This is a genomic window from Blastococcus sp. OS1-29, assembly GCF_057628075.1.
The window spans coordinates 1-112,121 of sequence record NZ_JBXXJK010000010.1 but is presented as its reverse complement, the minus strand read 5'-3'; the positions used below and the strand labels follow the sequence as shown (position 1 = coordinate 112,121).

Here is a 112,121-nt window from a genome sequence, read left to right as displayed (position 1 = left end):
CGCCAGCGTTCGTCCTGAGCCAGGATCAAACTCTCCGTAGATGATTTGATCGCGGCTGAGAACCAAGAGTTGGCACTCTCGATTTCAATCAACCAAAGGAATCCCCACCCCAACCACAAGTGAACCAGGGCACGGGGTTATTACTTGGCACTGACTTTCGGCACGCTGTTGAGTTCTCAAAGAGCGGACGCGCACGAACCCCGGCCTTCCGGCCTTCGTTCGAGGCGGCTTCTCGTGTGGCGCCGCACAACGATCAGCCCCCGCAGGAGCGTCTCGCTGGCCCCAGACGGGGTCTCGCGCGGCGCAGAGAGAAAGTTACTGGCGTACGGGGCCCGGTGTCAAACCGTTCGGCTGGTGACCCCGGACACCCCGGTCAGGCCCCCGCAGGCGTCGTCCGCCGGACCCCTGCGACGGAGCGCTTCCCCTTCCGGAGCACGAGCCAGCCCCCCGCCAGCCAGGCGTCGTCCGCAGGCGCCACGTCGGCGTCGGTGACGCGCACGTTGTTCAGGTACGCCCCGCCCTCCTTCACCGTCCGGCGCGCCTCCGACAGGCTGCCCACCAGTCCGGTCTGCTGGAGCAACGCAGCGATCGACGGCACCTCGCCGTCGACGGTCACGGCGCCGGCCTCGGTGAGCGCCGCCGCGAGGGTCGCCTCGCCCAGCGTCGCGAGGTCGTCACGGCCGAACAGCGCCCGGCCCGCGGCCTCGGCCTGGGCCAACTGCTCGGGTCCGTGGACGAGGGTCGTCAGCTCCTCTGCCAGCGCGCGCTGGGCGGTCCGGGCCGCGGGCCGCTCGATGCTCTCGGTGATGAGAGCCTCGAGCTCTTCCGCCGGCCGCTCGGAGAACAGCGGCAGCCAGGCGCGGGCATCCGCGTCGTCGGCGTTGAGCCAGAACTGGAAGAAGGCGTAGGGCGAGGTCAGCGTGGGGTCGAGCCAGACCGAGCCGCTCTCGGTCTTCCCCATCTTGGTGCCGTCGGCCTTGGTCACCAGCGGGGTCGACAGGGCGTGCACCTTCGCGCCCTCGGTGCGGCGGATCAGGTCGATGCCGGCGGTGAGGTTGCCCCACTGGTCGGACCCGCCGGTCTGCAGCGTCACCCCGTGACGGCGGAACAGCTCGAGGAAGTCGTGCGCCTGCAGGATCTGGTAGCTGAACTCCGTGTAGCTGATGCCGGCCTCGGAGTTGAGCCTGGCCGACACCGCCTCCTTGGCCAGCATCTGGCTGACCCGGAAGTGCTTGCCGATGTCCCGGAGGAAGTCGATGGCCGACAGCGGCGCCGTCCAGTCCAGGTTGTCGACGTAGATCGGGCCCTTCAGGCCGTCCCGCTCGGCCGGCAGGTCCAGGAAGGGAGCCACCTGCTCGCGGATGCGCTGGACCCAGCCGGCGACGACCGACGGGTCGTTCAGCTGCCGTTCCGCCGTCGGGCGCGGGTCGCCGATCAGACCGGTGGCGCCCCCGACGAGGACGACGGGCTGGTGCCCGGCGCGCTGCAGGGCCCGCAGCACCATGAACTGCAGCAGGCTTCCCACGTGCAGGCTCGGCGCGGTCGGGTCGAAACCGCAGTAGTAGGCGACCGGCCCCTCGGCGAGCGAGGCGCGCAGCGCGTCCTCGTCGGTGCTCTGGGCGATCAGCCCGCGGCGGTGCAGCTCGTCGATCACGTCTTCCGTCACGGAACTCTCCTCGCTTCGCTCGTCGGTTCCGTGCCGACGCGTGCTGTGTCCCTGCGTGACCTCGCAAGCTCGGTCACGGAACTTCTCCTCGCTTCGCTCGTCGGTTCCGTGCCGACGGTGCTGTGTCCCCTCTGTGACCTCGCAAGCTCGGTCACTGGACCCCATCCTGCCCGGCGCGCGAACGACGAGGCTTGCCACCCGCCCGGAACACGCTCACCGACGGCGCATCCGTCTCCCAGAACCGCCATGGCAGATCGGTGGCCACGCTGATCCCGACCCGGGGGCCGGTCGAGATCGCCGCCGGAACCGGGCCCCCGCGGTGCAGCCGGATGGCCGAGTCGGCGGACAGCAGGTCGGTGGCGAGGTCGTCCCGGCCGATCGCCAGGGCCTGGGTCAGCCGGGCGGGGCCGCCGGCGAGGTCACGGGCAGACCGGGCGGCCGGACGACGCGACCGTGCCAGCTGCTCCCCCGCCACGATCTCGCCGGCGCGCAGCAGCACCGCCTCGCCGTCGCCGTCGGCTCCCACCACGACGTTCGCGCACCAGTGCACGCCGTAGGAGAAGTACACGTACAGCCGCCCCGGCGGCCCGAACATGATCGCCGCACGCGGCGTCGGGCCGCGGTGCGAGTGCGCCGCCGGGTCGATGCCGGAGCCGGAGTACGCCTCCACCTCGGTCAGCCGGAGCGCAACAGTCCCCTCCGGGCGCTCGCTGACCAGCCAGCAGCCCAGCAGCGACCGCGCCACCTCGTCGGCCGGCCCGATCAGCTCGGCTGCCGTCAGCAGCGGACCCGGCACGCTCAGAGTGCGGCCGCCACGGGCGAGGACAGCGACCAGTCGGCGTGCTCGGTGGCCAGCGTCTTCAGCGCCGTGAGCTGCTCGGCCACCCGCTCGGGCGCCGTCCCCCCGCGGGCCTTGCGAGCGGCGAGAGCTCCCGGCACCGACAGGACCGATCGGACGTCGGGCGTGAGCCGCTCGTCGATGCCGGCGAGCTGGTCGTCGTCCAGCTGGTCGAGCTCGAGCCCGGCCTGCTCGCAGAAGGCGACCATCGCACCGGAGATCTCGTGCGCCGAGCGGAACGGCACCCCGGAGGAGACCAGCCACTCGGCCACGTCGGTGGCCAGGGCGAAGCCCTGGGGCGCCGCGGCCTCGAGCACCTCGGGCCGCAGGGTGAGCGTCGCGACCATGCCGGTGACGGCCGGCAGCAGGAGCATCAGCTGCTCCATCGAGTCGAAGACCGGCTCCTTGTCCTCCTGCAGGTCGCGGTCGTAGGCCAGCGGCAGGCCCTTGAGCATGGTCAGCAGGCCGGTCAGGTTGCCGACGAAACGGCCCGACTTGCCGCGGGCCAGCTCGGCGATGTCCGGGTTCTTCTTCTGCGGCATGATCGACGACCCCGTGGCCCAGGCGTCGTCCAGTCGCGCCCAGCCGAACTCGGTCGACGTCCAGAGGCAGACCTCCTCCCCCAGCCGGGAGAGGTGGACGCCGAGCAGCGCCGCAGCGAAGCAGAACTCGGCGGCGAAGTCACGGTCGCTGACGGCGTCGATCGAGTTGTCCGCGGCGCGGTCGAACCCGAGCTCGGCGGCGACGGCGTCCGGGTCGAGTCGCAGGGACGAGCCGGCCAGCGCGCCGGCGCCCAGCGGGCTGACCGCCGTCCGCTTGTCCCAGTCCTGGAGCCGGTCGACGTCGCGGGCGATGGAGTGCGCGTGCGCCAGCAGCTGGTGAGCGATGAGCACCGGCTGCGCGTGCTGCAGGTGCGTCATGCCCGGAGCCGCGACGTCCTGGTACCGCTCGGCCAGACCGAGCAGGGCGAACTCCAGCGACGACAGCTCCGCCACGAGCGCCCGGACGTGATGCCGCAGGTACAGGCGCAGGTCGGTGGCCACCTGGTCGTTGCGGCTGCGCCCGGCCCGGAGCTTGCCGCCGAGGGTGCCGAGCTTCTCGGTGAGCCCGCGCTCGAGTGCCTCGTGCACGTCCTCGTCGCTCTCGATCGGCGCGAACGTGCCGGCGGCGACCTCCGCCGACAGCTCGGTCAGCGCGCCGACCATCTGCCCGAGTTCGTCGTCGGTCAGCAGCCCGGCGCGGTACAGGACCCGTGCGTGGGCACGGGAGGACGCCAGGTCGAACGGCGCGAGCCGCCAGTCGACGTCCGTCGACTTGGACAGGGCGGCCATGGCCGGCGACGGCCCGCCACCGAATCGGCCGCCCCAGAGCCGGGTCTGCGAGGGGGCGCCGCTCATGGGATTCAGCTCTCTTCCAGGTCGGACTTCAGTTCCGGGTATGCCGCGGGAACACGCTCGGACAGCGCACGCAGACGGTCGGCCAACGCGGGACCGCCGTCCGGTTCCCGGGAGATGCACAGCACAGTGTCGTCGCCCGCGATCGTGCCCAGCACGTCGGGGAGGCCGACCTTGTCGAGGGCGGAGGCCAGGAACTGCGCGGCGCCGGGCGGGGTGCGCAGGACGGCGAGGTTCGCGCTGCCGTCGGCGTGGGTGAGCAGGTCGGCCAGCAGTCGGGTCAACCGGGCCGGCGCGGCCTGCGCCGGTCGCAGCGGCGCGTTCTCGGGCGGCAGGACGTAGGACGCCGGTGCGCCGTCCGACCCGCGCAGCTTCACCGCGCCCAGCTCCTCCAGGTCCCGCGACAGCGTGGCCTGGGTGACCTCGATGCCCGACTCGGCGAGCAGCGCGGCGAGGTGGGTCTGGGACGTCACCGGCTGGGCCTCGATGAGCGTCGCGATGCGCGCCTGCCGGGCCGAGCGCGTGAGCCCGGCCGTCATGCGCGGTCCAGCAGCCGCGACGTGGCGTCGGAGGCACAGAGGCGACAACCCCCGGTCATGACGCACGCTCCAGGAGCCAGATGAGAACAGCCTTCTGGGCGTGCAGCCGGTTCTCGGCCTCGTCCCAGACCGCGCTCTGCGGCCCGTCGATGACCGCGGCGGCGATCTCCTTGCCCCGGTACGCAGGAAGGCAGTGCAGCACGACGGCGTCGTCGGCCGCCCGTGCCAGCGCCGCCTCGTCGACCGCGTACGGCAGGAGCGGAGCTACAAGATCGCGGTACTCGTCCGCAGTGCTCGTTTCGCTACCCATCGAGACCCAGGTGTCGGTCGCCAGGACGTCGGCGCCCTCGGCGGCCGCCGCGGGGTCGGCGGTCCAGAGCACCGAGCCGCCAGTCTCGGCGGCGATCTCCTCCGCCCGCTTCAGGACGGCGGGGGCCGGCTGGAACTCCGACGGCGAGCCGATCCGCACGTGCATGCCGGCCGTCGCGCCGCCGAGCAGGTAGGAGTGGGCCATGTTGTTGGCGCCGTCACCGAGATAGGTGAGCGTCAGCCCGGCCAGCGAGCCCTTGCGCTCGAGCACCGTCTGCAGGTCGGCCAGGATCTGGCACGGGTGGTACTCGTCGGTGAGCGCATTGACCACCGGCACGCGGCTGACCGATGCCATCGCCTCGATGCGCTCCTGGCCGAAGGTGCGCCAGACGATCGCGGCGGCCTGCCGGTCGAGGACGCGGGCGGTGTCCTCCAGCGGCTCCCCGCGGCCGAGCTGGCTGCTGCCGGCGTCGATCACCAGCGGGTAGCCCCCGAGTTCGGCGACGCCCACGGAGAACGAGACCCGGGTGCGGGTGGACGGCTTGTCGAAGATCACCGCGACCGCGCGGGGACCGGCCAGCGGCATCGGCGCCTCGGCGGTGTGCCGGGTGCGCTTGAGCTCGGCGGCCAGCGCAAGGACCTCGGCCTGCTCGGCGGGGCTGAGGTCGTCGTCCTTCAGGAAGTGCCGGGTCATGACGTCGTCTCCAGCGCAGGGTCGAGGGCGGCGGGCAGGGCGGTGACGAAGGCGTCGACCTGCGCGTCGGTGAGCACGAGGGGCGGGGCGAGCCGCAGCACGCCCGGGGCGACGGCGTTGGTGAGGAAACCGGCGGCCCGCAGGTTGGTCTCGAGGGCGCCGGCGACGTCGGCGGTGAGGACGACGCCCAGCAGCGCACCGCGCCCCCGGACGGCGGAGATGCCCGGGTGTCCGAGCGCCTCGATGCCGGCGGTGAACCGGTGCTCGAGTTCCTTGGCGCGTTCGAGCAGGCCCTCGTCGCGGATGACGTCGAGCACCGCCAGCGCGGCCGCCGCGGCGATCGGGTTGCCGCCGAACGTCGAGCCGTGGGCCCCCGCCGTCATCAGGTCGGCCGCCTCGCCGAACGCGAGCGTCGCCCCCATGGGCAGACCCCCGCCGAGCGCCTTGGCCAGGGTGATGAGGTCCGGCTGCAGCCCGTCGGCCTGGTGCATGAACCAGGAGCCGGTGCGCCCCATGCCGGTCTGCACCTCGTCGAGCGCGAAGAGCGCACCGGCGTCGGCAGCGGTCGAGGCGGCCGCCGCCAGGTAGCCGGACGGCGCCGGCAGCACGCCGCCCTCCCCCAGCATCGGCTCGAGCAGCACCATCGCGGTCTGCTCGGAGACCGCCCCAGCCAGGGCGTCGACGTTCCCGAACGGCACGTACTCGACGCCGCCGGGCAGCGGCGCGAAGGCCGCGGCCTTGGACGGCTGGCCGGTGAGCGCGAGGGCGCCCATCGTGCGGCCGTGGAAGGCGCCCTCGGCGGTGATCACCTGGGGGCGTCCGGTCAGCCGGCTGATCTTGAAGGCCATCTCGTTGGCCTCGGCGCCGGAGTTGCAGAAGAACACCCGCCCCGGCCGGCCGGCGAGGTCGAGCAGCCGCTCCGCCAGCTGCAGGCCGGGCTCGTGCATCGCCAGGTTGGAGACGTGCCCGAGCTTGTGCGCCTGCTCGCTGATCGCCTCGACGACCTTTGGGTGCGCGTGGCCGAGAATCGTCGTCGCGATGCCGCCGAGCAGGTCGGTGTACTCGCGGCTGTCGACGTCCCAGACCTTCGCGCCCTCGCCGCGCGCGAGCGCGACCGGCGGCGTCTTGTAGTTGTTCATCATCACGGCCGACCAGCGGGCGGCCAGCTCCTCGGTGCGTGTCACGGTGCTGACCCCTCCCTCGTGTCGGCCGGGACGACCATCGTCCCGGTGCCTTCGGTGGTGAACATCTCCAGCAGGAGCGCGTGCGGCATGCGGCCGTCGACGACGGTCGCGCGCTTCACTCCCCCCTCGACCGCCCGCAGGCAGGCGGCCATCTTCGGGACCATCCCGGCGTCGAGCGCCGGCAGGATCTCGGCGAGCTCGCGGGCGTCGATCTGCTCGACGAGCGAGTCGCGGTCGGGCCAGTCGGCGTAGAGGCCCTCGACGTCGGTGAGGACGACGAGCTTCACCGCGCCCAGGGCGACGGCCAGCGCCGCGGCGGCGGTGTCGGCGTTGAGGTTGTGCAGCTGTCCCGTCGCATCGGGGGCCACGCCGGAGACGACCGGGATGTGGCCGGCCTCCAGCAGCGCCCGGACCGGTGTCGGGTCGACGGCGGAGACCTCGCCCACGTAGCCGATGTCGACCGGTTCGCCGTCCACGACGGCCTGGGTGCGGACGGCGGTCATCAGCCCGCCGTCCTCACCGGACAGGCCCACTGCGCGACCGCCGTGCTCGTTGATCAGGCCGACCACCTCGGGGCCGACCTGCCCGACCAGCACCATGCGGACGACGTCGATCGACTGCTCGGTCGTCACCCGGAGGCCGCCGCGGAACTCGCTGGGGATGCCGAGCCGGGTCAGCATCGACGAGATCTGCGGGCCGCCGCCGTGCACGACGACGGGCAGGATGCCGCAGGTCCGCAGGAAGACCATGTCCTCGGCGAAGGCGCGGCGGCAGGCGTCGTCGACCATCGCGTGGCCGCCGTACTTGATCACCACGACGTTGCCGTGGAACTCCTTGAGCCACGGCAGCGCGCCGGTGAGGACGGCGACCTTCTTCGCGTCGCCCTCCGGGTCGTTCTTGCGCATGACCCGACGGGTGCCGACCTTCTTCGGTAGCCGCCGCTGGGGGGCGGGCTCGTCGATGCGGACGTCGGGGGGCGTCGGGTCCTGGTGGGTGCTCATGTGGAGTACGCCGAGTTCTCGTGCACGTAGGCGATGGACAGGTCGTTCGTCCAGATGGTCGCCTGCTCGCTGCCGGCCTTCAGGTCGACGTCGATGGTGATCTCCCGGCCGGTGAGGTCGACGCCCTCGCGCGGGTCGCCGATCGAGCCGCCCCGGCAGACGGTGATGCCGTTGATGGTGACGTCGACCTGGTCCGCCTCGAACGCGGCGTCGGTGGTGCCGATCGCGGCGAGTACCCGGCCCCAGTTGGGGTCGTTGCCGAACAGCGCCGTCTTGAGCAGGTTGTTGCGGGCGCAGGCGCGGCCGGCGGTGAGGGCATCCCGGACGCTGGCGGCGTTCCGGACCGTGATCGCGATGTCCTTGGTGGATCCCTCGGCGTCGGCGAGCAGCTGCATGGCGAGGTCGGTCGCCGCGGCGGTGAGCGCCTCGGTGAACTCCTCCGCCGTCGGCGTGATGCCGCTGGCGCCGCTGCTCATGACGATCACGGTGTCGTTGGTGGACAGGCAGCCGTCGGAGTCGACCCGCTCGAAGCTCACGCCCGTGGCGGCCTTGAGCGAGGTGTTCAGCAGGTCGGTGGGGACCACCGCGTCGGTCGTGAGGACGACGAGCATCGTGGCGAGGCTCGGCGCGAGCATCCCGGCGCCCTTGGCCATGCCGCCGATGCACCAGCCGTCCCGCTGCTGGACGGTGGTCTTCGGGACGCTGTCGGTCGTCATGATCGCCCGGGCGGCGTCGGCTCCGCCGTCCTCGCTCAGTCCCTTGACCGCCTCGCTGACCCCGGCGGTGAGCTTGTCCATGGGCAGCCGGACGCCGATCAGTCCGGTGCTGGCGACCGCGACGTCGATCGCCCCGAGGCCGAGCTCGGCCGCGGCGTGCTCGGCGGTGGCGTGGGTGTCACCGAAGCCCTCGGGCCCGGTGCAGGCGTTGGCCCCGCCGGAGTTGAGGACGACGGCCCGCGCCCGCTCGCCCGCGAGCACCTGACGGCTCCACTGCACGGGCGCGGCCGGGAAGCGGTTGGTGGTGAAGACGGCCGCGGCGGCGTCGTCCGGACCGTGGTTGAGGACGACGGCGACGTCCGGGTCGCCGCTGGACTTGAGCCCGGCGGCGACGCCGGCGGCGGAGAACCCCTTGGGTGCTGTCGTACTCACGGCGCGACTCCTACCGTCGGCAGGCCGGTGGTCTCGGGCAGGCCGAGGGCGAGGTTGGCGCACTGGATCGCCGCTCCCCCGGTGCCCTTGGTGAGGTTGTCGACCGCGGCGACCACGATCAATCGCCCAGCCGCCTGGTCCACGGCGATCTGCAGCGCGACAGTGTTGGCGCCGAGCACCTGCGCGGTGGTCGGCCACTGCCCCTCCGGGAGCAGGTGCACGAACGGCTCGTCGGCATAGGCCTTCTCGTAGGCGGTCCGGGCCGCCTGCGCGTCGGTGCCCGCGGCGAGCTTGGCCGAGCAGGTGGCGAGGATGCCGCGGCTCATCGGGACCAGGGTGGGGGTGAAGCTGACGCTCACGGCGCGCCCGGCCGCCTGGGAGAGGTTTTGGATCATCTCGGGCGTGTGGCGGTGCACCCCGCCGACGCCGTACGCGCTGACCGCGCCCATGACCTCGCTGCCCAGCAGGTGCGGCTTCGCGGACTTGCCCGCGCCGCTCGTGCCGCTGGCCGCGACGACGACGACCTCGGGCTCGATCAGGCCGGCGCCCAGCGCCGGCGCGAGCGCGAGGGTGACCGAGGTCGGGTAGCAGCCGGGGACGGCGACCCGCTTCGCGCCGGTCAGCTGCTCGCGCTGACCCGGCAGCTCGGGCAGGCCGTACGGCCAGGAGCCGGCGTGCGGGCCGCCGTACCAGCGGTCCCAGGCGGCCGGGTCGGTGAGCCGGTGGTCGGCACCGCAGTCGATGACGAGCGTCTCCGCGGGCAACTGGTCGGCGATGGCGGCCGACTCGCCGTGCGGGAGGGCGAGCACGACGACGTCGTACCCGGACAGCGACGCCGCATCACTGGGCTGGACGACCATCTCGGCGTACGGCAGCAGGTGCGGCTGGAGCTCGCCCAGGCGTCGGCCGGCGCTCGCGTTGGCGTGCACCCCGGCCAGCCGGAGGCTCGGATGCCCGGCCAGCAGCCGGCACACCTCGCCCCCCGCGTACCCGGTGGCGCCGGTGACCCCGACCGTCCACGTCTGCCCTGTACTCACGATGCATGACCATACACGGCCATGCATGACCGCTCACATGGGTTTCCGTTGCCGCTTCGTCGAGTGTCGACCTACCGTCGTCTCCCGGCCGTCGAGGCAACACCAGCCCGACAATGGACGACGAGTGGGTGCAGGATCGGCCGGTGCGCGCCCGACTGCACCACCTGGTCCTCGACTGCCCCGACCCGAGGGCGCTCGCGGAGTTCTACGCGCGACTGCTGGACCAGTCGATCACCTACGACAGTGACGAGTTCGTCGTGGTCTCCGTCGACGACCGAACCTCCGGCCTCGCCTTCCAGCGGGCGGCCGAGCACCGCGTGCCGACGTGGCCCAGCCCTGAGATACCGCAGCAGATGCACCTCGACGTCATGGTGGAAGACCCTGCTGCCGCCGGCGAGGAGGTGCGCCGGCTCGGAGCCACGCGCTTGGACGGCGACGTCTATGCCGATCCGGCGGGTCATCCGTTCTGCCTCATCCGCCGACCGCACTGGGCGGCGCCGCTGGACTCACCCGGCTAGCGGTCAGGCCAGAGGGTCGTCGTCCCCGTAAGGACGCAGCCGCAGCTGACGGGCGGAGCCCTCGGGCGTGACGCCGCGGAGTGCATCGAGGTCGTCGACGCCCACCCGAATGAAACGACCAGACCACTGGTCCAGTTCACCGGCGGCGATCGCGGCCATGAACTCGACCACCTGCTCCGGAGGGGTCCACTGGGTGCGCCCGCGCCACTTCGCCATCGACCGCGTCATCGGGGTGTCGACGACGCCCGGGGCGACGTCGAACGCGCGCACGTCGCTGCCCTCGAGGCCGGCGGCCAGCGCCTCGGTGATGCGCATCAGCCCGGACTTGGCGACGGCGTAGGCGGAGTACTCAGGCTGCGCGGCCAGCCCCTGCCCGCTGCCGAGGTTGACGATGCGACCGCGGTTGCGCAGCAGCATCCACGGCACGACGGCGCGGCAGAGCAGGTAGCCGCCGCGGATGTGGCTGGAGACGACGTCCCACCACTGGTCGGGGTCGGTCTCCCAGAGCGGCACCTCGAACTCGTCGATGAGCCCCGCGTTGTTGATCAGCAGGTCGATCGGGCCGAGCTCCTCGGCGACCCGCCGGGTCGCCTCGCCCACGGCGGTCCGATCGGTGACGTCGGCCGCGACCGCGAGCGTGCGGCCACCGGTGGCCTCCGCCACCTCGGCCATGGCGGCGGTCAGCCGGTCCTCGGTGCGCGCGAGCCCCGCCACGGCCATGCCGCGGGCGGCCAGCCCTTCGACGAGGTGCCGGCCGATGCCGCTGGACGCGCCGGTGACCAGGGCGACGCCGCTGAGCTCACCCACGCAGTTCGGCTCCCGTCGCGGACCGGGCTGCGGCCACGGCAGCGTCGCGCACCGCCGTCGCCTCCTCGCTGGTGAGCGTGCGGTCCGGCGCGCGCAGGGTCAGCGCGTAGGCGAGCGACCGGGCCCCGGCGGGCACCGGTGTCCCGCGCCAGACGTCGAAGAGCCGCACGTCCTCCAGCAGCTCCCCCGCCCCCGTGCGCACGGCCGCCACCACCTCGGCGGCCGGAACCTCGTCCGGCACCACCAGCGCCAGGTCGATCAGCACCGGCGGGAACGCGGAGATCGACGGTCCGACCGGCACCTCGGCGCCCGGCAGCGCGTCCAGGTCCAGCTCCATGACCGACGTGCGCGCCGGCAGCTCCAGCGCCGCGCACACCCGCGGGTGCAGCTCGCCGGCGTACCCGATCACCTGGTCACCGACGAGGAGCTCGGCGCAGCGACCCGGGTGCCAGGGCGCCCGCTCCCCCGCCCGCACGGTCAGCTCCACGCCCGAGGCGGCGGCCACCCGGCGCGCGGCCTCGACGGCGTCCGACCAGCCGGCCGGGCGCCCCGGTCCCCACCAGCCGCGGGGCTCGCGGTTGCCGGTCAGCGCGACGGCCACGTGCCACGGCTGCTCCGGGACGGCGCCCAGCAGCGCGGCCAGGGTCTCGTCGTCCGGACGGCGGTCGACACCCGGCAGCGGCGCGGGCCTACGCACACCGCCCGGGAACACCGCGCCGTGCTCGAACAGCGCCAGGTCGCGCTGCCCGCGGGAGAGGTTGCGCGCCAGCGTCGCGAGCAGGCCGGGCAGCAGCGTCGTCCGGAGGCCCGGCTCCTCCTCCGACAGGGGGTTGCGGACGACGACCACCTGCCGCCGCTCGTCGTCCGCTGCCAGCCCGAGCGCGTCGAGCGCTGCCGTCCCGACGAACGGATAGGACGGGGCCTCCACGTACCCGGCCTCGGCCAGCGCGCGACCGACGCTGCGACGGCGGCGCTGCACCTCGGTGAGCCCCCGGCCGGGGGGCGCGGTCGGCAGGACGGACGGGACGTCGTCGTAGCCGGCGAGCCGGATGACCTCCTCGACCAGGTCGGCCGGATCGGTGAGGTCGGGACGCCAGGACGGCGGGGTGACCGCCAGCGGGCTGCCGCTCGTGTCGACGTCGCAGCCGACCGCGCCGAGGAGCTCGACGACCTGGGCGGCCGTGTAGGGCAGGCCGGCGACCTGGGCGGGCTTGGCCGCGTCCAGCGGGATCGACGGCCGCGGCCCGCGGGTGTCGACGTCGACCACCCCGCCGACGACCCGCGCGCCGCCGTACTCGGCGAGCAGTTCGGCCGCCCGGGCCAGGGCGACGACGGTCATCTCCGGGTCGACGCCGCGCTCGAAGCGCTTGGCGGCCTCGCTGGGCAGCCGGTGCCGGCGGGCGGTGCGGGCCACACCGGTGGGCTCCCAGTGCGCCGCCTCCAGCAGCACCGCCGTGGTGCCGTTCCCGATCTCGGTCGAGGCCCCGCCCATGACCGCGGCCAGGCCGATCGGGCCGGTCTCGTCGGTGATCAGCAGGTCGTCGTCCGAGAGCTTGCGGGTGGTGCCGTCCAGCGTCGTCAGCTTCTCGCCCTCGCGGGCCAGCCGGACGGTGATCGGCCCGGTGACGGCGTCCCGGTCGAAGGCATGCATCGGCTGGCCGAGCTCGAGCATCACGTAGTTGGTGACGTCGACGGCCAGCGAGATGCTGCGGACGGCGGACTGCGCCAGCCGCTGCCGGATCCACCACGGCGTCGGCGCGGTCGGGTCGAGGCCCTCCATCGCGAGCATCGAGAACCGGTCGCAGCGGTCGGCGTCGGCCACCCGCACGTCCCAGGCCGGCTCGCCGGACCACGCGGGCGGGGTGACCGACCCGGGGTCGCGCCAGTCCGTGCCCAGGCCGGTGCCCATCTCGCGGGCGATCCCGCGCATGGACAGGCAGTAGCCGCGGTCGGGGGTGACCGCGAGCTCGATGACGACGTCTTCCAGCCCGACGACCGGACCGGCGGGCGTGCCCGGCGGCGGCACGTCGCCGCCGTCGGCCCCCAGGACCAGGATGCCGGTGTGGTCCTCGCCGAGGCCCAGCTCGCGGACCGAGCAGATCATCCCGTCGGAGACGTGGTCGTACGTCGTCCGGGCGGCGATCTCGAAACCGCCGGGCAGGACGGCGCCCGGCAGCGCGACCACCACGGTGTCGCCGGCGGCGAAGTTGCGCGCCCCGCAGACGATGCCGCGCGGCTCAGCCTCCCCGACGTCGACCTGCGTGTAGCTGATCGGCTTCTTGAAGCCGGTCAGCTCCTCGATCTCCAGGACCTTGCCCACGACGAGCGGCCCGGTGACCTCCGCGGGGCGGTGGATCTCCTCCACCTCGAGCCCGAGGCGGACGAAGGCGGTGTCGAGGTCCTCGACGGACGTTCCCGCGGGAACGTCGACGTACTCGGCCAGCCAGCCGATGGGGACCCGCATTACTCTGTCTCTCCCTCGTGACGGTTGGTCACTGGTCTACCCCGAAAGCCTTCGTGAACCGGACGTCGCCCTCGACGATGTCGCGCATGTCGCCGACGCCGGAGCGGAACTGCAGGGCACGCTCGATGCCCACGCCGAATGCGAAGCCCGAGTACTCCTCGGGGTCGATGCCGCAGGCGATCAGGACCCGCGGGTTGACCATCCCGCAACCGCCCCACTCGACCCAGCGCGGGCCGTCGCGGTGCTCGGGGAACCAGACGTCGAACTCCGCCGACGGCTCGGTGAACGGGAAGTAGGACGGCCGCCAGCGGGTGACGGCGTCCGCGCCGAAGAGCGAGCGCGCGAGGTGGTCGAGCGTGCCGCGCAGGTGGGCCATGGTCAGCCCGCGGTCGACCGCGAGGCCCTCGACCTGGTGGAAGACCGGCGTGTGCGTCGCGTCGAGCTCGTCGGTCCGGTAGACGCGGCCGGGCGCGACGACGTAGATCGGCGGCGTCCGGGACAGCATCGTGCGCGCCTGCACCGGGCTGGTGTGGGTGCGCAGCACCAGGCCGGAGTCCGCCGGCGCCACGAAGAAGGTGTCCATCATCGTGCGGGCCGGGTGGTCGCGGCCGATGTTGAGCGCGTCGAAGTTCAGCCACTCCGCCTCGAGCTCCGGGCCGTCAGCCACCTCGTAGCCCATGCCGACGAAGATGTCGGCGATCCGGTCGGTCAGCGTGGTCAGCGGGTGACGGGCGCCGCGGGGGGCGCGGTCCCAGGGAAGGGTGACGTCGACCCGCTCCTCGGCCAGCACCCGGGCGTCGCGCTCGACCTCGAGCTCGGCCAGCCGCGCCTCGTAGGCCTCGGTGACGGCGAGCCGGGCGGCGTTGACCCGCTTGCCCGCCTCGCTGCGGGCCGCCGGGGGCAGCGCGCCGAGCTCGCGGCGCGCCAGCAGCACGGGCGCGCGGTCGCCGAGGTGCGCCGGCCGGACGAGCGCCAGCGCCTCCAGATCAGCGGCTCCGTCGAACGCCGTCCGAGCGGCCTCGACCGCGTCGTCGAGCGCCTCCGGGGAGAGCGCGGCGACCTGCTTGGGGTCGTAGGGATCGTTGGCGCCAGACACGGGAGGCCATTCTGCCCGCCTCGGGTTCGACTCCGCGTCCGGGTTTGGTGGGCGGCGTGGTCCACGGCGCATGGCCTCGGTCCTCCCTCGCCCCATGGGGTCCTCCCCCGCGGCCGACCATGAGGGAGGACCCCGGACGATCAGGGACGCTGATCGACATCGCAGAGGGAATGGGCACCGTCGTCCTCATCACGCTGCCCGACTGCTTCAGCCGTTCAGCAGCTCCACCGGGAACGGCGGCCGGCCCAGCCCGCTGAGCCGGGTGTTCCCCCAGGCATCGGCCTCGGTGGCGTCGGCGCGGGCGGAGCCGAACGGTGTCGTGAGCTCGACCGCGGTGCGCGGGGCCAGCGCGACGTCGATCCGCCCACTCCAGACGACGTGGCCGGCCAGCGGGTCGAAGCGGGCGGCCAGCGCGGCGGTCGCCGTCCGTGGCGGAGCGCCGTCCGCCACGACCGTGACCGCGCCCTCGTAGCCCTCGCCGGTCTCGTTCCCCTCCATCGTCAGCGCGGGGGCAGGAGCGTGGACAGGCCCCCGTCGGCGAGGGCCACCAGCTGCTCGACCAGTTCGCCGGCGGGGACGGTGCGAGCCGTCGACCACCAGTGCGCGGCCAGTTGCACCATGCCGACGACGCCGTAGGCCCAGGTGCGCGCGCCACCCGTGGAGCGGCCGGCGTCGACCAGCCGGGTCGACATCACGACTGCCAGGGCCTCGGCGATCTCGTGCTCGGTGGCGGCGACGAGGTCGGCCCGCCCCGAGCGGCCGGCCTGGGCGTAGGCGAAGCGGTACAGCTCGGGCTCGTCCTCGATGAGCGACACGAACGCGGCGATGACGGCGCGCAGCGAGGCCCGGTCGTCGGCGTGCTCGACCGCGATCTCGCCGAGCAGCCGCGGCAGCAGGATGACCGTCGAGATCCGTTCCAGGACGGCGTCGACCAGCTCGTCCTTGTCGGTGAAGTAGCGGTAGATGACGGTCTTGGAGACCCCTGCGCTGCGCGCGACGTCGTCGACGGCGAAGTCGGGTCCGGCGGCCCGGACGGCCTCCACGGCGGCTGCGACGAGGTCCTCGCGGCGCGCGCGCCGGTGCTCGGTCCAGCGCGCGCGCCGTCCGTCCTGATGTGGCAGCGGAGCCTCGATCGGCTCACCGGAGCGCGGTGGCGCACCCGGAAGATCTGCTACGCGTTGCATGTGTTTCACGGTAACAGCTACCTTTCATCACAGCCGTACTCGACGTCTGGGGGAATCCGCCGTGACCGCCACCCTGTCCACTCCTATGCCCACCGAGAGCGCAGGACAGTCGGGCAAGAGGCCTGTCGATCGTCAGGCCCTGTCCGCCCGCCTCCTCGGGTCGGCCGCCAAGAAGTCCTACGACCCTGTCGTCGACATCGACTGGGCCGCTCCCATCCCTGAGCGTCTCTACGGTCTGTCACCCGAGTGGTCGACGCTGTACGGCACGCCGCTGTGGGACGCATTGACCGAAGAACAGCGAGTCACGCTCACCATCCACGAGTACTGCTCGATCTCCGGCGTCGGCATCTGGTTCGAGTGCCTGCTGATGCAGCTCGTGCTCAAGGACATCTACGGCGAGGACCCCGCCCAGCCGCACGTGCAGTGGGCGCTGACCGAGATCGCCGACGAGTGCCGGCACTCGGTCATGTTCGCCCGGACGGCGCAGAAGTTCGGAGCGCCGTCGTATCAGCCGCCGGCGTCGATCCTCCGCCTGGGCAAGGCGTTCGTGGCCCGCGCCGACGGGCCGGCCGCCTACGCGGCGATCCTCGTGGCCGAGGAGATCCTCGACATCTTCCAGCGCGACCTGATGAAGGACGAGCGCGTGCAGCCGCTCACCCGGGCCACCAGCCAGATCCACGTCGTCGAGGAGGCCCGGCACATGCGGTTCGCCCGCGAGGAGATCGCCCGCCGGACGCCGGACCTCTCGAACTGGCAGCTGCGCCGGCACCGCACCGCGGTGGCGTCGGTGGCAGCGATCGTCGCCGACAACCTGGTGCAGCCGGGGGTCTACGCCTCGGTGGGGTTGGACCCGGCCGAGGCGAAGGCGGCTGCTCGCGCCAACCGGCACTACGGCGACAAGCTGCGCGACGCGTCCACCGGCCTGGTCGCCTTCCTCCGCGACGTCGGCCTGGTCGGCGGCGCCTCGGAGTTGCTCTGGAAGCGCGCCCGACTGGTCTGAGGGACTTTCTGTACAGAAAGTCCCTCAGCCCTGGGCGAGCTGGGTCGTGTAGAGGCAGATGGCGGCGGCCGCGGCGAGGTTGAGGCTCTCGGCGCGGCCCCGCATCGGAATGCGCACGCGGGCGTCGGCGAGCCGCGCCAGCTCGGCAGGGACGCCGCGCGCCTCGTTGCCGAACAGCCACAGGACCCGGCCGGCGAGCTGGCTGGTCAGCTCGTCCAGCGCGGCCTCTCCCCCACCGTCGGCGGCCAGCACGGTGACCCCGGCAGCCCGGAGCGCCGGGATGAGCTCCAGCAGCGGCGCACCACGAACGACGTCGACGTGGAAGAGGCTGCCCGCGCTGGCGCGCACCGCCTTGCCGCCGTACGGGTCGGCCGAGCCCGCGCCGAACACCACGGCTCCGGCACCGCAGGCGTCCGCCGTCCGCAGGATCGTGCCGGCGTTGCCGGGATCGGCGAGCTCCGACAGCGCGACGGTGAGCCGCGGCGGAGCTGCGGTCAGCGTGTCGGCGGCGACGTCCCGGAGCGTGCAGACGGCGACCAGCCCCTGCGGCGTGACCGTCTCGGACAGCCCCGCCGCGGCCTTCTCGGTGATCAGGCGGACCGGCACGGACGTCTCGGCGAGCAGGTCGCGGTGCGCGGACGCCGCGGCCTCGGTGGCGAAGACCTCCCGCACGCCCGCGGGGTCGGCGAGTGCCTCGACGACGGCCTGCCGGCCCTCGGCCAGGAACAGCCCGGCGGCGTCGCGGCCCGCGCGACGGGTGAGCTTGCGCGCGGCCACGATCCGGGTGGAGCGCTCGGTGAGCGGCTCTTCGTGCGCCGAATGCGACGAACTCGTGGCCATCAGCGGTCGATGGCCACGAATTCGTCGCACTCGCGGTGTGCTGCGATCAGGCAGCGTCGGTCGCGGCGGCCGGAGCGGCGGCCACGGCGGCGCGGGCGGTCTCCACCAGCGCGGCGAAGGCGGCCGGCTCGTTGACGGCCAGCTCGGCCAGAACGCGGCGGTCCAGCTCGATGCCGGCGAGCTTGAGCCCCTGCATGAACCGGTTGTAGGTCATGTCGTTCAGCCGGGCCGCGGCGTTGATGCGGGTGATCCACAGCTTGCGGAAGTCACCCTTGCGCGCCTTGCGGTCGCGGTAGTTGTAGGTCGCCGAGTGGAGCAGCTGCTCCTTGGCCTTGCGGTACAGGCGCGAACGCTGACCGCGGTAACCGGCGGCGGCCTCGAGGGTCGTCCGGCGCTTCTTCTGGGCGTTGACCGCCCGCTTCACGCGTGCCACGTGAGTACTCCTGTCGTCTCGTCAGTCAGAGGAGGGTCAGAGACCCAGCAGCTTCTTCATGCGCGGGGCGTCCGCCGGCGAGAGGACGCCGATGCCGCTCACCCGGCGCTTGCGCGAAGACGACTTCACCTCGAACTTGTGCTGGTTGTTCGTGTGCTCGCGCACCAGCTTCCCGCTGCCGGTCACGCGCACGCGCTTCGCGGCGCCCTTGTGGGTCTTCTGCTTCGGCATGTCCCTCGTCCTGTTCGTGTGGTGTCGGCGCGCGCGGGCCAGCACGGGCTGACCTCGTGCGCACCGGCCGTCTCGGTGGTGCAGTCCTGCGGTGTGCGGCCGATCAGGCGCTGGGCGCCTGCTCCTCGGCCGCGGATGCCTTCTCCGCCTTGGCGGACCGGCGAGCGGCGTCGGTCGCTGCCTGGTTCCGGTGCGGAGCGATCACCATGACCATGTTGCGGCCGTCCTGCTTCGGGTTGGACTCGACGACGCCGAGCTCGGCGACGTCGGCCGCCAGCCGCTGCAGCAGCCGGTAACCCAGCTCCGGGCGCGACTGCTCGCGGCCACGGAACATGACCGTGATCTTGACCTTGTCGCCGCCCTTGAGGAAGCGCTCGACATGGCCCTTCTTGGTCTCGTAGTCGTGCGGGTCGATCTTGAGGCGCAGCCGCATCTCCTTGATGACGGTGAGCGCCTGGTTCCGCCGGGCCTCGCGGGCCTTCTGGGCGGACTCGTACTTGAACTTCCCGTAGTCCATGAGCTTGCAGACCGGCGGCCGGGCCATGGGAGCGACCTCGACGAGGTCGAGCTCCGAGTCCTGGGCCAGTCGCAGTGCTTCGCCGATCGACACGACGCCGACCTGCTCACCCTCGGGACCGACCAGGCGGACCTCGGGGACACGGATGCGGTCGTTGATGCGGGGCTCGGTGATGGCCTCTCCTCTGCTCTTGCCTGTGAGGAGTCTGCGGCCCGTCCCGACGCCGGAGAGGACGAAGGCCCCGGAGCTCGCGCTCACGGGGCCCGTCTCACCGGTCTGCGCACCGGGTGGTGCGCACCGCGACAACCGGCCGGGGCCGGTTCTCGCGATCCGGGGACCTGAACGCCTGGACGGCGTCAGGTGGGAGCGGGCTCCTCTTGGATCAGCGGCCCGGAGGCCGCTGGATGGTTCGCGTGCCCCTCTGTAGCAGGGAGGCATTTCTCAGACTACAGCGTCCCGGACGCACAGGTCATTCCCGGCCCCCCAGCCGTCTCACGGGCGGACGCCGATGATCGTCTTACCCTGGCGCCGCCCTGTCGGGTTGAGGGCCGCCACCGCATCGTCGAGGGGCGCGACGGTGCCGATGTTCGTCCGCAGTCGCCCGTCCCGCACCCGCTGCACGACCTCGCCGAGCTGGGCGCGATCGGACTCGACGACGAAATCGACCGTCCGGCCGTCCGCCGGCCGGGCCTCGGTCGGTCCGACGACGGTCACCAGCGTTCCTCCGGCCCGGATCAGTGCGACCGACCGCTGCTGGACGTCGCCGCCGATGACGTCGAAGACGAGGTCCACCCCGGCGGCGTCGCCGAGGGCGTCGTCGTCGAGGTCGACGAACTCCTGCGCGCCGAGGTCCAGCACCTTCTCGCGGTCGGCAGCGCGCCCGGTGCCGATGACGTACGCACCGGACTCACGCGCGAGCTGCGTCACCATCGACCCGACGGCGCCGGCCGCGCCGTGCACGAGCACGCTCTGCCCCGCCCGAAGGCGCCCGTGCTCGAACAATCCCTGCCACGCGGTCAGCCCCGAGATCGGCAGGCTCGCACCGACCGTGAAGTCGACGTCGCCGGGCAGTGGCGCGAGGTTGCGCGCCTCCACGGCCACGTACTCCGCAAGCGTGCCGTCGCGGTGCCAGTCCGTGAGGCCGAACACCCGCTGCCCCACCGACAAGCCTGTCGTGCCGTAGCCGAGGGCGGTGACCACCCCGGCCACCTCGTGCCCGGGGATCGACGGCGTCCGGTCACGGTCGCGGCGATCGGTCCAGGTCGACGGCCACGCGAGCTCGGTCGGCACGAATCCCGACGCATGGACCTCGACGACGACGTCGTTGATCGCGGCGGCCGGCTCGGGCCGCTCCTCCAGCGTCATGCCGGCCGTTCCCGCAGCCTGGTCCGTCACCACGATCGCCCTCATCACGCACCTCCCGCATCGAGTCCTCGCCGCGCCACTCGGGTGGACCGGATCGTCTCAGTCGTCGTAGAGCAGGGGCGGACGGACCGGCTCCTTCGCGTGCGCGGCGGCGAGCAGGCCACGCAGGCCCTCGACCGCCTGCACCGCGTGCTGCTTGTCCACGGCCTGGACGGCGACCAGCGCGACCTCGTCCCCGTTCCGGAGCACGAGCGAGGCCCACGGCGACTTCCGCTCGAACGCGACGGCCCGGATCGCCGTCCAGGGCAACGCGTGCCCGAGGCCGACGTTCCGGAACCGGATGCCCTCGGCGTCCGCGTCGACCCGCGACCGGCCCAGCGCGAGCAATCCCGCGCCCAGGACGAGCCCGAGGCCGCCGATGGCGAACTGGTCGGCCGTGCCGAACCGGACGACCCCGGTCGACGACGACTTGAGCGTGAGGGCGACGTACGTCATCACGACGACGACGACGGCAGCGGCGAGCGCGCAGAGCTGCCGCATGCGGCGGGGAACGGCGGAGACCGGCGCGGGGGAATCGCTCACGTCACCATGCTCCCAGCACTCGCGCCCGGCACGGCTGGCAGAGTGCAGCGACGTGGAGATCACCGGGACGGCCCAGCACGAGGCGTGGCAGGACAAGGCCCTCCCCCCGGTCGAGCAGTTGCGGGCGGACCTGTGGTCGGTCCCGGTCCCGATGGACGGGCCGCTGCGCTACGTCAGCGTCTACGCGTTCGCCCTGGACGGCGGCGGCCTCGGCCTGATCGACACCGGCTGGGGCAGCGACGAGAGCTGGGCCGCGCTGCAGGCCGGGCTCACCTCCATCGGGGGCAGCGCGGCCGACGTCCGTGGCGTCCTGGTCACCCATCTGCACTTCGACCACCTCGGGCTGGCGGAGCGCCTTCGGCAGGCGTCCGGCGCCTGGGTGGCGATGCACCCGGCGGACGCCGTCGTCGTCGGCTCGCCGTCGGTGCGCGACCCCGCAGCCTTCGTCGCCGCCGAGGTCGACTTCCTCGTGTCGCTCGGCGCGGCCCGCGACGAGGCGGTCGAGGACGTCGGCCCCACCGAGGACCTGGGGCACTTCAGCCGGATGGCCGTGCCCGATCGCCTGCTCGAGGACGGCGACCACGCCGACTTCCCCGGCTGGCGGCTGCGGGCCGTCCACACCCCGGGCCACACGCCCGGCCACCTGTGCTTCGCCGAGGAGCGGACCGGGCTGCTGTTCTCCGGGGACCACGTCCTCCCCCGGATCAGCCCGAACATCTCCAGCACCCACACCGGGACCCCCGACCCGCTGCGGGACTACCTCGACTCCCTGGCCGCGGTCGGCGGCGAGGAGCCGACGGAGGTCCTGCCGGCCCACGAGTGGCGGTTCCGCGGCCTGCGCTCGCGCACCGACGAGCTCACCGCCCACCACGAGCACCGGCTCGCCGAGCTGCTCGACGCGATCCGCGACAATCCCGGCAGCACGCCGTGGCAGCTCGCCGCCCACCTCACGTGGTCGCGGCCGTGGGAGCAGTACGAGCGGCGGATGCGCATCTTCGCCGTCACCGAGACCGACGCACACCTGCGGCTGCTCTCCAGCCGTGGCCTGGTCGTCAGTGACGGCGGCGCGGTGCCGACGTGGACCCTGGCCGTCCGCTGACCAGCTTCGCCGAACTGGCGGAGCGGGTGCGCGCGGCCCCGGCGCGGCTGGGCGCGACCCGCCTGGTGTGCGTCGACGGGCCGGCGGGGTCGGGCAAGACGACCTTCGCCGGCCGGCTGGTCGCGGCACTCGGCCCCGGCACCGCGGTGGTGCACATGGACGACGTCTACGCCGGCTGGACCCTCGACGGCGCGGTCGACCGGCTGGTCGCCGGGGTGCTCGAACCGCTGGCCGCCGGCCGCCCCGGCGCCTACCACCGCTACGACTGGGCGGCGGATCGGTTCGAGGACGTGCCGACCGCGGTTCCGGTACCCGAGGTGCTGGTCGTCGAGGGCTGCGGCAGCTCCCCGCGCACGCTGGACGACCGGACGACGTTGCGCATCTGGGTCGAGGCGCCGCGGCAGCTGCGGCTGGCCCGCGGGCTGGCACGGGACGGCGCCGACCTCGCCGATCACTGGCACCGCTGGCAGGAGACCGAGGCCGCGGAGTTCGGCCGCGAGGCCACCCGCGCCCGCGCCGACGTCCGGGTCGACGGCGCGTTCCCCGGTGCCGGGCAGACCTTCGCCCCGCTCGCCTGAGGACGGCACCATGGCGGCGTGACGCAGACCCCCGCCGACGACGCGGTCCCGGCCCTGGCCGGATACACCGTCGCGGTGACCGCCGCCCGCCGCAAGGAGGAACTGGGCGCCCTCCTCGACCGCCGCGGGGCCCGCGTGATCTACGCGCCGGCCATCCGGATCGTCCCGCTCTCCGACGACGCCGAACTGGTGGCGGCGACACGCGAGGTGCTGGCCGCGCCGGTCGACCTGGTCATCGCGACGACCGGCGTCGGCTTCCGCGGCTGGCTGGAGGCCGCCGACGCCTGGGACCTGCCGCTGGTCGAGCACCTGCTCCCCGCCCGGGTGCTGGCCCGCGGTCCCAAGGCACGCGGGGCGATCCGCGGGGGTGGCCTCGTCGACGCCTGGTCGCCGGAGTCCGAGTCGTCCGCGGAGGTGCTCTCGCACCTCCTGTCGGGCGCCGAGGGTCCGCTGGCGGGCCGCCGCATCGCCGTCCAGCTGCACGGCGACCCCCTGCCCGACCTGGTCGCCGGGCTGCGCGCGGCCGGCGCGGAGGTGCTGACCGTGCCGGTCTACCGATGGGTGCTGCCCGAGGACCTCGCGCCGGTGCGGACGCTGGTCGCGACGATCGTGGCCGGCGGGGTCGACGCGGTGACGTTCACCAGCGCGCCGGCGGCGGCCGGTCTCCTCGCCGTCGCAGCCGACCTCGGCCAACAGGCGGCGATGGTGCGCGCCTTCAACGACCGGGTGCAGGCGATCGTCGTCGGTTCGGTCACCGCCGGCCCGCTGGACGCCGCCGGCATCCCGAGCCGGCAGCCCGAACGCGCCCGGCTCGGCGCGCTCGCCCGGGAGGTGGTCGCCCGGCTGCCCGAACGGGACCCGGTTCTGACCGTCGGCGGCCACACGCTGCAGGTGCGCGGCTTCGCCGCCGTGCTCGACGGACGGCTGATCGAGCCGGCGCCGGGCGCGATGGTGGTGCTGCGCGAGCTGGCGCGCCGTCCCGGGCACGTCGTCCCGCTCACCGAGCTGATCGCCGCCCAGCCCGGCGGCGGCGACGGAGACGCGGTCGAGAGGGCGCTGACCGGGCTGCGCGCGGCCCTGGGCGCACCGGTCGTCGAGACCGTCGTCACCCGGGGGTACCGCCTGGCGGTCTGACCCGCGCCAGGGCCTCTGGTCGGCCGGTTCCGGCGCGGCCACAATGCGGTCGTCGACGTGGCGAGGGGAGCCGGTCATGACCGTGTTGGTGGCGTACGCCAGCCGTCGAGGGGCCACCCGCGGGATCGCCGAGCGGATCGCCGCCCGGATGCGGGCCGACGGCCTCGACGTCCACCTGGACCCGCTGCTGGGTCGCGAACAGGTGGGGCGGTTCCAGGCCGTCGTCCTCGGCAGCCCGATCTACTCGCACGTGTGGGAACAGGAGGCGGTCGACTTCTGCCGCCGCAACGCGACCGCGCTGGCCGGGCACCCGGTGTGGACCTTCAGCGTCGGCTGGCCGGCCCACGGCGGCACGGCACCCCCGGAGGACGCCCGCAATCTGGCGGAGGTGCACCAGCTGGTCGCCGTCCGCGAGCACCGCTTCTTCCTCGGGGCGCTGGATTCCGCGGAACTGCCGGTGTTCCAGCGGCTGCTGTTCCGGATGCGGGGCCGAACGACGGGCGACCTCCGTGACTGGGGAGCGATCGAGGCCTGGACCGACGAGATCGTCCGCCGGCTGACCTCGAGCCCGAGCACGATCTGACGGGTCCGACCGTGCGCTGCGGCGCCGGGCAACGGTGGGCCGGCCACGCGAGGAGCTCACCGAGAAGCCGCCCCGTGTTCGGGGAAGCCGGGTTGCGTGTCCCTCACGGTTGATGACCCCTGTGGTGAGGCCGCCGCTCGCCGGTGTGCAGGACCGGCGCGCCACCGACGAAGATCACGGGGTGACCGCATCCGAGGAGACCGTGACCGGCCGCGCCCTGGTCGAGGCCGGGAGCCCCGTGGCCGGTTCGATGAGCCGGGCCGCGGCCACCGTGGTGTTCGAGCCTGCCGCCGCGGCGGTCCGGGTGGACGAGCAGTTCGCCCGCTGCCTGCGCTCGGTCGCCGAGGAGGCGGCGTCGCTGACCGTGCCCCGTGAGCGGGTGCGGGCCGGCGCCGTCCTGGCCTTCGCGGTCGAGTACTCGGCCACGCTGTCCGCCAACGGTCGCCCCACACGCTCCGACGACTGGTTCGCCCCGCGCACCGGCAACCGGTCCGTCGCCGAGGAGGTCACCGAGTCCGTCGTCGCCGCGGCCCGCCGCTCGACCGACGAGCGCCGCGTGCGCCACCTCGGCTATCTCCTCGCCGAGACCGCCGTCTCCCCCGACCTCGACGCGGACCTCGTCGCCCGCGCACTGCGCGTGGCCGAACCGCTGAGCTGGCGCCAGCTCGCCCTGCTCGCCGGGGTCGGCCGGCGCGACCGGGTGCCGCTGCCGATGGCTCCCCTCGAGGACGATCCGCGGGCCTGGGCCGCGTGGGCCGCCCGCGAGGACGTCGCCGACCTGCAGCGCGCCGGACTCCTCGACCCGCCGGTCGCGGGCCCGCGCCCGGGCGCAACGCTCCCCCGCCCCCGCATGGCCGACCTACGGCTGACCCGACGCGGCGTACTGGTGCACCGGCTGCTGGTGCTCGACCTGCTGCACGACGACGCCGTCGCCGCGGCGCTCGCCGCTCTGGGCCTCCCCCGCTCCTGATCCCGGCCGACGGTCCGTGCGCGAACCGTCGTGGGTGCCACCACTGCCGCGAGGAGGACAGTGGCGGACGGCGGAGGGAGCCGGAGATGCGGAGTCGGGACGCGGACGCCGTCGCGCGCCTGCTCCCCCGCCTGACGCCCCTCGCGGTGCTCCTGGCCGACGACGCCGACGGTGCGGTGCGGCTGCTGATCACCGCGCTGCGCGCACCCCGGGCGATGCGCGGACCGGACGACGCGATGCGCGCCCTCGTCCGGGCCGCGGTGCACCCGCCGCGCTGGGCGGCCGAGCAGGTGATCGAGTCCCGGCGGGCGGCCGGACCGAGCGACGACGACCCCGCGCTGGCCGCCGCCTGGCGGGCACTCGACGTCCGCGATCGATCCGCCATCGCCCGAGCGCACCTCGCCGGGCTCCCGGTCGAGCACGGCGAGCCGGACGCCGGGTCGGCCATGGGCCGTCTCGAGGCCCTCGTCGCCCGGCACGACGAGGACGAGCGGCGGGAGCGCGACCGGACCGCCGTCCTGTACCGGCGCCCCGGATCGGTCCTCGCCCCCGAACCAGCCCCGCCGGACCTCCGCGAACGGCTGTTCCGACTGGCGACAGGCCGACCGCTCCCCGAGCACGCGGCCGAGACGATCGGGGCCGCGCTCGGCGTCGTGGCGCACGCCCGCCGACGACGCCGGGAACTCGTGGCAGCCGGTGTCGTCGTCGCCGCGGCGCTCGCCGCGGTGATCCCGTTCCTGCCCCGCGGAGCAGAGACCCCGAAACCCGCCAGTGTGTACGCCGGGCCGACCCGCGGCTCACTCGCCGGGGACGAGGACTTCCTGCGCTCGATCGCCCGCTCCGGATGGGACCGGGCGTCGCAGACCCCGGGTCCCCGGCGGGTCGTCTTCGCCGGCGACGTCCCGGGAGATCGCTGGGCACTCGTCGCCGCCGGAGGCACTCCGTCCCGCCCCGCCACCACCGCCTGGTTCGCCGGGCCCGCCAATTCCCCGGCCGACCGGCTGGAGCTGCTGTCGATCCGCGTGGCACCGGATCCGGCGGAGCCGGTGTCGGTGGTCGATCCGCAGACGGGCGCCCTCGTCGTGGTCGCGGCGTCCGGCGACCGGATCCGCGTGTCCGACCGGCCGGAGATCACGGCCGGCGGCTCGATCAGGCGCAGCTTCCGGAGCATGCCCACGTCGCGCGGCGTGGTCGCCGTCAGCCTGGCGCCGATTCCGCAGGCCACGGTCACCGCCGTCCGCCTCCAGGTGGATCGCGGCGACCGCCGGCTCGGCGTGCCCCCGCCGACCGTGGTCGCGGAGCTCGGCCTCCCCGCGCGCGCCGTGCCGGTCACCCGATTGCGGCCCGCGCCCCCCGCTGTCCGCGGCGACGAGGCCGTGGCTCCGCGGCTGCGCGCCGTGCTGGGTCAGCTCGGCGAGCCGGTCGGCGACACCCCGGTCACCGAGCTGTGGTCGGGCGACCTCCCGGGCCCGAACGACCAGCCGGCCCGCTTGTCCGTGGTCGCGATCCCGCAGCCGTCCGGAGCGGTCGTCGTCACGACTCCCTACGGCTACGCCGCGGATCTGACCGGCCGGGCCGGCAGCTCGTGGTGCGGCACCGGCATCCTGCCTGCCGGGGTTCCGCTGCCGCAGCGGGTCGTCGCCGTGGTCTGCGACCTCAGTGATCTGAGCGAGGACCCGGAGATCTCCCGTTTCCTCGTCGTCGTCGCGCCTCCCGGCGCCACGTCCGTGCGGCTGCTCGATGCCACCGGCGCCGTGCTGAGGGAGCGCCCACTCGGCGAGGGGGTCGCCGTCGTCCGCTCCCCCGGGGACGTGGCTGAGGTGTCGGTGGCCACGGCGGACGGCGGGACGACGTCCGCCATTCCACTGGCCGACGCCGACCTCACCGGCTGAACCCCGGACGACGGTTTGTGCACGAACCGTGGCTGGGCTCGTCGGCGGTCAGGTGGCCGGGTGGTCGAATGGGGACGTGACCGGCCGCCGTCCCACCGTCCAGCGGATCGACGACCCGGACGAGGAGGGCCCCGACGTCCGGCTCGCCGAGCAGCGCGACGTCCCCCGGATCGCCGCCACCGTGACCGTCGCGCTGGCCGACTCGCGGTGGACCCGCTGGGCCCTGCCGGACGACGGCCGCATGCAGCGGCTGACCCGGCTGCACGAGCTGGACGCGGGGCACCGCGGTGTCTCGACGCGGAGCGCCTGGGTCACCGACGACGTCGCCGCGGTCGCGGTCTGGGAGCCGCCCACCGGAACCGCTCCGCTGCCCGCCGACGTGACCGCGGCGCTGAGCCGGGAACTCCCCTACCTCGCCGCCGACCGCTGGACCGCCGTCCGGGAGACCGCGGCACTCGTCGACGGCGCTCGTCCGACCGGGCCGCACTGGTGGCTCGCCCACCTCGGCGTCCGGCCGTCCTCGCGGCGGCGCGGCCTGGCCGCGGCGGTGCTGGCGCCGGTGATCGTCCGGTGCGACGCCGAGGGCACGCAGGCGGCGACCGCCGTCTTCAGCTGGGCGAACGTCCGCTTCCTCCGCGGCTTCGGCTTCGAGGTGACCGCCGAGCTCCGGACCAGCGACGACGAGCTCCCGCTGTGGGTGCTGGTGCGGCAGCCTCTCCCCCGCTGAAGACTTCTTCCGCGGACCTGTCGATCCCGGCGCGCTCCGTTCGTACAGGGGGTGAGCGACCGGTACCGGCCGGCGCCGACCCGAGGAGGACGAGATGGCCCAGTACCTGCTGACCGTGGTGGAACCGACCGGAGTCGGCGAGCCCGAGCCCGAGTCGCTCGAAGAGATCATGAAGGACGTCGGTGCCGTCGACCAGGACATGCGGGACAAGGGCGTCTGGGTCTTCGCCGGCGGCCTGTACCCGCCGGACCGCGCCACCGTTCTCCGCCCGACCGGCGCCGACGTCCTCGTCACCGACGGGCCGTTCGCCGAGGGGAAGGAGCACGTCGGGGGTTTTTCGATCATCGACGTCGACGACCTGGACGCCGCCCTCGACTGGGGACGTCAGCTGGCGCGCGCGACGACGCTGCCGGTCGAGGTGCGCCCGTTCCGGTGACCGCCCCGGCCCTGGAGACCGTGTTCCGCGAGCACTACGGGCGGGCGGTCGCCGTCCTGGTCCGCCTCCTCGGCGACATCGACGCCGCCGAGGAGGCGGTGCAGGACGCCTTCACCACCGCCGTCGCGCGCTGGCCGGCCGACGGGGTACCGCCCAGCCCGGCCGGCTGGATCATCACGACCGCCCGCAACCGGGCCATCGACCGACTGCGGCGCGAAGGATCACGTGCGGCCCGGTACGCAGAGGCCGAGCTGCTCCGGAGCGACCCGGAGCCCGCGGAGGGTGGCGCCGTGCCCGACGACCGGCTGCGTCTCGTCTTCACCTGCTGCCACCCGGCCCTCGCCCTGCCGGCGCAGGTCGCGCTCACCCTCCGGCTGCTCGGCGGCCTGACCACCGCGGAGATCGCGGCAGCGTTCCTCGTGCCCGAGTCGACGATGGCCCAGCGGCTGGTGCGGGCGAAGGCCAAGATCCGCGACGCCCGCATTCCGTACCGGGTGCCGAGCGAGGCGGAGCTGCCCGACCGGCTGCCCGCGGTGCTCGCCGTCGTCTACCTGATCTTCACCGAGGGCCACCACGCATCGTCCGGCGCGCGGCTGATCCGCGACGACCTGTGCGCCGAGGCGATCCGGCTGGGGCGGCTGCTGGCCGGGCTGATGCCCGACGAGCCGGAGGTCATCGGCCTGCTGGCGCTCATGCTGCTCACCGAGGCTCGCCGTCCCGCCCGGCAGACGACGGACGGCGACCTCGTGCTCCTGTCCGACCAGGACCGGAGGCTGTGGGACCGCGGGCTCGTCGCCGAGGGCCAGGAGCTGGTACGGCAGTGCCTGCGCCGCAACCAGCCGGGGCCGTACCAGATCCAGGCGGCGACCAACGCGGTGCACAGCGACGCCCCGACCGCCGCGGACACCGACTGGGCGCAGATCGTGGCGCTCTACGACCAGCTCATGGTGCTGGCCCCGAGTTCGGTCGTGGCGCTCAACCGGGCCGTGGCGGTAGCCGAGGTGGAGGGCGCGGCCGCAGGCCTCGCGCTCGTGGACGGCCTGGAACTCGCGGGCCTTCCGCTCTTCCACGCCATCCGGGCCGACCTGCTGCGGCGGCTGGGCCGCGACGGCGAGGCAGCGGCCGCTTACGACGCCGCGATCGCGCTCACCGGCAACGCGGCGGAACGCACCTTCCTCGAGGGGCGGCGCGCCGCCCTGATCGGGGGACGACGCAGCCGCTGAGAACTGTCGGAGGGACGCGGCACCATGCCCCCCATGACCGCAGCCGCACGCCTCGAACTCGTCGCCCTCGACGCCGCCGACATCACGGCGCTCGCGTCGTTCTACTCGGAACTCACCGGTGGGGAGGTCGTCCGCGACGTCGGCGACTGGATCACCCTCCGGCTGGTCTCCGGGCAGGAGATCGCCTTCCAGCGGGCTCCCGACCACGTGCCTCCGCAGTGGCCGGGCCAGGAGCACCCCCAGCAGTTCCACCTCGACCTGCTCGTCGACGGGCACGAGGCCGCGGCGGCCCGCGCGGTCGAGTTGGGCGCGACCCGGCTGGCCGAGGGGCCGTCCTGGATCACGCTCGCCGATCCGGGCGGCCACCCCTTCGACCTGTGCCAGCGCGACGGCGTCGGCCCGGCGATGGACCTCTACGCCGTCACCCTCGACGCACCCGACGCCTCGGCGCTGGCACGGTTCTACGCGCAACTGCTGGAGCTGGAGGTCGGCTACGAGGGCCCGGAGGGAGCTCTCGTCTCCGGCGGGCCGACGTCGCTGATGGTGCAGCAGATCAGCGACTACAACCCGCCGCAGTGGCCCGATCCCGCGCGCCCGCAGCAGGCCCACCTCGACGTCATGGTCGACGACCTGGACGCCGGTGAGCAGCGCGCCCTGGCCCTGGGCGCGACCCGGCTGGACGGTGGCGGCGAGACGTTCCGCGTCTTCGCCGACCCGGCAGGCCACCCGTTCTGCCTGACCGCCGGCTGATCCGGGCTCAAACAGCGAGCGTTGTCCGGCCCGCAGCCATTCCGGCCGGGATTCTGGCCGCGTCCGGGCCAACGCTCAGTCGGTACCCGCCTCCATCGCGGCCCGGTCGAGCAGCTCGTCGGTGGCCGACACGGTCCCGCGGGAGGCGATGGCCTGGGCCCCGCCGGCCTCCGAGGCGTCGATGAGTCCGGTCGAGGCGGCCTGTGCGGCGCCGATGGAGGTGGGGGTCGCCCCGCCGACCATGCCCATGGCGGCGTACTGCTCCAGCTTGGCCCGGGAGTCGGCGATGTCGAGGTTGCGCATCGTCAGCTGGCCGATCCGGTCAACGGGGCCGAAGGCCGAGTCCGCCGTCCGCTCCATGGACAACTTGTCCGGGTGGTAGCTGAACGCCGGGCCGGCGGTCTCGAGGACCGAGTAGTCCTCACCGCGCCGCAGCCGCAGGGTCACCTCGCCGGTGACGGCCATGCCGACCCACCGCTGCAGCGACTCGCGCAGCATCATCGCCTGGGGGTCGAGCCAGCGGCCCTCGTACATCAGGCGGCCGAGTCGGCGGCCCTCGTTGTGGTAGTTGGCGAGGGTGTCCTCGTTGTGGATCGCGTTGACCAGCCGCTCGTAGGCGACGTGCAGAAGGGCCATGCCCGGGGCCTCGTAGATGCCCCGGCTCTTGGCCTCGATGATCCGGTTCTCGATCTGGTCGGACATGCCCAGTCCGTGCCGGCCGCCGATCGCGTTGACCTCCAGTACCAGGTCGACCGGCGACGCGAACTCCTTGCCGTTGACCGTGACCGGCCGGCCGAACTCGAACCCGATGGTCACGTCCTCGGCCGGGATCTCCACCTCGGGGTCCCAGAAGCGGACGCCCATGATCGGCTGCACCATCTCCACGCTGGCGTCCAGGTGCTCCAGCGCCTTCGCCTCGTGCGTGGCGCCCCAGATGTTGGCGTCGGTCGAGTAGGCCTTCTCGGTGCTGTCCCGGTAGGGCAGGTCGTGCGCGACGAGCCACTCCGACATCTCCTTGCGCCCCCCGAGCTCGGTGACGAAGGCGGCGTCCAGCCACGGCTTGTAGATCCGCAGCGCCGGGTTGGCCAGCAGCCCGTAGCGGTAGAACCGCTCGATGTCGTTGCCCTTGTAGGTGGAGCCGTCGCCCCAGATCTGGACGCCGTCCTCCAGCATGGCGCGCACCAGCAGCGTGCCGGTGACCGCGCGGCCGAGCGGGGTGGTGTTGAAGTAGCTGCGCCCACCCGAGCGGATGTGGAAGGCGCCGCAGGTCAGCGCGGCCAGCCCCTCCTCGACGAGCGCGGCGCGGCAGTCGACCAGGCGGGCGAGTTCCGCGCCGTAGGCGGTGGCCCGGCCGGGTACGGACGCGATGTCGGGCTCGTCGTACTGCCCGATGTCGGCCGTATAGGTGCAGGGGACGGCGCCCTTGTCGCGCATCCACGCGACCGCCACGGAGGTGTCGAGGCCGCCCGAGAAGGCGATCCCGACGCGTTCGCCGACCGGCAGGGAAGTGAGAACCTTGGACACGTGGACGAGTATGCACGATGATGCATGGCCATGCAGAAGCGGGGCGGCCGCTCGCCTCAGTCCCAGGAACGGCGCTGCTTCTTGAGCTGACCGCGCTGCTTCTTCGCCTCGATCCGGCGCTCCTGAGAGCCACGGGTCGGCTTGGTCCGGCGTCGGCTCGGCGGCGGAGGCGCGAGGGCGGCGCGGAGGACGGCGGCCAGCCGTTCGCGCGCGGCCTGCCGGTTGCGCAGTTGCTGACGGTGTTCGCTGGCGGCGATCGTCAGGACGCCGTCGACCAGGCGATTCCTCAGGCGCGCGGCCAGTCGCTGCTGCTGGTGCTCGGTGAGCCCGGGCAGCTCGAGGGGCGCGATGGACAGTTCGACCCGGGAGTCGGCGGTGTTGACGCCCTGACCGCCGGGCCCGGACGAGCGGGAGAAGCGCCAGTTGAGGGCCGCCGCCGGCACGACGAACGAGCCGGTGACCGGCAGGTCTCCGGCCGGGTCGTCGGTGGCCGCCATGCGGTCAGTCTCCCGGACGCCCGGCGGGAGCGGGCTCCGGCGCGGTCAGGATGCCCGGTTCGAGGTACTCGGCGATCCACCCCGGGACGGCGTCCCACCACTCGGTGCGCTCACCGGGATGCACGCCGCGCAGGATGCGCCGCCAGGTCAGCGCTCGCGGCAGCGGGGCGATGTGGAGCGCGACGTCGACGAGCTCCCGGAGTTCGGCAGGGCTGCCGTAGCCGGACCAGGGGTCGAGATAGGCATCACGCAGGCGCGCCAGGACGGCGTCCCCGGGCGGCACGTCCAGCGCCCGGGCGACCACCCGGAGCGGCACGAGCAGGCTCAGGAACGGGTGGGCGACGGTGGCGTCACCCCAGTCGAAGAATCGGTACCGGCTCATCCCCACGAAGACGTTCGCGTCGTGCAGATCGTCGTGCTGCAGCGAGGCCGGGATGCCCGAGTCCGCCAGGCGCCGGCACAGCACGCGGTAGCGGGCCTGGTCGGCGACGAGCCGGTCCCGCTGCTCGGAGGCGAGCCCGCCGGGACGGTCGAGCAACAGCGACTCGTCGTCCGCCAGCAACTCGACGACCTGCTCGGGCAACCGGTCCGGGCGCAGGTCCGGGACGCCGAGCCCGACGATCTCGTCGGCGTGCGGCACCAGTTCGACCTGCAGCTGGGCGTAGTCGCCGAGCATCGCCTCCCACGCCGCGACGGATCCCGCCCCGCCGGCCTCGCGGAGGGTCGGGCCCCCGTCGGGCAGGAGCATCAGTCGCCGCTCCCGGTGCACCGCCAGCGGCACCAGGACGTGCTCGGGCGCCCACTCCCCCAGGGCGCCGAGGAGCGCCGGCTCCTGGGCCGACCCCGGGCCGACCGACTTCAGCCAGACCGCGCCGCCCCGCACGGGCAGCCGGAAGGCCGTCGACCAGGCGCGCACGTGTGGCTGCTCGGGCGCGCCGAGGACGGACAGCCCGCGCTCGGCCAGCCGCTCGGCCGCCCAGCCCAGTGCGGCGGCGCGCCACGCCTCGTCCCGCCACGTCGCGACGCCGGTCGTCGGGGAGTCCGTGCTCACCCGGGCACGTTAGGCGACGGGGATCGCCGGGCGCATCGGAATTCAGACGTCTTGACTCCCGTGATGCGTAAGAGAATGCTTACCGTTCATGAACACTTACCGAGCCGAGGACCGCTGGGCCGCGCTCGGTGACCCCACCAGACAGGCCATCGTCGCGGCGCTCGCGGACGGCCCGCGTGCGGTCGGCGAACTCGCCGCCCGGCTGCCGGTGAGCCGCCCGGCGGTGTCCCAGGCACTCAAGGTCCTCAAGGAGGCCGGCCTGGTCACCGAGCGCGCGGCCGGGACGCGACGCATCTACCGGCTCGACCCCACGGCCGTGGCCGCACTGCGCGACCAGCTGGACACCTACTGGAACAGGGCCCTCGCCAATTACGGCGAGGCCGTGGAGAACCACGTCACCGAAGGTCCGGAGGAGAAGTCATGACCCAGGCAGCGGACACGGTAGTGCGCCTGCAGACCGTGGTGGAGGCGCCCATCGAGACGGCCTTCGCCGTCTTCACGGAGCGCTTCGGCGACTTCAAGCCGCCGGAGCACAACCTGCTCGCGTCCCCGATCGCCGAGACGGTCTTCGAGCCCCGTGTCGGCGGCTCCATCTACGACCGCGGCGAGGACGGCAGCGAGTGCCGTTGGGCGCGCGTCCTGGTCTACGAGCCGCCGCGACGGGTCGTCTTCAGCTGGGACATCGGGCCGACCTGGCAGCTCGAGACCGCGGTGGAGAACACCAGCGAGGTCGAGGTCACCTTCACCGCCGACGGGCCCCGGCGCACCCGCGTCGAGCTCGAGCACCGCAACCTCGATCGGCACGGGCCCGGCTGGGAGTCGGTCAGCGACGGCGTCGGGCACGACCAGGGCTGGCCGCTCTACCTCGACCGGTACGCAGCGCTGCTCACAGGCACGGCGTGACCCGGCCTCGCCTGACGGAGCCCGGGTGGCTCAGGCCCCGGGGACGGGGTCCGGGCCACCCGCGGCCCCGGGCCGGCAGCGGACGAGCCGCCGCACGGTGAGCCAGGCGCCACGGCGGGCACCGTGCCGTTCCAGCGCCTCGACCGCGTAGGCCGAGCACGACGGCTCGTACTTGCACACCGGCGGGCGCCTCGGGCTGATCTCGCGCTGGTAGACCCGGATGGCGGCGATCATCCGGTCGGCCAGGCGGCCGTGCGCCGCGCCGCCGTCGGCGTGCACGTGCCGGCAGGCGGAGGGGGCCACGAGGAACAGGTTGTTGCCGCAGCCGATCATCTCGGCGAGGCAGCAGCCGGCGTCCAGGAGCAGCAGGTCACGGAGGCAGGAACCGCCGCCGCCGTACCCACGGCGGTAGCCGTAGCCGGGGCCCGGCCCGTAGCCGTATCGCGGTCCGTAGCCGTATCGCGGTCCGTAGCCGCCGTATCCCCGCCGCCGGCGTCCGCCGCTCCTCCAGATGAAGACCATGCCTCGCCTGTACCGCGGGAGGATGGCGCCCATGCGTTCCCTGGCTGCGGCGTTGGCCACCGGGCCGGTCGTGCTGGACGGCGGGCTGTCCACCGAGCTCGAGGCCCGCGGCTCCGACGTCGGCACGGCGCTGTGGTCGGCCCGGCTGCTGCGCGACGACCCCGCGGCGGTCGTTGCCGCGCACGCCGCGTTCGCCGCCGCGGGCGCGCAGGTGGCGACGACCGCGAGCTATCAGGCGACCGTCGAGGGATTCGGTGCGGCAGGGGTGGAGGCCGCCCAGGCGCGTCGGCTGATCGCCTCGTCGGTGCGGCTCGCCCGCGAGGGGCAGGGCGACGGATGGGTCGCCGGATCGGTGGGCCCCTACGGCGCGATGCTCGCCGACGGCTCGGAGTACACCGGTGCCTACGCCGACCGGATGGGGGTGGCTGACCTCCGCGCCTTCCACCGCCCGCGCATGGAGCTGCTCGCGGGAGCCGGCGCCGACGTCCTGGCCTGCGAGACCGTGCCCGCCGCTGCCGAGGCCGAGGCACTGATCGCCGAGGCGGAGACCCTGGGTTTCCCCGTGTGGCTCTCGCTCACGACGGTGATCGGTGCGGACGGCGCCGTCCGCACCCGGCGGGGCGAGCGTGCGGCCGACGTGTTCGCGATGACGGCGGACGTCGACGCGGTGATCGCCGTCGGCGTGAACTGCACCGCGCCGGACGCCGTCGGTCCGTCGGTCGCCGCCGCCGCGGCCGCCGGGAAGCCGGTCGTCGCCTATCCGAACAGCGGCGAGGGCTGGGACGCGGCCGCGCGCCGGTGGACCGGTGACTCCGGGGTGTCCCCCGCCGCCGTCCCGACCTGGGTGGAGGGCGGCGCCCGCCTGGTCGGCGGCTGCTGCCGGGTCCGACCCGCCGGCATCGCCGCGATCGTGCGTGCCGTCGGCGCAGGGAGCAGTCAGGAGTCGGGGCCGCCGCCGAAGCCGATCTCGTTCCCGTCCGGATCGCGGTAGGTCACCTTCCGCACGCCGTTCGCATATGTCTCACGCTCGGCAGGTTCGATCCCGCGATCCGAGATGGCCGTGACCCGCGCGTCGAGGTCGTCGACGAAGAGGGTCTGCAGCGCATGGCCGGCATGCTCGGCGCGCACCTCGATGTACACGTACCGGTGGTCGGCGACCTCCCAGACCGCCTCGACGTCGTTCGGCAGGAAGCTCGGCTCCGCGCCGAACAGCCGTCCGTACCAGAGCACGGCGCGCTCGTAGTCGCTGACCGAGACCCCGGCGAACAGGTCGATCGTCACGACCGGACCCTAGCGACGCCCACTCAGAGGATGGGCTTGCCACCCGTCACCGCGACGCGGGCGCCGGACACGTACGAGGCCTCGTCGCTGGCCAGCATCACGTAGACCGGCGCGAGCTCCGCCGGCTGCCCGGCCCGGCCCAGCGGCACCTGCTCGCCGAAGCCCTCGACCTTCTCCTCGGGCATCGTCGCGGGAATCAGCGGCGTCCAGATCGGGCCGGGCGCGACGCTGTTGGCCCGGATGCCCTTCTCGGCAAGCAGCTGGGCAAGCGAGGCCGTGAAGTTGGCGATGCCGGCCTTCGTCATCGCATACGGCGCGAGGTTCGGGCTCGGGTTGTCGGAGTTGACCGACGACGAGTTGATGATCGAGGCACCCGGCTGCATGTGGGGGATGGCGTCCTTGCAGAGGATGAACATCGCCGTCAGGTTGGTCGCGACGGTGTAGTCCCACTCGTCGTCGGACACCTCGTCGAGCGAGTCGTGGCTCATCTGGAACGCGGCGTTGTTGACCAGGACGTCGACCCGGCCGAACTCCTCGACCGCCCTGGGGATGATCGTCTTGCAGTGGGTCCGGTCGGAGATGTCCCCGGGCACCAGGACGCACGTGCGACCGGCCTCCTGGACGTACCGGGCGGTGTCCTTCGCGTCGTCGTGCTCGTTGAGGTACGAGATCAGCACGTCGGCCCCCTCCCGGGCGAACGCGATGGCGACGGCCCGGCCGATGCCGCTGTCGCCGCCGGTGATGACGGCGGCCTTCCCGGCCAGTCGGCCGGAGCCGCGGTAGCTCTCCTCGCCGTGGTCGGGCTTCGGATCCATCTTGCCGAGGACGCCGGGGACGTCCTGCTTCTGCGCGGGCTGCGATTCGGGACGGGGCTCGGACACGGGGCCTCCTGCGGTGCCGGCTGCGCCGCCTGGGTTCGACGGTCCACCGGCCCTACCCGGGCACCAGGCCCCGGAACCGGACCGCCTCGTCGGGAACGGAACCCGCGTCGGGCACGCTGTCCCTCACGATGACCGCCCTTCCCCTCCTCGACGACGCCGCCGACCTCGCCGCGCTCCGCGCGAAGGGCGACGACCCCGACCGGCTGTTCGCCGACTTCGCCGCCTGGGCCGAGGCGAACGGCACGGTGCTGTACCCGGCGCAGGAGGAGGCGCTGATCGAGCTGGTCAGCGGCGCGAACGTCGTCCTCGCCACCCCGACCGGGTCGGGCAAGTCGCTGGTCGCCACCGGCGCGCAGTACGCGGCGCTCGCGGCCGGACGGCGCAGCTACTACACCGCGCCGATCAAGGCCCTGGTCAGCGAGAAGTTCTTCGCCCTCTGCGGCGTCTTCGGCGCGGCCAACGTCGGCATGCTCACCGGCGACGCGGCGGTCAACCACGACGCCCCGATCATCGCCTGCACCGCCGAGGTGCTGGCGAACATCGCCCTCCGGGAAGGCGCCGAGGCCGACATCGGGCTCGTGGTCATGGACGAGTTCCACTTCTACGGCGACCCCGACCGCGGTTGGGCGTGGCAGGTGCCGCTGCTCGAGCTGCCGAAGGCGCAGTTCCTGCTGATGAGCGCGACCCTCGGTGACGTCTCGTTCCTCCGCGAGGACCTCACCCGCCGCACCGGGCGGACGACGGCGCTGGTCGCGAACGCCGAGCGGCCGGTGCCGCTGCACCACTCCTACGCCACGACGCCGATGCACGAGACGATCCAGGACCTGCTCGACACGAAGCAGGCGCCGGTCTACGTCGTCCACTTCACGCAGGCGTCGGCGCTGGAGCGGGCGCAGGCGCTGATGAGCGTCAACGTGTCCACCAAGGAGGAGAAGGCCGCGATCGCCGACATGATCGGCGGCTTCCGGTTCTCCTCCGCCTTCGGCACCACGCTGAGCCGGCTGGTCCGGCACGGCATCGGCGTGCACCACGCCGGGATGCTGCCCAAGTACCGGCGGCTGGTCGAGCAGCTGGCCCAGGCCGGCCTCTTGAAGGTCATCTGCGGTACCGACACGCTGGGCGTCGGGATCAACGTGCCCATCCGCACCGTCGTCTTCAGCGCGCTGAGCAAGTACGACGGCACCCGAACCCGGCTCCTCCAGGTGCGCGAGTTCCACCAGATCGCCGGGCGGGCCGGACGGGCCGGCTATGACACGGCCGGCACGGTCGTCGTCCAGGCGCCGGAACACGAGGTGGAGAACCTCAAGCAGTTCGCAAAGGTGTCCGACGACCCGAAGAAGCGCCGCAAGCTCGTCCGCAAGAAGGCGCCCGAGGGCATGGTGCCGTGGAGCGAGGCGACCATGAACCGGCTGATCGAGTCGGAGCCGGAGAAGCTGACCAGCCACATGCGGGTGACGACGGCGATGATCCTGGACGTCGTCGACCGGCCCGGTGACCCGTTCGTCGCGATGCGCCGGCTCCTGACGGAGAACCACGAGCCGCGGAAGCGGCAGCTGCGGCTCATCCGCGAGGCGATCGGGATCGCCCGGTCGCTGCTGCAGGCGGGCGTCCTGGAACGGCTGCCCGAGCCCGAGCCGGACGGGCGGCGGTACGACCTGACGCTGGACCTGCCGGAGGACTTCGCCCTCAACCAGCCGCTGTCCACGTTCGCGCTGGCCGCCATCGATCTGCTGGACGCCGAGTCGGACAGCTACCCCCTCGACGTCGTCAGCGTCATCGAGGCGACGCTGGACGACCCGCGGCAGATCCTGGCCGCCCAGCTGAGCAAGGCCAAGGGCGAGGCCGTGGCCCAGATGAAGGCCGAGGGCATCGAGTACGACGAGCGGATGGAGCTGCTCGAGGAGGTCACCTACCCCAAGCCGCTCGAGGAGCTGCTCGGGCACGCCTTCGAGGTGTACCGGCAGACGAATCCGTGGGCCGCCGACGCCCAGCTGTCGCCGAAGTCCGTCGTCCGGGAGATGTGGGAACGGGCCTTCACCTTCCGCGAGTTCGTGAACACCTACGGGCTGACCCGCTCCGAGGGCGCGGTGCTGCGCTACCTGTCCGACGCGTTCAAGGCGCTGCGCTCCGGCGTGCCGGCCGCCGCGCGCACCGAGGAGGTGACCGACCTCGTCGAGTGGCTCGGCGAGCTGGTGCGGCAGGTGGACTCCTCGCTGCTCGACGAGTGGGAGTCCCTCACCAACCCCGACGAGGGCCCGGTGGCCGAGGTCGCCGTCCCCGCGCGCCCGCGACCGCTCACCGGCAACGAGCGGGCGTTCACCGCGATGGTGCGCAACGCGCTGTTCCGCCGTGTGGAGCTGTTCGCCCGCCGCCGCTGGTACGACCTCGGGCTCCTGGACGCCGACTCCGGGTGGACGTCGGAGCGCTGGGAGGACGTCGTCCGCGCGTACTTCGCCGAGCACGCCGAGGTGCGGACCGGCGCCGACGCCCGCGGGCCGGCCTTGCTCATCGTCGACAAGTCCGAGCCCGGGGTCTGGCGGGTGCGGCAGATCCTCGACGACCCGGCCGGCGACCACGACTGGGGCTTCGACGCCGAGGTCGACCTGGAGGCGTCCGACGAGGAGGGCGCGGCGGTCATCCGGATCGTCGACGCCGGCCGCAAGGACTGACCGCTCGTCAGTCGCCCGGGACGGCGAACTCCTCCAGGGTCGCGCCCCCGAGGACGAGGTCGGCGAGAGTCCCCTCGAGCCGGAAGATCGCCACCGCGCCCGTCGGGAACCCCGCGTGCAGGTCCCGGCGCGCGGACTCGCTCCCCGAACCGTCGTCGAGTCCGAACGCCAACTCGCCCACCGACGGGTTGTGTCCGACGACGGCGACGGACTCCACGTCGTCCGGGATCTCCGCGATCACTTCGAGCAGCGCCTCGACCGTGTTGTCGTAGATCCGCCTGTCGAGGGCCGGCTCGCGGTCGTCGCCCAGCGGCTCCGCCGCCGCGGTCCAGGTCTGCTGCGCGCGCAGCGCGACCGAGACCAGCACCCGGTCGGGAGCGCCGCCCCGGTTCCGGAGCCACGTCCCGATCGCGCGGGCGGCGCGCGCGCCGTGATCGGTCAGCGGCCGCTCGCGGTCGGGCGACGCCTGGGCCGCCTGAGCGTGACGGATCAGGAACAGTCGGCGGGGCATCGGCCGAGTCTGGCAGCCGACGGCGCAGGGCTCAGCGCGGTGCGTCGCGGCGACGCTTCACCGTCACCCTCGGCACCGTGAGCATCGCCTTGAGGGCACCGAGGACGCCCAGCCCTGCGACAGCCACCGCCAGCCACATGCCGGTGCCGAACCGATCCACGACCCAGCCCGTCCGGGCCACCCGGAACAGGACGGCCGTGCACACCCCGGCCGCGAGGAACAGCGCCAGCACGCCGGCGACCCGGTGCGTCCGCGCCGGGAGGAACAGCAGCACGCCGAGCAGCAGGAGCAGCGCGCCCCCGATGACCACGGCCGGCGGCTCCCACGCACCGCTGCGGCCGATGCCCCCGAAGTCCCCTCCGACCGCGGCCAAGCCGCTGCGCACCAGGGTCGACCCGGTCTCGGGGGCACCGGCACGCCACGGCAGCAGCAGGCTGCCGGCGGCGGCGAGTCCCGCCAGGACCAGGGTCATGCCCGCCAGCGGGTCGGCGCGGGGCAGCGCCACCACGCGGACGTGGTGTTCCAGCGTGGTCCCCGGCGGCGCTGAAGGCTCCAGAACCGGAAGCGGTCCGCTCGCCGTCTCGTCCACCGGGAAGCCCAGGATCGTCGGCTCCTCCGCGGCGATCAGCCGGGCCGGGGGGAGGCCGGGCACGGTGTGCTCCGGCTGGAGACGGAGGCTGTCGGTGGCCGGCGCGATCCTGCGCGCCGGTCGCCGGCCGAACAACGACTGCCGCTGGACCATCGGTTCCTCCGACGCGGGCGCGGGGAGGCGCCCTCGTCATGAGGGTAGGGCGGAACGAGGCTGCCGGGCGACCTATGGGAACTGTTGTTGGACGTAATCGTGACCTGCCGGCGTGTCGATGACTTCGGCCGGCTGGCACGGTCTGCAGTGCAGCCCCAGACCGACGACCGAGACGAGGAGACGCCCGTGGGCACGATCAAGGTGCATGAGTTCCTGAGCCTGGACGGGGTGTTCGAGAACCCCAGCTGGACCGCCGAGTTCGGCTTTCCCGAAGGCATGGGCCAGGCGATCGGCTCGTTCACCGCGACCAGCTCGGCCATCCTGCTCGGCCGCCGGACGTTCGAGATGTTCGCCCCCGCCTGGTCCACCCGATCGGTCGAGGACGACCCCGGCGTCCCGTTCTTCAACGACACCCCCAAGTACGTCGTCTCCTCCAGCCTCGCCTCGGCCGACGCGTGGCAGAACTCGACGATCCTCGGCGGCTACGACGCGCGGGCCGTCGCCGAACTCAAGGAGACCGCCGGCGACATCTACATCAGTGGCAGCGGCACCCTGGTGCGGGCGCTGGTGGCCGACGGCCTCGTCGACGAGCTCCACCTGTTCGTCTACCCCGTCGTGCTGGGTGCCGGCGCGCGCCTGTTCCCGGACGGCACACCACGCACGTCGCTCACGCTGGTGGCGCACGAGGCGTTCGAGAACGGCGTCCTGCACCTGACCTACGCCCCCACGGCGGGCTGACCGCCCCGGCCGGCCGACGGGCGGCCACCCCGTCGTGCGACGCTGCCCAGCGATGGAGGCATGACGGGGTGGCAGATGGTCGCGGTCGCGGCGGCCGGGTTCGCCGCCGGTGGCATCAACGCCGTCGTCGGGTCGGGAACTCTCGTCACCTTCCCGGTGCTGCTCGCCGTCGGTCTGCCGCCCGTGAGCGCCACCGTCTCCAACTCCCTCGGCCTGGTGCCGGGAAATCTCACCGGCGCGATCGGCTACCGCCGTGAGCTGGCCGGCCAGCGGCGCCTGCTGGTGCGGCTGCTCCCGGCCTCGGTGCTCGGCGCGCTGACCGGCGCCTTCCTGCTCCTGCACCTGCCGGCCTCCAGCTTCGAGGCGATCGTGCCGGTGCTCGTCGGCCTGGCCGTGGTCCTGGTCGCCACGCAGCCACTCATCCAGAAAGCGCTGCGCGCCCGCCGACCGGCCGGGGACGACCACGCGGAGCAGCGGGTCGGACCGGGGCGGCTGGCGGCGCTGTTCGCCGGCGCTTACGCCACCGGAACCTACGGCGGCTACTTCGCCGCCAGCCAGGGCGTGCTGCAGATCGGCATCTTCGGACTGCTCCTGCGCGAGTCGCTGCAGCGGCTGAACGCGATCAAGAACGTGCTCACCACCGCGGTCAACGGCGTGGCTGCGGCCGCGTACGTGGTCGTCGCGACCGACCGGATCGACTGGCGGGCGTCGGCCCTCATCGCCGTCGGCGCGATCGCGGGTGGCTACACCGGCGCCCGGTTCGGTCGACGGTTGCCCTCGGCGATCCTGCGGACGGCGATCGTGCTCCTCGGCCTTGTCGCGATCGTCGTGCTGGTGCGGCGATGAGCCCGCTCGAGTTCGGCTTCCTCGTGCTCGCCGGCGTCGGCGCGGGACTGACCGGCAGCATCGCGGGCCTGGCCTCGCTGATCAGCTATCCGGCCCTGCTCGCCATCGGCATCCCGCCGGTCACCGCGAACGTCACCAACACCGTCTCTCTCGTCCTCAACAGCGTCGGGTCGGTGAGCGCGTCCCGTCCCGAGCTCACCGGCCAGGCCCGGCGCCTGTTGCCACTCGCCGTCGCGGCGGTGCTCGGTGGTGTGACCGGCGCCGTCCTCCTGCTGCTCACGCCGTCCGGTGCCTTCGAGCGGATCGTGCCGTTCCTCATCGCCGGGGCGTCCGCCGCGATCCTGGTGCAGCGCCCGCCGCGCGAACTCGCCGCCGAGGGGCACCGCGACCACCCGGTGCCCCGGGACCCGTGGTGGCTCGCGGCGGGCACGTTCGCCATCGCCATCTACGGCGGCTACTTCGGTGCCGCCGCCGGCGTCCTCATGCTGGCCATGTACCTCCTCGGCACCGGCGAGACGCTGCCCCGGGGCAACGCGATGAAGAACCTGATCCTCGGCGTGGCCAACTCGGTGGCGGCCGTCGGCTTCGTGCTCTTCTCCTCCATCGCCTGGTCGGCGGCGCTGCCGCTCGCGATCGGCCTGTTCGTCGGCGGGCGCCTCGGGCCGCGGGTGGTGCGGCGGGCCCCGCAGACCGCCCTGCGACGGGTCATCGCCGTCGCAGGGCTCGCCCTCGCCGTCCGCCTCGGCTTCCAGGCCTTCACCTGACCGGTCGGATCAGCTGTCGCTCACAGCTGCCGGCGCGGGTCGGTCAGCGGACGACGTAGGCCGCCAGGAAGAGCACGAACGCGCTAGCACCGAGCAGCAAGCGGGCCGGGGTCAGGCCGTTGAGCAGGCCGGCGGTGGCCTCGACCAGGGCCGGCCGGACGACGGCGTCGCGGGACCGCTGCCGCATCATGCGCACCTCGTCGGCGAGCAGCACGCCCGAGGTCCCGAGCAGCCCGAGGCCGAGAACGACGAACGTCAGCGCCAGGCGTTCGACGAAGCGGTCGGCGGTTCCGGCCAGGAACAGGACGGCCACCCCACCGACCACCAGGCCGAGCAGACCACCGGCCACCGGCGCCCATGGACCCATCACCGTCAGCGGCCCCCGTCTCGGCATCCGGGGCCTCGGCCGCACGGTCACCGGGGCCGTCGGCTGCATGCCGGGAACCATGTCGTGGTCCGCCGCGATGTTGGGCTCCGGCGCCTGCGTCGCGGGCTCGGGGGTCGGGTCGGCATTCGGCCGGATCACCGGGATCTCGGCGGTTCCGGTGCCCAGGGTCGTTCCGTTGCGTTCACTCATCGCTGATCACCTCGTACCCCACGCTAGGCGGCCCGGCACCGCAGGGACGGCAAGGCTCCCCGACGGACCACTCACGCACGGTGATGCCGCGCCGGGGCTCAGCACGTGGCCAGCAGCGACTGCAGCGCGCCGGATTCGGCGGGTGTCACCGCGAGCGCGTAGCGGCTCTTCACGGTGACGATCACGGTGGCGTACGAGCAGCCGTAGGTGGGGTCCTCGGGCACCCACTCGTCGGCCGTGGAGTCGCCCTTCGCCGAGTTCTCCTCCCGGGTGGTCGCCATCAGGTTGTTCAGGTCGTTGGCGAACGCCTGACGCTTCTCGGCGGGCCAGGCGGCCGCACCCTGCACCCACGCCGCGGCCAGCGGGACGACGTGGTCGATCGGCACCTCCGCGGCGTCCGCCTTCGCGAAGGTCACCGTGCGCCCGGTGTACGGGTCGTCGAGCACGCCGGCGGTCACCACGCAGTCGTGGGTGCCCTCGCGCACCTGCACCTGGGTGAGGTCACGGTGCAGCACGTCGTTGCGCTGGTCGCAGCCGTTGTGGTCGACGTCGGCCCAGGCCGGCCCGAACACGCACCCATCCCCCTGGCCGCAGCCACGCTCGTACCCGTCCAGCGGGCTCTTGTCGGCCACCGGAAGCGCGGCGAGCGCGGTCACCGCGGCGGCGGGGTCGAGCGTTCCCCGGGGGACGTCGCCCTGACCGACCGAGTTCAGCGTGGGCTGCGCGGGCCCCTCGACCTGCCAGTCGGACGTGCAGCCGGTGAGCGCGAACAGGACCGTGAGGAGCAGGAGACTGGCCCGGGAGGTGCGCACGTCCCGACGCTACGAGCGGTCTCCGACGGTTCCGGGGACCGACACCCTTCACAGCAGCCGGCGGCTGCCCTCGCTCACCACCCGCAGCCAGCGGTAGCCGTAGCCCTCCAGCGCCAGCTCCACGGTGCCCTTGTCGGTGATGGGCGTGCTGCGTTCCTCGAGGAGGTCCTCGAGGTGGTGGCTGCTGTCGCAGCCCTCGAGGGTCAGCGGCACCGTGGCGGGCTCTGCGCCGAGGTTGTGGACGGCGACCATGGTCCCGTCCTCCCAGCGGCACAGATGGGCCAGCACCGCGGCGTGCGGCTGGTCGAGCACCTCGAAGGTCCCCCAGCCCAGTTCCGGGCATTCCCGGTAGCGGCGGATGAGCCGCTTCATGAACGACAGCAGCGAGTCGGCGTCGCGGCGCTGGTCGGCGACGTTCACGAACTCCGGGCCGAAGCCGCCGGTGGCCAGTGGCCGGCGGAGCTTGCGGGGCGGCGCCTGGGAGAAGCCCCCGTTCACCGCCGAGCTCCACTGCATCGGCGTCCGCACGGCCATGCGGCCCTCGAGCTCCGGGTTCTCGCCCATCCCGATCTCCTCGCCGTAGAAGAGCACCGGGGTGCCGGGCAGCGAGAACAGCAGGCTGTGGACCATCCGGATACGCCGCGGGTCGCCGTCCAGCATCGGCGCGAGCCGGCGCCGCAGCCCCCGGCCGTAGACCTGCATCGAGGGATCCGGCCCGAAGGCGGCGAACACCTCGGCGCGCTCGGAGTCGGTGAGCTTGTCGAGGGTCAGCTCGTCGTGGTTGCGCACGAAAGTGGCCCACTGGTTGTCCGGCGACACCTCCGGCCGGTCCAGCAGCGCCGTGGCGAGGGGCGCGGCGTCGCCGCGGGCCAGCGACAGGTAGAGCGCCTGCATGGCCAGGAAGTCGAACTGCATCGTCAGCTCGTCGCCCTCCGGCCCGCCGAAGAACACCGCCTGCTGGTCGTGCGGCAGGTTCACCTCGCCGAGGATGACGCCACCGTGCACCCGCCGGCCGAGGAACGCCCGCAGCGCTCGCATGAACGCGTGCGGGTCGGGGAAGTCCTTCTGGTCGCCGCCGACGGTGTCCAGGAAGAACGGGACGGCGTCCATGCGGAATCCGGACAGACCCAGCTGCAGCCAGAAGCCCATCACCTTGGCCACCTCGTCGCGGACCTTGGGATTGGTCACGTCGAGGTCGGGCTGCTCCTTGTAGAAGTGGTGCAGGTACCACTCCCCCGTCGGCTCGTTGAACTCCCAGATGCTGTTCTCCGCGTCCGGGAACACGACCTGGTCGCTGGTGTTCGGCGGCTTGTCACTGCGCCAGACGTAGAAGTCGTGGAACGGCGCGTCCTTGCTCCTGCGGGCCGACCGGAACCACGGGTGCTGGATCGAGGTGTGGTTGACGACCAGGTCGGCGATCACCCGGATGCCCCGGTCGTTCGCCGTCCGGATGACCTCGACCAGGTCGCCGTGCGTGCCCAGCCGCGGGTCGACGCCGAAGAAGTCGGTGATGTCGTAGCCGTCGTCGCGGTCGCCGGTCGGATAGAAGGGCATGAGCCACAGGCAGGTGACGCCTAGGTCGTGCAGGTAGTCGATGCGCTGAGCCAGACCGTTGAAGTCGCCCATCCCGTCGTCGTTCCAGTCCATGAACGTCTGGACGTCGAGGCAGTAGATGACCGCCGTCTTCCACCACAGGTCCGACGTGTCCGTGATCTTCACGACGCATGCCTACCGAGGTCGCGGTCACGCGGCCACCCCACGGGCAGACTGACCTGGTGGACGACGACCTGCGCGCCCTGCGCGACGCCTGCGAGCGGGCCCTCACCGGCCACGGCATCCAGCGGGCCGACGACCTGCTCGCCACCATCCCGGCCGGCACGGCCGTCGACCGCTACGGCGAGGGCGGGGTGGTCGCCGACCTCGAGGCGGCCGTCACCGAGATCCTCGGGCAGCCCGCGGCCGTGTACCTCCCCAGCGGCACGATGGCCCAGCAGTCCGCGTTGCGCGTGCACGCCGACCGCCGAGGACGGCGCACCGTCGTCTTCCACCCCGAGTGCCACCTCGACCGGCACGAGGGCCGGGCGCTCGAACGGGTGCAGGGACTCGTCGGCCGCCCCGTCGGCGACCGCCACCGGGTCCTCGAGCTGTCCGACCTCACCACGGTCGCGCAACCGCCGGCGGCGCTGGTGATCGAGCTGCCGCAGCGTGACCTGGGCGGCCGGCTGCCCTCCTGGGACGAACTGCGGGCACAGACCGACTGGGCCCGCGAGCGGGGGGCCGCGGCACACCTCGACGGCGCCCGGCTGTGGGAGGCCTCCGCGGGCTACGACCGCACGCCGGCCGAGATCGCCGCACTCTTCGACACCACCTACGTCAGCTTCTACAAGGGCGTCGGCGCACTGCCCGGTTGCGCGCTGGCCGGACCGGAGGACGTCGTCGCCGAGGTCCGCGAGTGGCGCGGCCGCATGGGCGGCACGCTGTTCGGACTGTGGCCGGGTGCGGCGTCCGCCCTCACCTGCCTGCGGCGCCGGCTCCCCCTCATGCCGGCCTACCTCGAGCGGGCACGGGCGATCGCCGACGCCGTGCGCGACCTGCCCGGCGTCACCGTCGTCCCCGACCCCCCGCAGACGCCGATGCTGCACCTGCTGCTGCGCACCTCGGCGGAGTCCTTCGCGACGGCCGCGCGGACGCTGCCCGCTCGGGGCTGTGGACGTGGCCGAAGGCCATGTCCAGCGGCGACCCGGCGGTGCAGCGGGTCGAGTTCTCCGTGGGCGACGCCACGATGGCGCTGCCCGTCGAGGAGGTCCGCGCGGCGATCGCCGCGCTCAGCAGCTAGCGGTCGGACAGCGCCAGCTTGAGCCCGAACCCGAGCAGCGCCGTCCCGGTGACGCCGTCGATCGCCCGGACGGTGGACGGACGGCGGAGCCAGCGACCCAGCGCCGACGCCAGCACGATCAGGACGGCGAACCAGGCGACCGTGATCAGCCCGTGCTCGCCGGCCAGCAGCAGACCGACGGCCAGCGGGTTGTCGTGCGGCGGGATGAACTGCGGCAGCAGGGCGACGTAGAAGACGCCGACCTTGGGGTTGAGCAGGTTGGTGGCCAGCCCCTGCCGCGCCGCGCGCCACGCCGAGCCCTGCACGGCGACGTCGGCCCCCGGGGCGCCGGTGTCCCGGCGCAGCGCGCGCAGCAGGAGGCGGACGCCGAACCACACGAGGTAGGCGGCGCCGGCGAACCGCAGGACGTCGTAGGCCACGTGCGAGGCGGTCAGCAAGGCGGATACGCCGACGGCCGCCGCGGCTCCCCACACGAACAGGCCGGCGATGATGCCGGCGCCGGTGGCGGTGGCCTCGCGCCGTCCCTTCGTCAGCGCCGAGCGCAGCACCAGGGCGCTGTCGAGCCCGGGCGTGAGCGTGAGGGCGAGCGCGACGAGGGCGAACGTCGCCACGGCGGTGCCGAGAGTCACGCCGTCATGGTGCCGTACTGGCGCTGCGCGCCCGGGCAGGCCCGGCGAGGATCAGCGGGTGACACCGACACCGACCACCGACGAGTGGGGCATCGACGCGAGCTGGCTGGACGCGCTGGACGAGGAGCACTCCGTCGCCCAGGCCACGATCGACCGGCTGCGCGACGTGATCGGCACTCCCCCGGCCGACCTCGAGGAACGTGCGCCGATCGTCGCGCGCCCCGGCGACGCGCTCGAGGTGGACGAGGCCGACGTCGTCTGCGAGGACGGCGAGGTGCGGCACATCGACGGCGAGCTGCCGGCCGACTTCCCGCTCGGCTACCACTGGTTGCAGTCCGCCGACGGACGCCGGCGCCGGCTGATCGTCTCCCCCGGGCGCTGCTGGCTGCCCGACGACCGCGCCTGGGGCTGGGCGGTGCAGCTCTACGCCACCCGCAGCGGGGCCAGCTGGGGCATCGGCGACCTCGCCGACCTGCGTGCCGTCCGCCGGATGGCCGCCGACCAGGGCGCCGGCTTCGTGCTGATCAACCCGCTGCATGCGGTCGCGCCGACGGCGGGCCAGGAGGCCAGCCCGTACCTGCCGGCCACCCGCCGCTTCCGCAACCCGATCTACCTGCGCGTCTCGGAGGTGCCCGGCGCCGAGAACGTCGACCTCGAGGACGACGCCGGCCGGGCGCTGTCCGACGGCGAGCTGATCGACCGCGACGCGATCTGGGCCCGCAAGCGGGAGGTGCTCATGCGCATCTTCTTCGCCCACGGCGGCGGCGAGGCGTTCGCGCGCTGGCGCGAGGAGCAGGGGCAGACGTTGCAGGACTGGGCCACCTGGGCGGCCATCGCCGAGGAGCACGGCGGTGACTGGCGCACCTGGCCGGCCGAGTTGCGCCGTCCGTCCGGGCCCGAGCTGGCCCGCTACGTGGAGCAGCACGGCGCCGTCGTCGGCTTCCACGCCTGGTTGCAGTGGGCCCTGGACCTGCAGTTCACCGCCGCGACCGGCGACATGACCGTCATCCAGGACCTGCCGATCGGCGTGGCCGGCGGCGGCGCCGATGCCTGGGCGTGGCAGGAGGTCCTCGCCGAGGGGGTCAGCGTCGGGGCGCCGCCGGACGCCTTCAACTCGCAGGGGCAGGACTGGGGGTCGCCGCCGCTGAACCCGTGGCGGCTGCGGGACGCCGACTACGAGCCGTTCATCCAGTCGATCCGGGCCACGATCGCCGGTGCGGGCGGGCTGCGCATCGACCACGTCATGGGCCTGTTCCGGCTGTGGTGGGTGCCGTCCGGCGGGTCGGCCGCCGAGGGCGCCTACGTCCGGTATCCGGCCGAGGACCTGCTCGACATCGTGGCGCTGGAGAGCCATCGCGCGCGGGCGCTCGTCGTGGGCGAGGACCTCGGCACGGTCGAGGACGGCGTCCGCGAGGCGATGGCCGAGCACGGGATCCTGTCCTACCGGCTGCTCTGGTTCGAGGACGACGCTCCCGCCGAGTGGCCGGCCGCCGCGATGGCGGCGATCACCACGCACGACCTGCCCACGGTAGCCGGGCTCTGGACCGGTGCCGACGTCGAGGAGCAGCGCGAGCACGGCACGGGCACCGACGAGGAGCTCGAGCGCGGCCGGACGTCGCTGCTGGCCCACCTGCCGAAGCTTCCGGACGACGCCCCGGTGGAGACGGCGGTCGAGGAGGCGCACCGGCGGCTCGCCGAGGCGCCGTCCCTGCTGCTGTCGGCGACCCTGGACGACGCCGTCGGCGAACCGCGGCGGCCGAACATGCCAGGGACGACCGACCGGCCGAACTGGTCGCTCCCGCTGCCGGTCGCGGTCGAGGACCTGCCGGGCCACCCCCTGGTGCAGACGGTCGCCCGTGTCCTGGGACAGGGCCTCGACTGACCCGCGGGATGTCGTCGAACGTCTGTTCGACTGTCGTGCGAGACTGCTCCCATGGCGGGCGGCATGACTCCGGGACGCGGGGGGCGCTCCCTCGGCGAGCGGGCAGCGGCGTCCGGGATCGCGGTCCCCGAGGAGACGCCGAGTCCCTCGTACGCCGCCGCCGGTGACGGCGGGGAGGGCCGGCACTGCTGGGTCCGGGATCCGCCGGAGGCTCCCGGCGTCTGGCCGGGCCTACTGGTCGAGTGGCGGCAGCGCAGCGGTTCGTGGCAGGGGCGGGTCGCCTACACCGTCACTGGTCCGCACGGACCTGCTCTGGTCGAGTCCTGGCTGCCCGCAGCCCGGCTCGAGCCGCGCTGAGCGGTTAGCGGGGGGCGGCTGGGGTTACCCGTCGGTCATGACCGAACCGAACGACGCACCGACCCTCGACGACGTGATCGTGCCGGAGGAGAACTTCCCGCGGGACCGCACCCAGCACGCCAAGGACCCCCATCTCAGCGACGAGGTGCTCGAGCACCGCACCGAACAGGAGCGCCAGGCTGTCGGCTCCGACGACGCGGATCCGGCGGGCGCGGACGAGCACGCGGCCACCGACTGACCCCCGCCGACCGACCCGCAGGGCGGGCGGTCAGCGCCCCATGCGCTCCCGGTACCGGGCGGCGCGTCGGGCCGCGGCCGCCTGCTTGCGCTCGCTCTCCTGCTGCGCCCGCCCGAGACCCGCACGCTCCCGCTGCGCGGTCGCCGTGCCCGCGGGGTAGCCGGCCTTGACGACCCGGTTCTCGGTGGTCTCGGGCATGTAGGCCAGCGAGTAGAAGAGGGCCAGCGCCAGCCCTCCCCCCGCGGCCGCGGCGCGCAGCCCCCAGCCGGCCGGCAGGAACACCATGACCAGCGCGATCGGGATCGCGACCTGGACCAGGCTGCGGGCGATGTGCCGCAGCCACCAGGTGCCGACGGTGGTGTCGTGCAGGACCCAGCGGTCGTGCCGCGCGGGCAGTCCACCCCCGAGGGCGTACCAGATCCACCGGTGCGGAGCGGGACGGACGACGGCCTCGGCAGCCGCGGTTCCCTCATCGGCCACGACGGCGCTCCCCGGATCTGCCAGCTTCACGTCCCGATCGTCCCACAATGCCGGGCACACAAACCGTTGGGGCACCAAGTGTTCCGGATCACGTCACACCGCCTCGGCGGCCTCCGCAGCAGAGGCACCCAGCGCCTGCCGGGACGCGTCGATGACCCGCGTCAGAGCCGACTGGAGAGAGACGAGCTCGTCGACGGGCATCCCGAGCCGGGCGACGATCCCGGCGGGGATCCTCTCCGCGTCTGCCCGCATCGCCCTGCCCTTCTCCGTCAGCGCCAGGGCCAGGTTCCGCTGATCGCTCGCGTCGCGCTCCCGCCGGAGGAGGCCCGCGGCCTCCAGCCGCTTGAGCAGCGGCGAGAGGGTGCCCGGGTCGAGCTGCAGCAAACCGGACAGGGCCTTGACCGAGAGCGAGCCGTGCTGCCAGAGGGCAAGCATCACGAGGTACTGCGGGTGCGTCAGGCCCAGCGGCTCCAGGACGGGCCGGTAGACGGCCACGACGTTGCGGGCGGCGACCGACAGCGCGAAGCACACCTGCCGCTCGAGGGCCAGCATGTCGTCGTCCGCGGGCTTCGTCGTCGTCACGGCCCCAGGCTAGAACGCATGGTGCACCAAGCATCGGGCCACTGGTTGACTCGCCGCGTGCAGCGGCTGTCCCCCGGCGACGTGGCGTGCTGGGTGCTGAAGACCAACCGGCCGCTGGACCATCTCGTCGCCGGATGGCGGCCCGGAACCGAGCAGGCACTCACCCGGTGCGTGCGCCGCTCGTACCGCCTGGACCTGATGGCGACCGGCCAGCCCGTGCTGCTGTGGTTGAGCGGTAGGGAGCGGCCTGGCGTCCATGCCCTCGGGGTCGTCGACGGTCCGGTCGTCGACGGTCCGGTCGCCGGCGACCCGGACGGCCCGGCCGTGCCGGTGCGACTGACCAGGCTGACCGAACCGGTCGATCGCGGGGCACTCCTCGCCGATCCGGTGACGCGCGGGGCCGAGGTCCTGCGCATGCCGGCCGGCAGCAACCCGTCGTGGCTCTCCGGTGCGCAGTTCGACGCCGTCCTGGCCCGGGTGTGCGACCGGAACGGGCCGGCCCGCCTGGGAGCATGGAGCCCGTGACTCCGACCCGCCTCCGCTGGGGCGCCCTCACCTGGTTGCTGACGCTGCAGTTCTTCGTCGTGGAGGCGATCGCACAGGTCCGGTTCGTCGGCTCCTACTCCCGCGCCGACAACACGATCAGCGCCCTCGGCGCCGGCGACTCCGCCGCGCACGCGTTGATCAACGCCTCCTTCGTGACGCAGGCCGTCCTGATCCTCACCGGCGCCGTGCTGCTCCGTCCGGTGCTGCTCCGCACGGCGGGGCAGATCGCGCCCGTGCTGCTCGTCGTCTCGGCCATCGGCGTGTTGCTCGTGGGCGTGTTCCCCAGCGACGGCAACGCCCTCGTGCACGCGATCGGGGCGGTGGCCCATTTCGTCGGCGGCAACCTCGGACTCATCGCGCTGGCCTACGCCGTGCGGCCCCGGTCGGAGATCCTGGGGACGACGCTCGCCGTGCTGGGCCTGATCGGCACCGCCGCCACGGTGTTCTTCCTGACCGGTGTCACCGAGTACCTCGGCGAGGGGGGCACCGAGCGGGTCGCCGCATACGTCATCCCGGTCGGCCTGGCCGTCGCCGGTGCCGCGCTGTGGCGCATCGCGGGGCCTGGCTCGTCGGAGCGGGTCGCGGAGCGGGCGGCGGCCCGCCGGGAGCAGACCGACCGCGCCCGCGAGCGCGACGCCGCCCTCGAGGCGGCGGCGCGCCGTGAGCGGACCGACGCGGGGACGGCGGACGCCGACGAGCTCGACGACCACTGGGCACCGCGGGACCGCCGCCGCGACTGAGCCGGGTCAGTCCCCCGCCGGCTCGAAGCGCAGCACGTCGGCCAGGGGTCGGCGTCCGCTGACGGCCTTGCCGGCGGCGTCGGTCGCGTAGCCCATGCGCAGCAGCATCTGCGGGTGGCCGACGAGGGACAGCCGGGACTGCATGCGCGTGCGGGTGGCCGGCCAGTCGAGCGCCTGTGTCAGCGGGGAGGCCGCCACGCCGGCCGCGGTAGCGTGCAGGAGCACCCGCCCGAGCGCCCGGCCGGCGAGCAGCCAGGCGTACCGGTCGTCGGCCTCGGTGCCCATGAGCACGACCGTCGGACGCTCAACCTCCGGCGGGGGCGCGTCCGGATCTCCGGACGCGAGGAAGTCGGACTGTCCCTCCCGGTCCCCCACGACGAAGTCGCGGATCAGCCAGTTCGAGGGGCGGCTGCGCGGGTCCTCGCTGGGCACCGCATCGACCGGGACGCCGTCGACCGAACCGGGATCGGTGCGCACCCAGCTCTGCAACTCGGCGAGGTAGGCGGGGTCGCTCTGCTCCATCTCCTCGGCGCGGGAGATCAGGAAGACCATGGCGACCTCCTCCTCCGAGCGCGTGATCGGCTTGAACCACGTGTCGAAGTCGGCTGCCTCCCGCTGCAGGCGGTCGATCAGCTCGACGGGGAGGGCGCGCGGCTGGAAGGCCGCGCGCACGGTGTGCCGGAGCTCGATCGCCGCGGCCAGCGCGCGCTCGCCGTCGGTGGGCTGATGGTCGCCGGTGACCCGCAGCCTGGCGAGGTGGGCCGGGTCGGCGGTGTCGGGCAGCAGGTGCACCTCGGCGGCATGCCCGGCCGCGGCCAGGGCCACGGCCGCGAACTCGACGACGCTGCCGCAGCTGATGATCTGCTGGCGGCCGGTCGGGTCGAGCACGGGCAGCGCGCGGTCGGTGTCGAGGAAGACGTCGAGCCGGTCCGGGCCGGCGACGAACCGCCACGGCTGGGTGTTGTGGATCGACGGCGCCCGCGTCGCTGCGGAAACGACCGTCGCCCAGTCCTGCTCCTGCACGCGAACCTCCAGCTGCCGTTCCCGGCGGGCCCTGCCGGCCCGCCCCTCAGACAGTAGGACTGGCTTCCTGCGGCACGGGCACCGGTGGCCGCACCACCGAGCGGCGACGGGAGATCGCCACCCCGGCCAGGCAGACGGCGCCACCGGCCAGCGCCAGGAGCGGCGGCACCTCGTCGAGGAGCAGCCAGCCGAGCAGGATGACCAGCGGCGGGACGACGTAGGTGGTGACACCGAGCTTGCCGGCGTCCATCCGCCCGAGCGCGTAGGCCCAGGTGCTGAAGGCGAGCGCCGTGGGCACCGCGCCGAGGTAGACCATGGCGGCGATCGACCCGCCGGGCGCGGTGCCGACCTCGTGGACCAGGGTGCCGGCCCACGGCAGGCAGCAGATCGCACCCATCGCGCACGCGGTCGCGGTCACCTGCAGCCCGGGCAACCGGCGGAGCAGGGGCTTCTGCGCGACCACGCCGCCGGCGTAGGTGACCGCGGCGACCACGCACAGGACGACGCCGACGAGGTCGGCGTGCGCACTGCGCGTCGCCACGCCGATGACGAGCACGCCCACGAACGCGACACCGATCCCGGCGAGCAGCCAGCGCGGGAAGCCCTCGCCCAGCAGCACGCCGGCGAACAGCGCGATCAGGATCGGGCCGATGTTGACCAGCATCGCGGTCGTTCCGGCGTCCAGGTGCTGCTCGGCCGCGTTGAGCGACACGTTGTAGATGCCGAACCAGCCCACCCCGCAGACGACGAGCAGCCCCCACTCCTGCGCGGTCGGCCGGATCCAGGTGCGACGCGACAGCAGGAGCCCCAGGACGGCGGTGCCGATCAACAGCCGGCCGAGCGCCAGGGCACCGGGTGAGAAGTCCTCCCCCACGCCGCGGATCGCGACGAACGCCGACGCCCAGGCGAGCAGGGTGACGACGACGGCGGCAAGCGTGCGGCCGCTGGGCGGCGAGGAGGCGGTGTTCACGGGTCGAACCTAGGCGCAGCCACCGACGGGATCCGGCGGGTATCGGACACGGCGCACAGGTCGTCCGTTCCCCTCCGGGATGTGGCAGTCGACCTGCGTCAAGCGACCGGCTGCCGCACGATCGTCCGGAGTTTCTCGGGCCGGCTCCGGCGCGGGTCGCCCAGGTAGATCTCGTGGTGCTTGCCCGCGAGGGTGTCCCCGTTCTCCGCGATGAACGCGTGCAGCGCAGCCACCGTCGGCCCTTCGTCCCGGTAGGGGCCGACGTGCAGCACCTGGGCGCACCGCCCCTCGGCGAGCCGCTCGAGCCGCACGCCGTCGAGCGGGGCGCCCGGATGCTTCCGCGCGGCCGTGGCCCGTGCCTCCCGCACCACCTCGGCGGTGACCAGCTCGGGAACGGTGATCATCATCGTCCAGTTCCACGCGGACTTGTCGTCGGTGGAGAAGGTCGACATGTCCGGTGTCCACCACAGCCCCTCCAGGGGCATGACCGGCGCGTCGACCGGGTCGGGACGGCGCTTGAGCGCGAACCGGATCGTGTACGCCACGGAGTGCAGGGCCTGGACCGCCGCCGCGTACTCGGGCGCGCTGTTCGGGTCGCCGTGGCCGTCGACCATCAGGAACGGCAGCTCGGGCACGTCGACGAACGCCGGCGTCCGGGCCGCGGAGTACAGCGCGCGCAGGTCCCGCCGCAGGTCGATCGCCGTCCCGGACATCCCGGCGGCACCCGCTCAGCCGTGCAGGTGCTGCGCGTAGGTCCGTCGTCCGCGCGGACCGGACGACGGGATCGCCGCGCCGTCCCGGAACGCCGCGCTCAGCTTCCCCGGCAGCGGGGTCGCCACCACGTGCGTCCCCGGTGCCCGCGCGGCAGCCCAGGCGCGGGCGAGGTCCGCCGCCGAGAGGTCCTCCGGGCCGCCGAACTCCACGACGCCGCCGGCGGGCGGAGCCGCGCACAGATCGGTCACGTGGTCGGCCACCTCGCCGACGTCGACCGGCTGCACCCGCCAGCCCATGGGCACCGGCAGCACCGGCCCGCGGCGGGCGGTGTCGAGCAGGAAGTCGACGAACTCGTGGAACTGGGTGACCCGCAGCAGCGTGACGGGCAGCCCGGAGGCGAGCAGGACCTGCTCGGTGGCGTACTTGGCGTGGTAGTAGCCGTACGGGATGCGGTCCACCCCGACGATCGAGATGTAGACCAGGTGCTGCAGGCGGTCGCGGTCGACGGCCTCGACCAGGCGGCGGGTGCCCGCGACGTCCACCTCCCAGGGGTTGCCCTGCGGGTCGCTCGCGGCGTGCACGATCAGCTCGGCCCCGGCCAGGGCCGGACGCAGGTCGAGACCGGTGGCCAGGTCCCCCCGGACGCCACCGGGGCTGGTACCGCGCCGTGACATCTGCCGGACCGAATGACCGGCGGCCTGCAGGGGCTCGATCAGCCGCGAACCGAGCCGGCCGGTGCCACCGGTGACGAGTGCATCCATGCCGGCATTCTGGCGGTTCCGCGGCAGCGGGTCGTCGGGCTTCCCTATCTCACATGCGAGATACTGCCCCGGTGACGCTCACCGAACTTCCCGCGGACAGCGTGATGAGACGCATCGGCTCGCTCGTGCGCGACGCGCGCCGCCATCGCGGCCTCACCCAACAGCAGCTCGCCGACCGGCTCGGCACCAGCCAGAGCGCGGTCGCCCGGATCGAGCTGGGCGGGCAGAACCTCACCCTGGAACTGCTCGGCCGGCTCTCGACCGCGCTGGAGAGCGACCTCATCAAGGTGGGGCCGACCGGACCGACCCACCTGCGCGTCGAAGGCGGCCGCCCGTTGCGCGGCAGCGTCGTCGTCAAGTCGTCGAAGAACGCCGCCGTCGCCCTGCTGTGCGCCGCCCTGCTGAACCACGGGCGGACGACGCTGCGCAACGTGGCCCGGATCGTGGAGGTCGAGCGCATCCTCGACGTGCTGCGCTCGATCGGTGTCTCGGCGACCTGGGACGCCCTGGGCCACGACCTCACGATCGTCGTCCCGGAGGAACTGGACCTCGGCGGGATCGACGTCGACGCCGCCCGCCGGACCCGCAGCATCATCATGTTCCTCGGACCGCTGCTGCACCGGGCGCGGACCTTCCGGCTGCCCTATGCCGGTGGCTGCGATCTCGGCACCCGCACGGTGCAGCCGCACATGATCGCGCTGCGCCCCTTCGGCCTGGAGGTCGAGGCCCGGGCCGGGGAGTACCAGGCCACCGTGACGCACACCGGCGCCCCTGCCCGCGCGATCGTGCTGACAGAGCGGGGCGACACCGTGACCGAAAACGCGCTGCTCGCGGCGGCCCGCACCGACGGCACGACCACCATCCGCAACGCCAGCTCCAACTACATGGTCCAGGACCTCTGCCTGTACCTCCAACTGCTCGGCGTCGGCATCGAGGGCCTCGGGACGACGACCCTGGTCGTGCACGGGAAGCCGATGCTCGACGCCGACGTCGACTACACGATCAGCGAGGACCCGGTGGAGGCGATGAGCCTGCTCACCGCCGGCATCGTGACCGGGTCGGAGCTGACGGTGCAGCGGGCGCCGATCGACTTCCTGGAGATCGAGCTGGCCGTGCTGGCAGAGATGGGCCTGCGCTACGAGCTGTCGCCGGACTACCTCGCCGACAACGGGCACACCCGGCTGGCCGACATCACGATCTCGCCGTCGGTCCTGAAGGCGCCGATCGACAAGATCCACCCGATGCCGTTCCCGGGCCTGAACATCGACAACCTGCCGTTCTTCGCGGTCATCGCGGCGGAGGCCGAGGGCGCGACGATGATCCACGACTGGGTGTACGACAACCGGGCCATCCACCTGTCGGACCTGACCCGGCTCGGCGCCGACGTCCGGCTGCTCGACCCGCACCGTGTCCTGGTCAACGGGCCGACGCGCTGGTCGAGCGCCGAGGTCGTCTGCCCGCCCGCGCTGCGGCCGGCGGTCTGCATCCTGCTGGCGATGCTGGCGGCCAAGGGGACGTCGGTGCTGCGCAACGTCGACATCATCGCCCGCGGCTACGAGCACCTGTACGAGCGGCTGGTGGAGATGGGCGCCTCGATCGAGGTCTTCCACGACTGACCGGTGACCGCGGCGGCCCTCACGAGTGGCCCGATCGCGACGAGCGGAGTCCACTGGGATCAGCCGGCTGTTCCTCGGGACCGGGAGGCCGCCGTGACCAGGTCACCACTGCCCGGACTGCGTCGCCGAGCCGACGATGCCGGCGACCTGCGTGTCGCCATGCTCGCCCCGCCCTGGATCCCGGTGCCGCCGCCCGGGTATGGCGGGATCGAACTCGTCGTGTCCATCCTGTGCGACGCCCTGGTCCGCCGCGGTGTTCGCGTCACCCTGTTCGCAGCACCCGGGTCACGCTCCACCGCGACCGTGCACGAGGTGCTGCCCGAGACCCACCCCGGTGAGATCGAGCGGTGCCTGCACGAGGTCGACCACGTCGCGTGTGCCCTCGCCGCCATCGAGGAGGCAGCCGCGGACGGCGACGGCTACGACATCGTGCACGACCACTGCGGCTTCACGCTGGTCGCCATGGCTGATCGGGTCCAGGTCCCCGTCGTCCACACCCTGCACGGCGCGTTCACGCCGGAGACCTCCGGCTTCTACTCCCGGCACGGAACCAAGGCACATCTCGTCGCGATCAGCAGGGCCCAACTGACCTCCGCGCCTCCCGGGCTGCCCATCGCCGGACAGGTCCCCAACCCGATCGACCTGCAGGACCGGCCGATGTGCCGCCAGAAAGACGGCTACCTGCTGTGGATCGGGCGCCTGGTGGAGTCCAAGGGTCCGCACCGGGCCGTCGCGGCGGCACGCGCCGCGGGGGTACCGCTGATCCTCGCGGGCCCGGTGCAGCCCGGCAGCGAGGCGTTCTTCCGGGACGTCGTGGCACCCCTGCTCGACGGCGACTCCGTCCGCTACATCGGCGAGGTGGGCGGCGAGCGCAAGCGCCGTCTCTTCGCCCGCGCGAGCGCGCTGCTCATGCCGATCCGGTGGAACGAGCCGTTCGGCATGGTCATGGTCGAGGCGCTGGCCAGCGGCACACCGGTCATCGCCTTCCGCGAAGGGGCCGCGCCGGAGATCGTCCAGGACGGCGTCAACGGATTCCTCGTCGACGACGAGGAGGACATGGCCCGCGCCGTGCCGCGGATCGGCGAACTGGACCCGGCGGCGTGCCGGCGCTCGGCCTGCCGGTTCGCGGGCGACGCGGCCGCGGCCGGGTACGAGTCGATCTACCGGAAGGTGCTGTCGGTCAGCCGGTCCACCGGCATCCGGCGCCCCTTCCCCTTCCCGCGGCGACGGATCGTGCTCCCCGGCGACGCACTCGCCGACCGGGCACGCCGATGACCGCCGCCGTCCGTCGCCGGCCGCCACATCGGCACCCCGGAGAGCTCCGATGACCCAGGACCACGCCACTGCCCTCGCCGAGCCCGAGGAGGAGCCGGCCGTCGCGGCGGACTACTCCGTCACCCTCGTCGAGGGCTCCACCTTCGCCGTGTCGGGGCGGTCAGGGGACATGGACCCCGAGCACCCCGAGGGGCTGTTCTTCCACGACACCCGGATCCTCGCGACCTGGCGGCTGCGCCTGGCCGGCGGCCCCGTCCAGGTGCTCACCGTCGTCCCCCACGAACCGTTTCGGGCCACGTTCCTCGCCCGCGTCCCACCGCGGTCGGCGTCCACCGAACTGTTCGTGGAGCGCAGCCGCGCGGTGGGGAACGGCATGCGCGAGGACCTGCGCGTCCGCAACGTCGGCAACGCCCCGGTGACCACGACCCTCACCCTCGACGCGGGCAGCGACTTCGCCGACCTCTTCGCGGTCAAGGAGGGCCGGGCGCGCACGGACGTGCCCGTGACGGCCACGGCCCAGGGGGACGCCCTCCTTCTGTCGTCGGGGCCGGCGGACAACGGACGTGCGGTGCGCATCAGCGCAGCAGGCGCCACGGCCCGTGACGACCAGCTGGTCTTCGACCTCGTGCTCGCACCGCACAGCGACTGGCGGACCAGCGTCCTGGTCGTACCGCTCGTCGACGGCCTAGCGGTCGAGCCCACCTTTCCGCTCGGCCGGCCGGTCGAGGAGTCCCGCGCCGCCGAACGGTTCCGCCGCTGGCAGGAGCACAGCCCGTGGGCCCAGACCGATCGGGCCGACCTGCGGCACACCCTCCGCCGGAGCGTGGAGGACCTGGGCAGCCTGCGGCTGTTCGATCCGGCGCACCCCGACACCGTCGCGGTCGCCGCCGGCGCCCCGTGGTTCATGGCCCTGTTCGGCCGGGACTCCCTGCTGTCGTCCTACATGGCCCTCGCGCTGAACCCGGCGCTCGCCCTCGGCACCCTCCAGACGCTGGCGCGGGACCAGGGCACGAAAGTCGATCCGCGCACGGAGGAGCAACCGGGTCGGATCCTGCACGAGACCCGGCTGGGGGCCGACTTCCCGCTGTCCCACGGCGGAGGCCACGTGTACTACGGCACGGTCGACGCGACCCCGCTGTTCGTCGTCCTGCTCGGCGAGCTCCGCCGGTGGAGCATCGAGTCGGAGGCGGTGAGGGACCTGCTCCCGCACGCCGACCGCGCGCTGGAGTGGATCGTCGACCACGGCGACCGCGACGGCGACGGCTTCGTCGAGTACGCGCGCAGCACCGACGTCGGACTGACCAACCAGGGCTGGAAGGACTCCTGGGACGGCATCAACCGGGCCGACGGCAGCCTGCCCGCGGGTCCGATCGCCCTCTGCGAGGTGCAGGGCTACGTCTACGCCGCCTACGTCGCCAGGTCGCAGTTCGCCGCGGAGGCCGGGGACGAGGCGACCCGCCGACGGTGGGCCGACCGCGCCGATGCGTTGAAGACGGCGTTCAACGAACGGTTCTGGCTCCGCGACCGCGGCTGGTTCGCGATCGCGCTCGACGGGAACAAGCGACCGGTCGACGCGCTCGCCTCCAACATGGGCCACTGCCTGTGGTCCGGCATCGTCGACGACGACAAGGTCGCCGACGTCGCCGGCCACCTGATGTCGCGCGAGATGTTCACCGGATGGGGAGTGCGCACCCTGGCCACCTCCATGGGCGCCTACAACCCGATGAGCTACCACAACGGCTCGGTCTGGCCGCACGACAGCGTCCTGGTCGCCTCCGGGCTCATGCAGTACGGCTTCGTCGAGGAGGCACAGCGCATCGCCACCGGCCTGCTCGACGCCGCCACGGCGTTCGGCGGCCGGTTGCCGGAGCTCTTCTGCGGCTTCGACCGCGACGACTACCGCACGCCGGTGCCCTACCCGACGTCGTGCTCGCCCCAGGCCTGGGCCGCGGCCACGCCGATCCAGGCGATGCGCCTGCTGCTGCGGCTCGAGCCCCGCATCCCGCGGGACGAGGTCTGGTTCGCCCCCGCGTGGCCGGATCGCTACGGGGCGCTGACCATCCACGACCTGCCGCTGGGCAGCGGACGGGCCACCCTCTCGGCCGGCCCGGGCGGACCCGGCCTGACCGGACTGCCCGACGGCGTCACCTGGATCCGTGCCGCCCGCCCGCCGCTGGGCCCGGCCCGCAGCGACGGCTGACCCGTCGCCCCGCCCGCCCGACGGTCAGCGCTCCTGGTCGGTCGGGCGGACCAGCACCTCGTTGATCGCCACGTGCGGCGGCTGGCTGACGACGTAGGTGATCGCGCGGGCGATGTCCCCGGCCTGCAGCGGCGTCATGTTCGCCGCCATCTCCTTGGACGCCGCCTTGGCGGCCGGCTGGGTGATGTGGTCGGTGAGCTCCGTGGCGACCGCGCCGGGCTCCACCAGCGAGATGCGGACGCCGCGGCCGGTGACCTCCTGCCGCAGCGACTCGCTGAAGGCGTTCACCGCCCACTTGCTGGCGTTGTAGACCCCGGCGCCCTTGCGCGCCGTGCGACCCGCGACGCTGGAGATGTTCACGACGTCCCCGGAGCCCTGCTCGACCATCCCCTCGATCGCGGCGTGGGTCATGTACATCAGGCCGAGGACGTTGGTGTGCAGCATCCGCCGCCAGTCCTCGGGGTCGGCCCCCACGATCGTGCCCAGCAGCATCACGCCGGCGTTGTTGACCAGGACGTCAAGGCCACCGAGCTCGTCGCGGGTCCGGCGGACGGCGTCGGCGCAGGCCTGCTCGTCGGTGACGTCGAGCGCCAGCTGGAGCACCCGGGAGCCGCCGTCGGTGAGCGTGGCCGCCAGCGCGTCCAGGCGTTCGGTGCGCCGGGCCCCGATGGCGACCGCGGCGCCCGCCTCGGCGAGGGCGATCGCCGTCGCCGCACCGATGCCCGACGACGCCCCGGTGACGAGGGCGACCTTCCCTGCCAGGGGCCCAGCTGCTGTGGTCATCGATCCCTCCCCGCGCCGCCCGCGCAGCGTCGGGCCGAACGTAGCGCCCGCCCTGGAGGGCGGCCGGGTGGGGATCAGCCCCTCAGGACATGGCCGGACGTGCCGCGCTCTCGGACGTCGCCGCGCGGGGACTGGGCACGGCGCCGGCGGCCGGCGGCATCGGGATGACGCCGATCTGGGTCAGCATCGGGAACATCCCCTGCTCGGCCCAGTGCTCCACGGCCTTGCCGTCGCGGAACCGGCCGATGTTGGCGCTCACCGTCCGGAAGCCGCGGCCGGTCGCCGGGAAGCCCAGCCCGTCGCCGGTGTGCGTGCCCGTCGTCCGCACCAGCCAGGCGCACAGATCGCCGTCGACGACGACCGTGTCGATGTCGCAGTGCACGTCCGGCACCGCGCCGCGCCACATCGCCACCAGCTGCTTGAACGCCTCGCGCCCGGCCATGTCACCCATCGGGCCGTGGTCGACGTAGTCCTCGGCGAAGAGCTCGTCCGCCACCTCCAGCCGGCCCTCGTTGATGATCTCGTCGAACATCCGCCGGAGGGTGCCCTCGACGTCGACGCCGCTCCCGAGCGCCCGCACGATCGTCGCCGTGTCGAACACCTCCGTGAACGATGTGGCCTTGCCGTCCCGGAGCGTCCAGAGGTGCATCCACGGCACGTCGAAGGTGTTGCCCGAGATCGTCCGGCCGCGGTGCCGCCCCTGGACGACGACGGTGTCGCCGCCGTCGACGTACCGCTCGGGCTCCACGCTCAGCTCGGCGTACATCTGGGGCAGCTTCGAGAAGAACTCGCCCGCGCCGCCGGGGCCCCGGTAGACGCCGCCGGCCGGCACGCTGTCGAGCGTCGACCAGACGAGGTCGTCGGCGAACAGTGCGAGGACCGAGGGGATGTCCCCGGTCGCGAACGCGGCGTACCCGGCCCGGATCAGGTCGACGTTGCTCGTGGCTGCCACGTTCGGGACGTCGGTGGCGGCGACGATGCCGGCCCGCGGCGTGAAGACCTCGTGCGCCGGGTGGAACGTCACCTCGGGCGGGACGTCCAGGCCGAGGGAGGTCATCGCCGGGGTGAGCCGCTGCTCGCCGAAGGCGCCGAACGCCTGCTCGCTCTCCCAGGCGTCCAGGTTGTGGCAGTCCTCCCCCTCCCACCAGGTCAGGTGGGCGAGGCCCCCGTCCGGTATCCGCTCCAGCCATCCGGTGCGCGCCCGGACGGCGTCGTACTGCTCCCTGGTGACCCCACGCAGTGTGACCTCGGCGATGACGGCCATGTCTCCTCCTCGTGTATCGATCCCTGCTGTCCGGTCCCCCGTCGACGTCCTGTGCGCCGCGGCGACCGTTCCCGGATCACCGAGAACCGGGTGATCCGCTCGGACGCCCGGCGACGCAGAAGAGGCGTGCAGGCAACCGGCGCCCAGGTGCTGCGACGCGCCGTCGCGGGAGCGACGCGGCGGCCGACCCGGTTCTGCCGCGGGAGGCGCGGCGGTACCGTCCGCGCCGTGGGGTCCGCCGACTCCCTCCTCGCCGCCCGTCTGGCGGCCGGTGACGACCGCGCCCTCGCCGAGGCGTTCGACGAGTTCGCGCCGGCCGTCCATGCCGCCGCGCGGGAGATCCTGGGCGACGGCGTGGCGGCCCAGGACGTCGTCCAGGACGTGTTCGTCGACCTCTGGATCCATCCCCAGCGCTACGACGAGACCCTCGCCGGCCTGCGGACCTACCTGAACCTCTGCGCCCGGCACCGCGCGCTCGACGTCGTCCGCAGCGAGCTCCGCCGCGCCGGACGGGAGGCGCGCTCCAGCCGGATGCTGCCGCCGCCGCGGCAGCCGACCCCCGGCGAGGAGGTCGCCGAGGCCGCCACCGCCTCCGCCGTCCGGGCCGCGGTGCGCGGGCTGCCACCCGATCAGCGCCAGGTGGTGGAGCTCGCCTACTTCGGCGGCCTGAGCTACCGCGACGTCGCGCTGCGGGTCGGCATCGCGGAGGGGACGGCGAAGTCGCGGGTGCGCCTGGCGCTGGCGAAGCTGGAGGCCGTGCTGGACCACGAGCTGCTGGAGCCGTCGTGACCGCGTCCACGAAAGAGGTCCGCAACCGGGTGCTGGCAGCGGCCCGCCAGGCACGCGCTCCCGGTCGCGCCCTGCCCAATCTCCCGGACATCACGCCCGTGGAGGCGTTCGGTCGGGCCGCGGCCGCCTTCTCCGCCGTGCTGACCGGCCTCCCGGCCGACCGGTGGCGGACGCCGGTGCTGCGCGGCCTCGACGTGCAGGGGCTGGTCGGGCACCTCACCGGTGTGGAGGAGGACCTGCGACGCGCGCTGGCGGGCGACTCCGGGGTCGCGGCCGCCGACCACGTCGTCTCCACCCAGCCGACGGCGGAACGGCAGGCCGGACGACCGCCGGAGGACACCCGCGACGAGTGGCACGCCGCGGTCGCCGCGACCCTCACCGCGCTCGACGGCGCCGGCCTCGACGCCGTCGTCCTCCTGCACGGGATGCGACTGACGCTGCGCTGCCTGCTCGTGGTCCGAGCGTTCGAGCTCTGGACCCACGAGAACGACATCCGGCGGGCAGCCGGCCTGCCCGCGAGCGAGCCCGATGCCGCCGTCCTGCGGCTCATGACGGACCTCGCGGCCCGGCTGCTGCCCCACGGGGTCGCTCAGGTGGCGGCCGGAACGCCGCTCGACGTGCACCTGGTGCTGACCGGGGCCGGTGGCGGAACCTGGGACGTCGTCGTGGGCGAACGTTCCGGCGCAGGAGAAGTGCCGGAGGTGTGCATCGTCGCCGACGCGGGGCGCTTCTGCCGCCTGGTCGCCGACCGGATCACCCCCCGTGAACTGGGCGCGCACCTGACCGGCGCGGTCGACCGGGCGGACGTCGTCCTCGCCGGAGCGGCGGCCCTGGCGCTCGACTGAGAAAGGACCCCGTCCCTCTCGGGACGGGCCGTCAGGGGAGGGACACCCCGAAGCCCCGCACGGCCAGCCGCAGCAGCACCGGGCCGGGCCGCAGCAGATCCCGCACCCGCGCGGCGCTCGCGGCCTCCAGCTCCGCCAGCCGCTGGCCGTACGCGTCCGGGCCGCCCAGCCGCGCCGCGTGCAGGGCCCGGGTATTGGCCCAGACCTTGCGCCGCGACTCCCGCAGGAACAGCCGGCTGGCGAACCGGTTCGCCGGCGCCAGCACCCGGTCGAGCGGGGTGCGGCGCCCCCCGACGAGTTCGAGCGCGAGATCCTCCTCGGCCACCCGCGCGGCCAGGACGGCGTCGATCCGCTCGTGGTCGCGGCGCCGGAGGGCCAGCAGGGCACGGTCGGCGAAGGCCTCCGGCGCGATCACGGCGATCAGCGACTGCGGCAGGTCGAAGTTGATGTGCGCGTTCATGCCGAGCAGCACGTGCGCCTCGGGAGGCAGCCCCGGCGTCGCGCCGAAGGCGAGCCGCCAGGGCGCGGACGGCGCCGCCGGGTCGACCCGGTGGGCGTCGAGGGCGTCGAGGTAGAGCGCGGCGAAGTCGACGTCCCAGCGCGCGACCCAGTTCCCGTCCTCGAACGTCCCGGAGTCCAGGGCGGCCGCGACCGCCCGGGTGGTGCGCAGGTATGTGCCGAGGAAGAACCGGGCGGGGTCGCCGTCGTCCTCCAGGCGGGCCAGCAGGTCCGTCATCCGCACGATCAGTGCGGCGACCCCGGCGTGCACGGTTAGAGCAGCGCGTCGAAGCCGTCGTCCGGCGTCGTCGTGTAGCCGGCCTCGACCGGCGGCCGGTGTGGCTGGTCCAGCCCGCGCATCCGCGCCGCATGCAGCGCGAGCAGCAGGTTCAGTCGCAGCGTCGGATCGGTGGTGAAGGGCCCGAGCATCCGCTCCAGCTTGCCGATCCGATAGCGCATCGTGTTGTAGTGGAAGTGCAGGCGCCGGGCCGACTCCGCGACGTTGAGGTTGGTCTCGAGCAGGACCCGCAGCGTCTCGCGCAGGTCGGCGGAGTCGGCGTCGGCCGCATCGGCCAGCGGACCGAGCACCTCGTCGACGTAGGTGCGCAGTTCGGTGCTGTCGGGGATCAGCGAGAGCAGGCGGAAGACCCCCAGCTGGTCGAAGTGGGTCACCGAGGCGCCGTGGATCTCCTGGCCGACGCCGAGCGCCCGCTGGGCCTGCCGGTGTGCCTCCTGCAACGCCGACAGCGACTCCGCGGGCCGCCCGATGCCGGTGCCGAGAACGCGGCCCACGCGCCGCAGCCGGCCGTTGACGCGGGAGGTCACCGCCGCGACCAGGCCGGAGAGCTCCTCGGGGGTGCGGCCGTCCAGCGGCAGCAGGGTGACGATCTCGGTGGCGAGACCCGCGACCGCCGCGCCGGCGACCTCGGGTTCCAGCGCGGCCCGCCAGCCGTCGGCCAGGCGGTCGAGCACGTCGAGCGCCTTGGTCGGGTCGGCCTGGGCGTCGGCGACGGTCTCGGTCGCGGTGACCAGGACGGCGACCGGTCCGTCCAGGCGCCAGCCGAAGGACCGCGTGTAGGCCAGGGTGCGCTCGGTGTGGCCCACCGAACCACCCACCAGCCGCCGGACCAGGTCGCCCTGGAACCGCAGCTCGACCGAGTGCACGGCCTGTAGGCGGATGACCGACAGGGCCGCGATGACCGCGGCCCGCTCCAGGACGCCCCCCGCTCCGAGCATCATCGCGCCGTGACGGTGCACGGCCACGAGCCAGCCGTGCCGCTGGTCGCCGGCCATGATGGGGGCGACCGCGTACTCCCCCACCCCACCGGGGAGCTCGTGGTGACCGGGCACCAGCAGGATGCCGTCGGCCGGGGACAGGTCGGCGTCGGCGAGGACGTCGGCCGGCGTGACCACGGTCTGGTCCGCACGCACGCCGGAGAGCCGGCGGGACGGGGTCAGCTCGGCGAGCGCGTCGTCGGCCGCGGCGTCGAGCAGCCACAGCCAGTCGCTGATCTCCTCGACGTCGTCGCGAGGGCCGGCGCTCGTCACGACCTCGCGGTCGGGGCCGAGGCCCAGCACGGCCGTGCCTTCCAGCATCACGGCCAGCCGCTGGGCGACCTCGGGCAGGCCGCCCCCGGTGAGCGCCACCCCGATGAACTCGTCGTCCATGCGGGAGGACAACGCCAGGGCCTGGCCCTGCTTGGTCACGACGGTGCCGAGGACCTCCGAGACCACCTCGTCCATGCGCACGTGCGGGGGCAGCGCCAGGACGGGCAGACCGCGGCGTTCGGCCTCGGCGAGCACCTCCGCCGGCACCGGGGCCGGCCCCTCGGTGCGGCGGAAGGCGAGGGCCGAGGTGCCCATCGAGTCCAGCCGCTCGACGAGGGCGCGGCAGTTCGCCGGGTCGGCCGGGGGCAGCCGGGCACCGAGGACGACGAGGACGTCGGGGCCGGCCGCGGCGAGCGGGTCGGCCGGGTCGTCGACGACCATGTGGCGGACGACGCGGCCGAGGCCGGAGGCGCCGGCGGCCACGGTGGTGCCGCGCAGTCCGGGGAGCTCGAGGGCCTCCTCGACCGTCAGGCCCATCCGCTCCTGCCAACTGGTCCGGGCGTCGCGGGTGGTCTCGGTTCGCGACTCGTCGACAGCCCAGTTACGCCGGAACGGAACCGATCCGTTACGTTGTGTCGAGGCCGTCTGCGAGGTCTCACTCTGGGTCACGCCGCATCCCCCTCGTAGTCACCGTCCAGGTTGCCACATCCCGACTGGCTGTCAGTAGTCCCCGGACGGCGACCCTCATTCTTGGCGACTTCCGCCATGAGAGGGCCCGCGACGCGCCGCATAGGTTCGAACCCCGGTCCACTCCGCTCGCTGGATGGTAGGCCGTCGCTCCCAGTGGGCGACCACCTCCCCCCACAGGCGGAGTGGAGCGGAACCGGGCGGGGGGCGGGGGCCTCCCGTCGTCCCTCCGCCGAAGGGCCGCGCATGCGCACGATCGATGACCTCAATGGCCCGGGAACCCACCTGCCGGCAGACGCGGTGCGCCGCGGCCGCGCCGCGCAGGCCGGCGTTCCCACGATTCCTCTACCGCGCGCCTCCGCGCAGGCCGCGGCGCGGACGGCCCGTCCGGCCCGCTCCGCGACCGCCGTTCCCGCCTCCGCCAGCACCGGCGTGGCCGAACTCCTGCGCGGCCCGATCCGTCAGGCCCGCGTCCTGATGTCCGTTCCGGCCGCCGTCTACCTGCAGGTGGCCACCGAGCGCGGCACCGACGTCGTCGGCGTCCTCACCAGTGACGCCGCCCGGCTTCCCCTGGGCTGTGTGCTCTTCCGCCCGAGCAACGGGCGCCCGCTGGTCGCGCTGCCCGCCGGTGCACCGGCACTGGTCGGCGGCGGCCGCATCGTCGTCGGCGATCTCGCGGTCAGCGCCGCCGCCTGGTGGAATCCCCGGCCCAGGCTGCCGAGTCTGCGTCCGGCCCTGCTGCCCGAGGGCGTGCGTCAGCTGCGCAACGCCCTGTACGGCGAGGGTGTGCCGCACAGCGCGTTCACCCTGCCCGGCCTGCCGACCGGTCCCGGCGGACCGCTCGCCGCTCTGCGCGGGGCGGTACGCCGAGCCGACCTCGACGCGGCGCTCCGCACGGCGACCCGGCTGATCGGCCTCGGACCCGGCCTCACGCCGGCCGGCGACGACGTCATGGCGGGCACCATCGCCGGCCTGGTCCTGCTGGGGCACCCGTCCGCGGAGCGGTTCGCCGCCGCGGTCTACGCCCTGGCGGCCGGCCGGACGACGGAGCTGTCCCGGGCGCTGCTCCGGCACGCCGCCTGCGGGCGGGTCAGCGGCGAGTACGCGGCGGTGCTGCACGGCCTCGTCGGCGAGCGCCCGCTGGCTCCGGCGGTCGCGCAGCTGCTGGCCACCGGCTCGACTAGCGGCCGCGCGATGGCGCTGGGTCTCTGCACCGCGATCGACCTGGTCGATCGCACAACGCGCGAACACTGACAAGAAGGACCCCCGTCCCACTCACCGCTCGCAAGCTCGCGGACGGGGGCCTTTTCAGATCCGGGACGCGTGGATGCTCGTGACCAGGATGGCGCGGGCTCCGAGCTCCCAGAGCTCGTCCATCAGGCGGTTGGTGTCGGTCTGCCGGACCATCGCGCGTACGGCCGACCAGCCCGGCGTCTGCAGCGGGCTCACCGTCGGCCCCTCCAGACCGGGGGTCACCGCCGTCGCCTTCTCCAGCAGCTCGTTCGGGCAGTCGTAGTCGAGCAGCACGTACTGGCGGGCAACCATCACGCCGCGCAGCCGCCGGCGCAGCTGAGCCACGGCGGGAATCTCCTCGGCCCCCTCGCGACGCACCAGGATCGCCTCGCTGGTGAGCACCGGGTCGCCGATGATGTGCAGCCCCGCCGCGCGGAGCGTCGTCCCGGTCTCGACGACGTCGCACACGGCGTCGGCGACACCGAGCCGGCAGGCGGTCTCCACGGCGCCGTCGAGCTTGACCACGCCGGCCTCGAGGCCGTGCTCGTCGAGGAATCCCTGCAGCAGCACCGGGTAGGCGGTGGCGATCCGCTTGCCGGCCAGCTGCTCGATCCGCTCGATGCCCGACTCGATCGGCGAGGCGAACCGGAACGACGAGTGCCCGAAGCCCAGCGGCATCAGCTCGGCGGCCGCGCTCTGCTCACCGTTGACCGGCGCCGTCTCCAGCAGCATGTCGCGGCCGGTGATGCCGACGTCCAGCGTGCCGGCGGCGACGTAAACGGCGATGTCGCGTGGGCGCAGGTAGAAGAACTCGGTGTCGTTGTCGGGGTCGTAGACCGCGAGGTCCTTGGTGCTGCGGCGCTGGCGGTAACCACTCTCGGCGAGCATCTCGGCCGCGGGCTCGCTCAGGACGCCCTTGTTGGGCACGGCGATGCGCAGCACGGAAGAAACTCCTGTCAGTGGGGCGGAATCACAGGTGAGCGTAGACGTCGTCCAGCGTCAGACCCCGGGTCAGCATGAGCACCTGCACCCGATAGAGGAGTTGGCTGATCTCCTCCGCCGTCCGCTCGTTCGTCTCGTGCTCGGCGGCCATCCAGGCCTCCGACGCCTCCTCGACCACCTTCTTGCCCGCCGCGTGCACGCCGTCGCGCACCGCCTGCACGCTGCCCGAACTCGGGTCGGCGGCCTCGACCTTCGCCGAGAGCTCCGCGAACAGTTCGTCGAACGTCTTCACCGGGCACCGTCCCGGAGCACGCCGGTCGGGGAGGCTGCGAAGCCGGTGGCCCGCTGCGGCGTGCGCAGTCCGCGCAGCGTCAGTGCGGTGGCGAGCGCGGCGATGGTGGCCTCCCAGCCCTTGTCCTCGGCCGAATCGGGCAGCCCGGCCCGGTCGCGGGCCTGCTGCTCGGTGTCGCACGTCAGGACGCCGTTGCCGACCGGCTTGCCGGCGTCGAGGGCGACCCGGGTGAGCCCCGCGGTGACGGCGTCGCAGACGTACTCGAAGTGCGGGGTGCCGCCGCGGATGACCACGCCGAGCGCGACGACGGCGTCGTGCCGCTCGGTCAGGGCCTGGGCGACGACCGGCAGCTCGACGGCGCCCGGCGCCCGGACCACCGTCGGGTTGCCGATGCCGCTCTCCCGCGCCGCGTCGACCGCCCGCGCCAGGAGCTGGTCGGTGATCTCGGCGTGCCAGGTCGTGGCGACGATGCCGAGGCTCAACCCGGACGCGTCGACCGCCTCGACGACCGGAGCTCCGCTCCCACTCACGAGGGCTGCTCGTCGACGTGCAGCGGCATACCGGCAGGGACGTCCTCCGGGCCCGACTCGGTCTCCGGCTCGATGATGTCCAGCAGGTGCCCCATCCGGTCGCGCTTGGTCCGCAGGTAGTTCAGGTTCTCGGCCGTCACGTGGCTCGGCAGCGGCACCCGGCCGGTGACGCTGAGCCCGTAGCCCTCGAGCCCGGCCCGCTTGGCGGGGTTGTTGGTGAGCAGCCGCATCGTGTGCACGCCCAGGTCGACGAGGATCTGCGCCCCGGTCCCGTAGTCGCGGGCGTCGGCGGGCAGGCCGAGGTCGAGGTTGGCGTCGACGGTGTCGACTCCGGCGTCCTGGAGCTGGTAGGCCTGCAGCTTGTGCAGCAGGCCGATGCCCCGGCCCTCGTGTCCGCGGATGTAGAGCACGATGCCGCGCCCCTCCTGCGCGACCGCGGCGAGCGCAGCCGTCAACTGCGGCCCGCAGTCACAGCGCAGCGAGCCGAAGACGTCGCCGGTGAGGCACTCGGAGTGCACGCGGACGAGGACGTCCTCACCGTCGCCGATGTCGCCGTAGACGAACGCCACGTGCTCCCGGTTGTCGTAGGAGCTGCGGTAGCCCACCGCGGTGAACGTGCCCGCGGCCAGCGGCACGAGCGCCTCGGCCTCGCGCTCGACCAGCTTGTCGAAGCGCTTGCGGTAGGCGATCAGGTCGGCGATCGAGATCATGCAGAGGTCGTGCTCGTCGGCGAACACCCGCAGCTCCTCGCCGCGGGCCATGCCGGTCGGGTCCTTCTCGCTGACGACCTCGCAGAGGGTGCCCGAGGGCCGCAGCCCGGCCAGCACCGCGAGGTCGACGGCGGCCTCGGTGTGCCCGGGCCGGCGCAGTACGCCGCCGTCCTTGGCCCGCAGCGGCACGATGTGTCCGGGACGGGCCAGGTCCGCCGAGGTCGTGTCGGCGTCGGCCAGCAACCGGATGGTGTGCGCCCGGTCGGCGGCCGAGATGCCCGTCGTGACGCCTTCCCGGGCATCCACGGTGACGGTGTAGGCGGTGCCGCGGCGGTCCTGGTTGACCCGGAACATCGGGGGCAGGTCGAGGCGGTCGGCGTCGGACTCGGTGACCGCCACGCAGATGTAGCCGGAGGTGTACCGGACCATGAACGCCACCAGCTCGGGCGTGGCGAGCTCGGACGCGAAGATCAGGTCGCCCTCGTTCTCGCGGTCCTCGTCGTCGATGACGACGACCGGGCGGCCGTCCTTGATCGCGGCGATGGCGGTCTCGATGGTGTCGAGCCGCGCCAGGGGTGAACTCATGACCGGGCCCCCAGCAGTCGCTCCACGTACTTCGCGATCACGTCGACCTCCAGGTTGACGGGCTCCCCCGGGGCGCGCGAACCGAGGGTGGTGTCGCGGAGGGTGGTGGGGATGAGGCTGACCTCGAACCAGGGCCCGGGATCAGCCGCGGCACTGACGGCGCTGACGGTGAGGGAGACGCCGTCGACGGCGATCGACCCCTTCTCGACGACGTAGCGGGCCAGGTCGGCCGGCAGGGAGATCCGCACGACCTCCCAGTGCTCGCCGGGCACGCGGCCGACGATCGTGCCCATGCCGTCGACGTGACCCTGCATCAGGTGGCCGCCCAGCCGCGTGTGCGGCGTGACCGCGCGCTCCAGGTTGACCTGCGCGCCGGTGGTCACCGAGCCCAGGCTGCTGCGGCTCAGCGTCTCGGCCATGACATCGGTGCTCCAGACGCCGTCCGTCACGTCGGTGACGGTGAGGCAGACCCCGTTGACGGCGATCGAGTCGCCCAGGGCGACGTCCTGGAGCACCCGGTCGGCGCGGATCCGCAGCACGGCGGCGTCGGACTGGTCCTCGCGGACGACGAGGGTGCCCACCTCTTCGACGATCCCGGTGAACACCTCAGCTCCTCTCGTCCGCGGCCTGCTGCCCACCAGTGTGCCGGTTGGGGCGCAGCCGGATCGCCACGTCCCCGCCCAGGAGGGTGACGTCGGCGACCGAAAGCTCCAGCGCCTGGTCGATTCCGTGAATTCCCAGGTCGCTGACCAGGGAGGGGCCTGCGCCGAGCAGCTTGGGTGCGAGATGGATCACGATCTCGTCGACGAGACCCGACCGGAGGAACGCGGCGGCCAGCGTGGGGCCTCCCTCGAGCAGGACCCGGCGGACGTCGCGGTGGAAGAGCTCGGCGAGCAGGGCTGCGGGATCGCCCGCCGAGCTCACGAGGGTGGGTGCCGCGTCGTCGTGCACGCGCGCGCTCGCCGGCACCCGGCCGCTGCGGTCGACGACCACCCTCAGGGGCTGCCGCTCGACGTTCCGCCCCTGCTCGTCGCGGACGGTGAGCTGCGGGTCGTCGGCCAGCGCCGTCCCGGACCCGACGACGACCGCGTCGCAGGTCGCCCGCAGCCGGTGGACGGCGGCCCGCGCCTCGGGACCGGTGATCCACCGGCTCGACCCGTCGGCCGCGGCGACCCGCCCGTCGAGGGACGCGCCGACCTTCCAGATCACGTACGGGCGCTGCTCGCGGACGCCGGTCAGCCAGGACGCCAGGGCGCCTGCCTCGGCCTCGGCCTGCTCCACCCCCAGCTCGACGTCCACCCCGGCCGCGCGGAGCCGCTCCGCTCCGCCACCGGCCAGCTGGGTGGGCTCGGGGACGGCGACGACGACCCGTGCGATCCCGGCCGCGATCAGGGCGTCGGCGCACGGGCCGGTGCGGCCGGTGTGCGCGCAGGGTTCGAGGGTGACGACGGCGGTGCCCCCACGGGCGCGGTCGCCCGCCTGGGCCAGCGCGGCCACCTCGGCGTGCGGCCCCCCGGGCGGCGCCGTGGCCCCCTCCCCGACCGGCGTGCCGGCGGCATCGAGGATCACCGCTCCCACGGCGGGGTTCGGGCTCGTCGTTCCGAGGACCGACTCCCCGAGCTCGCGCGCCCGGGCCATCCCCCGGATGTCGGCGTCGCTCATCCGCGCATCGCGGCGGCGGCCTGCGCGCGCAGGCCGGCGATCGCCTTCGCCGGGTCGTCGGCCCCGTAGACGGCGGAGCCGGCCACGAACATGTCGACGCCGGCCTCGGCAGCCTGCTCGATGGTGTCGGCATTGATGCCGCCGTCGATCTCGACGATCAGCGTGAGATCCCCGGCGTCGACGAGGCGGCGGGCGGCGCGGACCTTGGTCAGCACATCGGCGATGAACGACTGCCCGCCGAAGCCGGGCTCGACGCTCATGACCAGAAGCGTGTCGAAGTCGTGCAGCACGTCGAGGTGGTCGTCGAGGGGGGTCCCCGGCTTGATCGCGAGTCCGGCCAGCGCGCCGGCGGCCCGGATGTCCCGGGCCACGGCCCGGGGGTCCGCGCAGGCCTCGGCGTGGACGGTCACGTTGCGCGCGCCGGCCTCGGCGTAGCCCGGCGCCCACCGCTCGGGGTTCTCGATCATGAGGTGCGCGTCGAGGGGGATCGGGCTGACCGCCAGCACCGCCTCCATGACCGGCAGGCCGAAGGTCAGGTTCGGCACGAAGTGGGCGTCCATGACGTCGAAATGCAGCCAGTCGGCGTCGGCGACCCGCTTCGACTCCTCGGCCAGCCGGGCGAAGTCCGCCGACAGCAGGCTCGGCGCGATCTTCGGTTCCCGGGACACGTTCGCCGAGTCTAGGTGGCGAACGTCCGCGGCCATGAATCCGCGGGTGCGAAAGCCGTGCTCAGCGGGTGCGCCGCAGCAGTGCCATGAACATGGCGTCGGTGCCGTGCCGGTGCGGCCACAGCTGCCCGTACTCCCCCCGCGTCATGTCCGGCACGTCCGGGAACAGCGGCGCCACGGGGATCACCTCGACGTCGTCCCGGGTCGCCGCGGCGTCGACGACGGCCACCGTCTCCGCCGTGTGCGGTGAGCAGGTCACGTAGGCGACGACGCCGCCCACCCGCACCGACGACAGCGCGCTCCCCAGCAGCGCCGTCTGCAGCTCGACCAGCGGCGGGACGTCGTCCGCCGTGCGTCGCCAGCGCACCTCCGGACGGCGGCGCAGCGCGCCCAGCCCGGTACACGGTGCGTCCAGCAGCACGCGGTCGAAGGAACCGGGCTCCCACGGTGGCTGCGTCCCGTCGGCGGTGAGCACCTCGACGTCGGGCTCGCCGGTCAGCGCCTTGGCCACCAGCTCGGCGCGGTGTGGCGCCCGGTCGGCGGCGGTGATCCGGACCCCGTCCGGGCGCACCGCGGCCAGCAACCGGGTCTTTCCCCCGGGCCCGGCGCACATGTCCAGCCAGGCGGCGTCCGAGCCCTCCAGCGGGGCGCGGGCGAGCAGCAGCGCCGCGAGCTGGCTGCCCTCGTCCTGCACCGCAGCGGCACCGGACCGCACCGACGGCAGCCGGCCCGGGTCGCCGCCGCGCAGCCGGACGGCGAACGGCGACCACGGCCCCGGCTCGCCACCGGACTCCTCGACCAGTGCCTCGCGCGCGATCCGACGGGCGACCAGGTGCACCTCGGGCGCGACGTCATCGGCCAGCAGCGCCGCCTCGAGCTCCTCGTTCCCGCCCAGCGCCTCGCGCCACGCGTCGACGATCCAGCGCGGGTGGTCCGTCGCCAGCGCGAGCCGCTCCTCCGCGTCGCCGTCCAGGGCCTCGAGCCATCGTGCCCGGTCACCGCCGGCGGCCACCTTGCGGAGCACGGCGTTGACCAGCCCGGACGCCCCGGTGCCCACGATCCCGCGCGTGAGGTCCACGGAGGTGTCGACCGCCGCGTGCGAGGGCACCCGCAGGTCGATCAGCTGATACGCGCCCAGTCGCAGCAGGTCGAGCACCCGTGGGTCGAGCTCGGCCAGCGGCCGGGAGACGAGCCCGGTGAGCACCGCGTCCAGGGTGCCCTGCGCCCGCAGCGTGCCGTAGGCCAGCTGGGTGGCGAACGCGGCATCCCGCTCGTCGAGCTCGGGCCGCTCGCGCAGCAGTTGCGGCAGCAGCAGGTTGGCGTAGGCGGCTCGGGAGGAGACGCCGTCCAGCACGTCGTAGGCGGTCAGCCGCGCGCCGTCGAGCCGCGGGCGCCGGGTCGCCGGGTGCCGCCGTCCCTTCCCCGGACCGCGACGCTGGGGGCCGGTCACTCGCCCATCCGCTCGCCGAGCTGGATCCGGGCGCCGCGCGCCCAGTCGGCGGCGGGGAACATCCGCTTGCCGGCCGGCTGCACGTCACCCAGTCGCACGGCGCCACGCCCGGTGCCGACGAGCACGCCCTCGGGACCCACCTCCAGCTCACCGGGGGCGACGAGGTCGACCTCCGGCAGCGGCTGCACCGGACCGAGCCGCAGCCGCTCCCCCCGCCACGTCGTCCAGGCGCCCGGTGCGGGGGTGACCCCGCGGACGCGCCGATCGATGACGTAGGCGGGCCACGACCAGTCGACACGCGCGTCGGCGGGCTCGACCTTCGGCGCCAGGCTGATGCCCTCGGCGGGCTGGGGTTCGGCCACGAGCGTGCCGGCGGCGATGCCGTCGAGGGTGGCGACCAGGAGGGCGGCACCGCTGACGGCGAGCCGGCCGAGCAGGTCGCCGGCGGTGTCGCGGGGACCGATCGCGTCGGTGACCGTGCCGAACACCGGCCCGGTGTCGAGCCCGGCCTCCAGCAGGAACGTCGAGGCGCCGGTGATCTCGTCGCCGGCCATGATCGCGTGCTGCACCGGCGCCGCGCCCCGCCAGGCGGGCAGCAGCGAGAAGTGCAGGTTGACCCAGCCGTGGCGCGGCAGATCGAGGGCCGCCTGCGGCACAAGGGCGCCGTACGCGACGACGGGGGCGCAGTCGACGGCCAGCCCGGCCAACTGCTCGAGGAACTGCGGCTCGCGCGGCGAGCGCGGCTGGAGCACCGGGATCCCCGCCGCGGCGGCCCGCTCCGCCACCGGCGACCGGCTCTCCTTGCGACCGCGGCCGGAGCGCGCATCCGGACGGGTCAGGACGGCGACGACCTCGTGGCCGGAGGCGAGCAGGGCCTCGAGCGACGGGACGGCGGGCGCCGGCGTACCGGCGAACAGGAGCCTCAGTGGGGACTCACTTTCACGACCGGTTCCGGCGCGGGCAGGTAGGCGCCGACCCCCGCCCACTCTGCCGCCTCGAGTTCGGCGAACGCCGCCGCGCGGGCTCCGGGATCGAGGCGGTCGACGAACAGGACGCCGTCCAGGTGGTCGGTCTCGTGCTGGATCGCGCGGGCGAGCAGCTCGGAGCCCTCGATGCGCACCGGGTCACCGTGCATGTTCCAGCCGGACGCGACCACGTGCAGGTGGTGGCGGCAGTCCCAGCGGAAGCCCGGGATCGAGAGGCAGCCTTCCGGCGCCTCCTCGGTCTCCTCGCCCACCGGGGCGACGTCCGGATTGATCAGATGCCCGACCGAGCCGTCGACGTACCAGGTGAAGACCCGCAGTCCGACGCCGAGCTGCGGGGCGGCCAGCCCGGCACCGCCGGCGGCGAACATGGTCTCGGTGAGGTCGGCGACCAGGCCGCGCAGCTCTGCGTCGAAGTCCACGACGGGGGCGGCCGGCGTGCGCAGCACCGGGTCGCCGAACAGCCGGATGGGGGTGACGCTCACCCGACGATCGTAATGGCCCCTGTGCAGGGTCCCGCCGCGAGCTTGTGAGCGGTGGGGGGCACAGGGGTCCTTTCTCGAGGAGCAGTTCGATCTCCGTGCAGCCGAGGATCACGCCCTCGGCCCCGCGCGCGACCAGCCGCTCGACGACCTGCCGGTAGGTCTTCCGGGACTCCTCGCGGACGATCCCGAGGCACAGCTCCTCGTAGATGATCCGGTGCACCTCGGCGCGGTCGTCCGCCTCGGGCACGAACACGTCCAGCCCGTGCGCGCGGAGTCGCTCGGGCAGGAAGTCCTGGTCCATCGTGAAGCCGGTGGCCAGCAGCCCGACGCGCCGCAGGCCGGCCACCGCCACGGCCGCACCGGTGACGTCGCCGATGTGCAGCAGGGGGATGTCGACCGCGGCGGTCAGCGCGTCGGCGACCTTGTGCATGGTGTTCGTGCAGAGCACCAGCAGCTCCGCGCCGGCCGCCTGCAGCGCCCGGGCGTCATCGGCCAGGAGCTCGCCGGCCCGCTCCCATTCCCCGGCCACCTGGAGCCGCTCGATCTCGGCGAAGTCGACCGACAGCAGGACGCAGCGCGCCCGGCCGGCCCCGTCCGGAGGCTCGCCCCGAGCCTGCGAGGGGTGAGAGGGACGGGGTCCTTCTACTCCCAGCTCATCCCGCCCAGCAGTCCGATCGTCTTCACGCGAGCACTACACCAGGTCGAGCGGGTCCAGTTGCACGCGCACGTGCTCGGCCGCCCTGCGGGCACTGCGCACGCCCTGCACCTCCGCCAGCGCGGACGCGAGCTCGACGCCCTCGCTGCGCGGCACCCGCACCAGGTAGCGCTCCCGCTCGCCCTCCTGACCCGGCCGCGGCGGCTCGGGCACCGGCCCGAGCACGTCCGCGCCCTCGGGCCGGCGGAGCGCCTCGAGGAACTCGGCGAGGGCGGACGGCGACCCGGACAGGCTGGCGATCCGGGTGATCGGCGGGAAGCCGAGCTCGCGGCGGTCGGCCAGCTCGCGCTCGGCGAGCCAGCCGGGATCCCACCGGACCAGCGCCTGGACGACGGGGTGCCCGGCGTCGGCCGCGACCACGACGACCCCGCCGGCGGAGGCGGGCCGCACCAGGGTGGCCGCGTTGAGCCAGCGGCGCAGCGTCTCCTCCCCCGCGCGCAGATCGGCCCGGCCGAGCAGCGCCCAGGAGTCCAGCAGCAGCGCGGCGCCGTACCCGCCGTCGGCCACCGGCTCGGCCCCGGGCGTGGCGACGACGATCTGCGGTCCGCCGGGCACCGAGTCCAGCACCCCGGACACCCGCCCCGACACCCGCAGCGTCGCGCCCGGGAATGCGCGGGCCAACTCCTCCGCCGTCCGCCCCTCGCCGACGACGGCCGCCCGGAGCTTGGTGCCGTGGCAGTGCGGGCAGTCGAACGTCGCCGCCGGCCGGGCGCACCAGCGGCAGGCCGGGATGCGGGTGCCCCCGGGTCCGGGCCGCGGGGAGATGCCCAGCGGCCCGGCGCAGTGGGCGCAGCGCGCGGGCGCGCGGCACCTCGCGCAGGACAGTGACGGCACGTATCCCGACCGCGGCACCTGCACCAGCACCGGCAACCCCGCGGCGAGCGACCGCCGGGCCGCCTCGTGGGCCATCGACGGCAGCCGGGCCGTGCGGGCGGCGGCGTCCCGCGCGAGCTCGAAGTCGTCGCCGAGGGCGGAGATGCGGGGAGCGGCGGAACGCAGGGCGGCGCGATCACCGGCGAGCTCGTGCGCCCAGCCGGACTCCAGCAACAGCGCGGCCTCGGCGGTGCGGGCGGTGCCGGCGACGACCGCCGCGCAGTTGTCCAGCCAGGCGCGCTGGACCAGCACGTCGCGTGCGTGCGGATAGGGCGCGAGCGGTTCGGCCAGGACGTCGTCGCCGTCGTCCCAGACCACCACCAGACCGAGGTCCCGCACGGGGGCGAACATCGCCGCGCGCGTGCCCAGCACGACCTGGGCGGCACCGCGCGAGGCGGCCAGGAACTGCCGGTAGCGCTTCTCCGGGGAGTCGTCGGCCCGCAACACGGTGTACGAGTGCTCCGGGAGCAGCCGGGCCGCGGCGGCCGCGAGCCGGGCGAGGTCCTTGCCGTCCGGGACGACGACCAGCGACCCGCGCCGGCCCGACAGCGTCGCGCGGCACAGCTCGATCAGCCGGGCGGGCCAGTCCTCCCCCGGCAACGCCGAGAACACCGCCCGCGCCGGCTTGCTCTCCGCCAGTGCGCCGAGCAGCGCGGGACCGGCCGTATAGCGGGCGAACCCCGCGGCATCCGGCTCCTCCGGCAGCGCGTCCGGCGTGGGGGTCTCGCGCTTCTCCGCCGCAGCGCGCCGCGGCGGCAGCGCGAGCCGGAGGACGTCGCTCAGCGTGCCCGCGTACCGATCGGCGATGACGCGGGCCAGCCGGGCGACCTGCGGGGTGAGGACCGGCTCCCCGGACGGGACGTGGGACAGCGGCTGGAGCGTGCCCGCGAAGTCGGTGTCCTCGGCCAGCTCCCAGACGATGCCGTCGACGAGCCGGCCGCGGAACCGTACGCGCACCCGGCAGCCGGCCTGCACGGTGTCGGCGAACTTCTCCGGCACCGCGTAGTCGAACGGCCGGTCCAGGTGGGCCAGGGGGACGTCCACGACGACCCGGGCCACCCTCACCGGCACAGTGTCGTCACCGGGTACGACAACCCCGACCGCGGCCGAGGGTTCGCCGTTCAGGCGCCGGCGGCCGAGCGCAGGGCGTCGACGCGGTCCAGCCGCTCCCAGGGCAGCTCCACGTCCGTGCGACCGAAGTGCCCGTAGGCGGCGGTCGGCGCGTAGATCGGACGCAGCAGGTCCAGGTCGCGGACGATCGCCCCCGGGCGCAGGTCGAACACGGTCGTGATCGCCTTCTCCAGGACGTCGTCGGCCACCGTGCCGGTGCCGAACGTCTCGACGAAGAGGCCGACCGGGTGCGCGGCGCCGATCGCGTAGGCGACCTGCACCTCGCAGCGGCGGGCGAGACCCGCGGCCACGACGTTCTTGGCCACCCAGCGCATCGCGTACGCGCCGGAGCGGTCGACCTTCGACGGGTCCTTGCCGGAGAACGCGCCGCCGCCGTGCCGGGCCATGCCGCCGTAGGTGTCGACGATGATCTTGCGGCCGGTCAGGCCGGCGTCGCCCATGGGACCACCGATGACGAACTTGCCGGTGGGGTTGACCAGCAGCCGGTAGCCGTCGGTCGGCAGCCCGAGGGCGGCCAGCTCCGGCTCGACCACGAGCTCCTGGATGTCGGGCGTGAGCAGCTGCTCGATCGAGATGTCCTCGGCGTGCTGGGAGGACACGACGACGGTGTCGACGGCGACCGGCTGGTCGTCCTCGTAGACGACCGTCACCTGGGTCTTGCCATCGGGACGCAGGTAGGGCACCGACCCGTCCTTGCGGACCGCGGAGAGGCGGCGGGCCAGCCGGTGGGCCAGCGCGATCGGCAGTGGCATCAGCTCGGGCGTCTCGTCGCTGGCATAGCCGAACATCAGGCCCTGGTCGCCGGCGCCCTGCCGCTCGATCTCGTCCTCCGCCGATCCGGAGGTGCGCGCCTCGTAGGCGGTGTCGACCCCCTGGGCGATGTCCGGCGACTGCGCGCCGATGGAGACGCTGACGCCGCACGAGGAGCCGTCGAAGCCCTTGCGGGAGGAGTCGTACCCGATGCGCAGCACGGTCTCCCGGACGATCGAGGCGATGTCGACGTAGCCGGCGGTGGTCACCTCGCCGGCGATGTGCACCTGACCGGTCGTGATCATGGTCTCGACGGCGACGCGACTGCGCGGGTCCTGCGCGAGCATCGCGTCCAGGATCGAGTCGCTGATCTGGTCGGCGATCTTGTCCGGGTGGCCCTCGGTCACCGACTCGGACGTGAAGAGACGGCGTGACATGTCGGGACTCCTGGGTCGGTGGCAGGTTCGGCGGGGTCCGTCGTGGCGCGACCCGGAGAGAACGTTACCCGGCAGAGACCGGCCGCCGGCAGCGGCGGGGGAAAGCGATCTACGCGTGGAACCGAAGGGGCAGCTGAGACGCGATGGTCCCCCAGATCCCGGCCGCGACGGCGTCCTTGCTGCCGCGGGGCACCTCGGTGACCGACCCGTCGGCGCCCAGCACGGTGGCCGCGTTCTCCGCGCGGCCGAAGACCTGCCCTCCGGAGACGTCGTTGACCACGAGGAGGTCGCAGCCCTTGCGGGCCAGCTTCGCCCGCGCATGGGTGAGGACGTCGCCGTCGTCGTCGCCCGTCTCGGCGGCGAAGCCGACCACGAGCTGCCCGGGGGTGCGCTTGGTCACCAGCTCGGCCAGGACGTCGGGGTTGCGCACCAGCGGGACCGCGCTGGGTTCGGCGGCGGACCCCTTCTTCAGCTTCGACGCGGCGGGGAACTCCGGCCGGAAGTCGGCGACCGCGGCCGCCATCACGACGACGTCGGCATCGGGCGCCTCGGCCACCATCGCCGTGCGCAGTTCCTCCGCCGTCCCGACCGGGACGACCCGGACGCCGAACGGGGCGGGCAGGTCGACGTTGGCGGCGACCAGGACGACGTCGGCGCCGCGAGCGGCGGCGACCCGCGCCAGCGCCCAGCCCTGCTTGCCCGACGAGCGGTTGCCCAGGTAGCGCACCGGGTCCAGCGGCTCGCGGGTACCGCCGGCGCTGATGACGACCCGGCGCCCGGCCAGGTCGTGCGCGAGGGCGTCGGCGCCGGAGTGGAGGACCACCATGGCCAGGGCGGCGATGTCCGCGGGCTCGGGCAGCCGGCCGGGCCCCGAGTCCGGACCGGTGAGCCGGCCCACCGCGGGGGGCAGGACGATCGCGCCGCGGCGGCGCAGCGTGGCCACGTTGTCCTGCGTCGCGGGGTGCAGCCACATCTCGGTGTGCATCGCCGGCACGAAGACGACCGGGCAGGACGCGGCCAGCAGGGTGGCGGTGAGCAGGTCGTCCGCGCGCCCCATGGCGGCGCGGGCCAGCAGATCGGCCGTTGCCGGAGCCACGACGACGAGGTCGGCGTGCTGGCCGATGCGGACGTGCGCGACCTCGGGGACGTCGGACCACACGTCGGTGGTGACCGGGTTGCCCGAGAGCGCCTCGAAGGTGGCGGCGCCGACGAAGTGCAGGGCGCCGGGCGTCGGGACGACGCGGACGTCGTGGCCGGCCTCGGTGAACGCGCGCAGCACGAAGGCGGCCTTGTACGCGGCCACGCCGCCGCTGACACCCAGCACGATGGAACTCACGGGGCCCATCCTCCCAATACGACGAAGCACCCGGCAGTGAGTGCCGGGTGCTTCATCATCAGTTCGGGCTGTATCGGCTCAGTTCTCGCCGGCGGTGTGGGTGAGCAGGCCCTCGTTGATCTCGCGCAGGGCGATCGACAGGGGCTTCTCCTGGGGCGCGGTGTCGACCAGCGGGCCGACGTACTCGAGCAGGCCCTCGGAGAGCTGGCTGTAGTAGGCGTTGATCTGACGGGCGCGCTTGGCGGCGAAGATGACCAGTCCGTACTTGCTGCTGGTGCGCTCGAGCAGCTCGTCGATCGGCGGGTTGGTGATGCCCTCGGGGGCAGGTGCGACTCCGGACACGGGCGGGCGTGCTCCTCATTCGATGGCGGGAGGAAGCGGCCGGCGGGGACCGTCGGCGACACTCTTCCTCGGGGGCGCTACTCCCCTGGCACGAGGCCGGGCGAGGGCGCAGTCAGCAATCCTACCAATTCATCGGCGGCCCGGGCCACGTCGTCGTTGACGACCACCACGTCGAACTCGCCGGAGGCGTCCAGCTCGGCCTGGGCCAGGGCCAGCCGGCGCTCCTGCACCGCCGGGGGCTCGGACCCGCGGCCGGCCAGCCGGCTGACCAGTGCCGCCCACGTGGGCGGAGCCAGGAAGACCAGCTGGGCGTCGGCGTCGCGCTCACGCACCTGCCGCGCACCCTGGAGCTCGATCTCCAGCAGGGCGGGCTGACCGATGGCGAGCCGTTCACGCACCGGGGCGGCGGGGGTGCCGTAGCGGTTGCCCGCGTACTCGGCCCACTCCAGCAGTCCGTCGGTGGCGATCAGCCGGTCGAACTCGGCGTCGTCGACGAAGTGGTAGTGATCGCCGTCCCGCTCGCCGGGACGAGGACGACGGGTGGTCACCGACACCGACACCCACACGTCGGGGTGCCGGCGCCGGACCTCGGCGACCACCGTGCCCTTACCGACCCCTGAGGGGCCGGAGAGCACGGTGAGCCGCGCCGGTGAAGCTGTTGCCACTCGTCGTCCTCGTCCGGGGTCGTCGCCGCGTGCGGCCGAACCCTCAGACGACCTTCTCGTCCTTGAACTCGGCCTCCAGAGCCTTGCGCTGATTGGCTCCCAGTCCACGCACACGGCGGGTCGGGGAGATCTCCAGGCGCTCCATGATCTTCGCAGCCCGCGCCTTGCCCACTCCGGGCAGGGACTCCAGGACGGCGGAGACGCGCATCTTGCCGATCACCTCGTCGGTGTCGCCCTGCTTCAGGACGTCGCCGACGGTGGCGCCCTTGCTCTTCAGTTGCTCACGCAGCTCGGCGCGCGCTTTTCGGGCGGCCGCAGCCTTCTCGAGCGCGGCGGCACGTTGTTCCGGGGACAGGTCAGGCAGGGGCATGGTCGACCCAATCGTGTCGTTCGCGGACCGTTGTTCGATCTGCGGCGGTTCTCTTCACTGGTTCGGGAAGGGCTCGCCTCTGAGCCTCACGACGAACCTAGTTCCCGGCAAATCCGCTGGTCACGTGGTCTCCGCGCGGATTCCGCAACTTGCCGTCCGGGGGCGTTCACGCCGGGTTCACGTCTGCGGTGACGATGCGTCATCCTCGCAGGTCAGGCGCCATTGTGTCCGGAACGGTTCCGATGCCAATGGGACGGACAAGTTCGGCCCGGAATCGCGACACGCCCGGGCTGCGACACGCCGCAGGTCAGGTGCGGGCCGCGGCTCGCCGGCCTGCACGACAGCCCAGCAGCCACGGGACCGCCCGCCTCACCGCTCGAGCTCCGCCGTCCAGCGATCGACGGCGGCGCGCAGGGCACCGGCGTCGGGCCCGGCGGCCAGCACGTCCCGGGAGACGGTGGGGACGACGGCCCGGCCGGTGCCGAACAACCGGCGCAGGTCGGCGACCGAGCCACCCTGGGCGCCGAGGCCCGGGGCGAGGATCGGGCCACCCAGCCCGTCGAGGTCGACGTCCAGGTCGCGCAGCGTGGCACCCACCACCACCCCGAAGGAACCCGTCATGGGGCCGAACCGGCTCGCCAGGTCGCGCACCGCGCCGATGTCGGGCAGCGGGTCGCCGACCACCCAGCCCGGCGTGTTCCAGCCGCGCACGGTGTCGACGACGACCTGGGCCACCGACCGCTCCCCCACGACCGCGTGCTGGAGCGTGCCGGCGTCCGGGTTGGACGTGCGCGCGAGCACGAACAGGCCACCGCCGTGCATCCGGGCGGTGTCGACGGCCGGCTGCAGCGAACCCGGGCCGAGGTACGGGCTCACCGTCATGGCGTCGACGGAGAGGGGGTGGTCCGGCCGCAGGTAGTCGCCGTAGGCATCCATCGTCGAGCCGATGTCGCCGCGCTTGGCGTCGAGCAGCACCAGCGCGCCGGCGGCCCGCGCCCGGGGCACCGCCTGCTCGAGGACCGCTAGGCCTCGTGACCCGTGCCGCTCGTAGAACGCCAGCTGCGGCTTGAGGACGGCGACACTGCCGGCCAGGGCCTCCACCACGGCATCGGTGAACCGGGCGAGCCCGTCCGCGTCGTCGGTCAGCCCCCACTTCTCCAGCAAGGGCGGGTGCGGATCGATGCCCACGCACAGCGGCCCACGGGCGGCGACGGCGTCGGCCAGGCGTTCCCCGAACGGTGCATTCATCGCTGCGCGTACCCCACGGCGTCGGTCATCGAAGCGAATCCTCGCTCCTGGAGGGCGGTCGCCAGCTCGTCGTGCACCCGGGCCACCGCGGACGGGTCGTTGAAGACCGCCGTCCCGACGCTGACCGCAGAAGCGCCGGCCAGGACGAACTGCAGGGCGTCCAGGCCGGAGCGGATACCGCCCATCCCGAGGATCGGCACCCCCGGCAGCGCCTGGTGCACCTGCCACACGCAGCGCAGTGCGACCGGACGGATGGCGGGCCCGGACAGGCCTCCGGTGACACCGCCGAGCACCGGCTTCATCGTGTCGGGGTCGATGACCAGCCCGAGCAACGTGTTGATCATCGAGAGCCCGTCGGCACCGGCGTCGGTGACCGCTCGGGCCACGCCGACGATGTCGGTGACGTCGGGGCTGAGCTTGGCGTAGACCGGCTGTTCCGGGTCGGCGGCGGCACGGACGGCGGCCACGACGTCCGAGGCCGCCACCGGATCGCAGGCGAACACCTCGCCGCGGCTCTCCACGTTCGGGCAGCTGATGTTGACCTCGAGCCCGAGCACGCCGGGCACGCCCCGCAGCCGGATGGCGAGCTCGGCGAAGTCCTCGATCCGGGTGCCGGCGATCGAGACCAGCGACCGCACCCCGCGCTCGGCGAGCCACGGCAGGTCGTCGGCGAGCAGTCCGTCGATGCCCGGCCCCTGCAGGCCGATCGAGTTGAGCATCCCGCTCGGCGTCTCCGCCATCCGCGGGGTCGGCCGCCCCGACCGCGGCCGCAGCTGCACCGACTTGGTCACGACCGCCCCGATGGCGGTGAGGTCGACGAACGGCTCGAGCTCGCGGCCGAACGCCGAGCAGCCGGACGCCGTCAGCACCGGGCTCGGGATGGACACGGAACCCAGCGATGTCGACATGTCGACGGCTGTCTCGACGATCGTCATGGCGCGACCACCCCTCCTCCGGGACTTCCTGTCCAGAAAGTCCCCCCGGTGCAGGGACTGTGTGTACAGAAAGTCCCCTGGACGGCCGTCATGGCGCGACCACTCCCATCGCGTCGGCGCCGACGACGTCCCACGGCAGGCTGCCGACGTCGGCGAAGCGCACGCGGTCGCCGCCGAACACGGGCCCCTCCACGCAGGAGCGGGAGAAGCGGGTGCGGCCGTCCTCGCCCACGATCGGCAGGACGCAGGTCATGCAGACACCGATGCCGCAGGCCATCGACTCCTCGACGGCGACGTAGGAGGGGATGCCGCGCGCCGTGGCCGCGTCGGCGACCGCCCGCAGCATCGGCATCGGCCCGCACGCGCAGACGACGCCGGCGTCCGGCAGCAGCTCGTCGACGGCGAGCGTGACCAGCCCCCGCCGGCCGGAGCTGCCGTCGTCGGTGGTGACCGCCACGGTGTCGGCGATCCCGGTCAGCTCCTGCACCGAGCAGAGCCGGTCGGCGTCCGCGGCACCCGCGACCACGTCGACCTCGTGGCCGTCCGCCTTGAGCCGGGTCGCCAGCCCGACCAGCGCGGCTGCCCCGTAACCGCCGCCGACCAGCAGCGCGCGAGCGCCGACCGGGGCCGGCGGGAAGGGGCGCCCGAGCGGGCCGACGACGTCGACGGTGTCGCCCGGACGGCGCTGCGTCAGCCACGTCGAGCCCGGCCCGGCGGCGGAGACGACCACCGTGACCTGCCCGTTCCCGACGGTGCTGATCGCGATCGAGCGCCGCAGCAACAGCGCGGAGGACTCGCCGTCGATCGCGAACGCCACGAACTGGCCGGCCTGGGCGCGGTCGGCGATCTCCGGGGCGGCCAGGGTCAGCTCCACGTAGGCGTCGACCGGGCGGACACCGACGACCTCCACGACGCGCTGCACCGGTGGGTTCTCCGCGCGCGGCGCGGGTGTGGTGATCAGCTCGGTCACGCGGGCCGTCCGGTCAGCGCCTTGTGGACCTCTTGGAGGCTGCGGACGCCGATGTCGCCTCGGCGCAGCGACTCGATGCCCTGCACCGCCGCGGCCATCCCCTGCACCGTCGTGATGCACGGGATGCCGGCCGCCACCGCCGCCGTGCGGATCTCGTACCCGTCCAGGCGCGGCCCGCTGTTGCCGGGCGAGCCGAACGGCGTGTTGACCACGATGTCGACCTCGCCGGCAAGGATCTTCTCCACCACGTTTCCGGGGCCGTCGCTGAACTTGCCGACCACCTCGCAGTGCACGCCGTTGCGCCGGAGCACCTGGGCGGTGCCCCCGGTCGCGAGCACCCGGAAGCCGAGGTCGGCGAGCCGCTTGATCGGGAAGACCGCCGAGCGCTTGTCCCGGTTGGCCAGCGAGACGAAGACCGTGCCCTCGGTGGGCAGCGAGCCGTAGGCGGCGGCCTGCGACTTGGCGAACGCCCGGCCGAACTCCGAGTCCAGACCCATCACCTCGCCGGTGGACTTCATCTCCGGCGACAGCACGGTGTCCACGCCGTGGCCCTCCACGGTGCGGAACCGGTGGAAGGGCAGCACGGCCTCCTTCACCGCGATCGGCATGTCCTCGGGCAGGTCGGCGCCGTCGCCGGTGGCCGGCAGGACGCCGGCCGTCCGGAGCTCGGCGATCGACTCCCCCACGGCGATCCGGGCCGCCGCCTTGGCCAATTGCACCGCCGTCGCCTTCGAGACGAACGGCACCGTCCGCGAGGCGCGGGGGTTGGCCTCGATGACGTAGAGGATGTCGTCCTTGATCGCGTACTGGACGTTGATCAGCCCGCGCACCCCGATCCGCGCGGCCAGCTTCTCCGTCGCCGCCCGGATGTTGAGCAGGTCGGCCGAGCCGAGGGTGATCGGCGGCAGGGCGCAGGCCGAGTCGCCGGAGTGGATCCCCGCCTCCTCGATGTGCTCCATGACCCCACCCAGGAAGAGGTCGGTGCCGTCGTAGAGCGCGTCGACGTCGATCTCGACGGCGTCCTCCAGGAACCGGTCGACCAGCACCGGGTGGGCCGCGCTCAGGTCGGTGGCCTTCGCGATGTAGGCCTCGAGGGTGGCGTCGTCGTAGACGATCTCCATCCCCCGGCCGCCGAGCACGTAAGAGGGCCGGACCAGAACCGGGTAGCCGATCCTCGCCGCGATCTCGCGCGCCTCGGCGAACGTCGTCGCCGTGCCGTGCTTGGGGGCGGCGAGCCCGGTGTCGGCGAGCACGCGCGAGAAGGCCCCGCGGTGCTCGGCGTCGTCGATGGCCTCGGGCGAGGTGCCGAGTACCGGGACCCCGGCGTCCTTCAGCCGCTGCGCGAGGCCGAGGGGGGTCTGGCCGCCCAGGGTGCAGATCACGCCCGCGACCGGACCGGCCGCGCGCTCGGCCTCGACCACCTCGAGGACGTCCTCGAAGGTCAGCGGCTCGAAGTAGAGCCGGTCGGCGGTGTCGTAGTCGGTGGAGACGGTCTCGGGGTTGCAGTTGACCATCACGGCCTCGTAGCCGGCGTCCTGCAGCGCCATGACCGCATGCACGCAGGAGTAGTCGAACTCGATGCCCTGTCCGATCCGGTTGGGCCCGGAGCCGAGGATCAGGACGGCCGGCTTCTCGCGGGGCTGCACCTCGTTCTCCTCGTCGTAGGACGAGTAGTGGTACGGCGTGCGGGCGGCGAACTCGGCGGCGCAGGTGTCGACGGTCTTGTAGACCGGCCGGATGCCCAGGCGCCACCGCAACGAGCGGACGCCGTCCTCACCCGCGAGCTCGGGACGCAGCGCGGCGACCTGGCGGTCGGAGAGACCGTGCCGCTTGCCGCGGCGCAGCAGCTCCGGGGTGAGCGACGCCGCGTCGCGGATCTCGGCGCCGATCTCGGAGACCAGCGCGATCTGGTCGACGAACCACGGATCGAACCCGCTGGCCCGGGCCACCTGCTCGACCGTGGCCCCCGCGGCCAGCGCCTGCTCGGCGACGTAGAGCCGGCCGTCGACGGGGGTCTTCAGCGCCTCGAGCAGCTCGTCGGCGGAGCGGTCGTCCGCGGGACCGGTCCAGAAGCCGGCGACCTTGGTCTCGGTCGACCGCATGGCCTTGCCGAGGGCCTCGGTGAAGTTCCGGCCCATCGACATGATCTCGCCGACGCTCTTCATCGTGGTCGTCAGCCGCGGGTCGGCGCCGGGGAACTTCTCGAAGGCGAACCGGGGGATCTTGACGACGACGTAGTCCAGCGACGGCTCGAAGCTCGCCGGGGTCACGCCGGTGATGTCGTTGGTGATCTCGTCGAGCGTGTAGCCGATCGCGAGCTTCGCGGCGATCTTGGCGATCGGGAAACCGGTGGCCTTCGACGCGAGCGCCGACGACCGGGAGACGCGCGGGTTCATCTCGATGACCACCAGGCGCCCGGTCTCCGGGTGCACGGCGAACTGGATGTTGCAGCCGCCGGTGTCGACGCCGACCGCCCGCAGCACCGCGATCCCGACGTCCCGCATCTGCTGGTACTCCCGGTCGGTGAGAGTCATCGCCGGGGCGACCGTGACCGAGTCGCCGGTGTGCACGCCCATCGCGTCGATGTTCTCGATCGAGCAGATGACGACGACGTTGTCGCTGCGGTCGCGCATCAGCTCGAGCTCGTACTCCTTCCAGCCGAGCACCGACTCCTCGATGAGGACCGTGTGCACCGGGGAGTCGGCCAGCCCGTGGGCGGCCATACGGCGCAGCATCGGCTCGTCGGTGGCGATGCCCGAGCCGAGGCCGCCCATGGTGAAGCTGGGCCGGATGACCACCGGGTAGCCGACCTCCTCGGCGGTGGCGAGGGCCTCCTCGACGGTGCCGCACACGGTCGAGCGCGGGGCGTCGGCGCCGATGGAGCGGACGATGTCCTTGAACAGCTGGCGGTCCTCGCCCCGGTTGATCGCGTCGACGTCGGCGCCGATGAGCTGCACGCCGTACTTCTCGAGGACGCCGTTCTCGTACAGCCCGATGGCGATGTTGAGCGCGGTCTGCCCGCCGAGGGTGGCCAGCAGCGCGTCGGGCCGCTCCATGGCGATGACCTTCTCGACGAACTCCGGCGTCAGCGGCTCGACGTAGGTGGCGTCGGCGACCTCGGGGTCGGTCATGATCGTCGCCGGGTTGCTGTTGACCAGGCTGACCCGCAGGCCCTCGGCGCGCAGCACCCGGCAGGCCTGGGTGCCGGAGTAGTCGAACTCGGCGGCCTGGCCGATGAGGATCGGCCCGGAGCCGATGACCAGCACGTGCTTCAGATCGGTCCGCTTAGGCACGCTTGTTCTCCTCCATCAGGTCGACGAACCGCTGGAAGAGCGGTGCCGCGTCGTGCGGCCCGGCCGCCGACTCGGGGTGGAACTGGACGCTGAAGGCCGGCGCCTCGAGCAAGCGCAGACCCTCGACGACGTCGTCGTTGAGCCCGACGTGGCTGACCTCCACCGGCCCGTAAGGGGTGTCGATGGGCCGGTCGAGCGGCGCCTCGACGGCGAACCCGTGGTTGTGGCTGGTCACCCGCACGGTGTTGCTGACCCGGTCGAGGACCGGCTGGTTGAGCCCGCGGTGGCCGAAGCGCAGCTTGTAGGTGCCCAGGCCCAGCGCGCGGCCGAGGATCTGGTTGCCGAAACAGATGCCGAACAGCGGACGGCGCGCGTCGAGCACGCCCTTGACCGCCTCGACCGCGTAGTCGGCGGCCGCGGGGTCGCCGGGGCCGTTGGAGAGGAAGACCCCGTCCGGGCCGGCCGCCAGCAGCTCCTCCGCGGTGGCGGTCGAGGGCAGGACGTGGGTCTCGACGCCGAGCTCGGCCAGGTGCCTGGGCGTCGCGGTCTTGATGCCGAGGTCGAGCGCGGCGATGGTGTACCGCTTCTCCCCCACCGCCGGGACGACGTAGGTCTCGCCGGTGCTCACCTGCGGGGCGAGGTCGGCGCCGGTCATGCTCTCGGCCGCGACGACCTCGGCCAGCAGCTCGTCGGGATCGTCGATCACGCTGCTGACGCCGACCCGCATCGCGCCGCGGTCGCGCAGGTGACGGGTGAGCGCGCGGGTGTCGATGCCACTGATGCCGACGACGCCCTGGCGCACCAGCTCGTCGTCCAGGGTGCCGGTCGAGCGCCAGTTGGACGGACGGCGGGCCGGGTCTCGCACCACGAACCCGGCGACCCACATCTTCGCGCTCTCGTCGTCCTCGCCGTTCACGCCGGAGTTGCCGATGTGCGGCGCGGTCATCACGACGACCTGGCGGTGGTAGCTCGGGTCGGTGAGCGTCTCCTGGTAGCCGGTCATACCGGTCGAGAAGACCGCCTCGCCGACCGTCGTCCCGATCGCGCCGTAGGCCTCGCCACGGAACGTCCGTCCGTCCTCGAGCACGAGGATCGCTGAACTCACTTCTGTGCCTTCCCGTCGAACACGGTCGGCGTTCCCCGCAGGAACGTCGCGACCACCCGGCCGGGCAGTTCCCGGCCGGCATAGGGGCTGTTGCGGCTGCGGCTGGCGAGCGCGGCCGGGTCGACGGTGGCCCGGCTCGTGGGATCCAGCAGCAGGAGGTTGGCCGGCTCGCCGGGGGCGAGCGGGCGGCCGTGCCCGTCCAGCCGGCCGATCACGGCCGGGCGCACCGACATCCGGTCGGCGACCCCCTGCCAGTCGAGCAGCCCGGTCTCGACCATCGTCTCGACCACGACCGACAGCGCCTGCTCCAGCCCGAGCATTCCGGGCCGGGCCTGGGCCCATTCGGATTCCTTGTCCTCCACCGCGTGCGGCGCGTGGTCGGTGGCGACGGCGTCGATCGTGCCGTCGGCCAAACCGTCTCGAACGGCTGCAACATCATCGTCCGTCCGGAGCGGCGGGTTCACCTTGAACACCGGGTCGTAGCTCTCGGCGCAGGCATCGGTGAGCAGGAGGTGGTGCGGGGTGACCTCGGCGGTCACCTGGACTCCGCGGGCCTTCGCCCAGCGCAGGATGTCCACCGAGCCGGCCGTCGAGACGTGGCAGACGTGCAGCCGGGCGCCGACGTGGCCGGCGAGCAGCACGTCGCGGGCGATGATCGCCTCCTCCGCGGCGGCCGGCCAGCCGGTCAGGCCCAGCCGGGCCGACCGGTCGCCCTCGTGCATCTGGGCGCCGGCGGTGAGCCGCGGCTCCTCGGCGTGCTGCGCGATGACCCCGTCGAACGCCTTCACGTACTCCAGGGCCCGGCGCATCAGGGCAGGGTCGCTGACGCAGATGCCGTCGTCGGAGAAGACCCGCACCCGCGCCGCGGAGTCGGCCATGGCGCCCAGCTCGGCGAGCCGCTCCCCCTTCAGGCCGACGGTCACCGCCCCCACCGGGACGACGTCCACCAGCCCGGCCTGCTGCCCGAGCCGCCACACCTGCTCCACCACGCCGGCGGTGTCGGCGACCGGGTCGGTGTTGGCCATCGCGTGCACGGCGGTGAACCCGCCGAGCGCGGCCGCCCGGCTGCCGGTCTCCACGGTCTCGGCGTCCTCCCGGCCGGGCTCGCGCAGGTGGGTGTGCAGATCGACCAGACCCGGGAGGGCGATCAGGCCGGCGGCGTCGACCACCTCGGCGCCGGGGACGGACAGCGATTCGCCGATCGTGGTGATCCGGCCGTCCTTGATCAGGATGTCGGCGGGGTCGCCCCCGTACGGGCGTGCGCCCTTGATCAGGTAGTTCGTCATGCGACTCTGCTCTCTTCTGAGCTCGCAAGCTCGCTCACGTGTTACCTCCGAGCAGCAGGTAGAGCACGGCCATGCGGACGGAGACCCCGTTGCCGACCTGCTCGACGATCGTGGAGCGGACGGAGTCGGCCACCTCGGCGGCGATCTCCATGCCGCGGTTCATCGGGCCGGGGTGCATGACGATCGCGTCGTCGTCGAGCAGCCCCATCCGGCGGGCATCGAGTCCGTAGCGGCGGCTGTACTCGCGGGCGCTCGGGAAGTACGAGGCGTTCATCCGCTCCCCCTGCACCCGCAGCATCATCACGACGTCGGACTTCGGCAGGACCGCGTCCAGGTCGTAGCTGACCTCGACCGGCCAGCTGCCGACGCCGACCGGCAGGAGCGTCGGCGGCGCGACCACCGTGACGTCGGCGCCCAGGGTGTGCAGCAGACCCACGTTGGAGCGCGCCACCCGGCTGTGCAGCACGTCGCCGACGATCGCCACCCGTACGCCCTCGAGCCGGCCCAGCCGATGCCGGATCGTGTACGCGTCGAGCAGCGCCTGGGTCGGGTGCTCGTGGGTGCCGTCGCCGGCGTTGACCACGCTGCCCTGCACCCAGTTGGCCAGCCGGTGCGGAGCCCCGGAGGCGCCGTGCCGGACGACGATCGCGTCGCTGCCCATCGCCTCCAGGGTCAGCGCCGTGTCCTTGAGGCTCTCGCCCTTGCTCACGCTGGAGCCCTTGGCGGAGAAGTTGATGACGTCGGCGGACAGGCGCTTGGCGGCGAGCTCGAAGGAGATGCGCGTGCGGGTGGAGTCCTCGTAGAAGAGGTTCACCACGGTGCGGCCGCGCAGCGTCGGCAGCTTCTTGACCTCGCGGCCGGCCAGCGCCTGGTCGATCTGCGCCGCGGTGTCGAGCACCAGGGTGGCGTCGGCGCGGTCGAGGTCCGCAGCTTCCAGCAGGTGGCGTTTCACCGGTCGACCTCCGTCACGAGCACCTCGTCGACGCCGTCGATCTCGGCCAGCCGCACCTTCACCTGCTGGGTGCGGGAGGTCGGCACGTTCTTGCCGACGAAGTCGGCACGGATCGGCAGCTCGCGGTGGCCGCGGTCGACGAGCACCGCGAGCTGCACGTTCCGCGGCCGACCGAGGTCGCGCAGCGCGTCGAGCGCCGCCCGGACGGATCGCCCAGAGAAGAGGACGTCGTCCACGATGACGACGAGCCGGTCGTCGATGCCGCCGTCCGGGAGCACCGTCGGCTCCAGCGCACGGACGCCGCGCAGCCGCAGGTCGTCGCGGTAGAGGGTGATGTCGGCGGTGCCGACGTCGACCCTCGTGCCGGAGAACGCCTCGATGCGGGCGGCCAGGCGGCGCGCCAGCGGGGCACCGCGGGTCGGGATGCCGACCAGGACGAGCGAGGAGAGCCCGCCGTCCGGTGACCCGGGGTCGTTCGCGGCGGCCCGCTCGATGAGCTGGTGGGCCATGCGGTCGACCACGCGGGCGACGTCGGCGGAGGAGAGCAGTGCACCGGATGCGGTATCGCGGGCAGGCTCGGCAGAGCTGGCCATGAGGCCTCCTTCCCCGCCTCACTGGACGGGTCGTTAAAGGAGTGGTGTGGACCGCCGACGACGGTACTGCACGGCCCGACCGGCCCCTGGAGCCGCCCGGAGGGGTGCTGGTCAGCGCCCTGTCCGTTCACGGTGCGTGCCCGGAACGTCACGGACCCGCGGGGAATGACCTCCTGTTGCTCATTCCGGCGGACCAGTACTGTGCGTGACGAACAGGACCTTCCCGAGACGACGGACAGTGAGCAGACAGCGATGAGCACCGACTACTCACGGGCCCTGGGTGCCCGGCTTCGCGCCATCCGCAACCAGCAGGGCTTGTCACTGCAGGGCGTGGAGGACAAGTCCCACGGCCGCTGGAAGGCGGTCGTCGTCGGTTCCTACGAACGTGGCGACCGTGCCGTCACCGTGCAGCGGCTGTCCGAGCTGGCGGTGTTCTACGGCGTGCCGGTGTCCGAGCTGCTGCCCGACCCGCGGCCGAGCTCGGCCGTGACCACGAACACCAAGATCGTGCTCAACCTCGAGTCGCTGGGGTCGCTGCCCGCCGACGAGGCCGGCCCGCTGGCGCGCTACGCCTCGACCATCCAGGCGCAGCGGCATGACTACAACGGCAAGGTGCTCTCGATCCGCACCGAGGACCTCAAGTCGCTCGCGATCATCTACGACATGAGCCCCGACGAGCTGACCTCGCGGCTCATCGAGTGGGGCGTCCTCTCCCCCGGCATGGAGGGCATCGTCGACATGGGCGACGACGACGCCGACGACGAGATCGACCCGCACTGGGAGCGCCGCCGCTCGCCGCGCTGAGCGACTGGTGAACGCGAGAGGCCCAGAACCGGTCCGGTTCTGGGCCTCTCGCGTTCAACGGTCCAGGTGCGCTCAGGAGGTGGGCACCTCGGCGGCCAGGATCGCGCCGAGGACGCCGTTGACGTAGGCCGGCGAGTCGTCGGTGGACAGCGCCTTCGCGAGCTCCACCGCCTCGTCGATGACCACCACGTCCGGGACGTCGTCGGCCCACAACAGCTCGTACGTCGCCATGCGCAGGATCGCGCGGTCGACGTCGGGCAGCCGGTCGATCGACCAGTTCGACGCGTGCGCGTCGATGAGCTCGTCGATACGGGCCGCGTGCTCGGCCACGCCTTCGACCAGGCGGATCGTGTGCTCGGGCACCGGTGGATTCGCGGTGTCGATGCGGTCGCGCAGCACGCTCAACCGGTCGTCCCCCCGCAGGTCGGCCTCGTAGAGGACGTCGACGGCACGCTTGCGCGCCTTGGAGCGGGCAGCCATGAGCAGGCTCAGTTGACGCGGCCGAGGTACCGACCGTCGCGGGTGTCGACCTTCAGCTTCTCGCCGGTGGTGATGAACAGCGGCACCTGGATCTGGGCGCCGGTCTCCAGGGTGGCCGGCTTCGTGCCGCCGGTGGAGCGGTCGCCCTGCAGGCCCGGGTCGGTGTGCTCGACGACGAGCTCCATGGTCACCGGCAGCTCGACGTAGAGCGGGGTGCCCTCGTTGACCGCGACGGTCACCTCGGTGTTCTCGAGCAGGTAGTTCGCGCCGTCACCCACCGTCTCGGCGGGCACGTGGATCTGGTCGAACGTGTCGCCGTCCATGAAGACGAAGTCGTTGCCGTCCTTGTACAGGTAGGTCATCGACCGCTTGTCCACGTTGGCCGTCTCGACCTTGAGGCCGGCGTTGAACGTCTTGTCGACGACCTTGCCCGACAGCACGTTCTTCAGCGTCGTCCGCACGAAGGCGCCGCCCTTGCCCGGCTTGACGTGCTGGAAGTCGGTGACCGTCCACAGCTGACCGTCCAGCTTCAGGACGATGCCGTTCTTGAGATCGTTGGTGGTAGCCATCTAGAGAACCAGCAGTTCCTTGCTCGTGAGGGTCAACAGTTCGGGCGCGTCGTCGGTGACGATCAGGGTGTCCTCGATCCGGACACCGCCGTGGCCAGGTAGGTAGACGCCCGGCTCCACGGTGACGGCCATGCCGGCGGCCAGGGTACCCGCGCCGAGGGGGCCGACGCTCGGCGCCTCGTGGATCTCCAGCCCCACCCCGTGCCCGAGGCCGTGGGTGAAGTGGTCGCCGTGGCCGGCGTCGGCGATGACCTGCCGGCTGGCCGTGTCGACGGCGACGACGTCCGCACCGACCGCGAGAGCCGCCCGCCCGGCCGCCTGGGACGCGGCGACCAGGTCGTAGATCTCGCGCTGCCAGTCGCTCGCGTGCCCCAGGACGAGGGTGCGGGTCATGTCGGAGTGGTAGCCGTCGACGGTCGCGCCGAAGTCGAGCTTCAGGAAGTCGCCGTCGCGGAGCACGGTGCTGTCGGGCCGGTGGTGCGGGATGGCGGAGTTCGCCCCGGCGGCGACGATCGTCTCGAAGGACACCGCCTCTGCCCCCAGGACCAGCATGCGGGCGTCGAGCTCGCGCGATACCTCCAGCTCGGTGCGGCCCGGGCGCAGCGCCCCCTCGGCGGCGAGCTCGGCGAGCGCCTGGTCGGCGACGGCGCACGCGCGGCGCAGCGACTCGATCTCGTCGTCGTCCTTGATCGCCCGCTGCTCCTCGACCGCCCGCCGGATCGAGGCGAGTTGCGGAACGGTGCCACCGGCGTCGGCCAGCACCTTCTCCAGCTGCGCCAGCCCGTCGACGGTGACCTCGTGCGACTCGTAGCCCAGCCGTGCGGTGCCCCGCCGCACGGCAGCCCGGGCGAGCGCCGGCACGGTGGCCCGGTCGACGAGCAGCTCGACGTCGGGCACCTGGAGGCCGGCCTGGGTCGTGTACCGGCCGTCGGTGCCGAACAGGTCGGCCCCGCCGGCGCGGATCAGCAGCGCGCCGTTCGACCCGGTGAAGCCGGTCAGGTAGCGCACGTTGAGCAGGTTGGTGACGAGGACGGCGTCGAGCCCCCGCTCGGCCGCCGTTCTCCGCAGCGCGTCCCGGCGGTCCGCCGTCCTCACTGGACTCCCTGCTGCGCCAGCCACCCCAGCGCCAGGATGTAGCCGCTGATGCCGAGCCCGGCGATGACGCCGTCGGCGACGGCGGAGACGTAGGAGTGGTGCCGGAACTCCTCGCGGGCGTGGATGTTCGTGATGTGCACCTCGACCAGCGGGGCGTTCAGCCCGGCGAGCGCGTCGCGCAGCGCGACAGAGGTGTGCGACCAGGCGCCCGGGTTGATCAGCACGGGGTCGGCGGCGTCGGAGGCCGCGTGGATCCAGTGCAGCATCTCCGCCTCGTCCTCGGTCTGGCGGACCTGCACCTCCACGCCCATCTCGCGGCCGGTCGACTCGATGAGCTCGACCAGCTCCGCGTACGTCGTCGAGCCGTACACGAGCGGCTCGCGGAGGCCGAGCCGGCCGAGGTTCGGGCCGTTGAGCACCTGGATGGTCACGCGGACTCCTGTTCGGATACGGCCGCCCAGGCGGCGTCGAGCCAGGCCTGGTCGGGGTCGGTCAGGATCGTGGGACTGCCGAGGCCGTCGAGGACGACGAACCGCAGCGACGCACCGCGGGCCTTCTTGTCCACCCGCATCACCGACTGCAGGCGGTCCCAGTCGCCGGCGTACGAGGTGGGCAGGCCCATCGCGGCGACGAGCCGGCGGTGCCGGTCGACCTCGGCACGGGTGAGCAGACCGGCCTGGCCGGCGAGTTCGGCGGCGAAGACCAGGCCGACCGCGACCGCCTCGCCGTGCCGCCAGCCGAAGTCCTCCACCCGCTCGATCGCGTGGCCCAGCGTGTGCCCGTAGTTGAGGAACTCGCGGCGGCCGAGGTCGTACAGGTCCTCCCCCACGGCGTCGGCCTTGACCTGCACCGCCCGGGTGACCAGCTCCTCGGTGTCCGCGCGGCCGGTGGGGTCGGCGTCGAGCAGGTCGAGGATCGCGCCGTCGGCGATGAAGCCGCACTTGACGACCTCGGCCAGCCCGGAGCGGAACTCCGCCTCGGGCAGCCCCGCCAGCGCGTCGGTGTCGGCGAGGACGGCGGCCGGCGGGTGGAACGCACCCACGAGGTTCTTCCCGGCACCGGTGTTGATGCCCGTCTTCCCGCCGACGGCCGCGTCGACCATGCCGAGCAGGCTCGTGGGCACCTGGACGACGCGGATGCCGCGGGTCCAGGTGGCGGCGAGGAAGCCGGCGAGGTCGGTGACCGCTCCCCCGCCGATGCCGACGACGGCGTCGGACCGGGTGAGACCGAGCCGGCCGAACTCCTCCCACGCGCCGGCGGCGACCTGGGCGGTCTTCGCGGCCTCACCGTCGGGCACGACGACCGCCTCGGCAGCCACCCCGGCCGACTGCAGCGTCTCCACCGCGGCGCCGGCGGCGGCGGCCAGCGGCGGCGCGTGCACCACCGCGGCCTTCGGCGTCCCGGCCAGCACCAGGGCGAGCTCGGTCTGCGCGCCGGAGCCGATCACGACCTCGTACGGCGTGGGACCGGCGACGGTCACCCGGCTCACGGGGCCACCGGTCGTCCGGAGAGCGCGGCCAGCACCTCGGCCACGACCTCCTCGGGTGTGCGGCCGCCGGTGTGCACGGTCATGGTGGCCACCTCGCCGTAGAGCGGGGCGCGGGTCTCCAGCATGTGCCGGAGCATCGCCCGCGGGTTGACCCCGAGGATCGGCCGGTCCCGGGAGAGCCCCACCCGCCGCGCCGCCGAGTGCAGGTCGACGTCCAGCCAGACCACCAGTACGCCGTCGCGGCCCTGCTCGACGAGGAGCTTGCGCGTCGCCTCGCTGGTCACGGCCCCGCCGCCCAGCGCGAGCACACCGGCGTGCTCGGCCAGCGCCCGCCCCACTGCCCGCTCCTCCAGGGCCCGGAAGTGCGGCTCCCCCTCGGTGACGAAGAGGTCGGCGACCGTGCACCCGGCCTCCGCCTCGACGTCGTGGTCGGTGTCGCGGAACGCCGTGCCGAGGGCCGCGGCGAGCGCCGTGCCCACGGTCGTCTTGCCCGAGGACGGCGGGCCGACGAGGACGACGAGGGGCCGGCTCATCGGATCGGCAGGGAGTCGAGATAGCCCTGCAGGTTGCGACGGGTCTCGGTGACCGAGTCGCCGCCGAACTTCTCCAGGACGGCGTCGGCCAGCACCAGGGCGACCATCGCCTCCATGACGACGCTGCCGCGGGGCACCGCGCAGGCGTCGCTGCGCTGGTTGATCGCCACGGCGGGCTCCAGGGTGGCGGTGTCGACCGTCGCCAGGGCCCGGGGGACGGTCGAGATCGGTTTCATGGCGGCACGCACGCGCAACACCTCGCCGTTGGTCATGCCGCCCTCGATGCCGCCGGCGCGGTCGGTGCGCCGGACCGCCCGGCCGTCGGTCAGGTCGATCTCGTCGTGCGCGACCGAGCCCCGGCGGCGCGCCGTCTCCAGACCGTCCCCGACCTCGACCGCCTTCACCGACTGCACGCCCATCAGTGCACCGGCCAGCCGCGAGTCCAGCCGGCGGTCCCAGTGGACGTGGCTGCCCAGGCCCGGCGGCAGCCCGTGGACGACGACCTCGATGACGCCGCCGAGGGTGTCGCCGTTCTTCCGGACGTCGTCGATCTCGGCGACCATCCGCTCGCTGGTGGCCGGGTCGGCGCAGCGCACCGGGTCCTCATCGAGGCGCGCGTTGTCGTGCGGTCCGGGGAGGACACCGTCGGGCACCTGCACAGGGCCGATCGCGACCACGTGGCTGACCACCTCGACGCCGACCACCTGCCGCAGGAACGCCTGGGCGACGGCGCCGAGCGCGACGCGGGCGGCGGTCTCGCGAGCGCTGGCGCGCTCCAGCACCGGCCGGGCGTCATCGAAGCCGTACTTCTGCATGCCGGCGAGGTCGGCGTGGCCGGGGCGGGGCCGGGTCAGCGGGGCGTTGCGCGCCTGACCCGCCAGGATGTCGGCGTCGACAGGGTCGGCGGACATGACCGTCGACCACTTGGGCCACTCGGTGTTGCCGACCTGGATGGCGATGGGGCCACCCTGAGTGCGGCCGTGCCGGATGCCGCCGCTGAGGGTCACCGCATCCTGCTCGAAGGACATGCGGGCGCCCCGGCCGTGCCCGAGACGCCGGCGGGCCAGCTGCAGGTCGACGTCCGACGTCCGCACCTCGACCCCGGCCGGCAGACCCTCGAGGATCGCCGTGAGCTGCTGACCGTGGGACTCACCTGCGGTCAACCAGCGCAACATGCCGTCGATTCTGCCAGTAGGGCGAGAACGGCCCCCAGCAGGAGCGGCGGCCCGAACGGCAGGGCGGTGCGCCAGCCGGCGCGGCGGACGGCGAGCAGGGCCAGCGACACCACGGCCCCGGTGAGCAGACCGAGGAACACACCCGCGAGCAGGACGCCCCACCCGAACCAGCCCAGCACGAGGCCGAGCAGTCCGAGCAGCTTCACGTCGCCGAGCCCCAGTGCCTCCGGCGAGACGGCCGCCACGGCGTAGGGCACGGCGACGGCAGCGGCCCCGGCCACCGCGGCCCGGACGAGCGCACCCCAGGAGCCGAGGACGGCCGCGTCGACGAGGAACGCGGCGCCGCAGACCACCGCCGCCGGGTAGATGACGCGGTCGGGCAGCCGGTGACTGGCCAGGTCGACCGACGCCAGGACGACGGTGGCACCCGCGGCCCACAGCAGCGCTGCCGTCGCCGGCCGCTCGCCGGTGAGCAGCACCGCGCCGCCCGCGAGCGCTCCGAACAGCAGGGTGACCGCGACCGACTGCGCGGCCGACGGCCGGGCGGCGTCGTCCCGGACGGCCAAGCGCGCGGCGATCCTGGCCAGCCACGGCCCGACTGCGACGGCGGACAGCAGCGCCGCGCCGACCAGCAGCTCCACGCGGGTCAGTGGACGGCGACGGCCGCGTCGAGCGCGCTGCGCATCGCGCCGATGGGCGCGGCCTGCCCGGTCATGAGCTCGACCTGGGCCGTGGCCTGCCAGAACAGCACGTCCAGCCCGCTGGCGACGGATCCGCCGATGGCCAGCACGCGCTGCGCCAGCGGGGTGGGCCAGGGGGCGTAGAGGACGTCGAGCACGGTGTGCCCGCCGCGCCAGGGCAGGTGCATCAGGGCCGGCTGGGCGGTGATCGGCACGGTGCTGACGACGAGCGGGGAGTCCAGGGTCGCCTCGGCCAGCAGGGTGACGCTGAACGGGACGCCCAGCACGTCGAGGACCCGGGTCACGTCCCCCGTTCGCGACGGGTCGCGGACGACGAGGTCGACGTGCTCGGCGCCGAGGGAGGCCAGCGCCACCGCCGCAGCGGACGCCGTCCCTCCGGCGCCGACGACGGTCGCCGCACCGACCTCCTCGATGCCGGCCAGCTGCAGGGCCATGCCCACCCCGCCGACGTCGGTGTTCTCGGCGCGCCAGCCGGTCCCGGTGCGGACCAGCGTGTTCGCCGCGTGCAGCAGCCGTGGAAGCGGCTCGACCGCGTCAGCGACGTCCACCGCTGCCTGCTTGCACGGCATCGTCACCGAGAAGCCGCGCCACTCCTCCCCGAGGCCCGCGAGGAGCACCGGCAGGTCCTCGGCCCCGATGTCGAGCGCCTCGTAGCTCCAGTCGGTCAGACCCAGCGCCGCGTACGCGGCCCGGTGCAGCACCGGCGAGAGCGAGTGGGCCACGGGACGACCGAGGACCGCAGCCCGGCTCATCCGTTGGGATGCGCCCGCAGCCACTGCTGGAACAGGGCCACGTTCTGCTGGTGCTCGGCACCGGTGACGGCGAACCTCGTCTCACCGGTGTCCGGGTCGACGACCACGAAGTACCGCCACTGCCCCGGCGTCGGGTTCAGGACGGCGCGCAGCGCCTCTTCACCGGGGTTGCTGATCGGACCGGGGGTCAGGCCGGGGTGCAGGTAGGTGTTGTACGGCGACGGGTTCTGCCGGTCCGCCGGCGTCGTGGTGATCCCGGACTTGCCGTTGGCGTAGTTCACCGTGGTGTCCAGCTGCAGCGGCATCCCGTCGGCCAGCCGGTTGTCGAGGACCGTGGCCACCTTGCCCATGTCCTCGACCGACCCGGCCTCGGCCTGCACGATGCTCGCCTCGGTGAGCACCCGGAGCCGCTGGTCCTCGGGGATCTGCAGGTCGTTCATCGCCTTGATCCCGCGGGCCACCATCTGCCGGAGGATGTCGGTCGGGGTGGTGTCGGGCTCGACGTCGTAGGTCGCCGGGAAGAGGAACCCCTCCAGCGAGCCGTTGGCGTAGGCGGGCAACCCGAGGGAGGCGGTGTCCGCCGCGGCCGCGGTCAGCTCGTCGACCGATCGCCCGGTCTGCTCCGACAGCTTCGCCAGGGTGCGCGTGACGGTGAGGCCCTCGGGCAGGGTGACCCGCGAGAGCAGGCGGGCCTTCGGGTCGAGCAGCAGGTCCAGCGCCGCCCGGCCGCTCATCTGCTGCCGCATCCCGTAGACGCCGGGCTGGATGCCCGTCGAGTTCTTGTTCGCCTCCGCGGCGTTCACGAACGGGCCGACCGAGGCGACGACGTCGGCCTTCACCAGCGTCCGGCCGATGTCGCTGAGGGTGTCGCCGTTCTGGATGCGGACCTGCACCTCACCCGTCCCCTGCCCGGTGTAGTCACGCGCGGCGGGGTTGATCAGCGTCAGCAGCTTCTGCCCGCCGAACACGATGCCGACGACGAGGCCGCCGAGCACCAGCAGCGACAGCAGGACGGCCAGCGGGCTCCGCTTGCGGCGGGCCCGGCCGGTCCGCCGGTCATAGGGCAGGACCTTGATGTCCTCGCCGAAGGTCTCGTCGTGCACCAGGGCGTCGTCGTCCAGGTCGGAACTCCGGCGGAGCTTCTCGGCGCGGAGCTGCTGCGCGCGCAGGGCGTCCTCGTGCTCCCGGCGGCCCCGGCGCCCGCGGCGACGCGGGGCGTCCGCCTCGACATGGGCGCCGATGACCTCGAGGCCACCGGTCTCGTCCTCCCAGGCGTGCGCCTCGTTCACACCCGGGTCCACCGGGTGCGCGTCGGTGCTGTCGTCGTCCGCGCGGTGTACGCCCACCGAACCGGAAGTCTGGTCTCGTCGCGGCGCGCTGTCGACCCGGCGACCACCGAGGGTCGGATGGGCGACGGTCTCGGCCTCGTCGGTGTGTCCGTCGGTACGGGGGCGCAGCCGATCCCACACGCCCGGCGGCCGGGGCGGGAGCGGTGCGGACGGGTGCTCCTGCGCAGCCCCGTCGTCGTACTCGTCGAACCGGTCGGCGTAGTCGCCGCCGGCATCCGGGCCGCCGGAGGGGTCCGAGCCGCCGTGTCGAGCGGCCAGCGGGTAGTGCGGGTCGTCGGTGGAGCCGTAGGACCACCACTCGGGCTCCACGAGCGGGCCAGTCTGCTCGTACGACCGGTCGAGCACCCCGGAGACGCGGCGGATGCCGCCGGTCGCACCGTCCGGCCCCTCGACGGGAGGTGCCGGCAGGTCGGCGTTCCAGGTGGGCGGGTCGTACCGGGCCGGCTCGTAGCGCGGCACCCCGTAGCCGGGGATGCCGGACGCCGGGATCTCCGTGGTCGGCACGCCGAACGGTGGCAGGGAGTCCCGGGACGAGTGGCGGCCGCGACCGGCGGTCACGGTCGCGGCCGCCGGCTGTCGAGGAACTGTTGCAGGATGACCACGGCGGCCGCCTGGTCGATCACCGCACGCTGCTTGCGGCTGTCGATGCCGCCCTCGCGGAGGTGACTGGCTGCGGTCACGGTGGAGAGCCTTTCGTCGATCAGGATCACCGGCACATCCGGAATGCGGTCGGCTAGTTCCTGAGCGTAATTGCTGGCGTCCTCCGCGGACGCGCCCGACGCACCTGACAGATGCACCGGCTCTCCCACCACCACCTCCGTCACCTCGTGTTCCGCGACGAGGGCGGCGAGCCGATCCAGATCGGAGTGGTTCTTCGCCCGGCGGAGGGTCTCCAGGGGGCTGGCGAGCGTGCCGGTCGCGTCGGACAGCGCCAGGCCGACGCGCACCGTGCCCACGTCGACGCCCAGCACCCGACCACCCTGCCGCTCGGGTGCGGCGGGCGGCGGCACCTTGAGGTGCTGGGGCCACCCGCCGCTGAGGTCGATCTCGGTGGTCTCCGTCGACACCGGCGGGAACCCGCGGCTGAGGTCGAGCTCCGTCGTCGGGTGGTAGGCCGGCTGCGGGGGCGTGGCGCGCGGCCGGGCCGGGGGCACGGCCGGGAGTTCCCGCCGCCGTCCGCCGACCGGTCCGGTGTCCTCGGGGTTGTACTCGGAGTCGGACACGTTGGTCACCTTCCCGTGGCGGCTGCAACCGCCTGCTCGCCGGCCTGCAATGCCGCGGGGATCCCCGCGGGCTCCGTTCCGCCGCCCTGGGCGACGTCCGCCTTTCCGCCCCCGCGTCCCCCGACCGGTGGTGCGGCTGCCTTCAACACGTCGTTGGCCGACAGCCCGCGATCGAGTGCGGCCTGGTTCAGTGCGGCCACGAGAGCCACCTTGCCACCGGATTCCGACGCGAGCAGCACCACGACCGGCCTGTCGCCGGGAAGCCGGCCGCGGACGTCGAGGGCGAGCGTGCGCAGATCGCCGCCCCCGAGCCCGGACGGCGAACCGGTGACGACGGCGACGCCGCCCGAGTCCTTGGCGTCGGCCGCCAGCTGACCCGCCGCGGCCACCGACTGCTGCGACCGCAGCTCGGCCAGCTCCTTGTCGACGTCGCGGAGCCGGGCGAGCATGCCGCTGACCCGCTCGACGAGCCCGTCCTGCGGAGACTTCAGCAGGTCGGCGAGCTGCCGGACCAGATCGCGCTCGCGCGCCAGGTAGCGGAAGCCCTCCAGCCCGACGACCGCCTCGACGCGGCGGGAACCCGAACCGACCGACGACTCGCCGGTCAGCGCCAGCGTGCCGATCTGGGCGCTGCCCCGCACGTGGGTGCCACCGCAGAGCTCGCGCGACCAGGGGCCGCCGATCTCCACGACGCGCACCTGCTCGCCGTAGGTCTCGCCGAACAGGGCCAGGGCACCGAACGCCCGCGCCTCGGGCAGCGTCATGTACGACGCCGTGACGCGGTGGTCGGCGCGGACGGCGGCGTTGGCGACGTCCTCGATGTCGGTGCGCTGTTGCTGGCTCAGCCCGCCCTGCCACGCGAAGTCCAGCCGCAGGTAGCCGGGCCGGTTGTAGGAGCCGGACTGCAGCGCCTGCGGGCCGAGCACCTGGCGCAGGGCGGCGTGCACGACGTGGGTGCCGGAGTGCGCCTGGCACGCCGACAGCCGCCACTCGTAGTCGACCTCGGCGGCGAGCTCGGCGCCGGTGCGCAGCTCCCCCTCCAGCACACGCACCTGGTGGACGACCAGGCCCTTGACGGGGCGCTGGACGTCGAGCACCTCGGCGCGGCCGCCGTCCCAGGTGAGGATGCCGGCGTCGGCGACCTGACCGCCCGACTCGGCGTAGAACGGCGTCCGGTCCAGCACGACCCGGGTGATCTCGCCCGGCGCGACGACCTCGGCGGCAGCGTCGTCCTCGGCCACGTCGGAGACCAGCGCGAGCACCCGGGAGTCGGTGCGCAGCGTGTCGTACGCCTGCCAGTCGGTCGGGCCGTGGTCGGCCAGCAGCCGGCGGTACGCGAGGACGTCGACCGAGCCGGTGCGCTTGGCGCGCGCGTCGGCGCGGGCGCGGTCGCGCTGCTGCTTCATCAGCTCGCGGAAGCCCTGCTCGTCGACGGTGACGCCCTGCTCGGCGGCCATCTCCAGGGTCACGTCGATCGGGAAGCCGTAGGTGTCGTGCAGCGAGAATGCCTGGTCGCCGGACAGCGCCGGCGTCCCGGCCTTCTTCGCCTGCGCGACGGCGGTGTCGAACAGCGTCGTCCCGGCGCTCAGCGTGCGGCGGAACGCCTCCTCCTCGGCGTACGCGACGGCGGAGATGCGGGCGAAGTCGGTGGCCAGCTCGGGATAGCTGGCGCTCATCGCGTCCCGGGAGACGGTGAGCAGCTCGGGCAGCGTGGCCTCGTCGACACCGAGCAGCTTCATCGACCGGACGGCGCGACGGAGCAGCCGGCGCAGGATGTAGCCACGCCCCTCGTTGCCGGGGGTGATGCCGTCGCCGATGAGCATCAGCCCGCTGCGCACGTGGTCGGCGACGACCCGCAGCCGCACGTCGGCCTCGTGATCGCGCCCGTAGGTGACGCCGGCGAGCTCGGCCGCGCGGCGGAGCACCGGGGCGACCTCGTCGATCTCGTACATGTTGTCGACGCCCTGCAGCAGGTAGGCGACCCGCTCCAGGCCCATGCCGGTGTCGATGTTCTTCTTCGGCAGCTCACCGAGGATGGGGAAGTCCTTGCCCTCGCCCGCGCCGCGCTCGTACTGCATGAAGACGAGGTTCCAGATCTCCAGGAACCGGTCGCCGGCGGTGTCGACGGCGGGGCCGCCGTCCGGGCCGTACTCCGGGCCGCGGTCGACGTAGATCTCCGAGCAGGGGCCGGCCGGCCCGGGCGCCCCCGTCGACCAGTAGTTGTCGTCCATCCCGAGGCGCTGGATGCGGTCCTTGGGCAGCCCGGCGATGCGGTGCCAGGCGTCCGCGGCCTCGTCGTCGTCCAGGTAGACCGTGGCCCAGATCTTCTCGGGGTCGAAGCCCAGTCCGCCGTCCTCGACCTTCCCGGTGATCAGCTCCCAGGCGTACTGGATCGCGCCTTCCTTGAAGTAGTCGCCGAAGGAGAAGTTGCCGTTCATCTGGAAGAACGTGCCGTGCCGGGTGGTCTTGCCCACCTCCTCGATGTCGAGGGTGCGGACGCACTTCTGCACGCTCGTCGCGCGGGGGTAGGGAGCCGGCTCCCGGCCGGTCAGGTACGGGATGAACGGCACCATCCCGGCGACGGTGAACAGCAGCGACGGGTCCGGGGACACCAGCGACGCGCTGGGCACGACGGTGTGCCCGCGCTGCGCGAAGTGCTCGAGGAAGCGGCGGCGGATCTCGGCGGTCTGCATGTTCCTACTCGGTTCAGCGGGGCCGGGGCGCGAGCTGGTTCGGCTCGGTGGCCCCGGCCGGGGGTCGGTGGTCGGCTGTTCAGGCGGAGTGGGCGCCGCGCCGGCCCGGCAGCCGGACGTCGTCCCCGGCCGGGAGCGGTGCGTCCAGCCCGGTTCCGGCCCGCAGCTCGGCCTCCCGCTCGGCGGCGGCCGCCCGGATGTCGGCGCCGAACTCACCGATCGCGTCGGCCAGGTCGCCCAGGGAGTCGGCGATCTGGCGGCCGATGCTGCCCGGGGTGAGCTTCTCGGCGGCGGAGCTGAGCTTGCGGACGACGAGGACGCCGATGGTGATGCCCATCGCCAGCCAGAAGAGGCGCCGCATCAGGCGGCCCGCCGGGCGGCACGACGGGCACGGCGCGCGTCCTTGTCGCGCTGCGCGGCCTCGGCGATGGCCTGCCCCTCACGCTTCTTCTTCGCCGCGCTGCGCACGCCGTAGCTGAACGCGGCGACCTTGATCAGCGGGCTGCCGAGGGTGGCGGCGACGACGCTGGTCAGGGCCGCGACGTTGCTCGAGACGTTGGCGGCGTTGCCGGTGATGTCGTCGACGCGCTCGAGATTCGAGTTCACGTGCGTCACCGTGGTGTTCGCCTGGCTGAGGATCGGCGCGCTCTGCTCGCGGACCTGACGGATCGTCAACGTCGTCTCGTCCAGCGTCCGGCCCAGCTTGAGCAGCGGCACCGCCACCAGCACCACCAACAGCACCAGGGCGCCGGCTGCGATCAGCCCGGCGATCTCTCCTGCGGACACGCGCACTCCCGTTCTCAGGTGTTCAGGTCGGCCCGGCTCGTCCGTCTGCGTGGGACAGCTGTGAAGGACCCGGCCTCGTCACAGTAGTCGCGCGCCCGCGCGTCCCCGGACCTGTATCGGCAGGCTCTCAGCGCCCGCGCCGGATGATCGCCCGCAGCTTGGCCAGCCGCTCGACCAGCCGCGCCTCCACGCCGCGGTTGGTGGGGCGGTAGTAGTCCTTGCCGACCAGCGCGTCGGGCGGGTACTGCTGCGGGACGACGCCGTCGGGGTGGGCGTGCGGGTAGTCGTAGGTCTTGCCGTGACCGAGCTTCTTCGCACCGGCGTAGTGGGCGTCCCGCAGACCCGGCGGCACCGGGCCGGCGAGCCCCGCGCGGACGTCGGCGACCGACTCCCCCATCGCCACCGTGATCGCGTTCGACTTCGGCGCCGTGGCCAGGTGGACGACGGCGTGCGCCAGCGGGAAGTGGCCCTCGGGCATGCCGATGAAGGCGACCGCGTCGGCGGCGGCGACGGCGGTGAGCAGGGCGGTCGGGTCGGCCATGCCGATGTCCTCGCTGGCGGAGATCACCAGCCGGCGGGCGATGAACCGGGGGTCCTCCCCCGCCTCCACCATGCGTGCCAGGTAGTGCAGCGCCGCGTCCACGTCGCTGCCCCGGATGCTCTTGATCAGCGCGCTGGCGACGTCGTAGTGCTGGTCGCCCTGCCGGTCGTAGCGGACGGCGGCCTGCGCCACGGCCGTCTCGAGGGTGGCGAGGTCGATCTCGGTGTGCCCGACCGCGATCGCCGCCCCGGCCCCGGACTCCAGCGCCGTCAGCGCCTTGCGGGCATCGCCGCCGGCGATCCTCACGAGGTGCTCCTCGGCCTCGTCGGTCAGCGTCACGGCGCCGTCGAGACCGCGGTCGCTGGCGATGGCGCGGTGCAGGACGGCGCGGATGTCGTCGTCCGACAGCGGCTGGAGCGCGAGGACGAGACTGCGACTGAGCAGCGGGCTGACCACGGAGAAGAAGGGGTTCTCGGTGGTGGCCGCGATCAGGCTGACGATCCGGTCCTCCACCGCGCTCAGCAGCGAGTCCTGCTGCGTCTTGGAGAACCGGTGCACCTCGTCGATGAACAGCACGGTGCGGCGGCCGGCGTACGTCAGCTCCCGCTTGGCGGCGGTGATGACCGCCCGCACCTCCTTGACGCCGGAGTCCAGCGCCGAGAGCTGCACGAACTGTCGCTTGGTGGCCAGCGAGATGACGTGCGCGAGGGTCGTCTTGCCCGTGCCCGGCGGGCCGTAGAGGACCAGCGACATCGGCTCGTCGGACTCCACCAGCCGGCGCAGCGGCGCCCGTTCGCCGAGCAGGTGCTGCTGGCCGACGACCTCGTCGAGCGCGCGCGGCCGCATGCGGACGGCGAGCGGCGCCCCGGGGTCGAACGCCGGCGTGACGCCGTCGCCCCCGGGTTCGTCGTCGAACAGCGAACTCACGGTTGCGAAGTTACCCGCGGGGCACGACGGAACCCGTGGAGCAGCGACGAATCGGAGATGTGACCGTCAGCGCGATCGGGCTGGGCGCGATGCCCCTGTCGACGAAGGAGCACCGACCGTCCGCCGCCGACGCGGAGGCCGTGGTGCACGCCGCGCTCGACGCGGGCATCACCCTGATCGACACGGCCGACGCCTATGCCCGTGACGAGTCGGAGTTCGGGCACAACGAGGAACTGGTGGCCAACGCCCTCCGCTCGTTCGGGCGGCCCGACGTCCTCGTGGCCACGAAGGGCGGGCACACCCGGCGCGGCCGCGACTGGGAGCTGGACGGGTCGCCGGCCTATCTCCGACGGGCGTGCGAGGCGTCCCTGCGCCGGCTGCACGTCGACGCGATCGGGCTGTACCAGCTCCATCGGCCGGACCCGGCGACACCGTGGGAGGACTCGATGGTGGCGCTGCGGTCGCTGGCCGACGACGGTCTGGTGCGGATGGTCGGGATCTCGAACGCGGACATCGAGCAGATCGACGCGGCGCGGGCGATCGTGGGCGACGCGCTGGTGAGCGTGCAGAACCAGTTCTCGCCCGGGTACCGCTCCTCGGCGGACGAGCTGGCGCACTGCGCCGCCGTCGGACTGGCGTGGCTGCCCTGGAGCCCGTTCGGCGGGGTGTCGGCCGCCGGGTCGCTGGACGCCAAGGCGCCGGCCTTCGCCGAGGTGGCCGACGAGCTCGGGGTCTCGGTCTACCAGGTGACCCTCGCCTGGCACCTGGCGCAGGCCGACGTCGTCGTCCCCATCCCGGGAGCGTCCCGGCCGGCGTCGATCGTCGACTCGGCCGCCGCGGCGGACCTCGTCCTGTCACCGGAGCAGCTCGCCCGGCTCCCGGCGGGCTGACAGGACTCGGTGTTCGTCGCCGGCCGCCGGCGTGCCGGACCGGCGGTGCGCGGCTCCTCCGGTGTCCAGACAGGCAGGCCCCCCGCGCGGCCACCGAGCTCTAGAGTCCCGCCCAGCCGGACGTGACCTCGAGAGGAACCGCCATGACCGACCTGCGCAACTTCGTCAACGGCGAGTACGTCGACAGCTCCGAGGGTCGGCGTTCCGAGCTGGTCGACCCCACGACCGGTGAGGTGTTCGCCACCGCCCCCGTCTCCGGTGCGAAGGACGTCGACCGCGCCTACCAGGCGGCCGAGGACGCCTTCCCCGCCTGGCGCGACGCCACGCCGTCGCAGCGGCAGAAGGCCCTGCTCGACTTCGCCGACGCGGTGGAGGCGCGGGCCGACGACCTGGTGGCCCTGGAGAGCCAGAACACCGGCAAGCCGCTCGCCCTGACCGCCAGCGAGGAACTCCCGCCGATGGTGGACCAGATCCGCTTCTTCGCCGGCGCCGCCCGGCTGCTGGAGGGGCGGTCCGCCGGCGAGTACCTGGCCGGGCACACCTCGTGGATCAGGCGCGAGCCGATCGGCGTCGTCGGGCAGGTAACCCCCTGGAACTACCCGATGATGATGGCGGTCTGGAAGATCGCCCCGGCGCTCGCCGCGGGCAACTCGATCGTCCTCAAGCCAAGCGACACCACGCCGGCGACCACGCTGCTGCTCGCCGAGCTGGCGGCGGAGTTCCTGCCGCCGGGGGTGTTGAACGTGGTGTGCGGCGACCGGGACACCGGGCGCGCGGTGGTCGAGCACCCGACGCCGCAGATGGTCTGCATCACCGGGTCGGTGCGGGCCGGGATGGAGGTCGCCGGCTCGGCCGCGGCCGGTCTGAAGCGCACGCACCTGGAGCTGGGCGGCAAGGCCCCGGTCGTCGTGTTCGACGACGCGGATCTGAGCAAGGCCGCCGAGGACATCGCGGTGGCCGGCTACTTCAACGCGGGTCAGGACTGCACGGCGGCCACCCGGGTGCTGGCCGCCCCGGGCATCTACGACGACTTCGTCGCGGCGCTGTCGGAGCAGGCGTCCTCCACCACGACGACGCAGCAGAACGGCCCCGGCGACGAGGACGCCCTCGTGCCCCCGGTCAACAACTCCAACCAGCTCGACCGGGTGCTGGGCTTCCTCGGTCGCGTCCCGGGGCACGCCACCGTGTCGGCCGGCGGCGCCCGGCAGGACGGCCGCGGGTTCTTCGTCGAGCCGACGGTCGTCGCCGGCCTGCGCCAGGACGACGAGATGGTGCAGACCGAGATCTTCGGCCCGGTGATCACCGTGCAGCGCTTCACCGATGAGGACGAAGCGGTCCGCTGGGCCAACGGCGTCGACTACGGCCTGGCCTCGAGCGTGTGGACGAAGGACTTCGGCCGGGCCATGCGCATGAGCAAGCGGCTTGACTTCGGTTGCGTGTGGATCAACACCCACATCCCGCTCGTCGCCGAGATGCCGCACGGCGGGTTCAAGCACTCGGGGCACGGCAAGGACCTGTCGGCCTACAGCCTCGAGGACTACACGCGCATCAAGCACGTGATGGCCAACATCGAGTCCTGAGCCGTCACCCGCCCCGTCAGAAGGGGATGTCGGGGTCGGGTGGGTGTGGTCGGCTGTTGCGGATCCGGTCGAGGGCGTCGGCGTAGAGCTGCCGGCCGGTGCGCCGGGGTGGCGGCTGGGGGCCGGTGCTGCCGTCGTCGGTGCCGAACGGCGGCGGGTAGGTGGTGATCGTG

General features: G+C 73.4%; 115 protein-coding genes and 1 pseudogene. 34 read left to right on the top strand and 82 right to left on the bottom strand.

What is annotated here, in order from left to right; translation table 11 throughout:
- Positions 1 to 373: 373 nt before the first annotated feature.
- From tyrS to argC, 9 genes are all read right to left on the bottom strand, one after another.
- The gene (gene tyrS, locus AC2H4J_RS22690) at positions 374 to 1,666 is read right to left on the bottom strand and encodes a tyrosine--tRNA ligase (protein WP_487467188.1); all 1,293 of its coding nucleotides are present in this window, start codon (positions 1,664 to 1,666) and stop codon (positions 374 to 376) included.
- 151 nt (positions 1,667 to 1,817) lie between these two features.
- On the bottom strand, positions 1,818 to 2,462 hold the full coding sequence (locus AC2H4J_RS22685) for a DNA-3-methyladenine glycosylase (RefSeq protein WP_487467187.1): 645 nt from the start codon (positions 2,460 to 2,462) through the stop codon (positions 1,818 to 1,820).
- Positions 2,463 to 2,464: 2 nt separating this feature from the next.
- Positions 2,465 to 3,901, bottom strand: a complete 1,437-nt coding sequence (argH, locus tag AC2H4J_RS22680) for an argininosuccinate lyase (protein ID WP_487467186.1) — start codon at positions 3,899 to 3,901, stop codon at positions 2,465 to 2,467.
- A gap of 5 nt (positions 3,902 to 3,906) precedes the next feature.
- Positions 3,907 to 4,437 carry an arginine repressor gene (locus tag AC2H4J_RS22675; protein WP_487467185.1) on the bottom strand — a complete coding sequence of 177 codons (531 nt, stop codon included), beginning with the start codon at positions 4,435 to 4,437 and terminating at the stop codon, positions 3,907 to 3,909.
- Positions 4,438 to 4,492: 55 nt separating this feature from the next.
- Positions 4,493 to 5,440: an ornithine carbamoyltransferase gene (argF, locus tag AC2H4J_RS22670; protein WP_487467184.1), complete on the bottom strand. Its 948-nt coding sequence runs from the start codon at positions 5,438 to 5,440 to the stop codon at positions 4,493 to 4,495.
- On the bottom strand, positions 5,437 to 6,624 hold the full coding sequence (locus tag AC2H4J_RS22665; protein ID WP_487467183.1) for an acetylornithine transaminase: 1,188 nt from the start codon (positions 6,622 to 6,624) through the stop codon (positions 5,437 to 5,439). The genes argF and AC2H4J_RS22665 overlap by 4 nt, the downstream gene beginning before the upstream one ends.
- Positions 6,621 to 7,625: an acetylglutamate kinase gene (gene argB / locus AC2H4J_RS22660; protein ID WP_487467182.1), complete on the bottom strand. Its 1,005-nt coding sequence runs from the start codon at positions 7,623 to 7,625 to the stop codon at positions 6,621 to 6,623. The genes AC2H4J_RS22665 and argB overlap by 4 nt, the downstream gene beginning before the upstream one ends.
- The gene (gene argJ, locus AC2H4J_RS22655) at positions 7,622 to 8,773 is read right to left on the bottom strand and encodes a bifunctional glutamate N-acetyltransferase/amino-acid acetyltransferase ArgJ (protein ID WP_487467181.1); all 1,152 of its coding nucleotides are present in this window, start codon (positions 8,771 to 8,773) and stop codon (positions 7,622 to 7,624) included. Before argJ ends, argB begins: the two co-directional genes overlap by 4 nt.
- Positions 8,770 to 9,810, bottom strand: a complete 1,041-nt coding sequence (argC, locus tag AC2H4J_RS22650; RefSeq protein ID WP_487467180.1) for an N-acetyl-gamma-glutamyl-phosphate reductase — start codon at positions 9,808 to 9,810, stop codon at positions 8,770 to 8,772. The genes argJ and argC overlap by 4 nt, the downstream gene beginning before the upstream one ends.
- Positions 9,811 to 9,953: 143 nt before the next feature.
- Here argC and AC2H4J_RS22645 point away from each other — a divergent pair, with 143 nt between their 5' ends.
- A complete protein-coding gene (locus tag AC2H4J_RS22645; RefSeq protein WP_487467179.1) occupies positions 9,954 to 10,328 on the top strand; it encodes a VOC family protein in 375 nt (124 codons plus the stop codon).
- A 3-nt stretch (positions 10,329 to 10,331) separates the two neighbouring features.
- Here the strand turns inward: AC2H4J_RS22645 and AC2H4J_RS22640 are convergent, their stop codons facing one another.
- The 5 genes from AC2H4J_RS22640 to AC2H4J_RS22620 form a co-directional block, all read right to left on the bottom strand.
- On the bottom strand, positions 10,332 to 11,135 hold the full coding sequence (locus AC2H4J_RS22640) for an SDR family NAD(P)-dependent oxidoreductase (protein ID WP_487467178.1): 804 nt from the start codon (positions 11,133 to 11,135) through the stop codon (positions 10,332 to 10,334).
- Positions 11,128 to 13,599, bottom strand: a complete 2,472-nt coding sequence (gene pheT / locus AC2H4J_RS22635) for a phenylalanine--tRNA ligase subunit beta (RefSeq protein WP_487467177.1) — start codon at positions 13,597 to 13,599, stop codon at positions 11,128 to 11,130. Before pheT ends, AC2H4J_RS22640 begins: the two co-directional genes overlap by 8 nt.
- A 28-nt stretch (positions 13,600 to 13,627) precedes the next feature.
- Positions 13,628 to 14,695, bottom strand: a complete 1,068-nt coding sequence (gene pheS, locus AC2H4J_RS22630; RefSeq protein ID WP_487467176.1) for a phenylalanine--tRNA ligase subunit alpha — start codon at positions 14,693 to 14,695, stop codon at positions 13,628 to 13,630.
- A 207-nt stretch (positions 14,696 to 14,902) separates the two neighbouring features.
- Positions 14,903 to 15,193, bottom strand: a complete 291-nt coding sequence (locus AC2H4J_RS22625) for a DUF4873 domain-containing protein (RefSeq protein ID WP_487467175.1) — start codon at positions 15,191 to 15,193, stop codon at positions 14,903 to 14,905.
- A 2-nt stretch (positions 15,194 to 15,195) separates the two neighbouring features.
- On the bottom strand, positions 15,196 to 15,879 hold the full coding sequence (locus AC2H4J_RS22620) for a TetR/AcrR family transcriptional regulator (RefSeq protein ID WP_487467174.1): 684 nt from the start codon (positions 15,877 to 15,879) through the stop codon (positions 15,196 to 15,198).
- 61 nt (positions 15,880 to 15,940) lie between these two features.
- On the opposite strand from AC2H4J_RS22620, the gene AC2H4J_RS22615 reads away from it, so the two are divergent.
- On the top strand, positions 15,941 to 16,879 hold the full coding sequence (locus AC2H4J_RS22615; RefSeq protein ID WP_487467173.1) for an AurF N-oxygenase family protein: 939 nt from the start codon (positions 15,941 to 15,943) through the stop codon (positions 16,877 to 16,879).
- 24 nt (positions 16,880 to 16,903) lie between these two features.
- On the opposite strand, the gene AC2H4J_RS22610 is transcribed toward AC2H4J_RS22615, so the two are convergent.
- The 6 genes from AC2H4J_RS22610 to AC2H4J_RS22585 form a co-directional block, all read right to left on the bottom strand.
- Positions 16,904 to 17,719: a TrmH family RNA methyltransferase gene (locus tag AC2H4J_RS22610; protein ID WP_487467172.1), complete on the bottom strand. Its 816-nt coding sequence runs from the start codon at positions 17,717 to 17,719 to the stop codon at positions 16,904 to 16,906.
- Between the two features lie 46 nt (positions 17,720 to 17,765).
- The gene (gene rplT / locus AC2H4J_RS22605; protein ID WP_487467171.1) at positions 17,766 to 18,152 is read right to left on the bottom strand and encodes a 50S ribosomal protein L20; all 387 of its coding nucleotides are present in this window, start codon (positions 18,150 to 18,152) and stop codon (positions 17,766 to 17,768) included.
- A 36-nt stretch (positions 18,153 to 18,188) separates the two neighbouring features.
- Complete coding sequence (gene rpmI / locus AC2H4J_RS22600) at positions 18,189 to 18,383, bottom strand: 50S ribosomal protein L35 (protein WP_487467170.1); 195 nt, start codon at positions 18,381 to 18,383, stop codon at positions 18,189 to 18,191.
- A gap of 103 nt (positions 18,384 to 18,486) precedes the next feature.
- Positions 18,487 to 19,158, bottom strand: coding sequence for a translation initiation factor IF-3 (gene infC, locus AC2H4J_RS22595; protein WP_487467169.1), 672 nt, complete (start codon positions 19,156 to 19,158; stop codon positions 18,487 to 18,489).
- A gap of 234 nt (positions 19,159 to 19,392) precedes the next feature.
- Positions 19,393 to 20,298: an NADP-dependent oxidoreductase gene (locus tag AC2H4J_RS22590; protein WP_487467168.1), complete on the bottom strand. Its 906-nt coding sequence runs from the start codon at positions 20,296 to 20,298 to the stop codon at positions 19,393 to 19,395.
- A 66-nt stretch (positions 20,299 to 20,364) separates the two neighbouring features.
- The gene (locus tag AC2H4J_RS22585; RefSeq protein ID WP_487467167.1) at positions 20,365 to 20,847 is read right to left on the bottom strand and encodes a PH domain-containing protein; all 483 of its coding nucleotides are present in this window, start codon (positions 20,845 to 20,847) and stop codon (positions 20,365 to 20,367) included.
- Positions 20,848 to 20,899: 52 nt separating this feature from the next.
- Between AC2H4J_RS22585 and AC2H4J_RS22580 the strand changes: the two genes are divergently transcribed.
- From AC2H4J_RS22580 to AC2H4J_RS22535, 10 genes are all read left to right on the top strand, one after another.
- Positions 20,900 to 21,946 (top strand): MBL fold metallo-hydrolase, encoded by a 1,047-nt coding sequence (locus AC2H4J_RS22580; protein ID WP_487467166.1) that lies wholly within the window; start codon positions 20,900 to 20,902, stop codon positions 21,944 to 21,946.
- Positions 21,925 to 22,524 (top strand): uridine kinase family protein, encoded by a 600-nt coding sequence (locus AC2H4J_RS22575; protein ID WP_487467165.1) that lies wholly within the window; start codon positions 21,925 to 21,927, stop codon positions 22,522 to 22,524. Before AC2H4J_RS22580 ends, AC2H4J_RS22575 begins: the two co-directional genes overlap by 22 nt.
- Positions 22,525 to 22,542: 18 nt before the next feature.
- Positions 22,543 to 23,658 (top strand): uroporphyrinogen-III synthase, encoded by a 1,116-nt coding sequence (locus AC2H4J_RS22570; protein WP_487467164.1) that lies wholly within the window; start codon positions 22,543 to 22,545, stop codon positions 23,656 to 23,658.
- A 76-nt stretch (positions 23,659 to 23,734) separates the two neighbouring features.
- Positions 23,735 to 24,241 (top strand): flavodoxin domain-containing protein, encoded by a 507-nt coding sequence (locus AC2H4J_RS22565; RefSeq protein ID WP_487467163.1) that lies wholly within the window; start codon positions 23,735 to 23,737, stop codon positions 24,239 to 24,241.
- A gap of 181 nt (positions 24,242 to 24,422) precedes the next feature.
- Complete coding sequence (locus tag AC2H4J_RS22560; RefSeq protein WP_487467162.1) at positions 24,423 to 25,211, top strand: hypothetical protein; 789 nt, start codon at positions 24,423 to 24,425, stop codon at positions 25,209 to 25,211.
- 86 nt (positions 25,212 to 25,297) lie between these two features.
- Entirely contained in the window at positions 25,298 to 27,103 is a 1,806-nt protein-coding gene (locus tag AC2H4J_RS22555; RefSeq protein ID WP_487467161.1) for a hypothetical protein, read from the top strand.
- Positions 27,104 to 27,179: 76 nt separating this feature from the next.
- Positions 27,180 to 27,830, top strand: a complete 651-nt coding sequence (locus AC2H4J_RS22550; RefSeq protein WP_487467160.1) for a GNAT family N-acetyltransferase — start codon at positions 27,180 to 27,182, stop codon at positions 27,828 to 27,830.
- A 94-nt stretch (positions 27,831 to 27,924) separates the two neighbouring features.
- Positions 27,925 to 28,266 (top strand): YciI family protein, encoded by a 342-nt coding sequence (locus tag AC2H4J_RS22545; protein WP_487467159.1) that lies wholly within the window; start codon positions 27,925 to 27,927, stop codon positions 28,264 to 28,266.
- The gene (locus AC2H4J_RS22540) at positions 28,263 to 29,489 is read left to right on the top strand and encodes an RNA polymerase sigma factor (RefSeq protein WP_487467158.1); all 1,227 of its coding nucleotides are present in this window, start codon (positions 28,263 to 28,265) and stop codon (positions 29,487 to 29,489) included. The genes AC2H4J_RS22545 and AC2H4J_RS22540 overlap by 4 nt, the downstream gene beginning before the upstream one ends.
- Positions 29,490 to 29,522: 33 nt before the next feature.
- A complete protein-coding gene (locus tag AC2H4J_RS22535; protein ID WP_487467157.1) occupies positions 29,523 to 30,239 on the top strand; it encodes a VOC family protein in 717 nt (238 codons plus the stop codon).
- A gap of 75 nt (positions 30,240 to 30,314) precedes the next feature.
- Here the strand turns inward: AC2H4J_RS22535 and argG are convergent, their stop codons facing one another.
- From argG to AC2H4J_RS22520, 3 genes are read right to left on the bottom strand one after another with little or no spacing between them, the layout of a single operon-like run.
- Positions 30,315 to 31,763, bottom strand: coding sequence for an argininosuccinate synthase (argG, locus tag AC2H4J_RS22530; RefSeq protein ID WP_487467156.1), 1,449 nt, complete (start codon positions 31,761 to 31,763; stop codon positions 30,315 to 30,317).
- Between the two features lie 56 nt (positions 31,764 to 31,819).
- Complete coding sequence (arfB, locus tag AC2H4J_RS22525; protein WP_487467155.1) at positions 31,820 to 32,260, bottom strand: alternative ribosome rescue aminoacyl-tRNA hydrolase ArfB; 441 nt, start codon at positions 32,258 to 32,260, stop codon at positions 31,820 to 31,822.
- Positions 32,261 to 32,264: 4 nt separating this feature from the next.
- Positions 32,265 to 33,311 (bottom strand): phosphotransferase, encoded by a 1,047-nt coding sequence (locus tag AC2H4J_RS22520; RefSeq protein WP_487467154.1) that lies wholly within the window; start codon positions 33,309 to 33,311, stop codon positions 32,265 to 32,267.
- 88 nt (positions 33,312 to 33,399) lie between these two features.
- Here AC2H4J_RS22520 and AC2H4J_RS22515 point away from each other — a divergent pair, with 88 nt between their 5' ends.
- A complete protein-coding gene (locus tag AC2H4J_RS22515; RefSeq protein WP_487467153.1) occupies positions 33,400 to 33,735 on the top strand; it encodes an ArsR/SmtB family transcription factor in 336 nt (111 codons plus the stop codon).
- Positions 33,732 to 34,214, top strand: a complete 483-nt coding sequence (locus AC2H4J_RS22510; RefSeq protein WP_487467152.1) for an SRPBCC family protein — start codon at positions 33,732 to 33,734, stop codon at positions 34,212 to 34,214. Before AC2H4J_RS22515 ends, AC2H4J_RS22510 begins: the two co-directional genes overlap by 4 nt.
- A gap of 30 nt (positions 34,215 to 34,244) precedes the next feature.
- Here the strand turns inward: AC2H4J_RS22510 and yidD are convergent, their stop codons facing one another.
- Positions 34,245 to 34,736, bottom strand: coding sequence for a membrane protein insertion efficiency factor YidD (gene yidD, locus AC2H4J_RS22505; protein WP_487467151.1), 492 nt, complete (start codon positions 34,734 to 34,736; stop codon positions 34,245 to 34,247).
- A 31-nt stretch (positions 34,737 to 34,767) separates the two neighbouring features.
- Between yidD and mmuM the strand changes: the two genes are divergently transcribed.
- A complete protein-coding gene (gene mmuM, locus AC2H4J_RS22500; protein ID WP_487467150.1) occupies positions 34,768 to 35,727 on the top strand; it encodes a homocysteine S-methyltransferase in 960 nt (319 codons plus the stop codon).
- Here the strand turns inward: mmuM and AC2H4J_RS22495 are convergent.
- Complete coding sequence (locus AC2H4J_RS22495; RefSeq protein ID WP_487467149.1) at positions 35,673 to 36,017, bottom strand: VOC family protein; 345 nt, start codon at positions 36,015 to 36,017, stop codon at positions 35,673 to 35,675. The genes mmuM and AC2H4J_RS22495 overlap by 55 nt on opposite strands.
- Before the next feature lie 23 nt (positions 36,018 to 36,040).
- Entirely contained in the window at positions 36,041 to 36,898 is an 858-nt protein-coding gene (locus AC2H4J_RS22490) for an SDR family oxidoreductase (RefSeq protein ID WP_487467148.1), read from the bottom strand.
- A 128-nt stretch (positions 36,899 to 37,026) separates the two neighbouring features.
- Between AC2H4J_RS22490 and AC2H4J_RS22485 the strand changes: the two genes are divergently transcribed.
- On the top strand, positions 37,027 to 39,567 hold the full coding sequence (locus tag AC2H4J_RS22485; protein ID WP_487467147.1) for a DEAD/DEAH box helicase: 2,541 nt from the start codon (positions 37,027 to 37,029) through the stop codon (positions 39,565 to 39,567).
- A 7-nt stretch (positions 39,568 to 39,574) separates the two neighbouring features.
- On the opposite strand, the gene AC2H4J_RS22480 is transcribed toward AC2H4J_RS22485, so the two are convergent.
- Together AC2H4J_RS22480 and AC2H4J_RS22475 are read right to left on the bottom strand one after the other, a co-directional pair.
- Positions 39,575 to 40,078 carry a SixA phosphatase family protein gene (locus AC2H4J_RS22480; RefSeq protein WP_487467146.1) on the bottom strand — a complete coding sequence of 168 codons (504 nt, stop codon included), beginning with the start codon at positions 40,076 to 40,078 and terminating at the stop codon, positions 39,575 to 39,577.
- 31 nt (positions 40,079 to 40,109) lie between these two features.
- Entirely contained in the window at positions 40,110 to 40,820 is a 711-nt protein-coding gene (locus tag AC2H4J_RS22475; RefSeq protein ID WP_487467145.1) for a hypothetical protein, read from the bottom strand.
- 186 nt (positions 40,821 to 41,006) lie between these two features.
- Here AC2H4J_RS22475 and AC2H4J_RS22470 point away from each other — a divergent pair, with 186 nt between their 5' ends.
- The 3 genes from AC2H4J_RS22470 to AC2H4J_RS22460 are packed head-to-tail and all read left to right on the top strand — an operon-like array spanning position 41,007 to position 43,168.
- On the top strand, positions 41,007 to 41,558 hold the full coding sequence (locus tag AC2H4J_RS22470; protein WP_487467144.1) for a dihydrofolate reductase family protein: 552 nt from the start codon (positions 41,007 to 41,009) through the stop codon (positions 41,556 to 41,558).
- 60 nt (positions 41,559 to 41,618) lie between these two features.
- Positions 41,619 to 42,404, top strand: coding sequence for a sulfite exporter TauE/SafE family protein (locus AC2H4J_RS22465; RefSeq protein ID WP_487467143.1), 786 nt, complete (start codon positions 41,619 to 41,621; stop codon positions 42,402 to 42,404).
- A complete protein-coding gene (locus tag AC2H4J_RS22460; RefSeq protein ID WP_487467142.1) occupies positions 42,401 to 43,168 on the top strand; it encodes a sulfite exporter TauE/SafE family protein in 768 nt (255 codons plus the stop codon). The genes AC2H4J_RS22465 and AC2H4J_RS22460 overlap by 4 nt, the downstream gene beginning before the upstream one ends.
- A gap of 43 nt (positions 43,169 to 43,211) precedes the next feature.
- Here AC2H4J_RS22460 and AC2H4J_RS22455 read toward each other — a convergent pair whose 3' ends face one another.
- From AC2H4J_RS22455 to AC2H4J_RS22445, 3 genes are all read right to left on the bottom strand, one after another.
- Complete coding sequence (locus AC2H4J_RS22455) at positions 43,212 to 43,745, bottom strand: hypothetical protein (protein ID WP_487467141.1); 534 nt, start codon at positions 43,743 to 43,745, stop codon at positions 43,212 to 43,214.
- Positions 43,746 to 43,843: 98 nt separating this feature from the next.
- A complete protein-coding gene (locus tag AC2H4J_RS22450) occupies positions 43,844 to 44,557 on the bottom strand; it encodes an HNH endonuclease family protein (RefSeq protein WP_487467140.1) in 714 nt (237 codons plus the stop codon).
- A 48-nt stretch (positions 44,558 to 44,605) separates the two neighbouring features.
- The gene (locus AC2H4J_RS22445; protein ID WP_487467139.1) at positions 44,606 to 46,276 is read right to left on the bottom strand and encodes an alpha-amylase family protein; all 1,671 of its coding nucleotides are present in this window, start codon (positions 46,274 to 46,276) and stop codon (positions 44,606 to 44,608) included.
- Positions 46,277 to 46,332: 56 nt separating this feature from the next.
- On the opposite strand from AC2H4J_RS22445, the gene AC2H4J_RS22440 reads away from it, so the two are divergent.
- Positions 46,333 to 47,415, top strand: a complete 1,083-nt coding sequence (locus AC2H4J_RS22440) for a threonine aldolase family protein (protein ID WP_487467138.1) — start codon at positions 46,333 to 46,335, stop codon at positions 47,413 to 47,415.
- On the opposite strand, the gene AC2H4J_RS22435 is transcribed toward AC2H4J_RS22440, so the two are convergent.
- The gene (locus tag AC2H4J_RS22435; protein ID WP_487467137.1) at positions 47,390 to 48,022 is read right to left on the bottom strand and encodes a LysE family translocator; all 633 of its coding nucleotides are present in this window, start codon (positions 48,020 to 48,022) and stop codon (positions 47,390 to 47,392) included. The genes AC2H4J_RS22440 and AC2H4J_RS22435 overlap by 26 nt on opposite strands.
- A gap of 58 nt (positions 48,023 to 48,080) precedes the next feature.
- Between AC2H4J_RS22435 and malQ the strand changes: the two genes are divergently transcribed.
- The 3 genes from malQ (at position 48,081) to AC2H4J_RS22420 (ending at position 50,499) form a co-directional block, all read left to right on the top strand.
- Entirely contained in the window at positions 48,081 to 49,904 is a 1,824-nt protein-coding gene (gene malQ / locus AC2H4J_RS22430; protein ID WP_487467136.1) for a 4-alpha-glucanotransferase, read from the top strand.
- 63 nt (positions 49,905 to 49,967) lie between these two features.
- Positions 49,968 to 50,261, top strand: coding sequence for a hypothetical protein (locus AC2H4J_RS22425; RefSeq protein WP_487467135.1), 294 nt, complete (start codon positions 49,968 to 49,970; stop codon positions 50,259 to 50,261).
- A gap of 37 nt (positions 50,262 to 50,298) precedes the next feature.
- On the top strand, positions 50,299 to 50,499 hold the full coding sequence (locus AC2H4J_RS22420; protein WP_487467134.1) for a hypothetical protein: 201 nt from the start codon (positions 50,299 to 50,301) through the stop codon (positions 50,497 to 50,499).
- 30 nt (positions 50,500 to 50,529) lie between these two features.
- Here AC2H4J_RS22420 and AC2H4J_RS22415 read toward each other — a convergent pair whose 3' ends face one another.
- Positions 50,530 to 51,009 carry a DUF5313 family protein gene (locus AC2H4J_RS22415; RefSeq protein ID WP_487467133.1) on the bottom strand — a complete coding sequence of 160 codons (480 nt, stop codon included), beginning with the start codon at positions 51,007 to 51,009 and terminating at the stop codon, positions 50,530 to 50,532.
- 63 nt (positions 51,010 to 51,072) lie between these two features.
- A complete protein-coding gene (locus AC2H4J_RS22410) occupies positions 51,073 to 51,561 on the bottom strand; it encodes a MarR family winged helix-turn-helix transcriptional regulator (protein ID WP_487467132.1) in 489 nt (162 codons plus the stop codon).
- Between the two features lie 18 nt (positions 51,562 to 51,579).
- On the opposite strand from AC2H4J_RS22410, the gene AC2H4J_RS22405 reads away from it, so the two are divergent.
- A complete protein-coding gene (locus AC2H4J_RS22405) occupies positions 51,580 to 52,086 on the top strand; it encodes a hypothetical protein (RefSeq protein ID WP_487467131.1) in 507 nt (168 codons plus the stop codon).
- Positions 52,074 to 52,847, top strand: a complete 774-nt coding sequence (locus AC2H4J_RS22400) for a DUF998 domain-containing protein (RefSeq protein ID WP_487467130.1) — start codon at positions 52,074 to 52,076, stop codon at positions 52,845 to 52,847. Before AC2H4J_RS22405 ends, AC2H4J_RS22400 begins: the two co-directional genes overlap by 13 nt.
- A 6-nt stretch (positions 52,848 to 52,853) precedes the next feature.
- Here the strand turns inward: AC2H4J_RS22400 and AC2H4J_RS22395 are convergent, their stop codons facing one another.
- From AC2H4J_RS22395 to AC2H4J_RS22380, 4 genes are all read right to left on the bottom strand, one after another.
- Positions 52,854 to 53,870 carry an Acg family FMN-binding oxidoreductase gene (locus AC2H4J_RS22395; protein WP_487467129.1) on the bottom strand — a complete coding sequence of 339 codons (1,017 nt, stop codon included), beginning with the start codon at positions 53,868 to 53,870 and terminating at the stop codon, positions 52,854 to 52,856.
- A gap of 46 nt (positions 53,871 to 53,916) precedes the next feature.
- Positions 53,917 to 54,840, bottom strand: coding sequence for a DMT family transporter (locus AC2H4J_RS22390; protein ID WP_487467128.1), 924 nt, complete (start codon positions 54,838 to 54,840; stop codon positions 53,917 to 53,919).
- 98 nt (positions 54,841 to 54,938) lie between these two features.
- Positions 54,939 to 55,553 carry a GyrI-like domain-containing protein gene (locus AC2H4J_RS22385; protein ID WP_487467127.1) on the bottom strand — a complete coding sequence of 205 codons (615 nt, stop codon included), beginning with the start codon at positions 55,551 to 55,553 and terminating at the stop codon, positions 54,939 to 54,941.
- A 15-nt stretch (positions 55,554 to 55,568) separates the two neighbouring features.
- Positions 55,569 to 56,315 carry an SDR family oxidoreductase gene (locus tag AC2H4J_RS22380; RefSeq protein ID WP_487467126.1) on the bottom strand — a complete coding sequence of 249 codons (747 nt, stop codon included), beginning with the start codon at positions 56,313 to 56,315 and terminating at the stop codon, positions 55,569 to 55,571.
- A gap of 71 nt (positions 56,316 to 56,386) precedes the next feature.
- Here AC2H4J_RS22380 and AC2H4J_RS22375 point away from each other — a divergent pair, with 71 nt between their 5' ends.
- The 3 genes from AC2H4J_RS22375 (at position 56,387) to AC2H4J_RS22365 (ending at position 61,406) form a co-directional block, all read left to right on the top strand.
- A complete protein-coding gene (locus AC2H4J_RS22375) occupies positions 56,387 to 57,931 on the top strand; it encodes a helix-turn-helix domain-containing protein (RefSeq protein WP_487467125.1) in 1,545 nt (514 codons plus the stop codon).
- Between the two features lie 93 nt (positions 57,932 to 58,024).
- Positions 58,025 to 59,206, top strand: coding sequence for a glycosyltransferase family 4 protein (locus AC2H4J_RS22370; RefSeq protein WP_487467124.1), 1,182 nt, complete (start codon positions 58,025 to 58,027; stop codon positions 59,204 to 59,206).
- A gap of 49 nt (positions 59,207 to 59,255) precedes the next feature.
- The gene (locus tag AC2H4J_RS22365; RefSeq protein ID WP_487467123.1) at positions 59,256 to 61,406 is read left to right on the top strand and encodes an amylo-alpha-1,6-glucosidase; all 2,151 of its coding nucleotides are present in this window, start codon (positions 59,256 to 59,258) and stop codon (positions 61,404 to 61,406) included.
- A 24-nt stretch (positions 61,407 to 61,430) separates the two neighbouring features.
- On the opposite strand, the gene AC2H4J_RS22360 is transcribed toward AC2H4J_RS22365, so the two are convergent.
- Positions 61,431 to 62,189, bottom strand: a complete 759-nt coding sequence (locus AC2H4J_RS22360) for an SDR family NAD(P)-dependent oxidoreductase (protein WP_487467122.1) — start codon at positions 62,187 to 62,189, stop codon at positions 61,431 to 61,433.
- Positions 62,190 to 62,271: 82 nt separating this feature from the next.
- The gene (locus AC2H4J_RS22355) at positions 62,272 to 63,453 is read right to left on the bottom strand and encodes a nuclear transport factor 2 family protein (protein ID WP_487467121.1); all 1,182 of its coding nucleotides are present in this window, start codon (positions 63,451 to 63,453) and stop codon (positions 62,272 to 62,274) included.
- Positions 63,454 to 63,681: 228 nt separating this feature from the next.
- On the opposite strand from AC2H4J_RS22355, the gene AC2H4J_RS22350 reads away from it, so the two are divergent.
- Together AC2H4J_RS22350 and AC2H4J_RS22345 are read left to right on the top strand one after the other, a co-directional pair.
- A complete protein-coding gene (locus tag AC2H4J_RS22350; RefSeq protein ID WP_487467120.1) occupies positions 63,682 to 64,242 on the top strand; it encodes an RNA polymerase sigma factor in 561 nt (186 codons plus the stop codon).
- Positions 64,239 to 65,087: a maleylpyruvate isomerase family mycothiol-dependent enzyme gene (locus AC2H4J_RS22345; protein WP_487467119.1), complete on the top strand. Its 849-nt coding sequence runs from the start codon at positions 64,239 to 64,241 to the stop codon at positions 65,085 to 65,087. The genes AC2H4J_RS22350 and AC2H4J_RS22345 overlap by 4 nt, the downstream gene beginning before the upstream one ends.
- A gap of 31 nt (positions 65,088 to 65,118) precedes the next feature.
- Here the strand turns inward: AC2H4J_RS22345 and AC2H4J_RS22340 are convergent, their stop codons facing one another.
- Both AC2H4J_RS22340 and AC2H4J_RS22335 read right to left on the bottom strand, forming a co-directional pair.
- On the bottom strand, positions 65,119 to 65,856 hold the full coding sequence (locus AC2H4J_RS22340) for a DUF5995 family protein (RefSeq protein WP_487467118.1): 738 nt from the start codon (positions 65,854 to 65,856) through the stop codon (positions 65,119 to 65,121).
- A 2-nt stretch (positions 65,857 to 65,858) separates the two neighbouring features.
- The gene (locus AC2H4J_RS22335) at positions 65,859 to 67,670 is read right to left on the bottom strand and encodes a PucR family transcriptional regulator (protein WP_487467117.1); all 1,812 of its coding nucleotides are present in this window, start codon (positions 67,668 to 67,670) and stop codon (positions 65,859 to 65,861) included.
- A gap of 396 nt (positions 67,671 to 68,066) precedes the next feature.
- Here AC2H4J_RS22335 and AC2H4J_RS22330 point away from each other — a divergent pair, with 396 nt between their 5' ends.
- Positions 68,067 to 69,074: an oxamate carbamoyltransferase subunit AllH family protein gene (locus AC2H4J_RS22330; protein WP_487467116.1), complete on the top strand. Its 1,008-nt coding sequence runs from the start codon at positions 68,067 to 68,069 to the stop codon at positions 69,072 to 69,074.
- 54 nt (positions 69,075 to 69,128) lie between these two features.
- Here the strand turns inward: AC2H4J_RS22330 and hisG are convergent, their stop codons facing one another.
- The 25 genes and pseudogenes from hisG to pyrR form a co-directional block, all read right to left on the bottom strand.
- A complete protein-coding gene (gene hisG, locus AC2H4J_RS22325; RefSeq protein ID WP_487467115.1) occupies positions 69,129 to 69,995 on the bottom strand; it encodes an ATP phosphoribosyltransferase in 867 nt (288 codons plus the stop codon).
- Between the two features lie 28 nt (positions 69,996 to 70,023).
- A complete protein-coding gene (locus AC2H4J_RS22320) occupies positions 70,024 to 70,287 on the bottom strand; it encodes a phosphoribosyl-ATP diphosphatase (RefSeq protein ID WP_487467114.1) in 264 nt (87 codons plus the stop codon).
- Positions 70,284 to 70,817 (bottom strand): 6,7-dimethyl-8-ribityllumazine synthase, encoded by a 534-nt coding sequence (gene ribH, locus AC2H4J_RS22315; RefSeq protein ID WP_487467113.1) that lies wholly within the window; start codon positions 70,815 to 70,817, stop codon positions 70,284 to 70,286. The genes AC2H4J_RS22320 and ribH overlap by 4 nt, the downstream gene beginning before the upstream one ends.
- Positions 70,814 to 72,112 carry a bifunctional 3,4-dihydroxy-2-butanone-4-phosphate synthase/GTP cyclohydrolase II gene (locus tag AC2H4J_RS22310; protein WP_487467112.1) on the bottom strand — a complete coding sequence of 433 codons (1,299 nt, stop codon included), beginning with the start codon at positions 72,110 to 72,112 and terminating at the stop codon, positions 70,814 to 70,816. The genes ribH and AC2H4J_RS22310 overlap by 4 nt, the downstream gene beginning before the upstream one ends.
- A complete protein-coding gene (locus tag AC2H4J_RS22305; protein ID WP_487467111.1) occupies positions 72,109 to 72,717 on the bottom strand; it encodes a riboflavin synthase in 609 nt (202 codons plus the stop codon). Before AC2H4J_RS22305 ends, AC2H4J_RS22310 begins: the two co-directional genes overlap by 4 nt.
- A gap of 1 nt (position 72,718) precedes the next feature.
- Complete coding sequence (gene ribD / locus AC2H4J_RS22300) at positions 72,719 to 73,774, bottom strand: bifunctional diaminohydroxyphosphoribosylaminopyrimidine deaminase/5-amino-6-(5-phosphoribosylamino)uracil reductase RibD (protein ID WP_487467110.1); 1,056 nt, start codon at positions 73,772 to 73,774, stop codon at positions 72,719 to 72,721.
- Entirely contained in the window at positions 73,771 to 74,442 is a 672-nt protein-coding gene (gene rpe / locus AC2H4J_RS22295) for a ribulose-phosphate 3-epimerase (RefSeq protein WP_487467109.1), read from the bottom strand. The genes ribD and rpe overlap by 4 nt, the downstream gene beginning before the upstream one ends.
- Positions 74,443 to 74,503: 61 nt before the next feature.
- Positions 74,504 to 75,892, bottom strand: a complete 1,389-nt coding sequence (locus tag AC2H4J_RS22290; RefSeq protein WP_487467108.1) for an RsmB/NOP family class I SAM-dependent RNA methyltransferase — start codon at positions 75,890 to 75,892, stop codon at positions 74,504 to 74,506.
- Entirely contained in the window at positions 75,889 to 76,878 is a 990-nt protein-coding gene (gene fmt, locus AC2H4J_RS22285; RefSeq protein WP_487467107.1) for a methionyl-tRNA formyltransferase, read from the bottom strand. The genes AC2H4J_RS22290 and fmt overlap by 4 nt, the downstream gene beginning before the upstream one ends.
- Positions 76,815 to 77,360 carry a peptide deformylase gene (gene def, locus AC2H4J_RS22280; RefSeq protein ID WP_487467106.1) on the bottom strand — a complete coding sequence of 182 codons (546 nt, stop codon included), beginning with the start codon at positions 77,358 to 77,360 and terminating at the stop codon, positions 76,815 to 76,817. Before def ends, fmt begins: the two co-directional genes overlap by 64 nt.
- An 82-nt stretch (positions 77,361 to 77,442) precedes the next feature.
- Positions 77,443 to 77,925, bottom strand: a pseudogene (locus tag AC2H4J_RS22275) (aspartate/glutamate racemase family protein); the annotation flags it as partial.
- 126 nt (positions 77,926 to 78,051) lie between these two features.
- Positions 78,052 to 80,013: a primosomal protein N' gene (locus AC2H4J_RS22270; protein ID WP_487467105.1), complete on the bottom strand. Its 1,962-nt coding sequence runs from the start codon at positions 80,011 to 80,013 to the stop codon at positions 78,052 to 78,054.
- Between the two features lie 56 nt (positions 80,014 to 80,069).
- A complete protein-coding gene (gene metK / locus AC2H4J_RS22265) occupies positions 80,070 to 81,266 on the bottom strand; it encodes a methionine adenosyltransferase (RefSeq protein WP_487467104.1) in 1,197 nt (398 codons plus the stop codon).
- 109 nt (positions 81,267 to 81,375) lie between these two features.
- A complete protein-coding gene (gene coaBC, locus AC2H4J_RS22260; protein WP_487467103.1) occupies positions 81,376 to 82,602 on the bottom strand; it encodes a bifunctional phosphopantothenoylcysteine decarboxylase/phosphopantothenate--cysteine ligase CoaBC in 1,227 nt (408 codons plus the stop codon).
- Positions 82,603 to 82,680: 78 nt separating this feature from the next.
- Positions 82,681 to 82,944, bottom strand: a complete 264-nt coding sequence (gene rpoZ, locus AC2H4J_RS22255) for a DNA-directed RNA polymerase subunit omega (RefSeq protein ID WP_012949163.1) — start codon at positions 82,942 to 82,944, stop codon at positions 82,681 to 82,683.
- A gap of 77 nt (positions 82,945 to 83,021) precedes the next feature.
- A complete protein-coding gene (gene gmk, locus AC2H4J_RS22250) occupies positions 83,022 to 83,609 on the bottom strand; it encodes a guanylate kinase (protein ID WP_487467102.1) in 588 nt (195 codons plus the stop codon).
- 43 nt (positions 83,610 to 83,652) lie between these two features.
- Positions 83,653 to 83,979, bottom strand: coding sequence for an integration host factor, actinobacterial type (mihF, locus tag AC2H4J_RS22245; RefSeq protein WP_487467101.1), 327 nt, complete (start codon positions 83,977 to 83,979; stop codon positions 83,653 to 83,655).
- Positions 83,980 to 84,348: 369 nt separating this feature from the next.
- Positions 84,349 to 85,227: an orotidine-5'-phosphate decarboxylase gene (gene pyrF, locus AC2H4J_RS22240; RefSeq protein WP_487467100.1), complete on the bottom strand. Its 879-nt coding sequence runs from the start codon at positions 85,225 to 85,227 to the stop codon at positions 84,349 to 84,351.
- Positions 85,224 to 86,162: a dihydroorotate dehydrogenase gene (locus tag AC2H4J_RS22235; RefSeq protein WP_487467099.1), complete on the bottom strand. Its 939-nt coding sequence runs from the start codon at positions 86,160 to 86,162 to the stop codon at positions 85,224 to 85,226. Before AC2H4J_RS22235 ends, pyrF begins: the two co-directional genes overlap by 4 nt.
- Positions 86,163 to 86,250: 88 nt before the next feature.
- Positions 86,251 to 87,132 carry a dihydroorotate dehydrogenase electron transfer subunit gene (locus AC2H4J_RS22230; RefSeq protein ID WP_487467098.1) on the bottom strand — a complete coding sequence of 294 codons (882 nt, stop codon included), beginning with the start codon at positions 87,130 to 87,132 and terminating at the stop codon, positions 86,251 to 86,253.
- Positions 87,129 to 90,425 (bottom strand): carbamoyl-phosphate synthase large subunit, encoded by a 3,297-nt coding sequence (carB, locus tag AC2H4J_RS22225; RefSeq protein WP_487467097.1) that lies wholly within the window; start codon positions 90,423 to 90,425, stop codon positions 87,129 to 87,131. The genes AC2H4J_RS22230 and carB overlap by 4 nt, the downstream gene beginning before the upstream one ends.
- Positions 90,418 to 91,530: a glutamine-hydrolyzing carbamoyl-phosphate synthase small subunit gene (carA, locus tag AC2H4J_RS22220; protein WP_487467096.1), complete on the bottom strand. Its 1,113-nt coding sequence runs from the start codon at positions 91,528 to 91,530 to the stop codon at positions 90,418 to 90,420. Before carA ends, carB begins: the two co-directional genes overlap by 8 nt.
- The gene (locus AC2H4J_RS22215; RefSeq protein ID WP_487467095.1) at positions 91,527 to 92,816 is read right to left on the bottom strand and encodes a dihydroorotase; all 1,290 of its coding nucleotides are present in this window, start codon (positions 92,814 to 92,816) and stop codon (positions 91,527 to 91,529) included. The genes carA and AC2H4J_RS22215 overlap by 4 nt, the downstream gene beginning before the upstream one ends.
- A gap of 34 nt (positions 92,817 to 92,850) precedes the next feature.
- Positions 92,851 to 93,768 (bottom strand): aspartate carbamoyltransferase catalytic subunit, encoded by a 918-nt coding sequence (locus AC2H4J_RS22210; protein ID WP_487467094.1) that lies wholly within the window; start codon positions 93,766 to 93,768, stop codon positions 92,851 to 92,853.
- Entirely contained in the window at positions 93,765 to 94,361 is a 597-nt protein-coding gene (gene pyrR / locus AC2H4J_RS22205) for a bifunctional pyr operon transcriptional regulator/uracil phosphoribosyltransferase PyrR (protein WP_487467093.1), read from the bottom strand. Before pyrR ends, AC2H4J_RS22210 begins: the two co-directional genes overlap by 4 nt.
- A 252-nt stretch (positions 94,362 to 94,613) precedes the next feature.
- Here pyrR and bldD point away from each other — a divergent pair, with 252 nt between their 5' ends.
- Complete coding sequence (gene bldD, locus AC2H4J_RS22200; RefSeq protein ID WP_487467092.1) at positions 94,614 to 95,165, top strand: transcriptional regulator BldD; 552 nt, start codon at positions 94,614 to 94,616, stop codon at positions 95,163 to 95,165.
- Positions 95,166 to 95,237: 72 nt separating this feature from the next.
- On the opposite strand, the gene nusB is transcribed toward bldD, so the two are convergent.
- From nusB to AC2H4J_RS22125, 15 genes are all read right to left on the bottom strand, one after another.
- Positions 95,238 to 95,645: a transcription antitermination factor NusB gene (gene nusB, locus AC2H4J_RS22195; RefSeq protein WP_487467091.1), complete on the bottom strand. Its 408-nt coding sequence runs from the start codon at positions 95,643 to 95,645 to the stop codon at positions 95,238 to 95,240.
- A gap of 8 nt (positions 95,646 to 95,653) precedes the next feature.
- Positions 95,654 to 96,214: an elongation factor P gene (efp, locus tag AC2H4J_RS22190; protein ID WP_487467090.1), complete on the bottom strand. Its 561-nt coding sequence runs from the start codon at positions 96,212 to 96,214 to the stop codon at positions 95,654 to 95,656.
- A complete protein-coding gene (locus AC2H4J_RS22185; protein WP_487467089.1) occupies positions 96,215 to 97,309 on the bottom strand; it encodes a M24 family metallopeptidase in 1,095 nt (364 codons plus the stop codon). It lies immediately after the preceding gene.
- Positions 97,306 to 97,740, bottom strand: a complete 435-nt coding sequence (gene aroQ / locus AC2H4J_RS22180; protein ID WP_487467088.1) for a type II 3-dehydroquinate dehydratase — start codon at positions 97,738 to 97,740, stop codon at positions 97,306 to 97,308. Before aroQ ends, AC2H4J_RS22185 begins: the two co-directional genes overlap by 4 nt.
- Positions 97,737 to 98,798: a 3-dehydroquinate synthase gene (aroB, locus tag AC2H4J_RS22175; protein WP_487467087.1), complete on the bottom strand. Its 1,062-nt coding sequence runs from the start codon at positions 98,796 to 98,798 to the stop codon at positions 97,737 to 97,739. Before aroB ends, aroQ begins: the two co-directional genes overlap by 4 nt.
- Positions 98,795 to 99,331 carry a shikimate kinase gene (locus AC2H4J_RS22170; protein ID WP_487467086.1) on the bottom strand — a complete coding sequence of 179 codons (537 nt, stop codon included), beginning with the start codon at positions 99,329 to 99,331 and terminating at the stop codon, positions 98,795 to 98,797. The genes aroB and AC2H4J_RS22170 overlap by 4 nt, the downstream gene beginning before the upstream one ends.
- Positions 99,328 to 100,506, bottom strand: coding sequence for a chorismate synthase (gene aroC / locus AC2H4J_RS22165; RefSeq protein ID WP_487467085.1), 1,179 nt, complete (start codon positions 100,504 to 100,506; stop codon positions 99,328 to 99,330). The genes AC2H4J_RS22170 and aroC overlap by 4 nt, the downstream gene beginning before the upstream one ends.
- Positions 100,491 to 101,147: a prepilin peptidase gene (locus AC2H4J_RS22160; protein WP_487467084.1), complete on the bottom strand. Its 657-nt coding sequence runs from the start codon at positions 101,145 to 101,147 to the stop codon at positions 100,491 to 100,493. The genes aroC and AC2H4J_RS22160 overlap by 16 nt, the downstream gene beginning before the upstream one ends.
- Before the next feature lie 5 nt (positions 101,148 to 101,152).
- Positions 101,153 to 101,959: a shikimate dehydrogenase gene (locus AC2H4J_RS22155; RefSeq protein WP_487467083.1), complete on the bottom strand. Its 807-nt coding sequence runs from the start codon at positions 101,957 to 101,959 to the stop codon at positions 101,153 to 101,155.
- The gene (gene mltG, locus AC2H4J_RS22150) at positions 101,956 to 103,812 is read right to left on the bottom strand and encodes an endolytic transglycosylase MltG (RefSeq protein WP_487467082.1); all 1,857 of its coding nucleotides are present in this window, start codon (positions 103,810 to 103,812) and stop codon (positions 101,956 to 101,958) included. Before mltG ends, AC2H4J_RS22155 begins: the two co-directional genes overlap by 4 nt.
- A gap of 50 nt (positions 103,813 to 103,862) precedes the next feature.
- Positions 103,863 to 104,531 carry a Holliday junction resolvase RuvX gene (ruvX, locus tag AC2H4J_RS22145; protein WP_487467081.1) on the bottom strand — a complete coding sequence of 223 codons (669 nt, stop codon included), beginning with the start codon at positions 104,529 to 104,531 and terminating at the stop codon, positions 103,863 to 103,865.
- 5 nt (positions 104,532 to 104,536) lie between these two features.
- Positions 104,537 to 107,224: an alanine--tRNA ligase gene (alaS, locus tag AC2H4J_RS22140; protein ID WP_487467080.1), complete on the bottom strand. Its 2,688-nt coding sequence runs from the start codon at positions 107,222 to 107,224 to the stop codon at positions 104,537 to 104,539.
- 79 nt (positions 107,225 to 107,303) lie between these two features.
- The gene (locus AC2H4J_RS22135) at positions 107,304 to 107,585 is read right to left on the bottom strand and encodes a hypothetical protein (protein ID WP_487467079.1); all 282 of its coding nucleotides are present in this window, start codon (positions 107,583 to 107,585) and stop codon (positions 107,304 to 107,306) included.
- Entirely contained in the window at positions 107,585 to 108,010 is a 426-nt protein-coding gene (locus tag AC2H4J_RS22130) for a DUF948 domain-containing protein (RefSeq protein WP_487467078.1), read from the bottom strand. The genes AC2H4J_RS22135 and AC2H4J_RS22130 overlap by 1 nt, the downstream gene beginning before the upstream one ends.
- A 127-nt stretch (positions 108,011 to 108,137) precedes the next feature.
- The gene (locus AC2H4J_RS22125) at positions 108,138 to 109,478 is read right to left on the bottom strand and encodes a replication-associated recombination protein A (protein WP_487467077.1); all 1,341 of its coding nucleotides are present in this window, start codon (positions 109,476 to 109,478) and stop codon (positions 108,138 to 108,140) included.
- A gap of 35 nt (positions 109,479 to 109,513) precedes the next feature.
- Here AC2H4J_RS22125 and AC2H4J_RS22120 point away from each other — a divergent pair, with 35 nt between their 5' ends.
- Together AC2H4J_RS22120 and AC2H4J_RS22115 are read left to right on the top strand one after the other, a co-directional pair.
- Positions 109,514 to 110,368 (top strand): aldo/keto reductase, encoded by an 855-nt coding sequence (locus AC2H4J_RS22120; protein WP_487467076.1) that lies wholly within the window; start codon positions 109,514 to 109,516, stop codon positions 110,366 to 110,368.
- A gap of 143 nt (positions 110,369 to 110,511) precedes the next feature.
- Positions 110,512 to 111,948: a gamma-aminobutyraldehyde dehydrogenase gene (locus AC2H4J_RS22115; protein WP_487467075.1), complete on the top strand. Its 1,437-nt coding sequence runs from the start codon at positions 110,512 to 110,514 to the stop codon at positions 111,946 to 111,948.
- The last annotated feature ends 173 nt before the right edge of the window (positions 111,949 to 112,121 follow it).

Coding starts and splice junctions, on each gene's coding strand:
- mmuM (WP_487467150.1), top strand. CDS start 34,768: ATGCGTTCCCTGGCTGCGGCGTTGGCCACCGGGCCGGTCGTGCTGGAC.
- AC2H4J_RS22115 (WP_487467075.1), top strand. CDS start 110,512: ATGACCGACCTGCGCAACTTCGTCAACGGCGAGTACGTCGACAGCTCC.
- AC2H4J_RS22365 (WP_487467123.1), top strand. CDS start 59,256: ATGACCCAGGACCACGCCACTGCCCTCGCCGAGCCCGAGGAGGAGCCG.
- AC2H4J_RS22355 (WP_487467121.1), bottom strand. CDS start 63,453: ATGGCCGTCATCGCCGAGGTCACACTGCGTGGGGTCACCAGGGAGCAG.
- AC2H4J_RS22385 (WP_487467127.1), bottom strand. CDS start 55,553: ATGTCCGGGACGGCGATCGACCTGCGGCGGGACCTGCGCGCGCTGTAC.
- AC2H4J_RS22510 (WP_487467152.1), top strand. CDS start 33,732: ATGACCCAGGCAGCGGACACGGTAGTGCGCCTGCAGACCGTGGTGGAG.
- AC2H4J_RS22475 (WP_487467145.1), bottom strand. CDS start 40,820: ATGGTCCAGCGGCAGTCGTTGTTCGGCCGGCGACCGGCGCGCAGGATC.
- AC2H4J_RS22155 (WP_487467083.1), bottom strand. CDS start 101,959: ATGAGCCGGGCTGCGGTCCTCGGTCGTCCCGTGGCCCACTCGCTCTCG.
- AC2H4J_RS22335 (WP_487467117.1), bottom strand. CDS start 67,670: ATGGGCCTGACGGTCGAGGAGGCCCTCGAGCTCCCCGGACTGCGCGGC.
- AC2H4J_RS22400 (WP_487467130.1), top strand. CDS start 52,074: ATGGAGCCCGTGACTCCGACCCGCCTCCGCTGGGGCGCCCTCACCTGG.
- argB (WP_487467182.1), bottom strand. CDS start 7,625: ATGAGCACCCACCAGGACCCGACGCCCCCCGACGTCCGCATCGACGAG.
- pheT (WP_487467177.1), bottom strand. CDS start 13,599: ATGCGGGTCCCCATCGGCTGGCTGGCCGAGTACGTCGACGTTCCCGCG.
- alaS (WP_487467080.1), bottom strand. CDS start 107,224: ATGCAGACCGCCGAGATCCGCCGCCGCTTCCTCGAGCACTTCGCGCAG.
- AC2H4J_RS22360 (WP_487467122.1), bottom strand. CDS start 62,189: ATGACCACAGCAGCTGGGCCCCTGGCAGGGAAGGTCGCCCTCGTCACC.
- AC2H4J_RS22675 (WP_487467185.1), bottom strand. CDS start 4,437: ATGACGGCCGGGCTCACGCGCTCGGCCCGGCAGGCGCGCATCGCGACG.
- arfB (WP_487467155.1), bottom strand. CDS start 32,260: ATGGCGGCCACCGACGACCCGGCCGGAGACCTGCCGGTCACCGGCTCG.
- pyrR (WP_487467093.1), bottom strand. CDS start 94,361: ATGGCCAGCTCTGCCGAGCCTGCCCGCGATACCGCATCCGGTGCACTG.
- rpmI (WP_487467170.1), bottom strand. CDS start 18,383: ATGCCGAAGCAGAAGACCCACAAGGGCGCCGCGAAGCGCGTGCGCGTG.
- AC2H4J_RS22625 (WP_487467175.1), bottom strand. CDS start 15,193: ATGGAGGGGAACGAGACCGGCGAGGGCTACGAGGGCGCGGTCACGGTC.
- AC2H4J_RS22310 (WP_487467112.1), bottom strand. CDS start 72,112: ATGAGTTCACCCCTGGCGCGGCTCGACACCATCGAGACCGCCATCGCC.
- bldD (WP_487467092.1), top strand. CDS start 94,614: ATGAGCACCGACTACTCACGGGCCCTGGGTGCCCGGCTTCGCGCCATC.
- AC2H4J_RS22170 (WP_487467086.1), bottom strand. CDS start 99,331: ATGAGCCGGCCCCTCGTCGTCCTCGTCGGCCCGCCGTCCTCGGGCAAG.
- nusB (WP_487467091.1), bottom strand. CDS start 95,645: ATGGCTGCCCGCTCCAAGGCGCGCAAGCGTGCCGTCGACGTCCTCTAC.
- AC2H4J_RS22425 (WP_487467135.1), top strand. CDS start 49,968: ATGACTCCGGGACGCGGGGGGCGCTCCCTCGGCGAGCGGGCAGCGGCG.
- AC2H4J_RS22620 (WP_487467174.1), bottom strand. CDS start 15,879: ATGCAACGCGTAGCAGATCTTCCGGGTGCGCCACCGCGCTCCGGTGAG.
- AC2H4J_RS22215 (WP_487467095.1), bottom strand. CDS start 92,816: ATGACGAACTACCTGATCAAGGGCGCACGCCCGTACGGGGGCGACCCC.
- AC2H4J_RS22420 (WP_487467134.1), top strand. CDS start 50,299: ATGACCGAACCGAACGACGCACCGACCCTCGACGACGTGATCGTGCCG.
- AC2H4J_RS22380 (WP_487467126.1), bottom strand. CDS start 56,315: ATGGATGCACTCGTCACCGGTGGCACCGGCCGGCTCGGTTCGCGGCTG.
- mihF (WP_487467101.1), bottom strand. CDS start 83,979: ATGCCCCTGCCTGACCTGTCCCCGGAACAACGTGCCGCCGCGCTCGAG.
- pyrF (WP_487467100.1), bottom strand. CDS start 85,227: ATGAATGCACCGTTCGGGGAACGCCTGGCCGACGCCGTCGCCGCCCGT.
- AC2H4J_RS22330 (WP_487467116.1), top strand. CDS start 68,067: ATGCGCACGATCGATGACCTCAATGGCCCGGGAACCCACCTGCCGGCA.
- AC2H4J_RS22535 (WP_487467157.1), top strand. CDS start 29,523: ATGACCGCAGCCGCACGCCTCGAACTCGTCGCCCTCGACGCCGCCGAC.
- yidD (WP_487467151.1), bottom strand. CDS start 34,736: ATGGTCTTCATCTGGAGGAGCGGCGGACGCCGGCGGCGGGGATACGGC.
- efp (WP_487467090.1), bottom strand. CDS start 96,214: ATGGCTACCACCAACGATCTCAAGAACGGCATCGTCCTGAAGCTGGAC.
- AC2H4J_RS22405 (WP_487467131.1), top strand. CDS start 51,580: ATGGTGCACCAAGCATCGGGCCACTGGTTGACTCGCCGCGTGCAGCGG.
- AC2H4J_RS22555 (WP_487467161.1), top strand. CDS start 25,298: ATGCGGAGTCGGGACGCGGACGCCGTCGCGCGCCTGCTCCCCCGCCTG.
- AC2H4J_RS22465 (WP_487467143.1), top strand. CDS start 41,619: ATGACGGGGTGGCAGATGGTCGCGGTCGCGGCGGCCGGGTTCGCCGCC.
- AC2H4J_RS22235 (WP_487467099.1), bottom strand. CDS start 86,162: ATGACGATCGTCGAGACAGCCGTCGACATGTCGACATCGCTGGGTTCC.
- AC2H4J_RS22455 (WP_487467141.1), bottom strand. CDS start 43,745: ATGAGTGAACGCAACGGAACGACCCTGGGCACCGGAACCGCCGAGATC.
- ribD (WP_487467110.1), bottom strand. CDS start 73,774: ATGAGCGACGCCGACATCCGGGGGATGGCCCGGGCGCGCGAGCTCGGG.
- aroC (WP_487467085.1), bottom strand. CDS start 100,506: ATGTTGCGCTGGTTGACCGCAGGTGAGTCCCACGGTCAGCAGCTCACG.
- AC2H4J_RS22610 (WP_487467172.1), bottom strand. CDS start 17,719: ATGGCCACGAGTTCGTCGCATTCGGCGCACGAAGAGCCGCTCACCGAG.
- AC2H4J_RS22460 (WP_487467142.1), top strand. CDS start 42,401: ATGAGCCCGCTCGAGTTCGGCTTCCTCGTGCTCGCCGGCGTCGGCGCG.
- AC2H4J_RS22565 (WP_487467163.1), top strand. CDS start 23,735: ATGACCGTGTTGGTGGCGTACGCCAGCCGTCGAGGGGCCACCCGCGGG.
- AC2H4J_RS22545 (WP_487467159.1), top strand. CDS start 27,925: ATGGCCCAGTACCTGCTGACCGTGGTGGAACCGACCGGAGTCGGCGAG.
- AC2H4J_RS22485 (WP_487467147.1), top strand. CDS start 37,027: ATGACCGCCCTTCCCCTCCTCGACGACGCCGCCGACCTCGCCGCGCTC.
- metK (WP_487467104.1), bottom strand. CDS start 81,266: ATGTCACGCCGTCTCTTCACGTCCGAGTCGGTGACCGAGGGCCACCCG.
- AC2H4J_RS22515 (WP_487467153.1), top strand. CDS start 33,400: ATGAACACTTACCGAGCCGAGGACCGCTGGGCCGCGCTCGGTGACCCC.
- AC2H4J_RS22480 (WP_487467146.1), bottom strand. CDS start 40,078: ATGCCCCGCCGACTGTTCCTGATCCGTCACGCTCAGGCGGCCCAGGCG.
- argF (WP_487467184.1), bottom strand. CDS start 5,440: ATGACCCGGCACTTCCTGAAGGACGACGACCTCAGCCCCGCCGAGCAG.
- AC2H4J_RS22135 (WP_487467079.1), bottom strand. CDS start 107,585: ATGCGGCGCCTCTTCTGGCTGGCGATGGGCATCACCATCGGCGTCCTC.
- argH (WP_487467186.1), bottom strand. CDS start 3,901: ATGAGCGGCGCCCCCTCGCAGACCCGGCTCTGGGGCGGCCGATTCGGT.